The organism is Brevibacillus borstelensis (genome assembly GCF_036700025.1).
GTDB classification, from domain to species: Bacteria; Bacillota; Bacilli; order Brevibacillales; family Brevibacillaceae; genus Brevibacillus; species Brevibacillus borstelensis.
Genome location: NZ_CP144922.1, coordinates 2,727,740 through 2,843,082 on the forward strand (window position 1 = coordinate 2,727,740; position 115,343 = coordinate 2,843,082).

The 115,343-nt window shown below is 50.7% G+C and carries 112 protein-coding genes and 1 pseudogene (2 of these 113 running past the window's edge); 78 read left to right on the forward strand and 35 right to left on the reverse strand.

The features are described 5' to 3' along the window. The 7 genes from hfq to glnA form a co-directional block, all read left to right on the forward strand. A protein-coding gene (gene hfq, locus V5G20_RS12810) for an RNA chaperone Hfq (RefSeq protein ID WP_003385747.1) crosses the window boundary here: on the forward strand, positions 1–87 show its 3' portion. The gene continues 156 nt to the left of window position 1, outside the view; only the last 87 of its 243 coding nucleotides appear in the window; its start codon lies beyond the left edge, outside the window; it ends in the stop codon at positions 85–87. A 144-nt stretch (positions 88–231) separates the two neighbouring features. Continuing rightward, entirely contained in the window at positions 232–1,020 is a 789-nt protein-coding gene (locus tag V5G20_RS12815; RefSeq protein WP_003385746.1) for a DUF4184 family protein, read from the forward strand. Positions 1,021–1,245: 225 nt separating this feature from the next. Then, entirely contained in the window at positions 1,246–2,166 is a 921-nt protein-coding gene (locus V5G20_RS12820; RefSeq protein WP_051567368.1) for an AAA family ATPase, read from the forward strand. Positions 2,167–2,179: 13 nt separating this feature from the next. Next, complete coding sequence (gene hflX / locus V5G20_RS12825; protein ID WP_051567364.1) at positions 2,180–3,508, forward strand: GTPase HflX; 1,329 nt, start codon at positions 2,180–2,182, stop codon at positions 3,506–3,508. A 7-nt stretch (positions 3,509–3,515) separates the two neighbouring features. Continuing rightward, positions 3,516–4,796: an aminotransferase class I/II-fold pyridoxal phosphate-dependent enzyme gene (locus V5G20_RS12830; protein ID WP_003385741.1), complete on the forward strand. Its 1,281-nt coding sequence runs from the start codon at positions 3,516–3,518 to the stop codon at positions 4,794–4,796. A gap of 158 nt (positions 4,797–4,954) precedes the next feature. Next, entirely contained in the window at positions 4,955–5,365 is a 411-nt protein-coding gene (locus V5G20_RS12835; protein WP_003385740.1) for a MerR family transcriptional regulator, read from the forward strand. Between the two features lie 31 nt (positions 5,366–5,396). Continuing rightward, positions 5,397–6,731, forward strand: coding sequence for a type I glutamate--ammonia ligase (glnA, locus tag V5G20_RS12840; RefSeq protein WP_003385739.1), 1,335 nt, complete (start codon positions 5,397–5,399; stop codon positions 6,729–6,731). Positions 6,732–7,544: 813 nt separating this feature from the next. Here glnA and V5G20_RS12845 read toward each other — a convergent pair. Further along, the gene (locus V5G20_RS12845; RefSeq protein WP_227277613.1) at positions 7,545–8,138 is read right to left on the reverse strand and encodes a DUF4269 domain-containing protein; all 594 of its coding nucleotides are present in this window, start codon (positions 8,136–8,138) and stop codon (positions 7,545–7,547) included. Positions 8,139–8,345: 207 nt separating this feature from the next. On the opposite strand from V5G20_RS12845, the gene V5G20_RS12850 reads away from it, so the two are divergent. Beyond that, positions 8,346–8,831, forward strand: a complete 486-nt coding sequence (locus V5G20_RS12850) for a DUF456 domain-containing protein (protein WP_003385737.1) — start codon at positions 8,346–8,348, stop codon at positions 8,829–8,831. A 186-nt stretch (positions 8,832–9,017) separates the two neighbouring features. Here V5G20_RS12850 and lexA read toward each other — a convergent pair whose 3' ends face one another. Continuing rightward, on the reverse strand, positions 9,018–9,641 hold the full coding sequence (lexA, locus tag V5G20_RS12855; RefSeq protein WP_003385736.1) for a transcriptional repressor LexA: 624 nt from the start codon (positions 9,639–9,641) through the stop codon (positions 9,018–9,020). A gap of 156 nt (positions 9,642–9,797) precedes the next feature. Here lexA and yneA point away from each other — a divergent pair, with 156 nt between their 5' ends. From yneA to V5G20_RS12875, 4 genes and pseudogenes are all read left to right on the forward strand, one after another. After that, on the forward strand, positions 9,798–10,154 hold the full coding sequence (yneA, locus tag V5G20_RS12860) for a cell division suppressor protein YneA (protein ID WP_003385735.1): 357 nt from the start codon (positions 9,798–9,800) through the stop codon (positions 10,152–10,154). Positions 10,155–10,234: 80 nt separating this feature from the next. Beyond that, on the forward strand, positions 10,235–10,432 hold the full coding sequence (locus V5G20_RS12865) for a DUF896 domain-containing protein (RefSeq protein ID WP_003385734.1): 198 nt from the start codon (positions 10,235–10,237) through the stop codon (positions 10,430–10,432). A 92-nt stretch (positions 10,433–10,524) separates the two neighbouring features. Then, entirely contained in the window at positions 10,525–10,893 is a 369-nt protein-coding gene (gene crcB, locus V5G20_RS12870; protein ID WP_003385733.1) for a fluoride efflux transporter CrcB, read from the forward strand. Positions 10,894–11,096: 203 nt separating this feature from the next. Continuing rightward, a pseudogene (locus tag V5G20_RS12875) lies at positions 11,097–13,343 on the forward strand (HelD family protein). Between the two features lie 348 nt (positions 13,344–13,691). Here V5G20_RS12875 and V5G20_RS12880 read toward each other — a convergent pair. After that, positions 13,692–14,912 carry an IS256 family transposase gene (locus V5G20_RS12880; RefSeq protein WP_025845625.1) on the reverse strand — a complete coding sequence of 407 codons (1,221 nt, stop codon included), beginning with the start codon at positions 14,910–14,912 and terminating at the stop codon, positions 13,692–13,694. 67 nt (positions 14,913–14,979) lie between these two features. Beyond that, positions 14,980–16,344: an IS1182 family transposase gene (locus V5G20_RS12885; RefSeq protein ID WP_338463466.1), complete on the reverse strand. Its 1,365-nt coding sequence runs from the start codon at positions 16,342–16,344 to the stop codon at positions 14,980–14,982. A gap of 102 nt (positions 16,345–16,446) precedes the next feature. Between V5G20_RS12885 and istA (V5G20_RS12890) the strand changes: the two genes are divergently transcribed. Together istA (V5G20_RS12890) and istB (V5G20_RS12895) are read left to right on the forward strand one after the other, a co-directional pair. Further along, positions 16,447–17,955, forward strand: coding sequence for an IS21 family transposase (gene istA, locus V5G20_RS12890; protein ID WP_251256056.1), 1,509 nt, complete (start codon positions 16,447–16,449; stop codon positions 17,953–17,955). Continuing rightward, positions 17,952–18,695, forward strand: a complete 744-nt coding sequence (gene istB, locus V5G20_RS12895; RefSeq protein WP_025846873.1) for an IS21-like element helper ATPase IstB — start codon at positions 17,952–17,954, stop codon at positions 18,693–18,695. The genes istA (V5G20_RS12890) and istB (V5G20_RS12895) overlap by 4 nt, the downstream gene beginning before the upstream one ends. Before the next feature lie 363 nt (positions 18,696–19,058). Here istB (V5G20_RS12895) and V5G20_RS12900 read toward each other — a convergent pair whose 3' ends face one another. After that, positions 19,059–19,361 carry a HesB/IscA family protein gene (locus V5G20_RS12900; protein ID WP_003385730.1) on the reverse strand — a complete coding sequence of 101 codons (303 nt, stop codon included), beginning with the start codon at positions 19,359–19,361 and terminating at the stop codon, positions 19,059–19,061. A 110-nt stretch (positions 19,362–19,471) separates the two neighbouring features. Here V5G20_RS12900 and ltaE point away from each other — a divergent pair, with 110 nt between their 5' ends. Next, on the forward strand, positions 19,472–20,509 hold the full coding sequence (gene ltaE / locus V5G20_RS12905; RefSeq protein ID WP_003385729.1) for a low-specificity L-threonine aldolase: 1,038 nt from the start codon (positions 19,472–19,474) through the stop codon (positions 20,507–20,509). Positions 20,510–20,652: 143 nt separating this feature from the next. Here the strand turns inward: ltaE and V5G20_RS12910 are convergent, their stop codons facing one another. Genes V5G20_RS12910 through V5G20_RS12920 form a run of 3 tightly spaced genes read right to left on the reverse strand, consistent with a single transcriptional unit; the run spans position 20,653 to position 24,540 of the window. Further along, a complete protein-coding gene (locus V5G20_RS12910) occupies positions 20,653–21,888 on the reverse strand; it encodes a Ger(x)C family spore germination protein (RefSeq protein ID WP_172920793.1) in 1,236 nt (411 codons plus the stop codon). After that, the gene (locus V5G20_RS12915; protein WP_052259697.1) at positions 21,885–23,009 is read right to left on the reverse strand and encodes a GerAB/ArcD/ProY family transporter; all 1,125 of its coding nucleotides are present in this window, start codon (positions 23,007–23,009) and stop codon (positions 21,885–21,887) included. Before V5G20_RS12915 ends, V5G20_RS12910 begins: the two co-directional genes overlap by 4 nt. A gap of 16 nt (positions 23,010–23,025) precedes the next feature. Next, positions 23,026–24,540, reverse strand: a complete 1,515-nt coding sequence (locus tag V5G20_RS12920) for a spore germination protein (protein ID WP_003385726.1) — start codon at positions 24,538–24,540, stop codon at positions 23,026–23,028. A 249-nt stretch (positions 24,541–24,789) separates the two neighbouring features. Between V5G20_RS12920 and V5G20_RS12925 the strand changes: the two genes are divergently transcribed. Then, positions 24,790–24,981 carry a hypothetical protein gene (locus V5G20_RS12925; protein WP_003385725.1) on the forward strand — a complete coding sequence of 64 codons (192 nt, stop codon included), beginning with the start codon at positions 24,790–24,792 and terminating at the stop codon, positions 24,979–24,981. 18 nt (positions 24,982–24,999) lie between these two features. Here the strand turns inward: V5G20_RS12925 and V5G20_RS12930 are convergent, their stop codons facing one another. Next, entirely contained in the window at positions 25,000–25,734 is a 735-nt protein-coding gene (locus tag V5G20_RS12930; RefSeq protein WP_003385724.1) for an alpha/beta hydrolase, read from the reverse strand. Positions 25,735–25,980: 246 nt separating this feature from the next. On the opposite strand from V5G20_RS12930, the gene pdhA reads away from it, so the two are divergent. From pdhA to V5G20_RS12955, 5 genes are all read left to right on the forward strand, one after another. After that, positions 25,981–27,066, forward strand: coding sequence for a pyruvate dehydrogenase (acetyl-transferring) E1 component subunit alpha (pdhA, locus tag V5G20_RS12935; protein ID WP_003385723.1), 1,086 nt, complete (start codon positions 25,981–25,983; stop codon positions 27,064–27,066). Between the two features lie 3 nt (positions 27,067–27,069). Continuing rightward, positions 27,070–28,050 (forward strand): alpha-ketoacid dehydrogenase subunit beta, encoded by a 981-nt coding sequence (locus V5G20_RS12940; protein WP_003385721.1) that lies wholly within the window; start codon positions 27,070–27,072, stop codon positions 28,048–28,050. Between the two features lie 106 nt (positions 28,051–28,156). Further along, positions 28,157–29,533: a dihydrolipoamide acetyltransferase family protein gene (locus V5G20_RS12945; RefSeq protein WP_003385720.1), complete on the forward strand. Its 1,377-nt coding sequence runs from the start codon at positions 28,157–28,159 to the stop codon at positions 29,531–29,533. 6 nt (positions 29,534–29,539) lie between these two features. After that, entirely contained in the window at positions 29,540–30,949 is a 1,410-nt protein-coding gene (gene lpdA / locus V5G20_RS12950) for a dihydrolipoyl dehydrogenase (protein WP_003385718.1), read from the forward strand. Between the two features lie 121 nt (positions 30,950–31,070). Then, on the forward strand, positions 31,071–31,232 hold the full coding sequence (locus tag V5G20_RS12955) for an aspartyl-phosphate phosphatase Spo0E family protein (protein WP_024984100.1): 162 nt from the start codon (positions 31,071–31,073) through the stop codon (positions 31,230–31,232). Here the strand turns inward: V5G20_RS12955 and V5G20_RS12960 are convergent. Continuing rightward, a complete protein-coding gene (locus tag V5G20_RS12960; protein ID WP_039070974.1) occupies positions 31,229–31,969 on the reverse strand; it encodes a hypothetical protein in 741 nt (246 codons plus the stop codon). The two genes, V5G20_RS12955 and V5G20_RS12960, sit on opposite strands and share 4 nt — an antisense overlap. Positions 31,970–32,065: 96 nt before the next feature. Next, positions 32,066–32,215 carry a small acid-soluble spore protein P gene (locus V5G20_RS12965; protein WP_243014290.1) on the reverse strand — a complete coding sequence of 50 codons (150 nt, stop codon included), beginning with the start codon at positions 32,213–32,215 and terminating at the stop codon, positions 32,066–32,068. A gap of 229 nt (positions 32,216–32,444) precedes the next feature. Between V5G20_RS12965 and V5G20_RS12970 the strand changes: the two genes are divergently transcribed. Further along, entirely contained in the window at positions 32,445–33,320 is an 876-nt protein-coding gene (locus V5G20_RS12970; RefSeq protein WP_003385714.1) for a HEPN domain-containing protein, read from the forward strand. A 26-nt stretch (positions 33,321–33,346) separates the two neighbouring features. Then, complete coding sequence (locus V5G20_RS12975) at positions 33,347–34,918, forward strand: ABC-F family ATP-binding cassette domain-containing protein (RefSeq protein WP_003385713.1); 1,572 nt, start codon at positions 33,347–33,349, stop codon at positions 34,916–34,918. A 67-nt stretch (positions 34,919–34,985) separates the two neighbouring features. Here V5G20_RS12975 and V5G20_RS12980 read toward each other — a convergent pair whose 3' ends face one another. Next, positions 34,986–35,492, reverse strand: coding sequence for a DUF6886 family protein (locus tag V5G20_RS12980; protein WP_251238071.1), 507 nt, complete (start codon positions 35,490–35,492; stop codon positions 34,986–34,988). Positions 35,493–35,502: 10 nt separating this feature from the next. Next, complete coding sequence (locus V5G20_RS12985; RefSeq protein WP_031932876.1) at positions 35,503–36,570, reverse strand: phosphodiester glycosidase family protein; 1,068 nt, start codon at positions 36,568–36,570, stop codon at positions 35,503–35,505. 120 nt (positions 36,571–36,690) lie between these two features. Here V5G20_RS12985 and V5G20_RS12990 point away from each other — a divergent pair, with 120 nt between their 5' ends. From V5G20_RS12990 to V5G20_RS13000, 3 genes are all read left to right on the forward strand, one after another. Then, entirely contained in the window at positions 36,691–36,834 is a 144-nt protein-coding gene (locus tag V5G20_RS12990; RefSeq protein WP_003385710.1) for a hypothetical protein, read from the forward strand. Positions 36,835–37,037: 203 nt separating this feature from the next. After that, entirely contained in the window at positions 37,038–38,234 is a 1,197-nt protein-coding gene (locus V5G20_RS12995) for a DEAD/DEAH box helicase (protein WP_003385708.1), read from the forward strand. A 38-nt stretch (positions 38,235–38,272) separates the two neighbouring features. Then, entirely contained in the window at positions 38,273–38,428 is a 156-nt protein-coding gene (locus V5G20_RS13000) for a hypothetical protein (protein WP_327927641.1), read from the forward strand. Between the two features lie 24 nt (positions 38,429–38,452). Here the strand turns inward: V5G20_RS13000 and V5G20_RS13005 are convergent, their stop codons facing one another. After that, on the reverse strand, positions 38,453–39,301 hold the full coding sequence (locus V5G20_RS13005) for a serine/threonine protein kinase (RefSeq protein ID WP_003385704.1): 849 nt from the start codon (positions 39,299–39,301) through the stop codon (positions 38,453–38,455). Positions 39,302–39,452: 151 nt separating this feature from the next. On the opposite strand from V5G20_RS13005, the gene V5G20_RS13010 reads away from it, so the two are divergent. Both V5G20_RS13010 and V5G20_RS13015 read left to right on the forward strand, forming a co-directional pair. Next, a complete protein-coding gene (locus tag V5G20_RS13010) occupies positions 39,453–40,652 on the forward strand; it encodes a DUF3900 domain-containing protein (protein WP_003385702.1) in 1,200 nt (399 codons plus the stop codon). Positions 40,653–40,733: 81 nt separating this feature from the next. Continuing rightward, positions 40,734–41,576, forward strand: a complete 843-nt coding sequence (locus V5G20_RS13015) for a DUF1444 family protein (RefSeq protein ID WP_338463441.1) — start codon at positions 40,734–40,736, stop codon at positions 41,574–41,576. Between the two features lie 41 nt (positions 41,577–41,617). Here V5G20_RS13015 and V5G20_RS13020 read toward each other — a convergent pair whose 3' ends face one another. The 3 genes from V5G20_RS13020 to V5G20_RS13030 form a co-directional block, all read right to left on the reverse strand. Beyond that, the gene (locus V5G20_RS13020) at positions 41,618–42,559 is read right to left on the reverse strand and encodes a hypothetical protein (RefSeq protein WP_338463442.1); all 942 of its coding nucleotides are present in this window, start codon (positions 42,557–42,559) and stop codon (positions 41,618–41,620) included. A gap of 22 nt (positions 42,560–42,581) precedes the next feature. Continuing rightward, positions 42,582–43,631: a DUF2515 family protein gene (locus V5G20_RS13025; protein WP_122958331.1), complete on the reverse strand. Its 1,050-nt coding sequence runs from the start codon at positions 43,629–43,631 to the stop codon at positions 42,582–42,584. Between the two features lie 87 nt (positions 43,632–43,718). Next, positions 43,719–43,859 (reverse strand): hypothetical protein, encoded by a 141-nt coding sequence (locus tag V5G20_RS13030; RefSeq protein WP_170208365.1) that lies wholly within the window; start codon positions 43,857–43,859, stop codon positions 43,719–43,721. Between the two features lie 100 nt (positions 43,860–43,959). On the opposite strand from V5G20_RS13030, the gene V5G20_RS13035 reads away from it, so the two are divergent. Further along, a complete protein-coding gene (locus V5G20_RS13035; RefSeq protein WP_003385694.1) occupies positions 43,960–44,280 on the forward strand; it encodes an iron-sulfur cluster biosynthesis family protein in 321 nt (106 codons plus the stop codon). 2 nt (positions 44,281–44,282) lie between these two features. Here V5G20_RS13035 and V5G20_RS13040 read toward each other — a convergent pair whose 3' ends face one another. Next, on the reverse strand, positions 44,283–44,732 hold the full coding sequence (locus tag V5G20_RS13040) for a DUF441 domain-containing protein (protein ID WP_024984090.1): 450 nt from the start codon (positions 44,730–44,732) through the stop codon (positions 44,283–44,285). A gap of 122 nt (positions 44,733–44,854) precedes the next feature. Beyond that, positions 44,855–45,163, reverse strand: coding sequence for a YfhH family protein (locus tag V5G20_RS13045; RefSeq protein WP_024984089.1), 309 nt, complete (start codon positions 45,161–45,163; stop codon positions 44,855–44,857). 162 nt (positions 45,164–45,325) lie between these two features. On the opposite strand from V5G20_RS13045, the gene V5G20_RS13050 reads away from it, so the two are divergent. Continuing rightward, positions 45,326–46,090 (forward strand): SDR family NAD(P)-dependent oxidoreductase, encoded by a 765-nt coding sequence (locus V5G20_RS13050; protein ID WP_122958330.1) that lies wholly within the window; start codon positions 45,326–45,328, stop codon positions 46,088–46,090. A 319-nt stretch (positions 46,091–46,409) separates the two neighbouring features. On the opposite strand, the gene V5G20_RS13055 is transcribed toward V5G20_RS13050, so the two are convergent. The 5 genes from V5G20_RS13055 to V5G20_RS13075 form a co-directional block, all read right to left on the reverse strand. Continuing rightward, a complete protein-coding gene (locus tag V5G20_RS13055) occupies positions 46,410–47,051 on the reverse strand; it encodes a cell wall hydrolase (RefSeq protein ID WP_003385690.1) in 642 nt (213 codons plus the stop codon). A 113-nt stretch (positions 47,052–47,164) separates the two neighbouring features. Continuing rightward, positions 47,165–47,725, reverse strand: coding sequence for a hypothetical protein (locus V5G20_RS13060; RefSeq protein WP_003385689.1), 561 nt, complete (start codon positions 47,723–47,725; stop codon positions 47,165–47,167). Between the two features lie 6 nt (positions 47,726–47,731). Beyond that, positions 47,732–48,511 carry a hypothetical protein gene (locus V5G20_RS13065; protein WP_003385688.1) on the reverse strand — a complete coding sequence of 260 codons (780 nt, stop codon included), beginning with the start codon at positions 48,509–48,511 and terminating at the stop codon, positions 47,732–47,734. Between the two features lie 88 nt (positions 48,512–48,599). Further along, on the reverse strand, positions 48,600–49,298 hold the full coding sequence (locus V5G20_RS13070) for a peptidylprolyl isomerase (RefSeq protein WP_003385687.1): 699 nt from the start codon (positions 49,296–49,298) through the stop codon (positions 48,600–48,602). 152 nt (positions 49,299–49,450) lie between these two features. Beyond that, positions 49,451–49,810 (reverse strand): response regulator, encoded by a 360-nt coding sequence (locus V5G20_RS13075; protein WP_122958329.1) that lies wholly within the window; start codon positions 49,808–49,810, stop codon positions 49,451–49,453. 151 nt (positions 49,811–49,961) lie between these two features. Here V5G20_RS13075 and V5G20_RS13080 point away from each other — a divergent pair, with 151 nt between their 5' ends. The 9 genes from V5G20_RS13080 to V5G20_RS13120 all read left to right on the forward strand — a co-directional run bounded on the left by V5G20_RS13080 (position 49,962) and on the right by V5G20_RS13120 (position 59,105). Further along, complete coding sequence (locus V5G20_RS13080) at positions 49,962–51,110, forward strand: PLP-dependent aspartate aminotransferase family protein (RefSeq protein ID WP_338463443.1); 1,149 nt, start codon at positions 49,962–49,964, stop codon at positions 51,108–51,110. 172 nt (positions 51,111–51,282) lie between these two features. Further along, on the forward strand, positions 51,283–51,846 hold the full coding sequence (locus V5G20_RS13085) for an RNA polymerase sigma factor (RefSeq protein ID WP_003385684.1): 564 nt from the start codon (positions 51,283–51,285) through the stop codon (positions 51,844–51,846). Next, positions 51,843–52,919, forward strand: a complete 1,077-nt coding sequence (locus V5G20_RS13090) for a PD40 domain-containing protein (protein ID WP_003385683.1) — start codon at positions 51,843–51,845, stop codon at positions 52,917–52,919. Before V5G20_RS13085 ends, V5G20_RS13090 begins: the two co-directional genes overlap by 4 nt. Before the next feature lie 18 nt (positions 52,920–52,937). Further along, the gene (locus V5G20_RS13095; RefSeq protein WP_338463444.1) at positions 52,938–55,193 is read left to right on the forward strand and encodes a hypothetical protein; all 2,256 of its coding nucleotides are present in this window, start codon (positions 52,938–52,940) and stop codon (positions 55,191–55,193) included. Then, positions 55,186–56,115, forward strand: coding sequence for an ABC transporter ATP-binding protein (locus V5G20_RS13100; protein ID WP_338463445.1), 930 nt, complete (start codon positions 55,186–55,188; stop codon positions 56,113–56,115). Before V5G20_RS13095 ends, V5G20_RS13100 begins: the two co-directional genes overlap by 8 nt. Next, positions 56,112–56,960: an ABC transporter permease gene (locus tag V5G20_RS13105; protein ID WP_003385679.1), complete on the forward strand. Its 849-nt coding sequence runs from the start codon at positions 56,112–56,114 to the stop codon at positions 56,958–56,960. Before V5G20_RS13100 ends, V5G20_RS13105 begins: the two co-directional genes overlap by 4 nt. Positions 56,961–57,004: 44 nt before the next feature. Continuing rightward, positions 57,005–57,175, forward strand: a complete 171-nt coding sequence (locus V5G20_RS13110) for a hypothetical protein (RefSeq protein WP_003385677.1) — start codon at positions 57,005–57,007, stop codon at positions 57,173–57,175. Positions 57,176–57,294: 119 nt separating this feature from the next. Further along, positions 57,295–58,725, forward strand: a complete 1,431-nt coding sequence (locus tag V5G20_RS13115; protein WP_031932869.1) for an ATP-binding protein — start codon at positions 57,295–57,297, stop codon at positions 58,723–58,725. Between the two features lie 77 nt (positions 58,726–58,802). Beyond that, on the forward strand, positions 58,803–59,105 hold the full coding sequence (locus V5G20_RS13120) for a DUF1292 domain-containing protein (protein WP_003385675.1): 303 nt from the start codon (positions 58,803–58,805) through the stop codon (positions 59,103–59,105). Positions 59,106–59,158: 53 nt separating this feature from the next. Here the strand turns inward: V5G20_RS13120 and V5G20_RS13125 are convergent, their stop codons facing one another. Next, positions 59,159–59,536 carry a general stress protein gene (locus V5G20_RS13125; protein WP_003385674.1) on the reverse strand — a complete coding sequence of 126 codons (378 nt, stop codon included), beginning with the start codon at positions 59,534–59,536 and terminating at the stop codon, positions 59,159–59,161. Between the two features lie 221 nt (positions 59,537–59,757). On the opposite strand from V5G20_RS13125, the gene V5G20_RS13130 reads away from it, so the two are divergent. From V5G20_RS13130 to V5G20_RS13160, 7 genes are all read left to right on the forward strand, one after another. After that, positions 59,758–60,609, forward strand: coding sequence for a hypothetical protein (locus V5G20_RS13130; protein ID WP_003385673.1), 852 nt, complete (start codon positions 59,758–59,760; stop codon positions 60,607–60,609). A gap of 34 nt (positions 60,610–60,643) precedes the next feature. Then, positions 60,644–61,771 carry an Rv1355c family protein gene (locus V5G20_RS13135; protein WP_003385672.1) on the forward strand — a complete coding sequence of 376 codons (1,128 nt, stop codon included), beginning with the start codon at positions 60,644–60,646 and terminating at the stop codon, positions 61,769–61,771. A 367-nt stretch (positions 61,772–62,138) separates the two neighbouring features. Beyond that, entirely contained in the window at positions 62,139–64,097 is a 1,959-nt protein-coding gene (locus tag V5G20_RS13140) for a DNA gyrase/topoisomerase IV subunit B (protein WP_024984158.1), read from the forward strand. Between the two features lie 2 nt (positions 64,098–64,099). Next, positions 64,100–66,640, forward strand: coding sequence for a DNA topoisomerase IV subunit A (parC, locus tag V5G20_RS13145; RefSeq protein WP_327970482.1), 2,541 nt, complete (start codon positions 64,100–64,102; stop codon positions 66,638–66,640). 5 nt (positions 66,641–66,645) lie between these two features. Next, the gene (locus tag V5G20_RS13150; protein WP_024984160.1) at positions 66,646–66,972 is read left to right on the forward strand and encodes a hypothetical protein; all 327 of its coding nucleotides are present in this window, start codon (positions 66,646–66,648) and stop codon (positions 66,970–66,972) included. Positions 66,973–67,121: 149 nt separating this feature from the next. Beyond that, a complete protein-coding gene (locus tag V5G20_RS13155; protein ID WP_081607691.1) occupies positions 67,122–67,868 on the forward strand; it encodes a GntR family transcriptional regulator in 747 nt (248 codons plus the stop codon). Next, positions 67,846–68,793: a DMT family transporter gene (locus tag V5G20_RS13160; protein ID WP_024984162.1), complete on the forward strand. Its 948-nt coding sequence runs from the start codon at positions 67,846–67,848 to the stop codon at positions 68,791–68,793. Before V5G20_RS13155 ends, V5G20_RS13160 begins: the two co-directional genes overlap by 23 nt. Positions 68,794–68,930: 137 nt before the next feature. Here the strand turns inward: V5G20_RS13160 and V5G20_RS13165 are convergent, their stop codons facing one another. Next, on the reverse strand, positions 68,931–69,374 hold the full coding sequence (locus tag V5G20_RS13165; protein WP_227277621.1) for a hypothetical protein: 444 nt from the start codon (positions 69,372–69,374) through the stop codon (positions 68,931–68,933). A 233-nt stretch (positions 69,375–69,607) separates the two neighbouring features. On the opposite strand from V5G20_RS13165, the gene istA (V5G20_RS13170) reads away from it, so the two are divergent. Together istA (V5G20_RS13170) and istB (V5G20_RS13175) are read left to right on the forward strand one after the other, a co-directional pair. Next, positions 69,608–70,831: an IS21 family transposase gene (gene istA / locus V5G20_RS13170; RefSeq protein ID WP_008409807.1), complete on the forward strand. Its 1,224-nt coding sequence runs from the start codon at positions 69,608–69,610 to the stop codon at positions 70,829–70,831. After that, positions 70,828–71,595 (forward strand): IS21-like element helper ATPase IstB, encoded by a 768-nt coding sequence (istB, locus tag V5G20_RS13175; RefSeq protein ID WP_008409491.1) that lies wholly within the window; start codon positions 70,828–70,830, stop codon positions 71,593–71,595. Before istA (V5G20_RS13170) ends, istB (V5G20_RS13175) begins: the two co-directional genes overlap by 4 nt. Before the next feature lie 213 nt (positions 71,596–71,808). On the opposite strand, the gene V5G20_RS13180 is transcribed toward istB (V5G20_RS13175), so the two are convergent. Further along, positions 71,809–71,979 (reverse strand): hypothetical protein, encoded by a 171-nt coding sequence (locus V5G20_RS13180; RefSeq protein WP_161785217.1) that lies wholly within the window; start codon positions 71,977–71,979, stop codon positions 71,809–71,811. 280 nt (positions 71,980–72,259) lie between these two features. Next, positions 72,260–72,478, reverse strand: coding sequence for a hypothetical protein (locus V5G20_RS13185; RefSeq protein WP_003385662.1), 219 nt, complete (start codon positions 72,476–72,478; stop codon positions 72,260–72,262). Positions 72,479–73,968: 1,490 nt separating this feature from the next. Here V5G20_RS13185 and V5G20_RS13190 point away from each other — a divergent pair. After that, complete coding sequence (locus tag V5G20_RS13190) at positions 73,969–74,301, forward strand: transposase (RefSeq protein WP_025848869.1); 333 nt, start codon at positions 73,969–73,971, stop codon at positions 74,299–74,301. Then, positions 74,292–75,221 (forward strand): IS3 family transposase, encoded by a 930-nt coding sequence (locus V5G20_RS13195; protein ID WP_283858068.1) that lies wholly within the window; start codon positions 74,292–74,294, stop codon positions 75,219–75,221. Before V5G20_RS13190 ends, V5G20_RS13195 begins: the two co-directional genes overlap by 10 nt. Before the next feature lie 209 nt (positions 75,222–75,430). Here the strand turns inward: V5G20_RS13195 and V5G20_RS13200 are convergent, their stop codons facing one another. Beyond that, positions 75,431–75,691 (reverse strand): hypothetical protein, encoded by a 261-nt coding sequence (locus V5G20_RS13200; RefSeq protein ID WP_171506740.1) that lies wholly within the window; start codon positions 75,689–75,691, stop codon positions 75,431–75,433. A 197-nt stretch (positions 75,692–75,888) separates the two neighbouring features. Between V5G20_RS13200 and V5G20_RS13205 the strand changes: the two genes are divergently transcribed. The 8 genes from V5G20_RS13205 (at position 75,889) to V5G20_RS13240 (ending at position 86,981) form a co-directional block, all read left to right on the forward strand. Next, on the forward strand, positions 75,889–76,092 hold the full coding sequence (locus tag V5G20_RS13205) for a hypothetical protein (RefSeq protein ID WP_003385659.1): 204 nt from the start codon (positions 75,889–75,891) through the stop codon (positions 76,090–76,092). Between the two features lie 196 nt (positions 76,093–76,288). Continuing rightward, complete coding sequence (locus V5G20_RS13210; protein WP_024984167.1) at positions 76,289–78,688, forward strand: AAA family ATPase; 2,400 nt, start codon at positions 76,289–76,291, stop codon at positions 78,686–78,688. Between the two features lie 161 nt (positions 78,689–78,849). Beyond that, positions 78,850–80,610, forward strand: coding sequence for an ABC transporter substrate-binding protein (locus V5G20_RS13215; RefSeq protein WP_003385657.1), 1,761 nt, complete (start codon positions 78,850–78,852; stop codon positions 80,608–80,610). An 80-nt stretch (positions 80,611–80,690) separates the two neighbouring features. Continuing rightward, on the forward strand, positions 80,691–81,656 hold the full coding sequence (locus tag V5G20_RS13220) for an ABC transporter permease (RefSeq protein WP_003385656.1): 966 nt from the start codon (positions 80,691–80,693) through the stop codon (positions 81,654–81,656). Between the two features lie 11 nt (positions 81,657–81,667). Further along, positions 81,668–82,591 (forward strand): oligopeptide ABC transporter permease, encoded by a 924-nt coding sequence (gene opp4C / locus V5G20_RS13225; protein WP_003385654.1) that lies wholly within the window; start codon positions 81,668–81,670, stop codon positions 82,589–82,591. Between the two features lie 12 nt (positions 82,592–82,603). Continuing rightward, positions 82,604–83,587 (forward strand): ABC transporter ATP-binding protein, encoded by a 984-nt coding sequence (locus V5G20_RS13230; RefSeq protein ID WP_024984168.1) that lies wholly within the window; start codon positions 82,604–82,606, stop codon positions 83,585–83,587. Then, positions 83,584–84,549, forward strand: a complete 966-nt coding sequence (locus V5G20_RS13235; protein WP_003385652.1) for an ABC transporter ATP-binding protein — start codon at positions 83,584–83,586, stop codon at positions 84,547–84,549. The genes V5G20_RS13230 and V5G20_RS13235 overlap by 4 nt, the downstream gene beginning before the upstream one ends. 188 nt (positions 84,550–84,737) lie before the next feature. Next, entirely contained in the window at positions 84,738–86,981 is a 2,244-nt protein-coding gene (locus V5G20_RS13240; protein ID WP_338460863.1) for a S8 family serine peptidase, read from the forward strand. 42 nt (positions 86,982–87,023) lie between these two features. On the opposite strand, the gene V5G20_RS13245 is transcribed toward V5G20_RS13240, so the two are convergent. Beyond that, positions 87,024–88,703 (reverse strand): PucR family transcriptional regulator, encoded by a 1,680-nt coding sequence (locus V5G20_RS13245; RefSeq protein ID WP_024984170.1) that lies wholly within the window; start codon positions 88,701–88,703, stop codon positions 87,024–87,026. A gap of 131 nt (positions 88,704–88,834) precedes the next feature. Here V5G20_RS13245 and V5G20_RS13250 point away from each other — a divergent pair, with 131 nt between their 5' ends. Further along, on the forward strand, positions 88,835–90,343 hold the full coding sequence (locus V5G20_RS13250) for a CoA-acylating methylmalonate-semialdehyde dehydrogenase (RefSeq protein ID WP_024984171.1): 1,509 nt from the start codon (positions 88,835–88,837) through the stop codon (positions 90,341–90,343). An 18-nt stretch (positions 90,344–90,361) separates the two neighbouring features. After that, positions 90,362–91,726, forward strand: a complete 1,365-nt coding sequence (locus V5G20_RS13255) for an aspartate aminotransferase family protein (RefSeq protein ID WP_338460864.1) — start codon at positions 90,362–90,364, stop codon at positions 91,724–91,726. Between the two features lie 92 nt (positions 91,727–91,818). On the opposite strand, the gene V5G20_RS13260 is transcribed toward V5G20_RS13255, so the two are convergent. Further along, positions 91,819–92,046: a PLDc N-terminal domain-containing protein gene (locus V5G20_RS13260; protein WP_003385646.1), complete on the reverse strand. Its 228-nt coding sequence runs from the start codon at positions 92,044–92,046 to the stop codon at positions 91,819–91,821. 224 nt (positions 92,047–92,270) lie between these two features. Between V5G20_RS13260 and V5G20_RS13265 the strand changes: the two genes are divergently transcribed. Continuing rightward, positions 92,271–93,623, forward strand: a complete 1,353-nt coding sequence (locus V5G20_RS13265) for a hypothetical protein (RefSeq protein ID WP_122958322.1) — start codon at positions 92,271–92,273, stop codon at positions 93,621–93,623. Positions 93,624–93,625: 2 nt separating this feature from the next. Here V5G20_RS13265 and V5G20_RS13270 read toward each other — a convergent pair whose 3' ends face one another. Further along, positions 93,626–94,051 carry a hypothetical protein gene (locus tag V5G20_RS13270; protein ID WP_003385644.1) on the reverse strand — a complete coding sequence of 142 codons (426 nt, stop codon included), beginning with the start codon at positions 94,049–94,051 and terminating at the stop codon, positions 93,626–93,628. A gap of 9 nt (positions 94,052–94,060) precedes the next feature. Continuing rightward, positions 94,061–94,618, reverse strand: coding sequence for a hypothetical protein (locus V5G20_RS13275; RefSeq protein WP_003385643.1), 558 nt, complete (start codon positions 94,616–94,618; stop codon positions 94,061–94,063). A gap of 189 nt (positions 94,619–94,807) precedes the next feature. Between V5G20_RS13275 and V5G20_RS13280 the strand changes: the two genes are divergently transcribed. The 6 genes from V5G20_RS13280 (at position 94,808) to V5G20_RS13305 (ending at position 102,337) form a co-directional block, all read left to right on the forward strand. Then, positions 94,808–96,178: an NAD(P)-dependent oxidoreductase gene (locus V5G20_RS13280; protein ID WP_172920488.1), complete on the forward strand. Its 1,371-nt coding sequence runs from the start codon at positions 94,808–94,810 to the stop codon at positions 96,176–96,178. Between the two features lie 18 nt (positions 96,179–96,196). Then, a complete protein-coding gene (preA, locus tag V5G20_RS13285) occupies positions 96,197–97,483 on the forward strand; it encodes an NAD-dependent dihydropyrimidine dehydrogenase subunit PreA (protein ID WP_031932857.1) in 1,287 nt (428 codons plus the stop codon). Positions 97,484–97,576: 93 nt separating this feature from the next. Further along, positions 97,577–98,962: a dihydropyrimidinase gene (gene hydA / locus V5G20_RS13290; protein WP_122958321.1), complete on the forward strand. Its 1,386-nt coding sequence runs from the start codon at positions 97,577–97,579 to the stop codon at positions 98,960–98,962. Between the two features lie 34 nt (positions 98,963–98,996). Beyond that, entirely contained in the window at positions 98,997–99,887 is an 891-nt protein-coding gene (locus V5G20_RS13295; protein WP_122958320.1) for a nitrilase-related carbon-nitrogen hydrolase, read from the forward strand. A 117-nt stretch (positions 99,888–100,004) separates the two neighbouring features. Then, the gene (locus V5G20_RS13300) at positions 100,005–100,529 is read left to right on the forward strand and encodes a hypothetical protein (RefSeq protein WP_003385638.1); all 525 of its coding nucleotides are present in this window, start codon (positions 100,005–100,007) and stop codon (positions 100,527–100,529) included. Positions 100,530–100,624: 95 nt separating this feature from the next. After that, complete coding sequence (locus V5G20_RS13305) at positions 100,625–102,337, forward strand: methyl-accepting chemotaxis protein (protein ID WP_003385637.1); 1,713 nt, start codon at positions 100,625–100,627, stop codon at positions 102,335–102,337. Positions 102,338–102,447: 110 nt separating this feature from the next. On the opposite strand, the gene V5G20_RS13310 is transcribed toward V5G20_RS13305, so the two are convergent. Both V5G20_RS13310 and V5G20_RS13315 read right to left on the reverse strand, forming a co-directional pair. Beyond that, positions 102,448–103,935 (reverse strand): NCS1 family nucleobase:cation symporter-1, encoded by a 1,488-nt coding sequence (locus tag V5G20_RS13310; RefSeq protein WP_122958319.1) that lies wholly within the window; start codon positions 103,933–103,935, stop codon positions 102,448–102,450. Positions 103,936–104,103: 168 nt separating this feature from the next. Continuing rightward, complete coding sequence (locus tag V5G20_RS13315; protein WP_122958318.1) at positions 104,104–105,864, reverse strand: UbiD family decarboxylase; 1,761 nt, start codon at positions 105,862–105,864, stop codon at positions 104,104–104,106. A 245-nt stretch (positions 105,865–106,109) separates the two neighbouring features. On the opposite strand from V5G20_RS13315, the gene V5G20_RS13320 reads away from it, so the two are divergent. The 11 genes from V5G20_RS13320 to V5G20_RS13370 all read left to right on the forward strand — a co-directional run. Beyond that, a complete protein-coding gene (locus V5G20_RS13320) occupies positions 106,110–106,700 on the forward strand; it encodes a GNAT family N-acetyltransferase (protein WP_122958317.1) in 591 nt (196 codons plus the stop codon). Positions 106,701–106,784: 84 nt separating this feature from the next. Beyond that, positions 106,785–107,195: a DUF3054 domain-containing protein gene (locus V5G20_RS13325; protein WP_338460865.1), complete on the forward strand. Its 411-nt coding sequence runs from the start codon at positions 106,785–106,787 to the stop codon at positions 107,193–107,195. Positions 107,196–107,530: 335 nt separating this feature from the next. Beyond that, a complete protein-coding gene (locus tag V5G20_RS13330) occupies positions 107,531–107,890 on the forward strand; it encodes a hypothetical protein (RefSeq protein ID WP_122958316.1) in 360 nt (119 codons plus the stop codon). Beyond that, complete coding sequence (locus V5G20_RS13335; RefSeq protein ID WP_327927809.1) at positions 107,868–108,503, forward strand: thiamine phosphate synthase; 636 nt, start codon at positions 107,868–107,870, stop codon at positions 108,501–108,503. The genes V5G20_RS13330 and V5G20_RS13335 overlap by 23 nt, the downstream gene beginning before the upstream one ends. Further along, the gene (gene thiE, locus V5G20_RS13340) at positions 108,500–109,180 is read left to right on the forward strand and encodes a thiamine phosphate synthase (RefSeq protein WP_338460866.1); all 681 of its coding nucleotides are present in this window, start codon (positions 108,500–108,502) and stop codon (positions 109,178–109,180) included. Before V5G20_RS13335 ends, thiE begins: the two co-directional genes overlap by 4 nt. A gap of 57 nt (positions 109,181–109,237) precedes the next feature. Beyond that, entirely contained in the window at positions 109,238–110,149 is a 912-nt protein-coding gene (locus V5G20_RS13345) for a hypothetical protein (RefSeq protein ID WP_327955563.1), read from the forward strand. A gap of 77 nt (positions 110,150–110,226) precedes the next feature. Continuing rightward, a complete protein-coding gene (locus V5G20_RS13350) occupies positions 110,227–110,517 on the forward strand; it encodes an antibiotic biosynthesis monooxygenase family protein (RefSeq protein WP_003385627.1) in 291 nt (96 codons plus the stop codon). Positions 110,518–110,681: 164 nt separating this feature from the next. Then, complete coding sequence (locus V5G20_RS13355) at positions 110,682–112,439, forward strand: aromatic amino acid hydroxylase (protein WP_031932848.1); 1,758 nt, start codon at positions 110,682–110,684, stop codon at positions 112,437–112,439. 133 nt (positions 112,440–112,572) lie between these two features. Continuing rightward, positions 112,573–114,090 carry a two-component system sensor histidine kinase NtrB gene (locus tag V5G20_RS13360; protein WP_031932847.1) on the forward strand — a complete coding sequence of 506 codons (1,518 nt, stop codon included), beginning with the start codon at positions 112,573–112,575 and terminating at the stop codon, positions 114,088–114,090. Positions 114,091–114,340: 250 nt separating this feature from the next. Further along, positions 114,341–115,051, forward strand: a complete 711-nt coding sequence (locus tag V5G20_RS13365) for a cytochrome c biogenesis CcdA family protein (protein WP_003385623.1) — start codon at positions 114,341–114,343, stop codon at positions 115,049–115,051. Positions 115,052–115,065: 14 nt separating this feature from the next. Beyond that, positions 115,066–115,343: the 5' portion of a TlpA family protein disulfide reductase gene (locus V5G20_RS13370; protein WP_024984185.1), read on the forward strand. 265 nt of this gene lie beyond the right edge of the window; the window shows 278 of its 543 coding nt (coding positions 1–278); its start codon is at positions 115,066–115,068; the stop codon falls past the right edge of the window.

Below are 115,343 nucleotides of genomic sequence, written 5' to 3' on the forward strand. Positions count from 1 at the left end.
CAACTGGTCTATAAGCATGCCATTTCCACCTTCACTCCACAGCGTCCCGTGTCGCTCATGTCTCAGGACAACAATCAACAAGCATAAGCGTCACAACAACGAAGCCGGGATCTTAGCCATCCGGGCTTTTTTATCTGGTATGACAACGCAATCAATCCGCACGAAGAGAATATAGCTGACAAAATAGCAGGATAGTATACATAACTTTTCTTATGTAAACGGGAGAGGACAATGCCTTTTACTTTTGCCCATCCAGCAATCGTCTTGCCATTGCGGCGGGTTCGCTGGTTTTCTTTTACTGCGCTTGTTTTTGGAAGCATGGCCCCGGATTTCGAGTATTTTTTGCGTTTGCAAGCATACAGCTCGATGAGCCATACGCTGGCAGGACTGTTTCTGTTTGATTTGCCGATGACGTTTTTATTGGCCCTTCTTTTTCACGGCATTGTGAAAAGAGCGATGATCGAGCATTTGCCAGCACCCTTTGACCGCGGACTGCAGCACTGTGCCGAGTCGCCCAGGCGCCTTACCACGCTGCGTTCTTTTCTCGTCTTTTGCTGCTCTGCTGTCCTGGGGAGCGTAACCCATATTTTCTGGGATGCTTTTACCCATGACGGGGCATTCATGGTAAGTCGGTTGCAGCTCTTGCAGGAAAAAGTGGAGCTGGCTGGAATGGCCATCCCCGTGTACAAGTTTTTGCAGCACGGCAGTACAATGGGCGGGTTGCTCTGCATAGGGCTCGTGATAGCAAGGGAAGCAAGGCATGGGTTGCGTCGGGCCGAGCTGAAGCCGCAGGCGGCTTCCAAGGATAGCAGACAGCTTTCTTGCCGGGAAAAATGGTCTTTCTGGCTGGGGGTTGCCGGGTTTGGCCTGCTTGCTGCGGGCGCATACCTTTATGCGATTGACGGGTTGTTTCCCCACTTGCGGCCGCTTCGTGCTGTTGTTCCCTTTTTGTCGGGATGCATGGCAGGATTGGCTGCTGTTTCCTGTTACTTGCGATGGCGACGGGTCCCGGGAAGGTAATTGCCTTACACCGGGAGAAGGCTGGGGGTTGCAGCGGCGTGAAGACCGCAGTAAAGACCGCAGTAAAGACCGCATCTAAGGCAAAGAACAACTTCTGGAGCATCGAGCACAAGATCGGAGACAAAAAATGGGCAGGTTTTCCGGGCAGGTGAGTATACTAAGGTATGACCAAGAGGCAGGTGATGGCTTGTGAAACCGTCGGGCAATCAACCGCCGGCTGATACGATGGCAGAGAAGGCTCCCCACCGGATACAGGTGGTGTTTCGCCAGCCGGAACGGGTCAAATTACCGGAAACACTGTCCGAGAAGGTACGAACGACTGCACCCGGCAATGTGGCCGCTGCATTCGATGAACTGGAAAAACTGATCGGCTTGCAGGAAGCCAAAAAGCTGATGTACGAGATTCACGCGCTGCTTCGGATCAACAAGGAGCGGGAAAGACACGGCCTGAAGCTGGAAAAACAAGTGTATCACATGGTATTCAAAGGGAACCCTGGCACCGGAAAGACGACCGTCGCCCGTATATTCGGCAAAATCTTCCGGGAAATGGGGATATTGAGCAAAGGACATTTGATCGAAGTAGAACGCGCCGACCTGGTCGGGGAGTTTATCGGGCACACGGCGCAAAAGACGAGAGAGCTCGTCAAAAAAGCGATCGGCGGTATCCTTTTTATCGATGAAGCGTATTCGCTCGCGCGAGGCGGAGAAAAGGATTTCGGCAAAGAGGCCATTGATTGTCTCACGAAGGCACTGGAGGATTACAGCAACGATTTCATCTGTATACTGGCAGGCTACACAGACGAGATGGATGCCTTTTTGGAGCTGAACCCCGGTCTGCCCTCCCGGTACCCCATTCAGCTACAATTTGCCGATTATACCGTAGACGAACTGATTAAAATTGCCGAGACAATGGTCGAGGGAAAAGAATACAGGCTTTCTACAGGCGCCAGGGAAAAATTGAGGCTGCACTTGAACCGCATTCGCCTCGACCTTTTTGAAACCAATTTTAGCAACGCCCGGTATGTACGCAATGCCATCGAGCAGGCGATCCGCAAGCAGGCTGTCCGCCTGATGACGGTGGCAGAGCCGACCAAGGATGACGTCATGACGTTGTTGCCGGAGGATTTTGTCTGGTCCGCTTCCTAGCGGCAGGAGTAAAATGTGGTATGATAGGGGAAAGAAAGGACGTGATTCCTTGGAAGGTGGAATCAAGACGAAGGAAACAGCCATTTTAGTTGGCTGTTTTTTGGATAATCGCGATATGGAACGCTCCCGCTTGTCGATGGAGGAGCTGCATGAGCTCGCCAGGACTGCCGATGTAGAGGTGCTGGATGTCATCACGCAGAATCGCGAACGCATTGACAACGCCTGGTATTTGGGAAGCGGAAAAATACAGGAAATCGCTCATCGTGCGGAAGAGCTGGACGTGGATGTCATCATTTTCAATGACGAGCTTTCACCCAGCCAAACGCGCAACCTCGATACCGCGTTTGACTGCAAGGTGATTGACCGGACGCAGTTGATTCTCGATATTTTTGCCGGGAGAGCGCACTCGCGGGAAGGGAAAATCCAGGTGGAGCTGGCACAGTACAATTACCTGCTGCCGCGCCTTGCCGGTCAAGGCAAGCAGCTTTCCCGCCTTGGCGGCGGTATCGGTACGCGCGGCCCTGGGGAAACCAAGCTGGAAAGCGACCGCAGGCACATCAGGCGGCGAATCAGCGAGCTGAAGCAGCAGCTGTCAGAGCTGGTTCGCACCCGTCAATTGCATCGGGAGCGCCGCAAAAAGAACAATGTGTTTCAAATCGCATTGGTCGGCTATACAAATGCGGGCAAATCGACGCTGTTGAACCAACTGACTTCGGCGGAAACGCTCCAAGAAGACAAGCTGTTCGCGACATTGGACCCGACTACCCGCCAGCTTACCTTGCCGAGCGGGCTTGAGGTGCTCCTGACTGATACGGTCGGTTTCATCCAGGATTTGCCGACTTCCCTTGTTGCTGCTTTTCGTTCTACGCTGGAAGGTGTGAAAGAAGCGGATCTGATCCTGCATGTGGTCGACGCGCATCATCCTGACCTGGAGATTCATATGGAGGTCGTATATCGCATTCTGCGGGAGCTGAAAGCAGATGACATCCCGCAGCTCGTTGTCTACAACAAAGCGGATTTGATTATGGAGGGAACATACCTGCCGAAGGTGGAAGACTCGATTTTGATCTCGGCAATTCGGCAGGAGGACCGCGCCGAATTGCTTAAGCGGATTGAAGGCTACGTCTACTCCTCGTTTGATCGCTATACCTTGATCGTCCCGGCAGAGCGCGGCGACATCCTGTCGCTTTTGCACAGGGAAGGGGTAGAGATGGAACAGGAATTTGACGAAGCGGATTCCTCCTATCGGATTTCTGTCAGAGTGAACAGAGATCATCCCATCTACGGAAGGATTGCTCCTTTTCTCCTGGAAAAACCAGAGACTGAAGAAGAGAGTTGGTAAGTAGCACATGTTTTCCTTATTTGCCCACGGGGAGCGTCTGCGCCCCATCGTAGAAGAAGTAGAACAAATGATCACAGGGCGGCATCAAGAGATCGCTGCCCTGGTCGACTATAATCAGTTGAAAGTGCTGCGTTCCTTTCAAAAGCATGAAGTGAATGAATTTCATTTTGCGCCCTCGACCGGGTATGGATACGATGATTCCGGTCGGGCGGCGCTGGAGTCGATTTATGCGGATGTGTTCGGTGGAGAGGATGCGCTTGTACGCCCTCATATCATTTCTGGGACACATGCGATCGCTATTTCTCTTTTTGGTTTGCTGCGCCCCGGTGACGACCTTCTTTACATTACCGGAAAGCCATACGATACGCTGGAGGAAGTGGTGGGCGTCCGCGGAGAGGGGCAAGGCTCGCTAAGGGAGTACGGCATCGGGTACCAGTATGTGCCGCTTGCTCCTACCGGAGAGATCGACTTTCCCGCAGTAGCGGCAGCCATCACTCCGAAAACAAAGGTAATCGGTATCCAGAGATCTCGCGGCTACGCAGACCGTCCGTCCTTTACGATTGCCAAGCTGAAAGAGATGATTCAGTTTGTCAAAGAGATCAATCCCGAACTGATCGTCTTCGTGGACAATTGCTATGGGGAATTCACGGAGGAGCTGGAGCCGCTCCAGGTCGGAGCAGACATCATGGCAGGCTCGCTGATCAAGAACCCCGGAGGCGGCTTGGTCAAAACCGGCGGCTATATCGTCGGCAAGAAGGAATTGGTCAAGAGAGCTTCCTACCGCATGGCGGCCCCCGGGATTGGAGCCGAAGGAGGGGCATCGCTGTACTCCCTGCTGGAAATGTTCCAAGGCTTCTTCCTCGCGCCGCACGTGGTAGGCGAGGCGTTGAAGGGCGCGGTCTTTTCCTCGGCTTTGCTTGAGCGCCTGGGCTTTCGGACGAACCCGCTATGGAACGATCCTCGTACGGATTTGATCCAGTCTGTCGAGTTTGGGAGTGCCGAACGGCTGATTGCTTTCTGTCAGGGAATCCAGAAGGCAGCGCCTGTCGATTCCCATGTTACGCCTTACCCCAGTGAGATGCCGGGCTATGCCGATCCGGTCATTATGGCGGCCGGGACGTTTATTCAGGGAGCCAGTATCGAGTTTTCTGCAGACGGACCGATTCGTCCCCCTTACCTCGGGTTTGTGCAGGGCGGACTTACGTACTCCCATGTGAAGGTGGGCATCCTGACAGCGCTTGACGGCCTGCTGGAAAAGGGCTTGCTCGATATTCCCGGAAGAGACTAGCAAAGATCAATCGGAGTTGTTTATGAGGCGATAAGCACAAACAGCGGCTTGTCGCTTTTTTATTACTTTTTGTGTAATCTTTTCTGACATCCGTTGACAGAGTTGCTTTTGAATCATACAATAGCAAGCAAGGAATGATTTCAAAGGAGGGACAAGTCATGAGTGATGACCTTCGTCGAAACATGGCGCTGTTTCCCATTGGTATCGTCATGAAGCTGACTGATCTGACTGCGCGGCAGATCCGTTACTATGAGCAGAACGGACTGATACAGCCTGCACGTACAGAAGGAAAGCAGCGGCTTTTTTCTTTTAATGATGTCGACCGCTTGCTGGAAGTGAAGGCCTTGATTGAAAAAGGACTGAACATTGCCGGAATCAAACAGGTGCTTCAGCTGCAAGACCCTGTTCCGGAGCAGACGGAAATTACCGTCAGTTCGGAGGCCAAGCGGAAGGAACTTACCGAGCAAGAGCTTCATCAGCTCCTCAAACAACAAATATTTTTCAGCAACGCAAATCGCCCAAGCGAGCATGCGTTGATACGTGGAGAGCTTTCCCGCTTCTTCCACTGATACATGCATACGACTATAGGAGGAGAGAAACGTGAGCAAGTACACCAAAGAAGACATCTTTCGTTTGGCCAAAGAAGAGAATGTAAACTACATTCGCCTGCAGTTCACTGATCTGATGGGGATCATTAAAAACGTCGAGATTCCGATCTCCCAATTGCCCAAAGCTCTGGACAACAAGATGATGTTCGACGGTTCTTCGATCGAAGGCTTTGTCCGCATCGAGGAATCCGACATGTATCTGGTGCCGGATCTCGATACATGGGTCATTTTCCCGTGGGGGAATGAGCATGGAAATGTCGCTCGCCTGATCTGTGACATTTACAATCCAGATGGAACTCCGTTTGAAGGGGACCCTCGCTACATCTTGAAACGGGCGCTGAAAGAAGCCGAAGAGATGGGCTACACGAACTTCAACGTCGGACCGGAGCCGGAGTTCTTCCTGTTCAAGATGGATGACAAAGGCGAGCCGACCTTGGATTTGAACGACCAGGGCGGATACTTTGATTTCGCTCCGCTCGATCTGGGTGAAAACTGCCGCCGTGACATCGTTCTCACGCTGGAGAGAATGGGATTTGAGGTGGAAGCATCCCATCACGAAACTGCGCCTGGCCAACACGAAGTCGACTTCAAATACGCAGATGCCATCCAAGCTGCGGACCAGATTCTCACGTTTAAACTGGTGGTGAAAACGATCGCACGCAAGCACGGATTGCACGCAACGTTCATGCCCAAGCCGATGTATGGTGTCGCCGGCTCCGGCATGCACACCCACCAGTCTCTCTTCATCGGGGAGAAAAACGCATTTTTTGACGACAAGGATACCCTCGGCCTGAGCAAAACGGCGAAGCAATACTTGGCCGGTATTCTGAAGCACGCCCGCGGTTTTGCCGCCATCACCAATCCGCTGGTGAACTCCTACAAGCGCCTCGTACCGGGCTATGAAGCTCCTTGCTATGTAGCATGGTCGGCGAAAAACCGCTCTCCGCTTGTACGGATTCCGGCATCTCGCGGTATGAGCACCCGGATTGAGGTTCGCAACCCGGACCCTGCCGCCAACCCATATCTGGCTCTCGCCGTGATGCTGAAAGCAGGTCTTGACGGAATCAAGAACAAGCTTGAGCTGCCGCCGGCTGTCGATCGCAATATCTACATCATGAACGAGGCTGAGCGTGAAGCAGCGGGCATCGCCAGCTTGCCGGCTACCTTGAAGGACGCGATCGAATGCCTGAAGGCCGATCCGGTCATCTGCGAAGCGCTTGGCGAACACGCACTGATGCACTTCGTTGACGCGAAGGAAATCGAGTGGGATATGTTCCGCACCCGTGTAACGGAGTGGGAGCGCGAGCAGTATATGAATACGTATTAATATTTAGGGGAAAGAGTACTTGTATTTCTTTGGACCCTAAAAAGAAACAAAACTTGTTTAGTTTAATTTTAACTAGGTTTCAGCTTTATAAGTTAGATACGCCTTAAAGTAGATGGGAAACTTGCTTTCCTATTAACTTTAAGGCTTTTTTTATGAATTTATTTGACTAAAGTTGGATGGGATGCTGCTAATAAAGATTAACCCCCTTTACAATGCAAAATTTAGAACAAAATACCTAAAATATGTTTACAGATGTGTATATTAATGGTTAAATAAAAAATTATTAACATATTATTTGATGGTTGGGTTTAATGAAATGCGGACTTAATCCAGCGTATGCACACTAACTCGGGTTTTTACAAAAATGATCATTTCTTTTCTGAAGTCCGTTTAAGAAATGATTATTGATAATAACGAGGTGATATTATTAAAAAAATTGCGATTTCCATTGTGTTGTCGACAATGATGATGATTTGGGTTTTTATTTTTATGATCTCAGATCTAATTCAACAATTGGATTTTGGGCCAAACAAAATTGTAATTACTGATTATCGAGTTCCAGGATTCTTTGAACCCGTTTGGCTTCCCATTTATGTTGGATTCGTGTACATTTTATATCAGTCTCTTAAAAAAAAATCATGATTTGCCGTCTTCAACTGAAATCTAACCAATAAAAGGTAAAACGACAAATCTAGCAATCCAAAAAAGATGACTTCCGAAGTATCCAGAAGTCATCTTAATTTTATGCCCGCATAAGGACACACAAGTTGTCTGAGTTTACCATTATTCGTATTTCCGGTTTACGGCCGGCGTTTAGGTCGGTTTATTTGCCATCACTTGCTTAAGCTGTTCATTCGAATATCTTTCCAATTCAAGTAAAGCCTGATAAGGATCATCTCCGACAATCCCGTAATACAGAGCGAAAGCAGGCTCCGTTTTCAGCCCCCGTTCTTTCAAAGCCCGAATCTCTTTTGCTGCTTCTTGCCCAGACAGCTGGAGCAGCCGTGCTTCGATCATCATATGCCGGTAGGCGTTTTGCTCTGTGACAGGAATCGGTTGAGCAAAACACTCCAATTGAAAACCGCGATACCAAAAGGAAGCAGTCGCCGTAGGGATGTTGCGGATTTCTCGGCGGTCTTGTGTGAAACGGTCCAAATGCCCGTATTTTTCTTTCAACACATGGCCAAACCGATCCAGGTCGGCTGTCGTACAGATCAAATCAAGATCGCTGTCCTCAACATCAATATCGAGGGGGATCGTTCCGCACAGAACCGGTTGATACTCTTTGAGCCCATCAAAGATTCCCAAGCTGTCGAGGACTGCCCAGGCTTCCCGCTGCCGAGGGGTTCCTTTTTTCAGGTAGGAAGGGTCAAACCAATCTCGCTTCGTTTGAGAATGCATAGCCATTTTCTGTCCTTTCAGATTATCTTTCTTTTATTTGCAACTCTGCAGGGGAACAATGAGGGACGAGACCATCTATGTTCCGATTCGACGTTTGGCTTTACGACTCGCAGAAGAACCGAGTATATACAGGTTTCTGTCAAAATGTAGCGAGTCGATGGAAACGAAAACCGCACTTTATCGTATACCCTATACAGAAGGGAGTGTCAATGGATGGAGATCTTGTTGTGGATCGTGATAGCGGCCTTGTTTATCCTCAGTATTGCCGGAATCTTTTTGCCGGTCATTCCTGATACGATTTTATTGTGGGGCGGATTCTTGCTGTATCACTTTTTTATTGCTGATCCGGGTGCCGGACTTCCGGCCTCCTTCTGGTGGGGAATGGCGGTCTTAAGTGTTCTTCTCTACGGTGCGGATTTACTCACCAACATGTACTTTGTCAAGAAGTACGGGGGCTCCAAAGCGTCATCGTGGGCAGCTGCACTGGGGATTTTGCTCGGGGTGATTTTGTTCCCCCCATTTGGCATGCTGATCATGCCGTTCGTGCTGGTCGTTCTGGTGGAAATGCTGATCCAAAAGCAGCCGTTTGAACGGGCTGTTAAAGCGGGAGTGGGTTCGCTCATCGGTTTTTTGGGCAGTGTGGTCGTAAAAGTTGTTCTTCAGGTAGTGATGATCATCTGGTTCTTTGTCGCACTGTAAGTGGGATTCGTAGGAGAAGGACCGATCAAAGAATCGAAGGGAATGAAAAGAAGAGGCGTCCGCGAGGCAATCGCGAACGCCTTTTTTGCTGTCAGGGTGGAAAAGGAAAGCTTGTCGTAGTCGATTTGCGTTTTTCAAAGAGTCCGCCATAAGGCATGGCTCATCCAAGCAACGAAATCTCTTATTCTAGTGAATCAAGCGGTACACGCCAATCACTTTCCCCAGAATCGTTACAGAATCCAGAATAATCGGCTCCAATGTCGCGTTTTCAGGCTGCAGCCGGAAATGGTTCTTTTCCTTGAAGAAACGCTTCACGGTTGCCTCGTCCTCTTCAGTCATGGCGACGACGATATCACCGTTATTGGCCACATTCTGCTGGCGAACGATCACGTAGTCTCCATCCAGGATGCCAGCCTCGATCATACTGTCTCCGGACACGCGCAGCATGTACACCTTGTCCGATGTCACGATGCTGTCAGGGAGTGGGAAGTAATCCTCCACCTGCTCGACAGCAGTGATCGGCTGACCCGCAGTCACCTTTCCGATCACCGGTACGCGTACAACAGATACGTCAAAGTCGTCTTGAAAGCGCTCCTCTTCTTTCAGCAGCTCAATCGCGCGGGGCTTGGTAGGATCGCGGCGGATGAGCCCCTTTTTTTCCAACCTGGCCAGATGGCCGTGAACAGTTGAACTGGATGCCAGACCGACAGCCTCCCCGATTTCACGGACAGATGGGGGATAACCCTTGTCCCTTACTTCTTTGCGGATGAAATCGATGATGGCTTGCTGTCTATTGGATAGCTTGGACATAGACCACACCTCTATCTTCTCGAACATGTTTTCTATATTATACCATGGGATCCTGCGTTCGACAAACATAAGTTCGTTTTTTTCTTGACATGAACAAGTGTTCGCATTATGATGAGAACAAGAAGATAGAACGTACGTTTGCAGGGGGATGAAATAATGAGTACAATGACTGTATCTAATCGCTTCGCCAAAGAAGAAAGAAAAACTGCTCGTTTTGGCATTACGCGTGGACAGGCCATTCTGTTTTTTGCCGCTTTCACTCTCTTTTTTTACACTTTGACAGAACTAGTGTTCGCTTCTGGGGATCATACGGTACAACAAGCTCAAATGATCCAACCAGTAAAGGAAATCGTCGTCCAACCGGGAGACAGCTTGTGGGAGCTGGCGGTCACCTACAAGAGTGACCCGAAAATGGATGTTCGCGATATGGTATATGCGATTCAAAAATTGAACAAGCTGGAAAGTGCCATTATTTATCCAGGCCAATCGATTCAAATTCCTGTCGGGAATTGACAAGCTGCAGCTTTCCCTTGCTTCGTTGCCGAGATGTGATATAATAGAGCGGCATTCATTGAAAGCGAGGGGAAACGGCTTTGGTATCAGACGCGGAAATCAAACGGATCAACGAGTTGGCCAAAAAATCTCGTGAAGCCGGGTTGACTGAAGAGGAAAAACAGGAACAGAAAAAACTGCGGCAAAAATACATTGATGCTGTGAAAATGTCGCTTCGCTCCAATCTCGAATCGATCCGCTACGTGGAAGACCTCGAGGATAACAACCCCAAACACTAAAACGCACCATTTGACATAAAAAGAAGACATCCATGCTTTTTGCCAGGATGTCTTTTTGTTCCATACAAAAAAGGAGAGAAGGGGGGATTGCCATGATGGCATGGCTGGCTGTTGCCGTAGGAGGAGCCGTCGGTTCATTGCTACGCTATGGTCTCGGTCTCGCAATGAACCAACCCGGATTGCCGGCAGGGACATGGCTGGCCAATGTCTCCGGTTCTTTTCTCATCGGACTGCTCTATGCGTGGGGAAAGGAAAAAGGATTGATGTCTTTGGAGATGTACCTTCTGTTTACAACCGGGCTGATGGGGGGATTTACTACGTTCTCTACCTTTTCGCTTGAGGTGGTAAGCTTCATCGGAGATGGGCAGATCGGCAGAGGGCTGTTCTATGCAGGCGCCAGTGTTTTGGCCGGCCTTCTTGCTTGCGGTTCAGGGATCTGGATCGGCAGACAAGTGTGGTAAACAGGCAAGATATAGCGGGATAAGACGGGCAGGCGTCAACGAGAACAAAAGAGAGCCAATCCGGAAGCAACATCAAATCAAAGAAGAGGGCATTGGAAGGCTACGAGGAAACAAAGAAGAGCCCGTGCCCGGAAACCATGTGGAAATAAAACCGGACTTCTCCTTGCGATGCTGAACCTGACAATTTGGAAAGGAGGATATAAATGACTGTACAGCACCCGGACTACGAGCATGAACAGAAGAGACTCGATGAAACACGCTCTATTATCCAAAAGGAAGTGGACACTCTTCGGAAAGAGGTTAAAGAGATTACGGACGATTATGTGAAACAGGTCGTCAACTACAAAAAAGGAAAAGAGCTTCGCTACCTTGAGGACCAAGGACTGGAAAAGCCGTATTTTGGACGAGTGGACTTCCTGAAAGACGAGACATACGAGTTGGACAGCGTATACATAGGAAAGAGGGGCATCGTTCGGAGCGACACATTCGATTCAATTGTCGTTGACTGGCGTGCTCCCATTGCCAGTTTATATTACAGCGGCGAGAGCAAGGATGCGTACTTCCGCAGCGGCAGGGAGATTGTGCGAGGCGAAGTCCGCCTGAAGCGAAATTTTGCCATTGAGGACGGGAAGATTACAGGGATATACGATGGAGCGCTCAAAGAGACGATTCATCGCGAAGTTGGCCATCCGGATGAATTTTTGCAGGAAGGGTACATCGATGAGTTCCTGGCAGCCAACCTGAATCAGACGAACGACAGCAGATTGAAGGATATCGTAGCGACGATCCAGTCGGAGCAGAATGACATTATTTGAGCAGACAAGGATCGCCCGGTTGTCGTTCAAGGGGTGGCCGGAAGCGGCAAGACGACGATTGCGCTGCACCGGCTCTCCTATTTGATCTACAATTATCAGGACTCGATGATGTCAAAGAGGTTTATGGTTTTTGCACCAAACCGGTTGTTCCTTACGTACATTTCAGAGGTTCTTCCCGAATTGGGAGTGGATGACGTTCAGCAGGCGACATTCCTGGATTGGGCTTCCAAGCTGGTCAAGTCCATCCTTCCAAAAGGCTGGCGGATTCTGGACCCGCACAAGCCCCTTCAGTTGTTCTTTGAACAAGGACAGAGCGATGCCGAGCGTCGGACGGTGCTGCATCGTCTTCGGTTCAAGGGCTCGCTCGCTTTCCGGGATGTACTCCAGCAATATTTGCTGTTTGTAGCGGAAAACAGGGTAGCCTACAAAAAATTAAGCTTTGTCTACAACAGAACCAAACATGTTTTTACGATTCCGGGTGAGACCATCCGTCAGCTTTTTGCCGAACAATATGCCCATCTGCCATATCGTCGGCGAATGGAAGCCGTTCGAAAGCACGTTAAGCAGGACATCAATAAACAGTTGTTCGCCCATCTGCGAGAGAAGCGAATTGATCTGGATAAGCAAGCGTTGGCTAAATATGAGAAAATGATTGATCAGCTTCTGGACAAATACTTTTCCATTTTTCCTGAACTGGATGTCTTCTCGTCGTACCGCGAAATGTTGACCGACACAGCTTTATTGAAAGAGCTGACAAAAGGGGAAGTCAATGGCGAGGATATCGAGGATATTTGCCGGTCGTCTGCAGAGATATTCGAAGCGGAGCGGATCGAGCCAGAAGACGTTGCGCCGCTGATCTATCTGCGGCATCTGATCGAAGGATTGGAGCAGGCCGATCACTTTGACCACAGTGTCGTTGATGAAGCACAGGATCTCAGTGCGTTGGAAATTGCGGTGATCGGGCTTGTGACAAAGAGACATTCTTTGACGGTAGTGGGAGATATCGCGCAGGGCATCCATGCATACAGGGGATTGCAATCGTGGGAAGAACTGTTGGAGGGAGTTTTTCAGCAGCCGCGGGGGGTTTACTACACACTCGCGCAGAGCTACCGTTCCACAATCGAAATTATGAAATGTGCCAACGAGGTACTGCGAAAGATAAACCTGCCGGAGACGATTATGGCCAAACCGGTATTGCGGCATGGGGAAAAGCCTTTGTTGGCATCATGGGACGGGAAAGAACTGCCGGTTAAAAATCTGGTCCAGCTTGTAAATGATTATCGGCAAGAGGGCTTTCAATCCATCGCGATCGTAGCCAAAACAGCCGAGGCCAGCAAAAAAGCATACAAGTCATTGAAGGCCTCCATCGAAGGACTGAAGCTGCTGGGAAGCAAGGATACCCAATTCCCGGGCGGTGTCGTAGTAATGCCAGCTTATTTGACCAAGGGGCTGCAATTTGATGTGGTCATCTTGTTGAATATCGAGGAGTACTTGGACAATAAGTGGGATACAAAGCTCCTGTATGTAGCCATGACCAGACCCGTACATCGGCTTTTCATGATTCATCAGGAAGACAGGATGAGTCCGCTCTTTGCTGACGTGCCACCTGAGTTGTACGAGAAGAGATCTTTGTAAAGAAAAAAGTCTTGCAATAAAGAAGAAGGCTTTGTAACGAAAATAACGGCTTGCAACGAACAAGAGACTTTGGTAACGAAATAAGGTCCTGCAGCGAAAACGAGAACTCCGAAAGATGGGAAAGGCCCTGGAACAAAAAAGAGCTCTAGACCCAAATAGAGTTTTGCAACAATTGTATAGAGTCCATTACAAAAAAGAGACATCGACAAGATGTCTCTTCAGGTTGCAGACAAACTCCCTCGCTGAACGAACAGCAGAGGGAGTTTGTTTAATAATTTGATGAAAATACCGAAGGTGTTTTGATCGGGTCTGTCCAGTATTTTGTGTAAACCCTTTTGGAATAAAAAACTAGCGTAAGTATTGGCCGATCCGATCCGGGAAGAAAACGGAGAGCTGGAGGAGCATTTGCCCCCAGTTCTGCACTCGTCCAGTCCACTTCCTGGTGACGTCCATGGTAGCCAAATAGAGCATTTTGAGCAGGGCTTCATCGGTGGGGAAAATGCTCTTGCCCTTCGTCACCTTTCGGAGTTGCCGATGGTAACTCTCAATCATATTGGTCGTATAGATCAATTTACGAATCTCTGGTGGATACTTGAAAAAAGTAGCTAGCTCGTCCCAGTTGGTACGCCAAGAGCGAACGATGAGGGGATATTTGTTACCCCATGTTTCCTCAAAACGATCCAATTCCAGTAAGGCAGCCTCTTCTGTTGCCGCTTTGTAGATTGGCTTTAAATCCGCCGTCACTTTCTTAAGATCCTTGTAAGAAACATAACGGGTCGAGTTGCGGATTTGATGAATGATGCACTTTTGGATCTCCGTATTCGGATAGCAGGCAGAGATGGCCTGAGAGAAGCCCGTTAGGTTATCCACGCAGGTGATGAGAATGTCCTGAACCCCACGGTTCCGTAAGTCGTTCAGTACGCTCAGCCAGAACTTTGAGGATTCATTCTCTCCAATCCACATGCCTAATACGTCCTTGTTGCCGTCCAAATCAATGCCAATGACCATATAAGCCGCTTTGTTCACAATAGCACCGTCTTGCTTGACTTTGTAGTGAATGGCGTCCATAAATACAACCGCATAGATGCTTTGTAGCGGTCGGTTCTGCCATTCTTTGATGAGTGGCACGATCTTATTCGTCACATTGGAGATCATGGTAGGAGAAACGTCAATTCCATACAGATGGTTCAGATGGTCCTGAATATCCCGTGTGCTGACACCTTTGGCATACATGGCGATAATTTGGTCCTCAATGCCGGTAACGGTAGACTGATGCTTTTTCACGATAACGGGCTCAAATTCGCCATTACGGTCACGTGGCACCGCGATCTCCACCTCGCCGTATTCGCTTGTCACCGTCTTCTTTGTCTTCCCGTTACGGCTGTTTGTTGTTTTCTTTCGCTTCACATCGTGCTTTTCATAGCCGAGTTCCGTGTCAAGCTCCGCCTCTAGCATCGACTGCAGCGTTTCTGCAAACAGTTCCTTCAGTGCCGACTGCACATCGTCCATCGTCTTGAGGTTGTTTTCCTTCACAAACGCCTTCACTTGTTCCTTACTAAATCTCGCCATAGGTGTCATCCTCTCAAACCAACCTTTCTCTTATTGTAATAGGTTTTGAGAGTTTACACAGAATATTTTACAGTCCCTTTTGATCGTTCACCTTTTGGCGACCTGATTTCCATAGCCAGGTCGCCATTTTTTTCAAGTTCATGGCAGCGAAAACAAGCATCGCCTGCATCGTGACCTTCTCCAGTCCTCGTAAGGTCGTCCAACGCATGCCATGCTTTTCCTTCATATCAGCGAATACACGTTCAATCGTTTCTTTCCGTTTGCTATAGATTTGTTTGTTTTCCTCGGTATGCCGGAGGTGGTCTACCTCTTCGAGGTAATCAGCCCAGATGTGGCGACTCACTCTCTTTGTGTAGTCTTTACTTTCCGTGCATTGTTTCAAGAACGGACAACTTCGGCAAACTTGAGAATTTGATCGATAGATACGGTACCCATCCTTGTTTGTTGTCTCATATGTTAAGATTTGCTCGTTCGGGCAGATGTAGCAGTCGAAATATTCATCATACACATATTCGTGCTTTTTAAAAAAACCTTCTTTGGTGCGTGGTCTTGTGTAGGGCATAACGGGGCGAATCTGGTCATCAAGGAGTGTTTTACTGATGTAAGGCGTCTTGTATCCCGAGTCCACTGCCACAGCTTGAGGCTGTGCAAACGTCTTTCGCACTTGATTCAAAACATCCTCAAAAACCTGACTGTCATGCACATTGCCTGGCGTTACCTTGGCACCAAGCACAAATCCATTTCGATCACATGCTGTATGAAAACTATAAGCAAATACACGTTCCTTTTCCCCTTTTACAAACAATCCGCAATCCGGGTCAGTTGTGCTGACTTTCACCTCCTTCTTCGAAGTTTCTGTCTTTTTTTCAAGGGGCTTCTTTCCATGTGCAATACGATCCTGATTGATTTCTTCGTCCAGCAGCTCTTGATATTTCTTCGCTTGTTCTTCAACGATTTCTTTCACGTATTTATGCTTATTCGCACTGGCTTTTACATGCGTAGCATCAATGAAAAGCACATCAGGCTTCACGAATCCATGATGAACCGCCTCCTCCAATATTCGAAGGAAGATCGACTCGAAGAGTTGAGTATCCCGAAAACGGCGAACATAGTTCTTGCCTAGGGTCGTGAAATGGGGAATGGGCTGACTGAAATCATAGCCAATAAACCACCGATAGGCAACATTGGTTTCGATCTCTTTAATCGTTTGTCGCATGGAACGAATTCCAAAAATATATTGGATGAAAGCAATTTTAACTAAGACTACAGGGTCAACACTGGGTCTGCCATTGTCATGACAGTAAAGGCTTTCCACCAAGTCATAGATGAACGAAAAGTCGATTGCATTTTCAATTTTTCTTACGAGATGATCTTCTGGCACCAACTCATCTAGCGAGAATGCAGATATCTGTGTGAATGCTAATCTAATAATTGACCACCTAGTGGTACATCGCTCATAAAAAAGTTGACCACCTGAGCACCTCTTTCCTGTATCTTGTAGTTGTCTAGACAACAAGATATAGGAGGAAAGGAAATGCTTCAGATGGCTAATTATGAGTTTATCAGGAAACAACACTTTCTGCTAGGGAAGTCGATTCGTCAAATTTCTCGCGAAACTGGCTACTCGCGTCAAGTGATACGAAAAGCCTTGACATCAACGGAAATCCCTGTATACCAGCTTTCAAAACCGAAGCCGAAGCCAGTCATTGATTTTGTCAAGCCCATCATCTTGGAATGGCTGCGTCAAGATGAACAGGCTCCCCCGAAGCAGCGTCATACTGCCAAACGTATTTACCAGAGACTCGTTGACGAACATGGATTCACCGGCGGTGAATCTACTGTACGACGCTACGTCAGAGAGTTGCGGGTTTCTCCTCCTAAAGCATTTGTCCCTCTTGATTTCCCGCCAGGGCGATTTGCCCAATTTGACTGGGGTGAGGTTACGGTTCATTTACAAGGGAAACAAGTGAAGGTTCAAGTCTTTTGTATGCGTTGCACATACAGCAGAAAGATTTTCATCAAGACATTTGCTCATCAGAAGCAAGAGGCTCTTCTCCAAGGTCATGTAGATGCTTTTGAATTTTTCGGTGCTGTTCCCCAAGTCATCACATACGACAACCTGACAACAGCCGTTAAGAAGGTATTGGAAGGCAAAAATCGCGAGGAACAAGAGCGATTTATTCAGCTACGTGCCCACTACCTGTTTGAAAGCTATTTCTGTGATCCGGGAAAAGGGCATCAAAAAGGCCAAGTGGAAAACCTCGTACAGTTTGCCCAGAGGCAATTTTTTGCACCTGTTCCTAGTGTTTCTTCTCTGGAGGAGCTAAATCAAATCCTCCTCGAAAAATGTATCTCTTACGAGAATACAACCGTTCCCCGGTCTTCCCTAACGGTTGGAGAAGCATTTGTTCAAGAGTTGCCCATCATGCTTCCATTGCCTCCACGGCCATTGGATTGTTTCCGTGTTGTACCCGTGAAAAGCAATACGCTATCCATGATCCACATTGAAAAAAATGCCTATTCCGTCCCGGTTTCCTATGCATCGACCCAACTTATTTGCCGAGTATTTGCTGAAAAAATTGAGGTGTATCACGGAAAAAGCCTGATTGCGACGCATGAGCGGTGCTTGGAAAAAGGAAAGGAGATTTTGCAATACGATCATTATCTGGATTTACTTCTTATTCGCCCAGGAGCAGTTCTTTATGCTAGACCATTGCATCAGGCAGGATTACCCGCCATTTACCAAAAGTTCTTGGACAAGTGCCGTAACCGACCAGGAGGGATGAAGGAGTTCGTTCGACTCTTGCTTTTGCACCGTGAATTCGATACTTCTCTCGTCGAAGAAGCACTGGGGGAGGCCTGCCAAAAAGGGATGTTCCAGTATGATGCCGTAAGGCAATTATTGTTTCAGCGAACATTGCCGGAACACCGTTTGCCCCAACTCTCGTTGGCGGAGGATAGCTCTGTTCCACGTATTCAGGTAAAGGCCCCAGATCTTAGCCAGTACAATCGTTTGTTACAGAAAAGGAGTGTGGTTCATTGAGTACGAGTTTCCTGCTTGAAACCTACGCGAAACGCCTTCGCTTACCTGCGATTAAACGTGTCTATAAGGAAATCGCCCATGATGCTGCTGAACGGCAAATTCCCTACGAGGAGTTCCTCTTAGCCCTACTAGAGCAAGAAGTTCAGCAAAGGGATGCTAACCAAATCGCGAGTCGCATCAAGCACGCCAAATTCCCTTCTATGAAAACGCTCGATCAATTTGAATTCTCGGCGATTCCGTCCCTCAATAAGCCCAAATTGCTTCAACTGGCTCGTTGTGAGTACATCGAAAAGGCAGAGAACATCATGTTTATCGGAAACTCTGGCACTGGCAAAACTCATCTCTCCATTGCACTCGGGAAGGAAGCTTGCCATCATGGCTATTCCGTTCAGTTTTGGACTGCCGCTAAAATATGTAACGAGCTTATGGAAGCTCAGTCCCAAAAGCGAATCCTCCAGCTAGAGAGGCAATGGTTGAAAACAGATTTGATTATTTTGGATGAAGTCGGGTTTGTCCCTCTGAGTCGGACCGGGGCGGAGTTATTATTCCAATTTTGTGCGGCCCGCTATGAGAAAGGAAGCATGATCATTACCAGTAATCTGGAATTTACGGAATGGACACAGATTTTCAAAGATGAGCAAATGACGTCAGCCCTGGTTGATCGGCTTACCCATCGTGCCCATATCTTTGCAATGAATGGAGACAGCTATCGCTTTAAGCAGAGCATTCAAAGATCGTGATCATGAAAAAGTTACCCACCCGACGGGTGGATTGATTTTTGCCATGGTGGTCAATTTTTTGATGAGCACGGTGGTCAACATTTTGATTGACATTCACATATCTGATAACGCCCTTCGGCCTCTTGCTTATTAAGCATAATGCCACCTCTAAAAAATAACTTTTGAAAACGTAACATGTTCTATATTCAACAAAAAAGCCTGCAGACCCTGTTCCTTACGGAACTTTGTCTACAGGCTGAAGAGACATCGACAAGATGTCTCTTTTTTTGGTTCCTAGCAGCTTTTACAAAAACAGCTTTTTCCCAAAACAATTCATTCTCAAGAAAACCCCGCTGATGACTCGCAGCGGGGACAAGGGAGCCATTAATGATCGCCGTGATTTCCTTTGGAAGGATTTGTAAGCACGTATCCCTCTTGTGGTGTATACAGGTAGTCGATAACAAGGCCGTCTAGCAACGGCTCGTCTTTCTTGACGATTACGTCGATTTCCTTGTCGGTAGAAACGACGGTATCTTCGTCGGTCGGTTTATCCAATGCCAAGCCGTAATGGGCATGGTCACCGTGTGCATGTGTTATGTATGCGCGGAGCTTCAACTCTTTATCCTCTTCTTGGTCCAAAATGGCTTTCAATTGTTTTGCGGCGTTGCGAGTAATTTTTACCTTCATGGGTCAGTCTCCCTTGTTTTGGTATCGTACTCCTCCATATTAGCAAACTGCCAAATCCCGATGCAATGCAGAAAGTGTTAAAATGGCAAGAGAGAAGGGAGAGAAGAAAGATGCCGATTGATTTGCGCAGCGATACGGTTACCAAGCCGACAGATGCGATGCTCCGTGCCATGTATGAGGCAGAAGCAGGGGACGATGTGTATGGAGAAGACCCGACTGTAAACCGCCTGGAAAGAGTGGCGGCCGAGATATTGGGGAAAGAAGACGCGCTGTTTGTCACGAGCGGTACACAAGGGAATCAGGTGGCAGTCCTTACCCACTGTGTAAATGGCGACGAGGTTATTTTGGAGGCAGACTCCCACCTTTTTTACTATGAGGGAGGCGCAATGGCTGCTCTCGCGGGGGTGCAAACCAGGACGATCGCGGGAGATAGGGGGGCACTGCCTCCACAGGAGGTAGCCAAAGCAATTCGCGGGGTCAATATCCATTTTCCGAGGACCCGTTTGATTTGCATGGAAAATACACATAACCGCGCTGGAGGGGCGGTCGTCCGCCCTGAACAGATGAAAAGCGTATACGAAGTAGCAAATCGTAACAACGTACCTGTCCACCTGGATGGCGCCAGATTATTCAATGCTGCTGTCGCGTTGGGCTGCGAGGTGACCGGGCTTACCCGGTATACAGACAGTGTTCAGGTGTGCTTGTCGAAGGGATTGAGCGCACCGGTAGGGTCTGTGTTGGCAGGGAGCCGGGCGTTTATCCAGGAGGCGCGTTGGTGGAGGAAGAAGCTGGGCGGCGGCATGCGCCAAGTCGGTTACATGGCAGCACCAGGAATACTCGCCTTGACGGAAATGACGTCACGGCTTGCGGAAGACCATCAGCGAGCGCATGATTTGGCCGTAGGTTTGCAAAAGCTATCTCTGCATGTCGAACCGGTAGAAACGAACATAGTTTTGGTTCACACGGACAAAGCGGGTCTTTCTGCCGAACAATTTTTGGCCAAGCTGGCTGAAAAAGGGGTGCTTGCTGTCGACTTTGACGAAACGGTCGTTCGTTTTACAACACATCGTCACATCAGTGATCAGGATATTCAGAACACTTTGGCAGCAGTGGAAGCGATCTTGCATCCATCAAGGTCAACGGGATGACGCGTCCAAGCTTTTTTACCAAATGACTTTTCCGGGAGGAAGAACGGAGCAGCGGGCAGCAGGGTCACAAAGGGCTGCACCAGCATACCGAAAGAGAAACGTGCAGCAGACTTCCCTGGTGCACGTTCTCTTTGAAAAAGGGATCATTTTTTCTTGCCTTTCAAGGCAAACTCCTCTGTTTTTACCGTTACGTCGAGAGATACTGGTATTCGACTAAACACCTCGTCCCAATTTTCCTTTCGCTTCTTCCACTCCTTCGGATAATGGATGTGCAGTTGTTTTCCAAAGCCGGCTACATCTACGCGAAAGTCCTTTTGTGCTTTTTTCAAGGTATTGTTGACTATCTGTTCAATCCTTGTTTTTACTGCAGCATTTACTCTATCGAGGTAGTCTTTTTCAAAAGCGTTTTCGTTTAGAGCCCAGTCTTCTCCCAATCGCCCTTCCACTTTGATGTCTACTCTGAAAGACAATTGTCCATTTTTTACGATCGGAATGATCTTGCTGCGGATTTTTCCGATTTCATATGAAAAAGGATCTCTACTCCCTTTGATGACTGCTTCAATAATGCCGCCTTTATGGCCCTCTTCTGATTTTCCCGTACCCTGGACCAAATTGAGTCCGGCTGTTTCCTCTTCGCCGATCCACCCTAGCATTTTTCCGGTTTTTCCGCTTATGACGGCTGCGCCAGCCAGCTTCATTTCTTTTTGGTGCAGAACCACCCTTGGTACGCAAAAGCTGCTGTCGGCAGATAATTGTTCCGAGACTGTCCCAATGGATATAGGCTGGGCGATATGAATGGATTTAGAAAGGTTATCGATTAGGCTTAACAGCTCGAAGGAGGGCAAGTCTTCATTTTTGGTTTTTGCTTCAAGAATCTCTCTCCCGTTTCCCTCCGCTATGGTCAGATGAACGGTACGACGCATCTCGGTATCTCGCAAATTCATGTTTAGCAATTGGGCCAGATTAATTTTACGAGATACCTGATCACCCAAAATGATTATTTTCAAGTGCATGAAAAAGGGCGGACGACCTATGCGAGTAGCTGTTTCTCTCGCAACCTGGAAAGCCGTATCCCCTGAACTTGTAATGTTAATGTAAGGCTTTTGGTTGGAAGGGTTTCCCCTTGAGGTTCCCCCAATAATTTTGGGGTTTACGATCTGATAAGTAACGGAGATAGGCATTATCGTTTTATGCTTGTGAACGATTTGTTTTTCTTCCTCGGAGGTCCGCTTCTTCTGTATAGCCTGGTCAACGGACATCCCGATGGCGATCCCCAGGTCCTCGATCTCCCGACGATCCCAGCAACCGCTGGAAACGATGGCGCTGCACAGGAGGAGCGTAACTAAGATTGGCAGAGATCTGGCTTTCATCATGCTCATGGTCTCGACCCCTCATTAACCGGTTGATCGTGTTTCGGCCGGTTTCTGGCTATCGCGATCAGAAGCAAAAAAAGCGGGATGAGGGTCGAGACAAGGACAGAGAAAAAGCCAATGCTCTTGCCGAGTTCCAATGCCCCGTTGAGATCTTTTGGCAATAGCGCGATTCCGTATATCACGGGGAGAAGCAAACACATGACGAGCTTGATATTCCAGCCGATGAGAAGGTGAATTCCTAAAGAAGCTAAATACAAATTAATAAAAAACGTTGTAAACATATTTAGCAGCCAGATGGTGATAAAAAAGATTTCAAAGTGTTCAAAGAAAGCTCCTGGAAATTCGATCTGCTTTACGAATTCCATCGTGGGCCAAGTCAAGGTAATCACTTCGTTAAGCGTCAAGGAGCCGATTACCATGATGACGATGGTCATATAGATGAGTGTGACGAGTGCAAAGCCGAGCAGTATAGGGAGCGTTGATTTTTGGGCATTGCGCGTATAGGCCACAAGAAACAGGATCACGTCAAAACCTGAGAAGGCCTGGGCGGTAGGGAGGATGCCCGGGAGTAAGGCTGACGGTCCGTTTTCAAGGAACGGACGTATATTGTCAAACTCAAAGTTTTTCCAATTGAGAAAGAGAATCGTAAACACGATCAACAGGGTGATGGGGAGATAAAACTCATTGATCCGAATGATCGCATTCAAACCGCCTGACACCAAATAAAAGCCAACCAGTATAAAGGCCAGCATGGTTACCTCCAGAGGGGTTTCGTCCAATAGGAAGTGACGGACAACCTCCGCCTGCACCCGCGCTTCAAAGGCCCCAAATGTCGTAAAGTTGCAGATGTACAAAACACTGATCAGAGTCCCCAGTACTTTTCCTACGATGCGCACATTGTAAATATAAAAGGTCTCACCCGGAAAGCAGTTGCTTAGATGCAGGCAAATCATTGCCGCGACCGCAGTAATGATTCCCCCAAGGATAACGTCGATCCAGACATCCGGCGTTCCCACCTCTTCAGCGATGACGCGGGGGAGGGTAAGGATGGCTACCCCGATGATGGTAGAAACAGTTGTAATCGTCAGCTGGAATGGTGAAAAAGGAGAAATCCGAAGGGAACTCACGAAAGCCCACTCTCCTTTACTTTGATTGATCGGAACGGTTTCGGTCGAGCGGCTTGAACATCGCTGGCCGGAATTTTAACAGCGTCTGCAAGGGCAAGCGAAGGAACAGGTCCTTCCACGTGTATACACGATTGGGGACATATGGAGCAGCATAATTGATGCCAAAGCTTTTGAGTCTTACCACATGAGAGGTGATCAAGACAAATACGAGAATGATCCCGTATAGACCGAAAATAGAGGCGGCCAGCATCATCCCGAAACGAAGCAGACGTATCGCGATGGCAGCAGGGTATTGTGGAAACGCAAAGGACGAAATGGCCGTCAACGCAACGACAATCACCATGATCGGGCTGACGATACCCGCTTCGACAGCGGATTGTCCGATGACAAGGCCCCCTACTATTCCCACTGCTTGACCGACAGGCTTTGGCAAGCGCAAACCAGCCTCCCGCAAGAGCTCAATGGTTATTTCCATAAACATCGCTTCCACAATGGTGGGAAACGGAACTCCCTCTCGCGTACCCGCAATAGAGATGGCCAATTTCGTCGGGATGAGTCCTTGATGGTAGGAGACGAGCGCTACGTATAACGCAGGCAAGAAAAGCGCAAAGAATAGCGCCAATGTCCTGAGCATGCGGATGAGTGAAGCGGGAATCCAGCGGTCGTAGTAATCCTCCGGCGATTGCATCAGCATGGGGAACGTTACGGGGACGATCAGTGAAAAAGGCGTACCATCGATCAGAATCGCAACCCGGCCTTCCAAAAGCGCGCCCTCCACGCGATCCGGCCGTTCCGTATTTTGAACCTGCGGAAAGGGAGAATAGGGGTTGTCCTGAATGTAGTTCTCAACATACCCGGATTCAATCGGATCGTCGATGTCGATTTTTTGCAGTCTCCGTCTTACCTCATTCACCAGATCCGGATTCGTTACCCCGCGCAGATAGCAGATGATGACCTCTTTTCGTGCCCGCCTGCCCAAAAATAAAGATTCAAAGGTCAGATGGGGATCCTTCAACCGCCGGCGGAGAATCGCTGTATTTTCATTCACCTCTTCTACAAAACCGATCCGCGGACCACGTACGAGGGCTTCGCTGGCAGGCTCCTCTTGCTGCCGGGACTTGTCCTTAGCCGTTCCAAATATGACGGCGCCGGGATACTCGTCGAAGAGAACGCAAGTATTTCCGGCCAATATCTCCGAGACACATTGATCAGATTTGTATACCACTGAAATATCCCCGAATGTGCTCGCATGCTGTGCAAAATGTTTCAGGTTTTGCGGATAGTCTGGGGGACTGGCCTCCACCTCTGTGAGAAAGCGCCGGGAGATCACCCCGAATACTTGACTGTACAAAAATTGCTGGTCAACCATCCCTTTTGCATAGATGGCGACAGCCTTGCGTTCTGTCTCGCCCAAGGACATTTCTCTATAAACGATATCGGAGCTGTTTCCGAGCAGCGTCAAGATATGCTCCAGATTGTCGCTGAGAGAGGGGACAAGCTCCGGGGAGTGGGACTTTGCATACGGCTTCATCTGGGTGAATCCTTTCCAGGTGAATTCTTAGCTCCGAATGACAAGCTCGGATTTGCGAGTTTGGGTAGAGTTTGCCCCAAAATGTGCCATCTCACTCAAGCGAAAGAAGCTCCGCGGCATAGTAGGGGCCTCGCGAATCGACACCAGTCAGCCGGGCAACAAGGCGCTCACCTGATGAGAGCAGGGGAGTAAATCGACCTTTGCAAAGGAATACTACGAGTATCCAACAAAAGGGAAAGAGGGATTCAAATGATTTCCGCGAAACAGCGTCAGCAGGTCCAAAATCAGATGCAGCGGGACGAAAGCAAAGTTGTCAACATTGTCCTGAGCGATGAACGGCAAGTAGCGGGAGAAATCGAAAAAGCCACCCACCAGGGATTGTTCCTGACGGATGGCAGTTACTACAGCTACGCCGATATTCGGGAGATCAACGGACTATAGACGGTTGCAGGCGGACAACTACAGATCGGAGGCCGGAAAAAAGTGTCGCAAGCCATCCGGCAATTCTTTTTGCCACAGGCCCCAGACATGGTTTCCCGGCTTCTCCCGGTAGGAAAGCGAAGCGCCCTTTTTTTCAAAAATGTCTTTTGTTTTGCGGTTCCATTCCACAAAGTCAAAGGTTCCCATGTGTGTTTCGACAGTTGTTTCATCCAGTCCAACCACCATCCAGACATTCAGCCAAGAAAGGTCGTCTGCAGCGGACAGTTGGTCCAAAGTAGGCTGGAAATACGCCCCCGACAGGGAGAGCAGATTCGGAAAGAGAGCGGGTTCGTCCAAAGCGATGTGCAAGGAGACGGTTCCGCCAAGCGAATCGCCCGCCAGCACGCGCGCTTCCGGATTTTTCCGTACCGGATAACGCTCTTCGATGTAGGGGATCAATTCTTCTATAAAGAAACGCTTGTACCCCTCGTGCCGCGATCCGATAGGGGAATATTCGCTTGTCCGTTTGCTTCTCTCCACGGAGACGCCGACAACGAGAAAGGGCGGCACTCCTTCGTCGAGGATCAGTTGATTGGCAATCGTGGCAATCCGACCCATGGTAAAAAAATCATTCCCATCCTGGCAGTAGACGACGGGATAGGAGAGCAGCTCGTTGTATCCGGGGGGGAGATATACCTTTACGGAGCGGGGCGAATCCAAATAGACGCTGGGAATTTCTTCTTTGACAATCGTTCTTTTTACATAGTCTGACATGGGATTTCATCTCAACTCCTAAACGAAATTCCAAACTAATCCTTGAAAAAAACTGATACAGATTTTATAGTAAATGATAACAGGAAGGAAATAAACCCTGTAATATCAATACTATAACACATTGAACAGTTATTTTATCTGAGGTATAACAGGGTTGTGCGAAAGTGGTTGTAAGCACTTTCAACACGGCGACTTTCTGCGCAATTAACCTTTCCCGCTTTATAATCCAGTGACGAGGTGAATGTGATGAGCGTGACTACTGCTGTTGAACAAACGGGTAACAACACTCCGCTGCAAATTCTTGCTCCGGACGGTACCGTTGTTCGTCCTGATCTCATGCCCAAGCTTTCTGATGATGAATTGCGCGATCTGATGCGCAAAATGGTCTTTACCCGTGTGTGGGACCAACGTGCAATCAGCTTGAACCGCCAAGGCCGTCTTGGTTTCTATGCGCCGGTTGCCGGCCAGGAAGCCGCAATGATCGGTTCCGAGGCTGCCCTTTCCAAAGAAGACTTCATCCTGCCAAGCTACCGCGATATTCCGCAAATGGTATGGCACGGTTTTCCAATGCACAAAGCTTTCCTCTACTCCCGTGGTCACATTGAGGGCGGACGCATTCCAGAAGACGTCAACGTTCTGATGCCGCAAATCATCATCGCTGCTCAATGTACACAGGCTGCAGGTATTGCGATGGGCTACAAGCTCCGCGGTGAAAAACGCGTAGCGATCAACTACTTTGGTGACGGCGCAACGTCCCAGGGTGATTTCTACGAAGGGATGAACTTTGCCGGCGTTTACAAGCTGCCAGTCATTTTCTTCTCGCAAAACAACGGATACGCTATCTCCGTGCCGTTTGAAAAGCAAACAGCTGCTGAAAACGTTGCTGTAAAAGCAAAAGCTGCCGGTATCGCCAGCGCGCGCGTAGACGGTATGGACATTCTTGCCGTGTACCATGCTGTGAGCGAAGCGAAGCAACGCGGTATTGACGGCGAGGGAGCGACTCTGATCGAGGCGCTTACTTATCGCTATGGTCCGCACACAATGGCTGGTGACGACCCGACTCGCTACCGTACTGGCGAAGAGCAAAGCGAATGGGAACAAAAAGACCCGCTGATCCGCTTCCGCAAGTTCCTGGAAAACAAAGGGCTGTGGAGCGAAAAAGACGAGGAAGCGGTTATCGAAGAAGCAAAACAAGCGGTTGCTGACGCGATCAAGAAAGCGGACGAAGCGCCGAAAATGAAAGTTAGCGACCTCATCGACGTTATGTTCGAAACACTGCCGCCTGAACTGGAAGAGCAAAAGGCGGAATATCTGGCAAAGGAGTCGAAATAACCCATGGCACAAATGACAATGGTTCAAGCCATTACGGACGCAATGCGCGTTGAATTGAAACGCGACGAAACCGTTCTCGTCTTCGGTGAAGACGTGGGTAAAAACGGCGGGGTATTCCGTGCAACAGAAGGTTTGCAAGCCGAGTTCGGCGAGCAGCGCGTATTTGACACGCCGCTTGCCGAGTCCGGAATTGGCGGCCTGGCTGTGGGCCTCTCCGTCAACGGATTCCGTCCGGTTGCCGAAATCCAATTTTTCGGCTTCGTATTCGAGACATTTGACGCGATCGCCTCTCAGGCGGCACGTATGCGTTTCCGTTCCGGCGGACGCTACAACAGCCCGATCACCTTCCGCTCTCCTTTTGGCGGCGGGGTAAAAACGCCTGAGCTGCACGCTGACTCGCTGGAAGGCTTGATCATGCAAACGCCTGGGGTGAAAGTGGTCATCCCATCCAATCCGTACGATGCAAAAGGCTTGCTGATCTCTGCCATCCGCGACAACGATCCGGTTGTATTTTTGGAGCACATGAAACTGTACCGCTCTTTCCGTCAGGAAGTACCGGAAGGCGAGTACACCATTCCACTCGGCAAAGCAAACGTAGTGAAAGAGGGCAGCGATGTTACCATCATCACCTACGGCGCTATGGTTCATACCAGTCTGAAAGCGGCTGAAGAGCTGGAAAAAGCTCGCGGCGCGAAAGTGGAAGTGATCGACCTGCGCACAGTAAACCCGATCGACATCGACACGATTGTCGCGTCCGTGAAGAAAACCAACCGCGCCATCGTGGTGCAGGAAGCGCAAAAAACATCCGGCGTAGCTGCCGAAATCATCGCTCAAATCAACGAACGCGCCATTCTGCACCTGGAAGCGCCAGTGCTTCGCGTTACTGCACCGGATACGATCTTCCCGTTCGCACAAGCAGAAGACATCTGGCTGCCAGATGTGAAACGCGTCGTAGACGGTTTGACCCAAGTACTCGATTTTTAATCACATACCCGGCGGAAAGAGATTGCTTTCCGCCTTCTTTAGGCAACTCTTTTTCCATAATGGATAGTTATGCTTGTACAAACAACCTCATTGAGGAGGAGATAGCGTGAGTCGTTTTACTTTTAGACTCCCGGAGCTTGGCGAGGGCATCCATGAGGGCGAAATCGTCAAATGGCATGTCAAGCCGGGGGATACCGTTGAAGAAGACCAAGTTATCATGGAAGTGCAAAATGACAAGGCTGTAGTGGAAGTTCCATCTCCTGTAAAAGGAAAGGTACTGGAACTGAAAGTTACGGAAGGCACTGTCTGCGTAGTCGGCGATCCGCTGATCGAATTTGACGTGGAGGGCGAAATCCCGAATCTCCCTGACCATGGTCATGGAGACAGTCAAGCAGCAGCACCGGCTGTCGAAGAGAAAATGGAACCGGGCTGCGATATTGGCTCCCAGGTAAGCGCAAACGCAAACCAAGCAATGGATACTCCGCTCGCACAACCTGCAGCGACAGCAACCGCGGCACCAATCGATCGCAAACACGTACTGGCTACGCCGTCTGTACGCAAATACGCTCGTGAAAAAGGCGTTGCGCTGGCAAATGTGCCAGGCACAGGCAAACTCGGCCGCATTACGCGTGAAGATATCGACCGCTTCCTGACTGGCGGAGCAGCAGTTGCTCCTGCAGCAGCTGAAGCGGCAGCACCAGTGGCTTCTGATGCTCCGGAAGCAACTGGCGTACAGCAAGCAGCGGCAGCTCCGACTGTCCACTACGCGGCACAAGCTGGCGAAATCGAAGAACGGGTGCCTCTCAAAGGCATTCGCAGAGCGGTTGCCAAAGCAATGGTTAAATCTGCTTACACCGCTCCGCACGTCACCATCTTTGATGAAGTGGACGTGACAGAGCTGGTCGCTATGCGCAAAGACGCGAAGCCGCTGGCTGAACAGCGCGGCGTAAAGCTGACCTATTTGCCATTCATCGTCAAGGCTGTTGTCGCAGGACTGAAAAAGTTCCCGGAACTGAACGCTTCCATCGACGACGAAAAACAAGAAATTGTTTACAAAAAATACTATAACATCGGTATCGCTACCTCTACGGACCAAGGCTTGGTTGTGCCGGTAGTGAAGGCTGCCGAGCGCAAATCGATCTTTGAAATCGCTGGCGAAATCAGCGAGCTGGCTGCAAAGGCACGCGACCGCAAAGCGTCCGCTGACGAGCTGAAAGGCTCTACCTTCAGCATCACAAACATCGGTTCCGCAGGCGGCATGTTCTTTACTCCGATCATCAACTATCCGGAAGCTGCGATCCTCGGCGTAGGCCGCATCAGTGAAAAACCGGTTGTGAAAAACGGTGAAATCGTGGTTGGCCAAGTGCTGTCGCTCTCGCTCAGCATTGACCACAGACTCATCGACGGCGAACCTGCTCAGCGATTCGTCAACTACGTGAAGCAGCTCTTGGAAAACCCAACACTGCTCGTCATGGAGGGATAACAAGCGATGGTAGTAGGAGAATTTACAACAGAGGTAGACGTTCTCGTCATCGGTGCCGGTCCCGGCGGTTATGTGGCAGCCATTCGCGCTGCCCAGCTGGGCAAAACCGTGGCTGTCGTAGAGAAAGCCGAGCTCGGTGGCGTATGTCTGAACGTCGGCTGCATCCCGTCCAAGGCCATGATCCATGCAGCTCATACGTATGAGCATGCTCAACATACAGATGCCATGGGCATTACCATGGAAAACGTAAAGGTAGACTTTGCCAAAGTTCAGGAGTGGAAAAAAGGCATCGTCAACCAGTTGACTGGTGGCGTCGGCAAACTGTTTAAAGGCAACAAAATCCAGGTAATCCCCGGCGAAGCTCTGTTTGTGAGCGAGAACGAAGTCCGGGTATTCCATGGCTACGATGTAAACCGCTACCGTTTCAACCACTGCATCATCGCGACCGGCTCCCGTCCGATCGAGTTGCCGGCTTTCCCGTACGGCAAGCGTGTGCTGTCTTCGACGGAAGCACTTGCACTGACGGAAATTCCAAAGAGCATGGTCGTAATCGGCGGTGGCTACATAGGCGTGGAGCTGGGTACCGTGTTTGCCAAATTCGGCACGAAGGTAACCATCCTGGAAGGTTCTGATCAAATCCTTCCGGGCTTCGAAGCGGAAATGACCCGCCTCGTTGACCGCAAGCTGAAAAAGCTGGGCGTGGAGATTCATACAAAAGCGCTGGCACAAGGAATGGAAGAGAAGGAAGACGGCGTTGTCGTTACGGCTGAGGTAAAAGGCGAACAAAAGCAAGTCGAAGCTGAATATATCCTCGTGACAGTTGGCCGTCGTCCGAACACCGACGAGCTCGGCGTACGCGATATCGGCATGAAACTGACTGACCGCGGCTATATTGTCGTAGACAAGCAAGGTCAAACCAGCATCCCGAATGTCTACGCGATCGGGGACATCGTTGAAGGACCAGCCCTGGCCCACAAGGCTTCTTATGAAGGAAAAGTGGCTGCCGAAGCAATTGCTGGACACCCGGCAGAGGTCGACTACAAAGCAATCCCGGCTGTCGTATTCAGCGACCCTGAGATCGCAAGCGTAGGGATCAGCGAGCGTGAAGCGAAGGAAAAAGGCATCGAGTACGTATCTGGACGCTTCCCGTTTGCTGCCAATGGCCGCGCGCTTTCGGTCAATGCGGGTGAAGGCTTCGTCAAGCTGATCGCCGACAAGGAGACCAACCTGGTACTCGGGGCGCAAATCGTCGGACCAGAGGCTTCCAACATCATTGCGGAGATCGGTCTTGCGATTGAAATGGGTGCGACGCTCGAAGATATCGAGCTGACCATTCACGCGCATCCAACTTTGGGTGAAGTGACGATGGAAGCAGCGGAGCTGGCTTTGGGTCGCCCCATTCATGTGATGAAGTAAATTCGTTTATGGAAACCCTGCATCCTGAAATGATGCGGGGTTTTTTTCAGCATTTCCCCTTTCCACCGTTTATCAAATAATGTAAAATAGTGGGAGAACGAGTCGGGTGGGGGTAGACACCATGGAGATTACGCAAAAGATGATTGATGATGTTCGCCGGCAGTTGGAACAAGCAGCCAAGAACGCTGGCTACAATTTTCTCGACCCGGAAATCGTAAAAATTAGTCAAAAACTGGATAAATTAATCGTTGCGCACATGATCCAAGACGGAAAACGCCCTTAACGGGGCGTTTTCCATTTCTTCATCGGATAGATGAGGTATGTGGATAATCCTTCTTTTACGAGGCGAACCTGATCGTAAAAATAGCTTGGACACAAAATCAGCTGATCTGCCTGGACGTTTTCTGTCGTTCCATCGTCACAGATCAGTTTTTGCTCTTCTTCACGATATGTAAAAAGCGGAGCAACTTTTTGCAAAAAGGCCATACAGCCTTCTGGCGTGCGTATTGCCTCGTAAATGTTCTCGGCTTCATTCACAAACAACGGAGCGATTTTTTCCCATTTTTCCTCAAAAAACAGCAGCCAATACGTTGAAAGAAATAGGGAGAACCGACCTTTGACGAATTCGGCATCCTGTCTTGCATCCTGATAGATGGCAGGAGGAGCATCGCCGATTTCTCTGCCATCCTCGGGTGTTAAAAAACTTTTTGTAAAAGATGTTGTTGGCATCTGAACAAAGTAGCCGTAGAGGTCTTCTACGAACATGACCTCTTTCGTCTGGACAGGATCCAAAACATCCGGAATTGTCTCGCGAAAGATGGGAGCAAAGTACTCCCATTCTTTCAAGATCCCTTCTGAATCAAAGCCAGACAGAAGTTCCTCTGCCCAGTCGGAATGCTCCTTTGTCTGCGTTGTGTGGGCCAAGCTGTGAAGGCTGGCGGCTGCCTCAAATAGGGGAGAAACGCTGTAAGTAACGGTAGGATGAAGAGGGCTGCCGCCCGAAAGAGGGACTGAAATCATTATTGTAGACCTCCAACAAGGATACTGTTATCATCATAGTTCATCCTTGTGGGACAATTCAATCTTTGCACTGTAAAAAACAGGAAGGGGCTAGCCCTATCCTTCCCGTGTCTTGATTTGACGCGAATGGTTTTCTTGTTTTACTTTTTTGGAGCCTGGCATCGGCCTGCCCGTTTGTTCCATCGGCTCGTAGGTGTTATTGTAGGTTTGGTGCGGATTTTCATCCAGCATATGCTTTTTTTCCATCGTATCCACTCCTTCCTTTTTTAGAATGCCGCAATCAAATAGTGACGAACCATAGGAAATACTGGTATTCTAAAGGGAAGTCTGTGTACAAGCATGTTGGCAGTGAAAAGGCAATCTCGGAAATACTTGCATATTTGCGAAAAGCACCGTGTTGTCATCGAATATGTTATGGTATGATTAGATATTTCACTCGATTTTTGGGCTTTCACGCAGGAAAGGAGATGACTGTATGCCGACATTGATTGCCCCAATTTTTAATACCACTACAACGAAACCGCTGCACATCGAGCTTCCCAAATCATTTCATCTTGTTTCTGGTGCCGAAAAGCCGTATAATGTCGCTTCGCGGTATCTTCGCAACGTGATGGACGAAAGCCGCTATTTGTTCGATCGAAAAGTCGACTTGACGAGTATCTTTTTGCTGGCGGAATATCCTGCGGAAACGCACGAATTAAAGTATTCGGATGAACGGACTTGGATTGAAGAGATTGAAAACAAGCTGAATCTGGCATCCACCGGGGGAATCTGCTCGATCCCATACATCATTACAGCAAAATTTCCTGTGTACGGCATTACGTACCTCAAGCGGTCGCTTGATGGAGATAAATACTTGTTTGACGAAGAAGCACAGAAAATTTTCCTCGCGCTTATGGAGGAGGGAATCACGCTGCCGTCATTGGCGCTCAGACGTTATTCCCTGTCATTAGAAAAGAAGAGCCTGGAAGACCAATTGCTCGATCTCTGGATCTCGCTGGAATCCCTCTTTGCCCCTGACGGGAAAAAAGGGGAGATTACCTACAAGCTTCGTTTCCGCATGGCGTATTATTACGGAGACACGCCCGAGAAGCGGGAAAAGATCGCACAATTTGTCAAGAGCTCCTACAACCATCGCTCTGAGATCGTCCACAGCGGAAAAGAGCATGGGGATTCGCTGGCTGACGAAGTCAAGCTGCTCAGGCAAATGGCCCGTGCCGTTATTTTGAACACGGCGATGGAAAAGATTTCGTTAAACGAACTTCGCCGCCGTCTCGATGAGCAAGTTTTAACAGGGTCCAGCTACGAATTGCGTTATCAGCCGAAATTCTTTGAGAACGTCTCCTTTTGACGTAAGAATATTGCAGGAGGATCTTTATGAGTGTTTTGATCGTTGAAAATTTATCACATGGCTTTGCGGATCGCGTACTGTTCCGCGATGTCAATTTTCGGCTGCAGCCCAATGATCGGGTCGGATTGGTCGGTGCCAACGGTACGGGCAAGTCCACGATGATGGGGATTTTGACCAAGCAGTTGATTCCTGATCAAGGGAAAATCGAATGGATGCCGAAGGTTCAATACGGGTACTTGGACCAGCATACAAAATTGCAGGCGGGCAAAACGATCCGCGATGTTTTGAAGGATGCTTTCTTGCCTTTGCTGCAAGAAGAAGCCGAAATGCTGGCGATTGGCGAGAAAATGGCAGAAGCGACTCCTGAAGAGCTGGAAGAGCTGTTGGAGCGCATGGGAGAAATCCAGGACCGTCTGGAGAACAGCGGCTTTTATCTGATCGATGCCAAGGTGGAGGAGATCGCGAATGCGCTCGGTTTGACTGCCATCGGTCTGGACCGCGATGTGTCCGCACTGTCTGGGGGGCAGCGGACAAAGGTGCTTTTGGCCAAGCTTCTGCTTGAAAAGCCAAGCGTGCTTTTGCTCGACGAGCCGACCAACTACCTGGATGAAGAGCATATCACCTGGCTGAAAGGGTACCTCAAAGAGTATCCGTACGCCTTTATCCTGATTTCCCATGACACCTCGTTCATGAATGAAGTCGTCAATGTGATTTACCACCTGGAGTTCACCAAATTGAACCGGTATACCGGGAATTACGAGTCTTTTTTGGCTCAGTCCGAAATGAAGCGCTCCCAGCACTTTGACGCCTACGAAAAGCAAAGAGAAGAAATTTCCAAAATGGAAGATTTCATCGCCCGCAACAAAGCTCGTGCCTCTACATCCGGACGGGCGAAAAGCCGCCAAAAGCAGCTGGAAAAAATTGAGCGGATCGACAAACCGGAAACTGCGGCAAAACCAACCTTCATTTTCAAGGAAGCCCGTGCAAGCAGCCGCTTTGTCTTTACGGCAGAGGATTTGGCGATCGGCTATACCCATCCCCTCCTGCCCAAGCTTACGGTCAGCCTCGAACGCGGGGAAAAGGTAGCAGTCGTCGGTATGAACGGTGTGGGAAAATCGACGTTGTTAAAAACAATGCTGGGGATGATCCCGCCATTGGGCGGTAAGCTGGATCGCGGGGACTTTTTGTTCCCGGCTTACTTCGAGCAGGAGGTAAAGCCGAAGCCAGTCACTGCTCTGGATGATGTCTGGAATGAGTTTCCACACATGAACAACCACGAAGTACGGGGGGCACTTGCTCGCTGCGGTCTGAAAAACGAGCACATCAATCGTTCGCTGACAGCTTTATCTGGCGGTGAACAGGCGAAGGTGCGGCTGTGCAAGCTGCTGCAGAGAGAGGCCAACTGGCTGGTTTTCGACGAGCCGACGAACCATCTGGACGTTGTGGCCAAGGAAGAGTTGAAGCGAGCTTTAAAAGAGTTCAAAGGGACTGTATTGCTCGTCTGCCACGAGCCCGAATTTTACGAGGACTGGGTGACACAGGTCTGGAACGTGGAAGAGTGGAGTCTCGATCAGGCCAAAAAACCGATCAAATTGTAATAACAAACAGGCAGCCATTTTGACGGGCTGCCTGTTTTCTGTTTGCGGATATTTTTGAATCCGGTCATTACAGCCGGGCATTTCGCAGACGGATCATGGAAAACTGCATCGTGGAATCGAGCAGGGAATCGGGCAAGGGCTTCAAAGAAGGAGTGAGACGAAGCTCCACGTTTGCTTGAGTCAGGCAGTCCAGCAGATCGCCCATTGGCTCCACGGATAGAGGCGTAACTGTCTCGTGGCAAACATAATAGCCGGCCCCATGATCCCAGCAAACAAAGGGGTTGGGAGGGAACGTATACTTGTACAGCTTTGCTTCTTTGATTCTTTGATACCATGCTGACTCTGCAGCGATGATCATGGAAGCATCCGAGTATCCCATAAACCGGGCGGCATCCTCAGGCGTGGTCTTTGCCGAACGGCCAAACCCGATCCGGGGACAGTCCCGCGGGAAAAAGTACAGCGGGGATTTCTCCTGGTCGATCGCCCAGACTACCGGTGCCAGAGACGGATGGGATGGATGCGGTCGCGGATGAAAGCAGATGATCGACGGGTCTTCGCTAAAGTGATAGTACAAGCCAAACCTCCTATATAACTGCCCAGGCATTAGGCAGATAGCGGCCGCGGTAATACGGGCAGGACGTTTTCGTGATCGCTTCGTTATTATGCAGCATCATCGAGCTCGAGCCTCCGTCCATCGCCATCGCGGTAACCACTCCGCGCTCAGCCAGCAATTCGGCGATATCGTTCATGCTGGCGCCGATTGAATGTCCAGGCTGGCGTCCGTCAATGACGACAAATACGATCGTTCCGTCTTCCTTCTGACCAATGGCTGTCCTCGGCTGAATCCCCCAGCTTTTTGCCGGCTTGTCCGCGAACAGATTTTTTCCATTGACGATGAGCTGCGGACGGAAGCTCATGGCGTCTTTCACGCCCATGTCCACCAGCTGTTGGGCTGTGTAGTTCCCTGTGATCAGCTTCCCGTCAAAAGTGATCCCAAGCGCTGTTTCCCCGCCTTTTGCGTTGTAGTTCTGCAAAATCTTTCCATCCTTGATCAAAAGTCCAAACGCTTTGACGCCATTTCCGTAACCATCGGGATCGGAGAAGCCGCTCGCATTTACAATTCCCAGAGCGTTGTGCTTTTTGACAAATTCATCGAGCAGCTCGCCGCGATCCTTCCGATTGGAGACGAGCAGTTGAACGCGTTTCGGATCGCTGATATACATGATCTTTCCTTTAAAGTAATAATTGCTGCGCTTTTCGTCGATTTCCTCGATTTCAATCAATTCCTTTTTTACTTCCGGAATCGCTACAGCAGCTGGTCCATCCACCGGCTCATCCTTTGGCGTGTTCGTGGTTTCGTCTGCCGAGTTAATGACGACGGGATTGCGGATTTGCTGTTTGAGAGCCTCCAGCTTCTCCTCCGGCAAAAATGTATAAGGCGCCCAGTAATCGTGCTGAGTCGTCAGCAGCGTGCCTGCGGCCCATTCCCGAAGCTCCTCTCCCGTGTCGGTAGTGAACAGAAATGTAGCTCCGAGAAGCATAAAGGTAGCGGCGGTCATCGTGCCCATAAATAGAAGGCGTTTCAATAGCCGCCAGGGGCGGTTTCGTCGTTGGCGTCTTTTTCTCGTACGAGTGCGTGATAAAGTTTGCATGGTGACCCTTCCTATAAAATGTAATAAGTTCTCTGTAATAGATTGACGAACGGAGCGTAAAAAAGTTTCGTGAAACAGAAAAGCAACATCCGGACAAAATAACCGCAGGAGGTGATAGTGATGCGCGGCTATGATGAAGAGTTTCAAAACGAGGTGGAGGCGTATCGGGAAAATCCCCCGGGAACCCATAATCAACGGACGGAGAAGGATCGGCATGACAAGATGGAAAAGCGGGAGACCCGTCTTGACTCGAACAATCGGTGACCGATGAGCGAAATCCTCCAGGCGGATTTCGCTTTTTTCACAGCAAAGACGGTGTTGAAAAGATGAGGAGTTGCCCAGGACAATGATACTGCCCGGCAATGGCAAGGTTGGCTTGGGCGAGTGCAGAAACCGCGCTGTTTCGCACAGGCGCAAAATGTGGTAAGCTTACCCAAGCACGATAAAGCAATGCCAGGAGGGTTTTTGTGAGCACCACGTTTGCAGATTTTACATTAAGCGCACCGTTGATGGATGCTTTGCGAGAGCAAAAAATAGAGCGGCCGACGCCTGTACAGGAGGAAGCGATTCCTCTCATTCAGAGCGGCCGAAATGCATTGGTTGAATCACCTACCGGAACGGGAAAGACGCTTGCTTACCTGCTCCCGCTGATCGATCGTCTGGATACTGAGTCCAAAGACATACAACTGCTCGTTTTGGCACCTACGCACGAGCTCGTCATGCAAATTACGAAGGTCGCGGAAGGCTTGCTTGCCAAGAAAAACATGTCGGCAGCGGCAATCATCGGAGGAGTGGACGTAAAGCGCCAATTGGAGCGGTTGAAGAAACGCCCCTCACTCGTAGCTGCCACCCCCGGTCGACTGGTTGAACTTTTGGAAAGTCGCAAGGTAAAGGTGCATGAAGTCAAAGCAGTCGTCGTCGATGAGGCAGATCGCTTGCTGGATAGCGGCTTCCTTCGATCCGTGCAGGAAGTGATGCGCCGGGTGATGCGGGATACCCAGCGGCTCTTTTTCTCTGCGACACTCCCTGACGCGGTTATCGAACTAGCGTCCGAAATGGCAAACGATCCTGCTTTGATCAGGGCATCGGGGCCGGAGAATGCCATTGGCGTCGTTCACATGTATCTTGTCAGCGAACCGCGGAAAAAGGTGGACACCCTGCGGCGTCTTCTGCGGTTGGCAAATGTTCGGGCGGCTATCGTCTTTGTCAACCAGATCGACAAGGTAGAGGAGATCGTCGCCAAGCTGGAATACCATCACCTGCCGTGCCGTTTCCTGCACCGCGACACGAGTAAAGAAGAGAGGGCCAGGGCCTTGCAGCAGTTCCGCGAAGGCGTGTATCCGGTCTTGATCACGACAGACGTCGCGGCACGGGGCCTGGATATACCGGAAGTGGAGTGCGTCGTTCACTTTGATCCAGCCCCTGACTCCGATACATACGTGCACCGCAGCGGACGAACAGGGCGAATGGGCAGGGCTGGACTCGTCTTTTCCATCAGCACACCCCAGGAACTGTTTATTCTCCGGAAATTTTCAAAGCAAACCGGGCTTGCCATCATGGAAAAGGTCATGTCTCACGGGCAATTGCTCGACCCCGAACAGGCCAGGGAAGTCTCAAACGAAAGACGTCCGGTACATAAGAAGCGGCGTTTTGAAACAAAGTAGGAGTGGGTTCACCATTCTTTTGTCCACAGGAGGTTCCCATGCGCAAAGATCGGTTGTATGAGGAAGATTTGCTGGTCAATGGTCCCGCCGGCGGAGAAGAGCTCTCGAAGCATGAGCGTCAGACCTTGCGTCGTGAAGCGGGGGAACTCAAGCAAAAAATGGAGAATGCCAAGCAGGAGCCAATCCGCGAGTAATGCAAAAAGAGCAGATACCCCAAGCTATGACGAGGGTATGCTGCTCTTTTTCATCTTCTGGTTGCGGATAAAGGCTTTCAGCTCATGCAGCCATTCGTCCACATCGGCATAGCCTTGATCGATGTGCAGGAGTCGCCTGATCATCGAGGAGACCTCCGGCTGAAGTGTCAGCTCTTCTTCCCAGCTTCGCTCTGGCTGGTTCTCGGGCGGCGTATACCCGGTGTAAAGCAGAAACAGAAAGAAGTGCCCGAGGGCGTAAAGGTCGCTTGCAGGTTCAACACGGCGTTTCAACTGTTTTTCCTCCGGATAGCTGCTCATGTCATCTGCGATGTAGGTTGGCGAATCTCCGTAAAAGCGCGCCAGACCAAAGTCGATCAGGTAAGGGGTCCCCTTTTGCCAGATCACATTCGGTATTCGCACGTCTCTATGAATGATCCCTTGCTTGTGCAGATAGGAGACAAGTTCGCCGACCCGGAGCATGAATCGGGCCGCCTCGTACTCGCCGAGGACAGCTTGCTCGTCAAACAGCAGTTCTTCCAGCGTCGGTCCTTCTATATATGACATCGCCAAAAAGGAATCACCCCGAAAATGAAACCGTTCCATAAAACGAGGCATTTGCGGGTGGCAAAGAGCCTGGAGAATACGCTGCTCGTATGCTTGCATGGCTTCTCCTTTTGGGCTATGGCGCAGGCTAGGCTTTACCTGTTTGAGGACGATCAGCTCACTTGTCACTTCATCACAGGCAAGGTACGCGATCCCGTAGCTGCCCATTCCGAGTACGCGATCGACAGTGTACTTCCCGATGCGAGTCCCGATCGGATAGGGCTTGTCTCGAACGGTTTCATTCCACCAAGCGACCAGTCGTTTCCACATGAATAGATCCTCCTCCTGAAACCATCATACCATAAGCGGCAGCGGGTCCATTTGAAAAGGAAGCGCCTTTCATGCTCCGAAAAAGGCTGACCGTTTCTTCCGCCATTTGTTATAATCAGTTCTGTTACTTGTCAGACAGGAGCGGAAGCGTATGAATTTTGTAATCGATTGGCTTTCATTTTATCTCATCGAACAGCCGGAGGAAGAGAGCGGGAACAAGCAGGTACGGATGACCCGCCATTTGTCTGGAGATGAATATGAGAAGAGTGAACTGCGGGAGTTTCTGGATGGCGAGTTTGCCCGCATCGCCAAGCGAAAGGCAGAGATGAATCCGAAGAGTGAAGCAAGCCCGACCAAACTGGGCCGGTTTGTGATCGAAGAGGGCCATCCGCTGGAGGCGAACCCCAACTATGCCCTGCTGAATCGTTTGCTCCAGGCCGTCACCGTAGGAGAGAGCAAGCAGCCATCGCAGGAGCTGGTGCAATCGTATCTGCGTACATCGCAAGTGAGAGGCGGGGTCCTGATCGTGGTGCGGACCCGGTTGGAGACCTTGGACGAGCCGTTCGTCTTCATCCTCAAGTGCGATTTTGAACAGAAAACAGCGGTAATTACCGATGAACACAGTCTCATTTCCAATGTGCAAATGGCTATTAATGCCAAAAACATGAAGTCCTTGATGTATCCGAATATGATTGAAACCGGCATGAACGACCCGTATCACGTCAAAATACACCAGTTCTCCCATGCTCGCTATTTTGAGGAATTTTTGCGCTTTGTGGAGTACCCGCAGACGGTGACGCAACTGATTTCGGAGGAAGTGCTCACGCTGGCCCGGCAGCATATCGAGCTCGTCTACCCCGAGGCTTCTGAAGAGCGGCAGCGGGCGGAGGAAGAGATCGAGCTGATTGCTGCAAGCCCGAAGCGCGAACTGGCGGAAAAATGGGACCATGAGACGGTGATGGAAGCCGCCCAAATTCTTACCGACAGGCAGCCGGAAATTGAGCTGAAGTGCAAGCTGGACCACATGCAGGTAAAAGCGCTGCTTGCTGATTACGGGAACAATTTTCATATCGCCAAAGTGAACGGCCGATACGTCATTTTGCTGGATGGGGACTTTTTGCAGTTCGAAAGAGGGGTGTCTCCCGTCGAGTTTTTAAAGCCGAAGGATCTGCATGAAATTGTTCGAGAGTTGGAGAGTCGCCAGCCTGGCCCAGGCTACGCCCAGTCGTATGCGCCAACTGTTTCCGAGAAGCCGCCATGGAATGACGCGGATGCCGGACCCGGCAAACCCGCTCAAGGTATCCCAACAAATCGGCAAACACCTCCCGACGACACCCCGCCATGGGACTAAAGCTCGGCAACAGCAGGTGAAACGGAGGCTCGCTTGCGGCCAACAGGAGTATACTTTCAAAAAGAAACGGGTGGATAGGTCATGGAAAACACCAATCGACAATCTCTCATGCAAAAGACGGTGGAATTGTTGAACAGACAGCTTCCGGCAGGTCTTTCTTGTGTGGGAGGGGAAGGAGAAATCCGTATCGTGGAAACTGAATCAGGCAAGCAATTGATCGCTGGGCTGCCGTTAACGCCGCTTTTTGTCCGAGCTGAAAAGACTCCGCAGGAAGCTGCCGAACTGACGCAGGCGTTCGCCAGGCGTGTGCTCGCCATTGTTCAGGGACATTTGAAGCCGATGACCTTGAAAGGTGCGGAAAGCCATATATATCCCGTCCTGAGGCATTCCTCGTTTGTGAAGAAAAACCCGGAGCGCTGGGTCCATCGCACGCATACGGAACAAACGTCGATCCTGTACGCTTTGGACGATGCAAAAGGCTATCGCCTGATCGAACAGGAAATGCTCGTCAGTGCCGGTTGGACAGCGGAAGAGCTGCATCGGCATGCCATCAGCAATCTGCAACAACTGCCGATCCCGAAAAAGCAGCAAAAAGTAGGGCCAAACACAATCACCTTTATTGCGGCTGCGGACGGGTATGCGGCAAGCAGAATACTGCTGCCCTCGCTCATCGAAGAGATGGAAGCGTCTCGGACAGGAGATGTTCTGGGTGTCGCCATTCCCCACCCGGATGTACTGATCTTCGGTGATTTGCATGGCGACTCGGGGGCTGAACTGCTGTCCAGACTCACCTATGACTTTGCATCCAAGAGCTCGATGCCGATCTCGCCGCTTCCGTTCGTCTGGGAAGCTGGGGAGCTTATTCCGATCGTTGTCGTCACGCATGAAAAGAAGAAAGGGGCCGGACCCGGAGCCAAGAGCTAAGGCCGTTTGGAGCCTCGGCCTCCTCGTGGCTATTCTCTCGCCTAGAAGCGGACATCTCCCGTCTCCAGCGCAAGCTCCATGAAGCGGCCAGCTTCATGGATGAGCCAGTAGGGACGGCGAGGCCCTTCGATGTACAAGGCTTGGGCGGTATCGAGCATGCGGGTTACCCGCGCGTAATCGCCCATCCGCAACGCGCAGACACCCATCGCCATCCACGGGTAAGGATCGTCCGTCTGGAACCGTTCGAACTGTGGAAAGGAGCTTGTGATACGCTGATACAGCGAATGCGCGATCTCTGGCGGAGCAATGCCGTACATAATGGGAAACGCCTGTGAAGTGGCATCCGGGTACCATTTGCGCCAATTGGGGAAGCTGCGGTTGAAGACCGCAAACGATTTTCGCAGCGGACTGTACATCCGGAGGATTCCCTGCCGGCAGGCCTCTGCCCGGAGCTTTGCTTCTCTGCAGGCTGCATGGTTTTCGAGCAGGGAGAACAGAAATGTGGCATCCTCCAGCCCCTTTGCGACCTCGCAGTTATCCATCAAGTATTTTACCCGATAAGAGCTCTTCGCCCACGTCAAACCGTCCTTCTGTTGCAAACGGGCGATTCCCTCCAGGAGTTCCAAGCATTCCTGCTCACGATCTCTCAACCATTCCCTGTCGCCTTCGTACCGCATCAATTCTGCCACCAGACTGAACCATGTGGCGTGGTAGCTGTCCTCGCTGTCTGCCGTGCCCGTGTCTTCCAGGCGTTCGCCGCGAACGAGGAAGTCATTTACATAGCCGTGTTCATTCCTGTTCCGCAAATACCAATCTGCATGGCTCTGCACGTTTTTACATTCACCCAGTCTGATCAGGGGGATCAAGGCGAGATTCGTGAAGTAAGGGTTGACCTGTTTTCGATCAGGCCCCAGTAGAAAGGTGCCAGACGGCAATTGACAGTCCAGTATGTATTGCTTCTGTAAACGTACAGCCGCTTGCATCAAACACAGCCTCCCGCCTTTTCTATGGGCTAAAAGCAGTGACAAATCTGACGCCCCACTCAATCATATGCAGGGAACGGATGTATTTCTCCTCGTCAATGGTAGGCAGATCAGACCGCTCATCCAACTCCGCATGCCATTTGTCGTCGCGATACCAGTCTACCCCGTCTGCAGGCGGATGCTCCTGATCAGGCCAAGCGGCAGTCAGTGTCGGACTGTACAGCTTGTGAGTGCCGGGACGAAGCTCCGTGCCTTCCATTCGCGGGGTGTATGCGACATGCGCATCCACTGCATGCGGCCGCGGCGAAAAGAGATGGGGCCAGTAGTCGGCACGCGAACCGGAATGGGGAATCCGCTGCGCCCATTCGTATATTTTTGCCAGGCGGACAGGATTGTCAAAGAGCAGTTGGTACAAGGCTTTGCCCGTAGCGATGCGCTGCTCCAGGGAAGGAAAGCGTTGAACGGTCATGCCGCAAATGCGGAGTCTGCGATCGGTCGGGTGCTCCTTGTAAGGAAAGAGTACCTGATTCAAAGAGAGGACTGACTGGGCAAAGAAAGCCGGGCTAAAGAAAATGTGCTTCTGCGCAAAGGGCTTGTCCACTACTCTTTGCTCAATGTACTGCTGTTCATTGACGATCAGCGCACGGGTCAAAAGCTGGCTGTCGCGTTTGTGTAGAAAGTCTTGCCAAATCGGCTGCATAAAGCGTGAAACACCCAGATCCGGCAGGAAAAGAGTCAAGTCTTCATTCGCGTCTTTCATTTTTTCGTAAAGCAGCAGCTGGGCGTAGGCATCGTGGAAAATAAGCCAGTTGCAGCGTTCGAGAAACCAAAACGTCCGCTCCACCTCACTTGCGTCCATGAGACGGGGGAGCCACTCTCCTTTCAGATCGGTCATATTCCACCCGCCATTGCGAGAGACAAGATGGGCTAGCAATGCCCAATGCACCTCAGGATGCTTCTGAAAAAAATCAAGGTACGCCTTGGTGCGAGTGAGGTTGTTCCGATTGGCTTCATTCGTTGCGCGCCTGATCTCTGCCACCAGCCCGCGCTCTTCTGTAAGAATTGGTTTCATCCAGATCTGCCTTTCTGATATCAGTCTGTCGGTTGTGTTTCATCCACCGTTCCAGTAAAAAAGCAGGCCGCCGTGGTGACCCGCTTTTTATCCTATCATTTCCAGTACGAGAAGACGCACCAATAGATTTTCTTTGGCCTCTTCCCATGTTTTCCCAAACTTAATGATACGCTCTGATTGGTATTCCATTTCTGCGATAAACATGCCGTCTTGCTCGTAGATGTTCATAAACGATCGTCTCCTCCAAAAAGCCTTTCAACCATTGTATGCTATTATGGAAGAGATGATGCATCAACAACAAAGCCGAACCCGGGAGTGGTGAGCACAGATGAAGATAACAGCAACACAGACAGCAATCGCGATTCTGCGTCCTATGGCCGCAGAGAGGGGGCAAGCAGTACGGATCAATGGAGAATTGGTGGGAGGCTGCGGGATGACCGTCGAATATGGCTTGTTTTGGGATGACCCCGCCCCAAGTGACCAGATAACCGAAGAAGCAGGTGTAACCTTCCTGTTGGACGCAGAGACAGTGGATTACATCGGGAGTGATTCGCTCGTTGTCGATTATCGGGAGCAGCAGGGGTTCCGACTGGTAACCCCTGAGCAAATTGTCGCCTATGGGCTGCGTGTCAAAGGAAGATGGGAGTAAGATTACTTGGGGAAGAATTGCAAAATGAAGGCGAGCATACCCGCCGCGATAAGTGGACCGACCGGTACACCGCGAAAAAACGTCACGCCAATGATCGTACCTAGCAGAATGCCGGTCACGACCAATGGATTTGCTGTCATCAGGGTGACTCCTCTGCCTCCCAAATAGGCAACGAATATCCCGACAAAAACGGCGACAATCGACTGCCAGTGGGTGAAAATAGAGAGGATGGTCTGCGGGCTGATCTTTCCGCTTGCCAGTGGCGCCAAGACGCCGATGGTCAACACGATGATGCCGATCTGTAAGCCATACTGTTCCAGGAAGGGAAAGGCCTTCTCAACATGGAGCAGCCTGACCAGAAGCAATACAGCGACGGCGATGGAGACAGCGGAGTTATTTCCGAGAATGCCCATGGCAAGCAGGGCTAGCAGCATCAGATTAATAATGTCCATGTTTACAAATACTCTCTTTCTTTTTGCCCCTATTATACCCGAGTAAAGCGGAGTCGTGGCAATCTTTTCATGAGAAAAGCCGGTCTTGTATCTGCCAAGACCGGCTTTCATACATACACCAGCTATACCCACAACTCCAGCATTCCGACAGGGAAACCGACAGCCTCGGGTGAATCGGGAAATTTCCCCCAGGCAAACACGCCATTGAAATACTCAATCGTAAATGGTTGATCGTGCTCATGGACGCGATAGGTTCCGCCGATCCGAAATTCATCGGTCCCGATGTAATACGATTTGGCCATAAAAAACTTTTGGCGATAGATGGCCAATTGCGACGAGTCGCCGAGTTGCTTATTTTCTTCGATCAAGAGGCGCAGACGCTCCATCTCTTCCTGCAGCTCAGCCAAGGTCATTTGACTTAACAATCGCACGCCGACGACCTCCTTTCCATGCCTTCCATTGTAACAGGAAACAGGGGAATTGACTATGTACGGCGAATGCTAAACGAGGTCGGCAAAGCACTTATAGGATAGAAAGACCAGGTATAGAGGATAAAGTCAGCAAAATTCAGCACGAAGAGGAGGATGAGGAACTTGAACCGATTTGATGTAACAGGAAAAACGGCGGTCGTAACCGGAGCAGGCAGAGGCATTGGCAAAGCGTTGGCGCTGGGATTGGCCGAAGCAGGGGCGAAGGTGGCTTGCGTAGCTCGCACAGAGACGGATATCCGCGAAGTGGTACGGGAGATCCAACAGATGGGTGGTACAGCTTTTGCGATCCAGGCAGACCTGACAGAGGACGCGGCTCCGGAGATAGTAGCTGCTTCGGTGATGGAAAAATGGGGTCGCTGGGACATCTTGATCAACAACGCCGGCATGAACATCCGCAAACAAGCGCTAGACGTATCAACGGAGGACTGGGACAAGGTCGTTGATCTTAATCTGAAAAGCACATTTCGCATGTGCCAGGCCGCAGGCAGAATCATGTGTGAGCAGAGGTACGGACGCATTGTCAATATTGCCTCGGTAGCGGGGCTGGTCGCCTTGCGGACGGGAGTAGCCTACGGTGCGAGCAAATCCGGGGTAATTCATATGACAAGGGTTCTTGCCTTGGAATGGAGCAAGTACGGCGTCAACATAAATGCGATCGCTCCCTGGTATTTTCGGACTCCGCTTACAGAAAAGCTCCTGGATGATCCAGCATTTCTGCAGGAAGTGCTGAGCCGTACTCCGAGCGGACGGATCGGAAATGCAGAGGATTTGGTCGGGCCGGCGATTTTCCTTGCTTCCGATGCTGCTGCATACATATCCGGCCAGACAATTGCAGTTGATGGAGGGATGTCCGTTTACGGGTTCTAGACAGAACCCTCTTTTTTTGCAAAAAAAACAGCACTCCCAAGGGGAATGCCAAGTTTTGGGGGCGATTGAGAAAAATGTCGATTGGCCCAAAAGAAGCTGCTTTGCTCTCACCCAAAGCAACGATCTTCATCCGGCATTTTCACAGTAGGCATAACTAGATAATCAAGAGACCTAATCATGCGTACTGTGAGAAATCGTGAACTTTTCTCAATGCGTTGAAAAAGTGCTTACGTATAGAAATGTAACAGAAAAAGGTTAACTGTTGATAAAATAAAAATAAAGTAATATTAAATTTAATTCACAAATCTGATGTCCGGCCTTATCGGGCAAACACATGATTCTTGATACGGAGCGTTGGCGTTCTGGACCAGATCCAATCCGACGTTGCCGTTTTTGGATTGAAAAAGTAAAGAGCTCCCCCAGAAGGATCCCGTCCGTTGACCGCATCGCTCACAGCCTTTCTCGCCGTCTCATTCGTTTTTTGTGATAAACGGCCGTTTTGTACGGGCGAGAATGCATTGCGGGCAAAAATGACCTCTCGAACCGTGTTTGGGAATTGAGGAGACTCTACCCGATTCAACACGACCGCGGCGATGGCCACTTGTCCCTCATACGGTTCTCCCCGGCCTTCCGCGTAAACCAACCGGGCTAACAGTTCCATATCTCGTTTCGAGATTCTTGCTTTTCCGTTTCGAATAGCGATCCGCTGATCGTCTCGACTCGCTCGAACGGATGTGCGTTCTTCTTTTGCAATGCGAGGTTTTGAACCATTCCGTGAAGATTGCTTGTCCGCCACCTCGGCTTTCGCTGGCTGCATGTCACCCTTCAACGGCAGAGAGGGTCCCCACTTGATAATCTGGGGGGCAGTTGCGTTCGTCGGGGTGACAAACAAACAAAGCAACAATAAAACAAAGCTGTTTAGAAAGAAGAAAAAGCGCATTCGCGCTTCTCGTGTCATCACGATCAAAACCACTCCTTTTCGCTTTTTGCTCGTGTGTCGCGGAAGCGAATCAGGTCATGTGCCAGTTTACCTGTGGATTGGAAGTGGTTCAATAGGAGATTGGTTCCATAGAACTATTTACTAATTGCTGATTGGCGTGCTGCAAGCCGGACCAAGATGAGGGAATACAAACAGCAGAAGATAAAAATCAGCTGCGGGATAAAGAGAAGCGCAACTATTCCGTCGACCGAATGGGGGAGGAGCGGCGAGGTAAACGCCACTGCCAGAAACGCATATAACAGTATTTTTTGAGCCCCTTCGAGCTTCTGGGCAAAGTCGAGGGAGCCTTGCATTTTGGCGACGGAACAGATCGCCTGGTACATGGTGTAGATTATCAGGAAATGAAATATGGTTTGAATGCTTTCGAGAAAAGGTGTCAAGGGATAAGAAAGTATCGGTTTTCCCTCTTCGCTCCCGGGGAGAATGACTGTCAAGGCTACCCGATAAATGACGGACAGGACCGTCATAAACATGGCCGTACGGAAGCGGAGATGTAGCGAGACCAAGGCTCGGAATCCGAGAAAGAGCAGCACGTAACCGATGAAGTCAGGCAACAGATCAATCCCTTGCACACGGAAGGATATCAAGAGAAAAAGCAAGCCCCACCATATTTGCAAATACGCTTTTCGATACACGACGGGTTATCTTCCTTTCCGGATGGCTTGGAGTAGTTGATCGCGATCGCTTCTGGCGCGGAATGGCACTTCCTCTACGAATTCAGTGCCATCAGAAGTTCGGAAGTGCAGATGTATCGTTCCGGCGAAGCTCACACCGTCCTCAGATACTACGCGATAAGAAACCTTGAGCGGCTCCCCTTTCGAGAAAGAGAGTGTCTTGCCCTTTTCCCACAGGGAGTCATTGATCGAAACTTCCAAATCTTTTGCGGATACGGCGGCGGGCAGGAAGGTTACATTTGTAAGCAGTGCATCTTTTGCAAATCGGGAAGTGGCGCTGCCCTCATTTTCCGAGCCTCTGCTGTGATAACCGCTTAATACTGTTGAAGGCTCTCCTTCCCGCTCTTCATCCAGATAAAGCTCACCGATGTCGACCATCTGCGAGGAGCCATCCGAAAAAGTGACCTCCAGCTCTGTTATTTTCTTAGGAATGTCGGATTCGTTTGGAATGATAAATTGAACTCCGCGATAGCTCACATAATTGTCTAGATGATAATTGCCGTCACCGCCGGAGGCGCGGATCGCCGAAGGAAAACCGGGTACAACAATGCTTCGCACCTCTCGGGGGTCATTCGTATTTTTGACGAAGGATAGATTCCATACATATCCTTCATTGAAGAGGGGCAGGCGCTCGTAGTGGCGCAGTATATACAGTTCACTGAGGGTTTTGTGCTCGTACCAAGCGATACTCAGAACCCACATGACAAGCCAGATGGCACTGGCTGCAAAGATTGTCTTTTTCTTCATCCATGTACACCTCAAAAGAAATAGACGCTCGGGATTGGTAAAAGTTTCAAAAGAAAAGCCGCCGGTTTTAACCGACGGCTTCGATGCATTATTTTTCTTCGATCGTAATGGTTTTGATGGTAACGGGTTGCTCCGGTACGCTTTGCTCGTTGATGAGCGGGTTTGCTTTTACTTTGACGGCGGCGATTTTGTGGACTACATCCATGCCGCTTACGACCTTGCCAAAGATGGTGTAGTTAGGCGAGTTGTTCAGTCCCTCGACATCCTTCCCTGATCCGATGAAGAATTGGCTGCCGTTTGTGTTGGGGCCGACATTGGCCATCGCGACGATGCCTTCTTCATATTTGTGGCCGTTGTTGAGTTCATCCTCAAAGTTGTACCCAGGGCCGCCGGTTCCATCGCCTTTCGGGTCGCCGGTCTGGATCATGAAGTCTTTGATCACGCGGTGGAAGGTCAGGTTGTCGTAGAACTTGTCCTTCGCCAGGAAAACAAAGTTGTTGACTGTTTTGGGAGCGTCTTTGGCAAACAACTCCACCGTAAAATCTCCCAAAGAGGTCGATACTTTTGCAGTATACTTCTTGTTCGTGTCGATCGACATGGCTGGGTATTCCTTATATTTTCCCGGAGGCGCCGGCTGAGCCGGGGTCTTGTCCTTTTCTTTCGGCTGTTCTTGAGTCGGTTGATTATTTGTATTTTCCGGAGAGGTAGACTCGTTATTGGAACTACAGCCGATCAAGAGTCCGATTGAGAGCACAATCGTGAAGATAGCCAGTAAGGATTTCTTCATCTAGTCATCCATCCTTTCGTAATATCCTTGATTCACAACACACATTATCATACACTTCACCATCTCGTCAAAATGCGGCAGGGATATGGAAAAGTTGAGGAAACTTATGAAGAAAGAAAAAAATCCTCTCGTGCAAGAGAGGATAGAGCATGCTAGCCGATCACTTTTTTTATCGCTTCATGAACCCTGTCAGGATGAAATGGTTTTACGACAAAGTCTTTTGCCCCTGCCTGAATCGCAGCGACGACCATGTGCTGCTGACCCATCGCGGAGCACATGATCACTTTTGCTCCCGGATCAATCTGCTTGATTCCCTTTACAGCGTCAATGCCTTCCATTACCGGCATGGTAATATCCATCGTCACCAAATCCGGTCTCAATTGGTTATATTTTTCAATGGCTTCCTGACCATTCTCGGCTTGTCCGATGACCTCGTGCCCGCCCTTTTGCAAAATATCAGTCAGTTGCTTCCTCATAAACGCTGCGTCGTCAACCACTAAAATCTTAGCCATGTATTGTTCTCTCCTTGCTTCTTGGTGTACAGGGACTATATACCCATTCGCTCGCAGGACTAAACCTGCGCAACGTTGAAGGATCGTCACTTGATCGACAGAGGTAGGCACATGATATAATGTTAGGAAATGTGACATTGGAGGGGTTAGCGTGGCAGACCGCTTTGAAACCAAAACCGTACATATTGGACACGAACCGCTGAGACAGGTAAAAGGGAAAGCTACTCCCATCTACCAGACGTCTGTTTTCGCTTTCTCGAGTCTGGAGGATGTTGAGCGATATTATGCCGGAGAAGGGGGGTTCTTGTATACACGAAATGGAAACCCGAACCAGCATGAGCTGGCGGATACTGTGGCCCGCCTGGAGGAGGCAGAAGCGGGAGTCAGTGCTGCTTCTGGAATGGGAGCGATTATGGCTGGTCTGCTTTCTGTCCTGGGACCGGGGGACCATGTGCTTGCCTCTCATGAGATTTACGGAGGCACTTATCATCTGCTGTTTCACGAATTGGCCAAACTCGGAATATCTGCGGAGGGCATTGATCTGAATCGTCTTGATTCGCTCGACAAGCATATCCGTTCCAACACCAAGCTGTTTTTCATGGAAACGATCACGAATCCTTTGCTGACGGTTGTCGATATGCCCTATTGGATTCAGCAAGCAAAAAGCTACGGTCTGACGGTCATGGTCGACAATACGTTCGCGACCCCCTATCTGGTGCAGCCAACGCTCTTCGGAGCTGATCTGGTAGTGCACTCGGCAACCAAATACATTGGGGGTCACAGCGATGTAACGGCTGGTGTTCTGGTCGGGTCGAAAGAACTGATTGAGCGTGCCCGACAAGTGATAGTCAACTACGGGGCGTCTCTCAGTCCGTTTGAAGCCTGGCTGACCGCGCGGGGACTCAAAACATTGGCGCTTCGCATGGAAAAACAATGTGACAATGCCAGCAGGGTCGCTCAATTTCTCAAGGACCATCCGGCTGTAAAAGAGACGCTTTACCCGGACGCGGAACACACCGCCTTCTTCGTCCGTCCAAAGCAGGGGGCGATGGTTTCATTTACGCTTGCCGATGAGAGCCGGGTGTACAATTTTTATCGTTCCTTGCGTTGGATCAAGCTCGCTCCTTCGCTGGCTGGCGTGGAGACAAGTGTCTCTCATCCAGTAACGACCTCGCATCGGGCCTTGTCAGAGGAGCAGCGTTCCGCAAGCGGAATCACCATGGGGCTGGTCCGTTTGTCGGTAGGGATTGAGGCGGCAGAAGATATCATGGAAGAGCTTAATCGGGCATTGTTGACATGATTTTCCAACACCTTACCTTTTTTAACAATTTTTTTCGCCAAATCCTGTAACATTTTACCCATTTGAAACGTAGTACTTTGATGTAGTCCAAAAGGGGGGAAGCTCCTGCAATGTCGATTTTTTGTACCCAATTTTGTACCCAAGATTCGTCTTGCAGCGGGTGACGAACAGTATGGAGATGGCGATTAAACGATCGGAAGGGCCGTCCACCGAGTCATCAAATCAATATTTTGAAGCGCGCGATTTTAGCGAACTGTACGATGAGTACTTTGACCGGGTAAACCGCTATCTTCGCTGCCGAGTCCGGAATTCTTGGGACGCGGATGACTTGACCACGACGGTCTTTTTAAAAGCGCTAGAAAAATTTGAACAATACAGCAGAACCAGTCCCTTTGCATCCTGGATTTTTCGGATTGCCCACAACACGTATGTCGATTTTATGCGAAAAAACAGGGAAGTGCCGGTGGATCAGGAAATGTTTGTGGGAGCGGAAGCAGATGAGACGTGGCAGCCGGAGCGGTTGACACTGTTGAATGAAGATATTCGCATGCTTCGGGACCGTCTGGAATTATTGACGCAGGACCAGCGGGATGTGCTGACGCTGCGCTATTTTGCCGACTTGAAAATCAGCCAAGTGGCAGAAGTGTTGGGGAAAACGGAATCAAGCGTAAAAATGATCTCCTATCGGGCTTTGCATCAGCTCCAGAGGATGTACGAAAGGGGAGACAACCAATGAGAGACCAAGAGCGCTTCCCCAACGACGGTTATGACGAAGGTACCATTGCACAGCTTCTCTCCCACCTTCAGGAACTTAGACGGGCAGTACCGGTTAACTATATGCTCAAAGAAAAGTTGAAAAAGCAATTGCTTCAACGGATACAAGAGCTAGAGCAGGAACGGAAACGAGCGCAGACGAGCCAGAAAAGCGGCAAAGCCCGCCGTCTGCTGCTGGTGACAAGCGGCGGCCTTCTGTTGCTGCTGCTTGCTGTATGCTTCGGTATGTGGGGAGACAATACTCCGTCGGTGCGTCACTACTCGGTGATGACGCTCGCCACCGATGGGACGGAGCCGCTGGTTGACCTGAATGCGGATGGTACCGTTGTTGCCTACGTGGAAGACAAGAGGGTTGTCAAGACAAGAGAGCCGGATCATTCGCAGTCACAAGGGACCCTTGTCCTTTCCGATGGCGGCGGTGAGTATACGGCAGTAGCCTGGTCAAATCGCGGAAAACAACTGGCTGTTGTGGAACAGGCAGAAGAGTTTTCGCGGTTGTGGATTGTCAGCTTGGCAGATGAGAATCGTCCTTCGAGCAAACGGCTCCTGAAAGAAGAAAAAGGCGTTGTACTCGGAGCTCCAAGCTGGTCGCAATACGATGAAAGCATCGCCTATACGCGGCAGACGAGCGATGGAACCGAGGAGATTTGGGTCAGCAGCACCGTAGCCATGCAAGACTGGAAGCTGGTCGAGGGAACGCAGCCGGAGTGGTCGCCTGACGGAAGGTTATTGGCTTTTGTAAAACAGGACACCGTCCACGTTATGGAAGTACGGTCGGGGGCGGTCACAAAGCTGGAGGCAGGCGTATGGCCATCATGGAATAATGACGACAGCCTTACATTTACCACACCGGATGGAAAAATGAAGCAAGCCCAGATGAGTCAAGACCCGCCTGAGATACGGATTGTTCCCATTCGAAGATTAGGGGATGGCGCATTGGTCAAGGCTCAGTGGTCCAGCGACCGCAACCACCTGCTTTTGACTCAAAAGCAAAAGGGTGAGACGAAGACCATAATTTCAATTGCGTCACGATGACGAGCGGAGGATAGAGGCATGAAATGGAAATGGCTGCTCGCTTTGATAGTGCTTTGTCTGGGGGCAGCAGCTGCACCCGCAGCTGCAGAAGGGAACTACGAGATAACCGTTAATGTCCCTCTTGATGGCATTGTCAAATACGATTCCTGGATGAGGCTGGAGGTAGCGGTAACAAGCAGAGACAAGCCTTTTTCCGGGACGGTAGAATTGCGAAAAGATCCTTACAGGCAGCAAAGCCGCAAGGTCATACTGAAACAGCCCTTGACCTTGCAAGAGGGAGAGAAGAAACAGATTTTTTTCGATCTCCCGGCCGAAATGATGATGAACGACTGGAAGCTGCACCTGGTCGAGAATGGCAGGACGGTGAAAAGTGAAAAAGTACGATTGCCCTACCCCAGAGACGGTATCATCATAGGCGTGTTGCACTCCGGCGACAGCGCCTTTCACTTTTTGGCAATGAACCAACCTGGTCCCGGTGTCAGGGCGCCTTATATCGTCCACAATTTGTCACCCGAGCTGATGCCTGAGGTGCCGTGGCAATATAACAACCTGGATATTTTGGCGCTAGGTGGAAATGACGTTTCGGCCCTTGGAGACAAGCAAGTAGAGGCGATCAAACTCTGGGTCAAGCAAGGCGGGGTTCTCATTTTTTCGGCAGGACCGGATCAACCGAGGGTATCGGAGAGATTCTCGGACCTCCTTTCCTTGAAATCACACGAGCATGGAAAAATATCAGCAACGGAAGGTCTCCGTCCATACCTTTCGGAAATAATCATACCTTCTCTTGACATCCCTGTTTACGATGAGCGTCAGCCTTTATTCGTCTCTCGGAAAATGGGCGAAGGGTTATTTCTGTTTGTCAATTACGATGTTTCGCAAGAACCGTTGGCATCTTGGCAATACAACGCACAGCTCTGGCAAAACGTCTTTCAACAACACGGCATTCAGAACACCTTGTCAAATAATATGTACTTTGACCAGCTTGGGCGTCCGTCTTTGGAACTGAGCAGACAGATTCCGCAGGTAAGAACGCCTGACCCGGTCATGATGGCCGGATTATGGGTGCTGTATGTACTCATCGTCGCTCCCGTTTTGTATTGGCTCTTGAAACGCAAAGAGAAACGACAATGGGCCTGGGCCATCATTCCAGGGGCGGCTGTCTTGCTCAGTACAGGGATATTTTATCTGGGCAAGCCTATGGTCGTATCGGAAGACGTCAGCTATGCCGTGACAAAGGTCCGTTTGCTGGATAAAGAGGCGGCGGAGGCGATGACCGCTTCTTCTTTCCTGGTCGTAAGCGGCGGGAATTTTGACGTCGATACCAAACCGGGAACCGTGGCGGTACCGCTGTCTGTCGGACGAAATGATTACGAGCCGGAAGGGATGGTCGCGGAAGGGAAAAACAGTGGTGACAGCATTCTGACGTTTCAGAATGTCCCGTATCTGACCCCCCGGCAAACGGTAGGATTCAGCATGCTGCGCGATACAGGACAAATCGAGACCCATCTCCGGGTAACAGGAGACCGCATCACGGGCAGCATCAAAAACGATACCGTGTTTTCGCTTGAACAAACCTATCTGGAGGTTGGGTTTCAGCGCATCCCGATAGGAAGCCTGAAAAAGGGGGAGGGAAAGAATATCGATGTAAAGCTGGAGTCTCTGTACGTTCCTCGTCAAACATTTTCCGAGGGTGAAGAGACGCCGGAACAACGCGTTCGCCGCATGCAGGATGATGTCCTGGCATATGGCAGTGGCAACACGATCCGAATCAAGGGTATCAATCAGGAGCCGCTTTCTCCTTTCACGCTGAAGCTTCCCCATCGGGACCATCACTGGAATGTCATCGCGCAAAATGTTCAGCTCGAACCGGATGCAAATGGCTACATCACATATCCATTCGGGATGCTGCGTGTCGATATCCACGAAGTAAAAGGCGATTTCGATTCCAACAGTGATGGTCTCTGGGAGCTGTCCAAAGGCAGTGCAACCTTTGCCCTGCAATTGGGCGAGGCCCTGCAGACAGCGGTTCAATTGACCGTGCCTCTCGACCACAGCATGTTTCGTCCCTTCGAAAAAGAGGTCTTCCATCAAAAGAGCGGCAAATGGATGCCGCTGCCAAGGGATAAACGGCTGATGCTTGAGAAGGAGCTTCGTGAGTACCTTACCCCCGATGGATCGATTCTGATCCGCTTCTCAAATCCGGGAGAGCAACGCCTGGCATTGCCGATGCCGTATTTCCAGGTGGAGGGAAAGGAGCGCAAGCAAAATGATTGAGACCATTCACCTAAGCAAGAGCTATGGCAAGGTGCAAGCACTCATCGATCTCCAGCTACGGATCGAGCAAGGAAAGGTATTCGGGTTTATTGGCCCAAATGGGGCGGGGAAATCCACGACGATGATGATCCTTTCGACATTGCTGGAGCCAACCGAAGGCGAGGCGTTCGTCTGCGGTTACGATGTGCGGAAGGAACCGGCTGAGGTCCGCCAGTCACTCGGCTACATGCCCGACTTTTTTGGCGTGTATGACAATTTGACAGCTGTCGAGTACCTTGATTTTTACGCAGGTGCCTTCAAAATAGCTCCGCAAAAAAGAAGCTCGCTGATCGCAGACCTGCTGGAGCTGGTGAATTTGTCGGACAAAGCGGAAGCCTATGTTGACTCTCTGTCCCGCGGAATGCAGCAGCGGCTCAGTCTGGCTCGATGCCTGATCCATGACCCGCAGGTGCTGATTCTGGATGAGCCGGCATCCGGTCTGGACCCCCGGGCGCGAATCGAGCTCAGGGAAATTTTAAAGCAGCTACGCTGTATGGGGAAAACGATCCTGATCAGCTCGCACATTCTGCCAGAGCTGGCTGAGCTTTGTGATGACATCGGAATTATCGAAAAAGGCCGATTAATCGCTTGCGGCGGATTGGATGAAGTGAGCATTCGGGCGCGCGGAGTGACACTGATGATGGTGAAAACACTCAGAAATCACCATCGGGCAGCGCTTATCTTGGCCGAAAACATGTTTGTGGAAGATTTGGAGGAAAACATGGACGGTTTTCGGTTTCGTTTCATCGGAAGCGACCATCAGAAAGCGGAGCTGCTGCAAAAACTGATCGAGGCAGAGGTAGCCGTGTCGTACTTCGGTGAGTCGAGTGAGAATCTGGAGGCTGTCTTCCTCGCCATCACGGAAGGAGTGGCGGGAAGATGAAGTCGTCATCATTAAATCCGATCATCGTCAAAGAGCTGCGTGAACGTTTTCGCTCCAAAAAAACAGTTTGGACATTGGCACTGTTTTTGTTGATCATGGGAGGGATTCCGCTTGGCTTTTTGATCGTCAATCCGATCAAAGCCGGAAGCCTCGGGCAAAACAAAGACCTGTTCGTCATCTCGGCAGCCCTTCACTACGCCATGATCTGCTTCGTGGCGCCGGCCTTGACGGCGGGCGCGGTAAGCGGCGAGAGAGAGCGGCAGACACTGAACATCCTGCTGACCACTCAACTGTCGCCGAGGACGATTATTTGGAGCAAGCTGTTTACTTCGCTTGCCTTCACATCCTTGCTCGTGATTGCATCCATGCCTCTGTACAGTATCGTCATGCTGTACGGCAGCGTATCCCCGGAACAGCTCCTGACACTGGCTCTGTTCTTCGGTGTGAACATCATGTTCCTCGGATCGCTCGGGCTTTTTTGTTCCACCTGGATCAAGCGGACGGCAGTCAGCACGATCATCGCGTACGGCATTGCATTCTTTTTTGTCGTGGTAACTGGTCTGCTCTTCCTCTTTCTCGGAGAGATTCTGATTCAACTGACCCCTGATCGGTCGCTCCAGCAGGAAGTGTGGGGCAGGCCGGAGCTTCAATACCTTGCCGGGATCAATCCGGTGATCGTGCTGTTCGCCATACTGGGCGAGTCAGTACTGCCTACTATTCGCTTCGATTTCACCCCTTGGCTGTTTTTTTCGTGCTTCTATTTGGTACTGAGCATTTTGCTTGTCTTGTGGAGCGCATATCTCTTGAGGCCGATCCGGCGAAAATGGTGGAGTTGGAAGAAGTAGAACATTCATGTACAATAGGTTCATAGAAAAAGGGGGAATACGCGGTGAGTGATCAGGACATTCAGATTATCGATTTTGAAGAAATGCTCCGCTTCGTGGAACGCCGCCTGGCCGAGGCCGGGAAGTACGTGCAGCGGGATGCGATCATTATGATCCTTCAAGCAGAAGAAGCGTTTTTGATGGAAAAAGGAGTCATTCAAGAAGTGAAAGAATAGCGACAGGGCAGCCTGCTTTGAGTAGGCTGCCTTTCTTTTTCGGAAAAAAAAGAGGATACAGGAAAAAAATGGCGAATACATGACCCATCTGAACATTGTTATAAAGGAGTGCTTTCCGGTTGCAAGCGCAAGAGAGGGATGGAAAGCAGGCGATCGATCTGTATCGGGATGAACTGCGCCGGACCATACAAAATGTACATAATCTGATTTTCAAGTACAAACGCGGCGAAGATGGGTCTTTTATTTTTACGTTGTCAGAAGGTAAGCTGGCCAGGGATTTTGGGCTGACGACTGAATCAATCGGCCAAAAAAAGCTGCAAGAGATCTTGCTGACCTGTAACGAGGAAAAAATACTCCCTTTGTATGAACGTGCTTATGCAGGTCAAATTGTCGAATACGAAGCCTCGATCGGCGATCGGATATTTACAACGACATTGGCGCCGATTACGGATTCTGGCGACGTTGTGGAAGTAGTCGGTTCGCTTACAGAGATTACCGAACGAAAACAAATGGAACGAGAATTGAAAGAAACGGAAGAACTGTACCGCAGTCTTGTAGAAGACACGCTGGTTGGCGTATACATCGCCTATGTGAACGAACCCGGCTTTGTCTACGTAAATCCGCATATGGCGGATATGTTTGGGTATACTCAGGAAGAGCTGATGAAGCTGGGAATGGACGAAGTCATCCTCCCCGTGGAAACAGCCGATGAAACAACAAACAGCCACAAGGATACCAGTCACTCGATGCGCTATCCTTTTCGCGGATTGCGAAAGGATGGGAGCACAGTCGAGCTGGAAGTGCTGCAAAAAACGACGGTGTACAAAGGGCTTCCGGCAGTGATCGGCATTTTGCTTGATGTAACCGAAAGAAAACAGGCCGAGGAAATGCTGCGAAAGTCGGAGATGCTCTCCATTATCGGGCAACTCGCTGCCGGTGTCGCTCATGAGATTCGCAATCCGCTTACCTCGTTGAAAGGCTTCCTCCACCTATTGCAATCCCGCTATGAAGACAAACCGAAATACTACGACATCATGCTCTCTGAGCTAAACCGGATTGAGCATATCGTGAGCGAGTTTCTCGTCTTGGCCAAACCTCACAACGTTGTCTTTAATCTCCATGACATCCGTCCCATGCTTGAGCAGATCATCCTGCTCGCGGAAACGCACGCGATTATGCACGATGTACAAATTGTCACGAAATATGATGCAGACCTGCCCCCGGTTCGCTGCGAAGAAAATCAGTTGAAGCAAGTATTTCTCAATCTGTTGAAAAACGCGATCGAGGCGATGCCTGACGGTGGAGAGGTGCATGTAGAGGTGGAGCGCGAGGACAATGTTGTAGTGGTCCGTTTCCGCGATCACGGCTGTGGCATACCGGAGGATCGATTGCCAAAGCTTGGCGAGCCCTTTTTTACGACGAAGGAAAAAGGAACGGGGCTGGGTCTGATGGTCAGCTATAAAATTATCAACAGCCTGGGCGGAAAAATCACGGTCAAGAGCAAGGAACGGGAAGGAAGCACGTTTGAGGTGAGGCTGCCTGTTGTCTAAGCTTATTTGCTTCCTGAGGAAAAAACCGGTATGATGGGAAGGAAGTAGCCAATTTCATCAATAAGGACGTGAACACATTGACCGCTGAGGAAAAAGACCTGGAACTGGGTGACGTCATCACGCTTGACGACGAAAACGGAGAGCCTTTGGGCGATTTCGAAGTCATCGCAATGTTCGAATTGAACGGGAAAGAGTACGTAGCCCTTACAGAAGCTGTCGAAGACGAGGATAGCGACGAGGATTTGGAAGAGGAAGTTGACATTTTCGTATTTCAAATAGACGGTGGCGAAATGGTACCGCTGGAAGAAAACGAGGAAGATGCCGTTTACAATAAGCTGAACGAAGTGCTTGAAGGCATCGAATTGATCGAGAACGAATAAGAAAGAAATGTACAAAAAGACCGCTGCATATACGAGCAGCGGTCTTTTTGTTGCTAATCGTTCATTTTGATGATGTTGTCCTTCAGATCGCGAACGACCAGCAGGCAGGTGTAATCGGTCTCTTGCAATTCCCGGACTAGCGCGGAAGCCTCATCCTTTGTCAAACCCAGCTTTTCGAGACGTGTCCGCAATTCTTCCCCGCCATTGTCGAAAAAGTGAGCCTTGCTGTCAATATTTCCAACTGCGCTCTCAAAATGAGTACTGTACTTGTAGTAATTGTCACGCTGATTGGAGTGATTTTTGTCCGGATTCCATTTGAGTACCCAGATATCGTCCTTGTGATAGCCGGAAGCATTCAGAGCCTGTATATCGGAGGCCAGCTCCTGGTCATAACGGTGAAATTTCACGAAAGGTTTCGTTGCGCTGATCAAGGAAGTTCCCCCTTTTTGCCTGCGGTTTTCGCTCATTCGTAGCTTGCCCATAACGATGAAAAACATCGTTTGGAAAATCATAGATAGATTTGGAGGAAAACGGAAATTTCTGTAGAACCATGTAATCAGGTAATTATTCCCATGCGACAGACGCGAGCTACCCCATCACGCCTTCCGAACCCGTCGTCTGGCAGGGAAGATGACAGGAGGAAGTTGTCACAATGCCAACGCCACATTCATTCTCTGTAACCGCCAAGCATGTGCCTCTACGTACCAGTCCTTACTCCGTGTTTCCCCTAAAACGATTTCAGCATCCCGATTCGTTCGCTTCCGTCCAGCTGAATCAGCTCTACCACTCACTGTCAAAACCATTGATGGAGAGGCCGGACGATGTCCTGAACAGCCGCCTGTATTACTGGGCAAGTCCGACACAGGCAGATGCGTCGGCGTGGTCACAGGTGCAGGATATTATCAGCTTCAGTTACAACTACCGGTATCTGAGCGATCCTACGCAATATGTTCCGATCGGTTACGAAGTAGATGACAAGTCGCAAGTTTTTACTGTCCAACAGGATTTGGGAAATGACTCTGTTGTTTTGGCCACGGCCCGGGCAGTCGTGGGATCAGAGCTTGATTGCTACGACTTATTTGAAGGGGTAGAGAGGAGGGAGAAGGCGGTAGAATTTGTCCGCTTTTCCTTCCATCCCATCCTGGATATGTTTCCCAAGGATCCGAATGCGACTATGTTCAAAATCCTTCAACTGCACAAACGATATATTTTTCGCATGCTTCTCTCCACGATGGTGGACTTCGCCCAAAGGGCCGAATGGGGGACGATGTTTATTATTCTCCCGCCCCATGTAAAGAAGTATATGGCGGAATCTGGATTCGGTCTGATTCCGGTTCCATTCGCGTTGCCAAGTGAGGCCAAAGAGTATGACGAGATGCGAAATACATTTTCAAAGTACTGGAAGCCGGGTGCTCCCGTGGAAGAGCAGCCCGCTCTGTACACTGTTTCGCCGCAAGTGGAGCCCTTTAAAAAAGAGCTGAATGGATACACGATCATTTTGTAATCAGGACAAGTCGTCTGAAAGCGGGGGATTATGCATGCATTCATTCCATGATTGGCAACCGGGAACGAAGCAAGAGGAAACGGGATTCGTTTGGCGTCCGGAGTTTTTTCGCTTGTCACGAATCGAAGACCAGCATCGTGTAAGCGAGCTGATGGAGACGGAACGTCCTGAAGTCATTGATCGTCTGCGTCCCCAATTGCAGGAGATGATCAAGGCGAAACATGCAGGGATACGCTTTTCGCCCGAAGAGCTGTCTGCCGCGGTGGACGAGTACCTCGGCTCCACACCCATCTCTTTTCATGGGGTATGGGTGTATTATCCGTGGAGGAAAAAGCTGGTTCACTTGCTGGACGAAGAGGATTTCATTTTTGTGCGGACCAATCGGAACCGCAACAAAATAACGGCGGAGGAGCAAAAGCGGCTCTCTGAAAAAAGCATCGGCGTTATCGGGCTGTCTGTCGGTCAATCGATCGCCCTGACTTTGGCGATGGAAAGAAGCTGCGGTGAAATCCGGATCGCCGATTTTGATACATTGGAGCTTTCCAATTTAAACCGTATCCGGGCCGGTGTCTTCCAGCTCGGGCTGCCCAAGTGGGTGATTACGGCGAGGGAAATTGCGGAAATTGACCCATATCTGCGGGTAGTTTGCTATCCGGAAGGTATTACAGAAGAAAATATCGAACGCTTCTTATGGGATGGCGGCAAATTGGATATTCTCGTAGATGAGTGCGACAGCCTCAATATTAAAATTCTCGCCAGGGAGAAAGCGCGGCTGCATGGAATACCAGTCGTCATGGATACGAGCGACCGCGGATTATTGGACGTCGAACGCTTTGATCTGGAGCCGGACCGCCCCATCCTTCACGGATTGGCGGAAGGTTTGGATTACAGCCGGCTGCAGGGGTTGTCCGACCAGGAGAAGATTCCCGCCGTTTTGAAAATCGTCGGTTATGAAACGATGTCTGAACGGCTCAAGGCGTCTTTGCAGGAGGTGGGGAAGAGCATTATGACCTGGCCCCAGCTTGCCTCGTCTGTTTCTCTGGGAGCCGCAGTGGGCGCAGATGTTTGCCGCAGAATCTCGTTGGGGCAATTTACCGGTTCAGGCCGGTACTTCGTCGATATGGAGGAAATCGTTTCCGACAGGCAGGAGAATCTTGTGTAGGCTTTTGCAAAAAAACATGTCACCAGCCATCTCGCGCAGCGTGAGATGGCTTTCTGTTGCGCCAAATGGATCGCAAGCACCCGCGGAACCACTCTATTCGCGATGACTCGTCAGCAGTCACCGTTTTGAATGGTGAGAGTTTGCTGGCAGCATTGTCGGCAAAAGCGCGCCGCTCTGGGGATTCGATACATTTTTTTTGATCGGCATATACGCATTCGCAAGTCTTTTTCCGTCCGAAATGGCGGCTAAACATTGAATACAATGGTTTCCATACGGTACAATAGCGATTAAGTGTTCGCTTTTATAACGAGACTTCGCCAGCGACCTTGGCGGAACTGCAGTGAAAGAAGTAGAGGGGAGAAAGCGCTTGAAGGAAACAGATGCACTCCGATATACCGAAGAAGACATTCAGGTTCTAGAAGGATTGATAGCCGTCCGCAAGCGGCCGGGGATGTACATAGGTTCTACGGGCAGTCGCGGTCTTCACCATCTTTTGTGGGAGATCGTTGACAATGCTAAGGATGAGGCGTTAGCCGGATTTAACGATAAAATCATTGTAACTTTACATAAAGACGGAAGTGTCAGCGTGGAAGACCACGGCCGGGGAATTCCGACCGGCATGCACAAGACTGGACGTCCTGCGCCCGAGGTCATTTTCACGACCCTGCACGCCGGCGGAAAATTTGGCGGCGGAGGCTACAAAAAGAGCGGCGGGCTGCATGGCGTAGGCTCCAGTGTGGTTGTGGCGCTGTCGAAATGGCTGGAAGTAGAGATTCACCGCGAGGGCTCGGTGCACAAGCAAAAATTTGCCTATGTCGTGGACGAGGCAGGAAATGAACATGTGGGCAAGCCGGTAACGGATCTCGTTATTACCGGAAAAACAAGACGTACGGGTACGACGGTTCGCTTTTTGCCGGACGAGGCGGTCTTTGGAAACGCTCGCTTTGACTATGAATTGATTCGCGACAGGTTCCGCGAGACTGCCTTTTTGCTGAAGAAACTGCGGATGGTACTGATCGATGAGCGGGGTCCGGAGAAAAAGCAGGAGGAATTTTACTTCGAGGATGGCCTCAAGTCCTATGTCGAATATTTAAACGAAGGCAAGCATACCCTCCATCCGGTCGTTTACTTCGAAGGGGAAAAGGATAACGTCTACGTGGAGCTTGCATTTCAATACAACGACGGCTACACAGAGACCCTCGTCTCGTACGTAAACTCGATTCCGACCACGGATGGCGGTACGCATGTGACAGGCTTCCGCAACGGGACGACCCGGGTATTTAACGAGTTTGCCCGAAAAAAAGGCTACCTGAAGGAAAAGGACGCCAACCTGACAGGGAACGACCTGCGGGAAGGCTTCCTCGGGGTTCTGTCTTTGCAGATGGCTGACGTCCAGTTTGAATCCCAGACCAAAGACAAACTCGGGAACGAAGAAGCGCGGACAATCGTGGAGCAGATCGTCTCGGAAAAGCTGGGCTTTTTCCTGGAAGAAAACCCGGAAGTCGGAAAGCTGCTCGTAGACAAGGCCATTCGTTCGGCAGAAATCAGGGAAGAGCTGCGAAAACAGCGGGAGGCTTTGCGCGGAGACAAAAAGAGCAAAAATACAAAGAAACGCAAGTCCATTTCGGAGAAGTTTGCTCCACCGCAATATAAAGACCCGAAGCGCAATGAATTGTTCCTCGTGGAGGGGGATTCTGCCGGAGGCTCGGCCAAGCAAGCACGGAGCTCCGAATTTCAGGCGATCTTCGGATTGAGGGGAAAACCGCTCAATACAGAGAAAGCCAAGCTTTCCGATGTCCTATCCAACGAGGAATTCCGCACAGTGCTGGAAGTGCTGGAAACGGATATCGGCGAAGACTTTTCGATCGAGAATTGCGCGTTCAACAAAATCATCATCATGTCTGACGCAGACGTCGATGGATCGCATATTCAGACCTTGCTGCTCACTTTCTTTTTCCGCTATATGCAGCCTCTGATTGCAGCCGGGCATCTCTATATCGCCCAGCCGCCTTTGTATCAGGTGAAAAAAGAGGGGCGGGGAAAGGCGGAATCGATATATTGCTGGAGTGATTACGAACTGGAACAAGCCCTCAAAAAGCTTGGCCGCGGTGCTGAAGTGCAGCGCTACAAAGGTTTGGGCGAGATGAATCCGGATCAGCTGTGGGAAACGACGATGAATCCGGAAACGCGCAAACTGATCAGGGTTCAACTGGAAGACCTGGCCCACTGCGAAAAACTGGTGACGGTACTGATGGGCGACAAGGTACCGCCCCGCAGAGAGTGGATTGAAAGCCACGTCACCTTTGAAGTGGGGGAGGATGAATAAGCATGCTGTCCAATCAAATTATCGAACAAAGCTTTGCGGAAATCATGGGAAAACGCTTTGGCGATTATGCCAATCTGGTCATCCTGTCCCGCGCGATCCCCGATGCGCGCGATGGCTTGAAGCCGGTGCAGCGCCGTATTTTGTACGCGATGTACCAAGAGGGAAACACCCATGACAAGCCGTACCGGAAATCGGCGAAAACAGTCGGTTACGTGATGGGGACGTACCATCCGCACGGAGATGCCGCCATTTATGAAACGATGGTCCGCATGGCGCAATGGTGGAAAATGCGCCAGGTGCTGATTCAGGGGCATGGCAACTTCGGCAGCCTCGATGCCGACCCGCCTGCGGCGATGCGTTATACCGAGTCCCGTCTTTCGGCGCTCGCCAACGAAATGCTGCGGGACATCGAGAAAGATACCGTTACCTTCATCCCGAACTACGACAATTCGGCGGAGCAGCCGGCAGTGCTGCCGTCCCGTTTCCCCAATCTGCTTGTGAACGGAGCTTCGGGGATTGCCGTAGGGTTTGCCACGGATATTCCGACACATAATCTCGGCGAAGTGATTGATGCGGCCATTGCTCAAATGAAAAAGCCGGACATCAGTCTGGATGAGCTGATGACCTACGTAAAAGGGCCAGATTTCCCGACAGGGGGAATCGTCCAAGGGATCTCCGGCATTCGCAAGGCTTTTGAAACAGGGCGCGGACAGTTCATCATCCGCGGCAGAACCCATGTCGAGGAGCCAAAGGGAGCCAAGGTGAAGAAAATCGTCATCTCGGAAATTCCTTACGACGTGGTCAAGTCCAAGCTGGTTGCCCAGATCGATGAGCTCGTCATGGAGCGAAAAATCGAAGGGGCTCTTGCCGTCCGGGACGAGACCGGCCGCAAGGAGGCGGAGCAGAAAAAGGTGCGGATCGTCATCGACATCAAGAAGGATGTGGATGAGACACCGATCTTGAACTATCTTTACAAAAACACCGACTTGCAAATTTATTACAACTACAACATGAACGTCATTCACGAAGGCACGATTCGCCAGATGGGATTAAAAGAGCTGCTCGTCGCCTACATCGATCACCAGAAGGAAGTCGTGACCAGGCGTACCCAGTACGACCTCGATCGAAAAACCAAGCGCGAGCACGTGGTGGAAGGCCTGATTCGGGCGAAATCGATCTTGCGGCAGGTCGTGGATACGATCATGGACTCGGAAGATCGGGCCGATGCCAAGAAAAACATCATGGAGAAGTACGGCTTTACCGATCCGCAGGCCGATGCCATTCTAAGCATCCAGCTTGCTTCCTTGACCCGCCTGGACATCGTCAAGCTGGAAAAAGAGCTGGAGACGCTTGCCAAGGAGATTGCCGAGCTGAAATCGATCCTGGAGAGCGAGAAAAAGCTGATCCAGGTAATTACGTCCGAGCTGAACGAGATCAAAAAGAAGTACGCAGATCCACGTTTGACAGAAATACAGGGCGAGATCGAGGAAATCAAGGTGGATATCGCCATGCAGATCAATGCGGAGGATTGCATCGTCACCCTGACCAACGAAGGCTACATCAAGCGGACAAGTCCGCGTTCGTTCAAGTCGATGGGAGGGACGATCGATACGTGTGGAGTGAAGGAAGGAGACCGGGTCCGTTACTTCATCGAGACGAACACGTCCCATACAGCGCTGTTTTTCACGCAGGATGGCAAGTATTTTGCCACGTTGGTGCATGCCATTCCTGACGACAAATGGAAAGACATCGGCACGGCGCTCGTCAACATCATTCCGCTTGAAAAGCATCAGCGCGTAATCGGTTTTGCGATCGTGGAGAACTTCAAGCAGCCGTTGCAAATCGTTCACATGAGCCGCTCGGGTCTCGTGAAGAAAACGGCTTTGAGCGAGTACGAAACGAATCGTTCCGGCGCGCTGGTAGCGGCCAAGCTGAAATCCGAAGAGGATGAGTATGTCGCTGCGTTTGCGGCGGAGGAGAAGGGAGCATTCCTCGTCGTCACGAAAGACGGGATGGGCATCCGCTTCTTGAAGAGCGACGTAAGCCCGACTGGACGGGCTTCCAGCGGTGTCAAGGCGATCACCCTCGCAGCAGGCGATCATGTGGTCGGGGTATTGTCGATCGAAGAGAAAGATCCGCGGGTATTCAGCATTTTGACTGCAGAAGGGACCCTGAAGCGCACCTATTTGGAGAGCATCCCCTTGCAGGGAAGGGCCGGAAAAGGGGTGCAGCTCATCCGCAAACGGAAAACGCATCCCCATCTGGTGGTCGCCGTGACTGTCGAAGAGACCCTCTATGCCTTGACAGACAAACAGGAGTGGGTACAGGTACAGGCTGAACAGGTTGGCATCACGGAACAAGGCGGTATTGGCAGGGCCGCAGTCGAAGGAGAAGTCCGCAGCGTCGCATATGAAGCGGTTCTGACTGGCGAAGAGGAGGACGCTTCCTCAAAAGTCAATGAAGAGCTGCAGGCCGCTCCACGCGGTGAGGAGAAAAAACCGCTGATCCAGCAAAGCTTGTTTGACGACCCAGAAAAGGAATGATCGGAATGGGAGTGCCTTTTGAAGCGTTTGTATCGCAATTGACTCAGCAGCAAGTATCCCTGCTCGCTGATACGGTTCAGTATTTCGCAGATGCGCCCAAGCTCCTGTCCATTCCGGATGAGCAAGGGAATCGGGTAGCCGTGCCGATTTTGCCCGAGACGATGGGCAGCTTGCTGGCGGCTTTTTCAGACGGAACGGAAGCGAAGAAACTGACGTTTGGATTCCGCTGGGAGGATGATGGAGGAGATGGAACTGGCACGCTGGTCATCGCTTTGCCAAACGGTTCTGAGCTCCGTCAGCCGACCGTCCTTTCACAATTTTCACCTGTCTAAAAAAAGCGCAGCTTTCGCGTGAGAACCCCCGACACCGGGGGTTTTTGCATTCCAAGGAGATGTTTTCATGGCGGAAATGTCCTCATGTTCTTGACAATGAAATATATATGCGATATATTTCTGACAAATCAGAAAGAGGGTGTAAGCACATGCCAATCCCGAGAGGATATCAATCACCTGTACGGATGTCTGCAAAAGAAAAAGCATTTCACCAACTCCAGCGCTGGATCATTGATGGAACACTGGAGCCGGGTGAGCAATTATTCGATGCAGAGTTATCGGAAGCGCTGGGAATCAGCCGGACGCCGGTCCGAGAAGCGCTGCAATTGCTCCAGACCCAGGGATTCATCGAGACGTACCCTGGCAGAGAAACCAAAGTCACGACCATAACCAAAGAGGACGTGCCGAAAATATACCCGCCGCTTGCCGCTCTTCAGGCGCTGGCTGCCGAAGAAGCTGCGAGGAAAATAGCGACCGGAGATATCCGCAGGCTGGTCGATGTCAATAACGATTACCGGACTGCGATCGGAGAGGAGCAGCTGTTTCAAGCGATGGAGCATGACGAACAGTTTCATGATTTGATCTTGGAGATTGCGGACAACCCGTACATTACGCAATTTTCATCCATCCTGCAACTCCACGTGCGCCGCTTGAAATACGTATTTCTGCAACAACCCGTGGGGTCCAAAACAGAATCGGTGCTTGAGCATGAACGGATGATCCGCGCGTTTGAGAATCGGGACAGTGAAACGGCTGCAGCAATCATGAGACAAAACTGGCTGCGCCCGATGCAAGAGGTGTATGAGGTGTTGGTACGAGCGGAGCAGGATAGCAGCAGTCAAAAAAGGCGGATCAGCAAAGGGGATAACGGAAGTGAAAACCGAAACAGCCAATAAAGATTGGAGCATATACATTTGGATGTTTACCGTTCCGCTTTTCTGGGGAGGGGCTTTCGGGGCGGCCCAGCACGTCATCACGGAAGTTCCGCCGATAACCGCAGCCGCTTTTCGTTTTGGAACGGCCGGTCTGATTCTCTTTGTCTTTACACTTCTGCGCGGCGAGTGGCAGGTGGCGGAAATGAAAAAACATTGGCTGGGCCTTTTGTTAATGTCAGTCACAGGAGTGTTCGCCTACAATGCGTTGTTTTTTATCGGACTTTCCTATACATCGGCGATTAACGGGTCATTGATTATGGCGAACTCCCCTGTATTGATTACGCTGGGGGCTGTCTTGTTTTTAAAGGAATCGTGGAATAAGAAGCTTGGGATTGGCTTGCTGTTGTCGCTTTCCGGCGTTTTCCTCGTGATTGTCAAGGGCTCGTGGGAAGCGATGACTTCTTTGTCGTTTAATGCAGGTGATTTGTTGTTTCTGTCGGCGCTCCTATGCTGGGCGCTTTACGGCTTGATCGGCAAGGTCGTGATGAAAGGGGTATCGCCGTTATTGACAACTGCGTCGACAACGATGGCAGGCGCGTTTTTTCTCATCGTATGGTCCTTTACAGCGGGCGGCTGGGATCGTGTACCGCACATGTCCGGTCAAGCATGGGGAGAAATGGCTTATATGACGATTTTCGCGACGATTCTCGCCTTTTTTCTCTGGAATCAGGGTATTCACCGTCTCGGAGCCAGCAAAGCCAGCATCTACATGAACCTGGTGCCGATCAATGCTTGTTGGATCGCCGTTCTTTTTTACGGCTCGAGCATGACCTGGGTCCAGTGTATCGGGATCGTCCTGGTCATTGCAGGCGTGTGTACGGTGACACTTGGCAGCGGGAGAAAAGCGACTGATCGGCGAGCAGAACAGATAGTAGGGAGGGGGTGATCTAAGCGGGAAACGAGTTTCAGGGATGGTAAAAAATAAAACAGACTCATATAATAACGTATCACAGTAATTCAATGGAAATGCAAAAAATAAGAGTAGAGGCCTTCATCAGAAAGCCTCAATAACGAAAGGGGGAGTTATGGAGTAGTGACAGAAATGGTTCCAGACGTCTTCCCATATTGGTTGCTATTAAACCGAATGTAGTATTGGCCAATAGGCAATTCTTTCTTGCTTGTGAAACTAAAGGAGCCCTCTCCAGTAATCTCAGCAGTGCCAAAGAAAGTAGAGGTGCCATCAGGATTATCTCTTAATATTCGATAGTACATGATGGGGGTGTAGGATTTATTACTCTGCGTTACATTAACTGTAATATAACCAGGTGTATTAAGATAGAACCATTCGGAGTCGAGAAATCTGGTACCTTTGGTTAGGTTCGTAAAAGTTGCCACTTGTGTTGTTGTCGCAGTAGGGGAAACCGCATCCAAAGACTGTTGGGTACTAGTAGCCAGAGCATGTGAAGGAATGACAAAAGCTGTAGATAGTAATACGAATAAAGCAGCTTGAGCAAATTTTTTCAACACAATCACCTCCTGATTTTTGGTTATGTATAAATATTACCATTCAAACCACTTATTGTAAATCTATTAAAACGGGAATATTCACATTTTTCACAAAAATGGTATAACTATATCGCTGGCAGAATGTCACCGCCGGGATATAATTGACCCAGGTTCGCCGGAAAGAAAATGACCCACCCATAGCGAATATATCCCCTTCGTAATTAACGGCCAAGTTAATCTTCGGAGGGAGACACATGCTAAGGAGTGGGATAGTGATATCGTTACATACCATGAGGGCAGAAGGCAAGAGTATTCGTGAAATTGCCCGTCTAACGGGGCATTCTCGAAATACAGTTCGCCGATATCTCCGGGGTGAATTCTCCCCCGAAAAGGGAACCCGTAAATCTCGTGGTTCCAAGCTTGATCCGTATAAACCGTTCCTGCAGGAACGTCTTCAAGAAGGTATCTATAACTGCGAGGTTTTATTCGATCTTCTACGAGAAAAGGGGTATACCGGGGGACGTACCATCTTGAAAGACTATGTGAAGGACTTCCGTCCTCCCAAACAAGTTCCCGCTGTTCTTCGTTACGAGACGAAACCTGGTGAATATGCACAGGTCGACTGGGGACTGTGTGATTACGTAGATTTGGACGGTACAGTCCGAAAAGTGCCGGTATTTGTCATGGTATTGGGGTACTCTCGTTCCACCTATATAGAGTTCACTAAGCGTTGTGACATTCACAGCTTTCTTCGTTGCTTGATTCATGCTTTTGAATATTTTGGGGGCATCCCAAAGGTAATGCTGACCGACCAGATGAAAACCGTCGTACTGGGCATGGGAGATGATCGAAAACCTCGCTGGCATCCGCTTTTTGCCGACTTTGCTGCAGCGATTGGGCTTGTTCCAAAAGTATGCAAAGTTCGACGCCCCGAAACAAAGGGAAAAGTGGAACGAGGCGTTCAATACGTAAAAAACAACTTTCTTCCTGGCAAACGCTTCGTTGATTTACAGGATCTCAATCAACAAGCCCTACACTGGTGCGAGCGGATTAACCGCCGTATTCATGGAACAACCGGCGAACGTCCCATCGACCGACTCCGTGAGGAAAATCTGTCGCCTATCCCTTCAGCTGAACGATGGGAAAAATACTTGCATGAACCGAGACAGGTCAGCCGAGACGGATTTGTTAGCTACGATGGTGTACGATATGGGGTTCCATGGAGGTACAGTGGACGTGAGGGTACCGTGCGAGAAGTGAATGGGTGGGTGGAAATCTGGGCCGACGGCACATGTATTGCTCGACACCAAAAGGTCTATCGATCCCGTGCAACTGTTTTTTGTGAAAACCAGTATGCAGGTCTTACGACTGCTCAAGGATATGCCTATCCACGTCCGCAAGCCCGACAGATTTCATCGCAGCAAGTGGAAGTGCGTTCGCTGGATGTCTATGAGCAGCTGACGGGGGTGGGAGCATGATTGAACTGGAACAGGCACGGCTACGTCTTGAGGAACTTGGGCTTCAGCAAGCGGCTCTACTCTTGGATGCCCATTTGGAAGCGGCAAGTCATGGACAGCCCACCTATCTGTCCTTTCTCAACATGCTTCTAGATGCAGAGATAGCGGAACGTCAAAAACGGAATATGGAGGTACGCACCAAACTCGCACACTTGCCTTACCGAAAAACGCTGGAGGAGTTCGATTTTGCTTTCCAACCCAGCATTGACGAACGGTTGATTCGAGAGCTGGCCACGATGACTTTTGTAACCCGACACGAGAATGTCTTGTTCTTAGGGCCTCCCGGAGTAGGAAAAAGTCATCTGGCGGTGGCGTTGGCTGTAGAAGCCATCTCGCAAGGGATATCCGTTTACTTTGTCAGTCTCTCGCAACTCATCGAAGATCTGCGAAAAGCTTACACGGAAAACAGGCTGGATAAACGCCTACGCATCTATATTCGACCAAAGCTCCTGATTATTGACGAAATTGGTTACTTACCGTTTGACAGTTTGGCAGCTAACCTCTTTTTCCAGGTAGTAAGTGCAAGATACGAGAGAGGGAGTATTCTGTTGACCAGCAACAAGAGTTTCGGTGAATGGGGGGAACTGATGGGCGATCCGATACTTGCTACGGCTATCCTGGATCGGCTCTTACACCATTCCCACATCGTCAATATTAGGGGGAATAGTTACCGACTTCGTGAGAAGATGAGGACTGGAGCCTACGGCTCCCCCTCTACCACCTAACCAACAAAAAATCGCCGGGTGGGTCAATTCTAAACCGGCGATGGTGGGTCAAAATAAAGTCGGCGTTGACACAGAACAATGACCAGCTATTAATTCCAATTTCGGGGTTAAGGTGAGGAACGGCTGGCAGCTATGAGTAGAGCTGCCAGCTGCATCATGAGAAAGAGTGAAAGAGTGTTTAAAAAGCCTCCACCTTTAGGTGAAGGCAAGCTATTAATCGGCTGGGTTTTCGTTTTCCGCTGCACGCTCCCCAGGAGCCGAGAACATTTGATTTTGTTCTCGTTCAATTGCAGCAGATTCGTCTGGAGAAGTGCTTTGAATGGCTTCAGATGCTTGATTAATGGTCATAGCTGCAGGTGTTTCTCGTTCATCTCGTTTTACCATGAATTGGTCACCTCCTCAATACCATTAATGTGCACAGGTGTGTGGAGGAGTATCCAAACGGCGGCATCGATCGATCAAGAAAAGCTGGAAAACCTTTATGGGGCGGGCAAGCACAATTTTGAGTGGGATTTCTTTTATCGTCCATACTCTGCTGCGGCGGAAAATATGGGGAGAGAGGATCTAGTTTGTGAAAGGTCTCGGGTTTTTCTCGTACGCGATAGCCGGAATGGAGGGAGAAAAAAGTGGTGCCAGCGACCAACCTGGATCGGAGGGTAACAGCCTACTGTGGATAACGCTTCCCATGATCTCCAAACAGCTCCCGAACAGCGTTGTAATCTCTCATATGCATATCACTGAATACAATCGCCACTTCACCAGGTGCCAACTGCAATCGAACGGAAGGCTGTTCAATACGAAAAGGCAGTTCCATGGCAATCAAAGCTTCTTTCAAAAAGGCAACGTCACCCCAAGGGACCGGATAGTAAAATGATTTTTCCAACACAATCACTCCTCTAGTACAGAGTACACGAGTGAGCGAACAGAAAAAAGCCGGGAATAGAATCTCAATTACGTTCCATTGACTCTTTTCCATCATGGTGACTCTGTACATGAGGTTTAGCATGTTTGAAGCTATATAAAGGTCGTATCAAGAGTTGGGAAGCTATTAAAGATAAGAAATACGTAATAGATGGATCAGAGGTTGTTAAAGCATTGGTGACGATCCAGTACAAAAAAATAGAGCAAGAAAGGGTAAAGAACAAGTATTCAAGTTTCATGGTTGCCCCCTTTATGGATGTAGTCTTTAATCTTTTCAAACTGCTGATGTAGCAAAAAAGGATTCGTATAAGGATATTTCAGCGGACTTATTACAATGAAGTCATACATGTGCTATGAAGGACACGGTTTACGTACATTATTCGTTTGCCCCTAATGATGTCGTCACAGACATGCTTGTTCGAACAATCTCTATAGTTCCTTAGCAAGTCCCCAAATAAAAGATGCCAACAAGATTGCGAAAATAACAGTTATGGTTACAAAAACAAGTTTGGTCTTAATATAGGAGCTTATAAGCAGGCTACATAATGCTATCCCGATATTTTCACGGTTATATCGAGTAAGCCTGTATTTGTTGAGTCTGTATAGTAAGACGGCAAGCATAAAGCTAACCAACAAGGGTGGAAAAACATCCATAAAATCATCCTTTAACTCAAGATCATTTCGACCAAATTATACCATGTATAGACGATGCCCTTACTCTGAAGCATGCGCATTCTTTCGACAGTATCACTGTATCTGATTAACGGCAGAATACTTGAGGTAACAGGGGGCTGCACCGACGAATAGCCTCTATAAACACAACATTAGTTATTGTTTGTTTTTCCTAACACAAATGAAGCACAGATAGCAATTACAGCTGAAAGATACAAAATCGAAAAGACAATTGCTCGCATGAAAGAAAACTGAGGTGAATCATTAAAAATAGAAACAGTTAACCCCACAACGATAAATCCTGCTAGATAAACACCCAAGCCTATCAGTATACGTCTCAACATTTATATCGCCCCTGAAATGTTTTATCTATCCAAATATTAACATATGCCATTTGGTTAGTATACATATACATGATCGACTGAAGGAGCGAAATACGAGTTGTCACGTATGTGCTGAATGATGCTTGTTATCTGCGCCGAGCATAGTTATGCACTCCATGAACGATCGGGTATTCCGTAGCCTCTGTTGAGGACAGAAAGCTATCCCTTATCCAGCCAAGGCATGAAGGATCATTTCGATATACGGCCTGCGGGCAGTGCAATGACAGTGGGATATTAGGGAAGCGGGATTTAGTTCCATTGGCTGTACTTGGGTAGGGAATAAAATAAAAAAGGATAGCAAAAGGCTACCCAAATATCTTTTAAGCCCCAAAATTGGATTTGAGTCATACCCCCTTATCTTGTTAAGCTGATATCAGAAGAACAGGGGGATATTTTTATGCAACGGAGACGCTATTCAATCGAGTTCAAACAACAATTGATCCAGGAAGCCCACGAAGTAGGAAACGCTAGCCAAGTAGCCAGACGGCATGGGATAGACCCTAAAATGCTGTATCGATGGATACGTGACTCCAAACACGCAGATTGGCAGAATACGTCTTCCGAAGCTAAAGCTGTAACAAGCTATACACCAAGTCCAGGAGAGTTTCGGGAACTGGAAACGGAGAATGATAAACTGAAGAAATTACTGGGAGAAAAGGACTTGGAAATCGCGATCCTTCGTGATCTTGTAAAAAAGGTGAACCCAGCTTATCGGACAAAATGGAAATAGCCGACAAGTGGATACAGCTGGGGTACACAGCCAAACTAGTGCTACGTATTGTCGGCATCCTGGAAGCAACCTACTATTACCGAAAAAACAAAGCCTCCCAAAAACCTCGCGTTTATCACGGAGGAAGACCTATACCCGGTTATTCGTTGTCAAAAGACGGACAACCTGTCAGTGACGAACAAATCAAAGAATGGCTATCCGAGTTGATTGCCGATGAAGAATCTGCTTATGGATATCGAAAGCTTACCGTCTGCCTACGGCGAGACCACCAACTGGTCATCAACAAGAAAAAGGTTTACCGCTTGCTGAAAGAAGAAGAACTCCTGCAACCACAACGACAAAAGAAAAGGAAACATCCTCGAAAGTTGGCAAACAACCGAGAGATTACCGCTCCGAATCAATTGTGGGAGATAGACGTAAAATACGGATTTATCGTAGGAGAACAGCGTTTCTTTTTCCTGATGAGTCTCATTGATGTCTATGATCGAGCGATCGTGGACTACCATTTCGGACTGACCTGCGAAGGAAAACATGCTGCTCAGATTCTCCAACGTGCTTTGTGGAAACGGCAGCAATTCAATTGTGATGATCGCCCTGTTATCCGTACGGATAACGGTCCACAGTTTATTAGCCATGCCTTTGAAGAAGCCTGTCAGCATTTCCAAACGGTGCATGAGCGAATTCCTCCAAAGACACCCAATAAAAACGCTCACATTGAGTCATTTCACAGTGTTTTGGAGAAAGAATGTTTGCAGCGGAATGAATTTCAGAGCTATCAAGAAGCCTATGAAATCGTGACAAACTATCTGCTCTTTTATAATCAGCGACGGATTCATGGAAGCTTGTACGATTTATCACCTGTAGAATTTGGTAAAGCCTTTGCCTTGCAACTCATTACACCATTTGTTGTGAAAGTGTAGTATGGCAAAGGATTGCAGAACGATCCCTACTTCAACCTAGCTGACAAGCAGGAAGGAAAACGTCTGGGGTCAAGTGATCTCCTTGACGCTAGGCGTTTTCCTTCCTAGACTCCTAGGTGGTTGAAGGAGGGAAGAAGCATATGAAAATGCGAGAATAAGGGAGAAAGACTCAAATTTTAAGGGGTTAAACCGATATTCGTAAGTCGTTTTCACGCTTCTCCCATGCCAAATCCCAATAAAAGAAGAAAAATAATTGAACCCAATGCAAATACGTTTAATAAGATGAGTACCCACTTTAGCAAGCCTCCATCACTTATAGCTCCAAAAATGACGCCTAACAACGGAAGCAAAATCACTGAAACCAAGAAAAATTTGCCCATTGAAGGAGAAAGCATACCATTTGATAATAAACAAAACAAAATGGCGAAGGCTCCCAAACATACAATTGACCATATCGTAAAGTTCCTCACAGCACCCTCCTTACTCTATGTTGTTACCTTATTGTAGTCCTGTATAAAGCACCAAATTTCTTTGGTACCCTCCAAGACTGTGAGTGGCGTTGTTGACTAATCCTACCTTTGGAAATATTTTGCCTGTTGCAAATAAAGGTGGAAACGACATGATGGAAATCGAATCGTGACACACTATAGCAGGAGGTGTGCCGACAATGGAACAATGTATAGAAGTGAACGGAAGGGAATACCAGTTTGCCGCTACATATGACGGAGACGCCCAGTACAATGTTCAGGTGCTGAGCGGAGACAAGCTGATCACGATGTTTAAAATCGCTGCGGATTCCGAGGAGGATGTATTTAAAGCGGCAAAAGCCCATTTCCAGGCTGACGTGGAACTGGGTCATATCGATGTATAGCGTCAAGGTAAAAATGACTGGCAGCCGCTCTTCGTGAGTCAGGCTGTCTTTCTCTGTTTCCACGACCTGTATCAGTACAATTCAGCAGACAATATCAAGGAATAAAGCCTTCCAAAGGTTCCTGTTCTTTTCACTTTGCTCAAAATATGATACAACAGGAGGTGAAACTGATTGTACGGATGGGAGAGGACCTTCGATGCAGCAACAGAACGTACCGGACAGTCTGAAACAAATATGGATGTGGCGGGACCAACCTCTTGATACAAAAGAAGTGACAGAGGGTGAGCTTCTGTCCGCGCTGCAATTGGTCGAGGATTTGCGAAAAAACGGTCAATTTGCTCGTACCAGCGAAGCGGAAGCGGTCGTTCTGACATTGCTTGCCTCCAAGCGTATGAAAAAGCCGGGAGGCCATACGCTGGCGGCGGAGTGGCTGGACAGAGCGATCTCGCTGGATCCCTCCTTTGAATTGGCTCTGAAATGCCGTCTTCGGCTGTACGAGCTGCAACTGAAAGAACATCGGTTTCAGCAAGGCTATCCATCTGTGCGCGAGACTGATAACGCTGTCAGCCGACGCAAAAACTTGGAAATTCTCCAGGAAGCAGGCCGAGCAGAGCTGGTGGAGCTGGACGGGTGGCGCAAACTGGCGGCTGAAGCCGGGGAAGCTGCAAGACGGGTCGGGGAAAGCGAAACGGCTGAGAGATTGGCCGTACTAGGGGCTTTGTACGCAGAAAGAAAGCGGCTGCTAGAGGTAATGCTGGAGCGTGCAGAGGAGTACGCTGCTTCCCTGCGCGGGCTGTTTTATTCCGGTGAATCGCTTGCGTCTCTGCAGGAAGCGATACGGGCATTGGCTGCTCAGAACGAAAAGAGGGCGGCACTGTTTGATACAAATAACGAGGCTGATGCCGCTGACGAGCCGGTAGGGAAACTTTCTGCGCTGGAAGAGCTGGAAGCTTTGATCGGTTTGCAGGAAATCAAGGATCGGGTCCGCTCGCTGGCAAACTTTCTCCGCTATCGCCAAATGCGGGAGGAGAAAGGTTGGCATATGCGGGACCAAATTCCGCTCCACCTCGTTTTCATGGGCAATCCGGGAACGGGGAAAACGACTTTGGCCAGACTCATCGCCAGACTTTATCACGAGCTTGGCTTGCTGGAGCGCGAAGACGTCGTCGAGGTGGACCGCTCTCATTTGGTGGGGGCATACGTGGGACAGACAGAGCAGAAGGTGATGGATGCCGTAAAACGGGCGGAGGGCGGCGTCTTGTTTATTGATGAAGCTTACAGCCTGAAGCGGCCGGACAGCTCCGGCAGCGATTACGGGCAGGCAGCCATCGATACGCTGGTTGCAGCGATGACCGGCGGCGAGTACGCAGGCCGTTTTGTCGTCATGATGGCCGGCTATCCCGAGGAAATGCGGCAGTTTCTGTACGCTAATCCCGGACTCCGCAGCCGCTTTCCGGAAACAGGACATTTTCTTCTTCCCGATTACAGTACGGAAGAGCTTCTGCTCATTGCCGAGCAAGTCGCGAGCCGCAATGATTTTACGCTGACAACAGAAACTCGCACTGCTCTCCGGGAGCGTATCGAACAGGCTCAGGTAGACCATACCTTTGGCAATGCCCGTACGGTTCAAAACATTGTTCTGGACGCCATTTTTGCCAAAGGACGAGAGGTGGATGGCGAAAAAGAGCTGGATTGGCATGATTTTACCATTCTCAGCCAGGAGGATGTTCTGCCCAAGCGGGGCGAGCAGAAGTCTGATAGTGCCTGGGAAAAGCTGTCCAATTTGATCGGCTTGGAGCAAGTAAAGGCGGAGCTGTTGAAGATTTCATCGTTTGTGGACGTTCAGCGCAAGCGCAGTGCGATCGGGCTGCCTGCCTTGCCTATTGAACTCCACGCGGTATTCACGGGGAACCCGGGAACCGGAAAAACGACGGTTGCGGCCTTGTATGCCGAAAGGTTGAAAGAAATCGGCTACTTGAAACGCGGACATCTGGTTACAGTTGGCAGGGCTGATCTGGTTGCCGGATATGTAGGCCAGACGGCGGCATTGACCAGGAGGAAGGTCCGCGAAGCGTTGGGCGGTGTCCTGTTTATCGATGAGGCTTACGCTTTGGCCGAAGGAAGCGAAACGGATTTTGGCCATGAAGCGATCCATACGTTAGTGGAGGAAATGACCAGACACCAAGAAAATCTGGTGGTCATTCTCGCAGGCTATCCTCTGGAAATGCAGCGATTTATGGCAAGCAACCCGGGACTTTACTCGCGTTTCAAAAAGTACATTCCGTTCCCGGATTACACTACGGATGAATTGGTGCAAATGCTCCGGCTGGCGGTATATCAAAGGGGCTATCTGGTTCACGACAAAACGGTGGAAACGATCCGGACTTATTTGGAGCGGGCAGCCGCAAGCCATCAGCTGCACGGGAACGGCAGGCTCGTCCAAAATCTCGTTCAGGAAGCGATGCAAAATCAAGCGGTAAGATTAACGAGCAAGCAGGCAGCGGAATGGACACGCGATACGCTGAGCATGCTGGAATGGGAAGACTTTGCCCCGTTGTTTTTAGCGACAGGGGATGCAAACGAAAACATAGAGTGATTCATTGCGAGGGACTTTCGTCTCTCTTTTTTTTATATTTTTAGCCCCAAAGGACACATTTCTACAAGACATATTTTTATCAACAAGAATATCCTTTCTGATTTCCAGATTATAGCTTATAATGGAAATGTTATGAGAAAATTCAAAAAGGGGGAAATTAAGTGAAGAAAAGGTCTTTTTCTCTATTCTTGTGCTCCCTGCTTACCGGGGCACTGCTTCTGTCCGCTTGCACCCAGCCTGCAGCACAGCCGACGGAACAAAATCAGCAGCAACCGAACCAATCAGAGCAAAACCAGCAAGAGCAAACGAAAGCCGGTGAAAAGAAAGAGCTGGGCTATATCAAGGCGACAGATCCTTCGAAAGTGCCGGATTCTGCGAAGCAGCGCACAGATACGATGGTGCTCGGCATCACAGACCCTCAAGGCATTTTCAACTACTGGTTTTACAACACAGTCTATGACCGGTATGTGATTGAAGCAGTAACCGAACGATTGCTGTCGGTAGCAAAAGATGCCACTGTGATTCCGGGACTTGCGGAAAAATGGGAGATTTCCGACGACGGATTGACATATACGTTCCATATCGACAAACGAGCAAAATTCTCCGACGGCAAGCCCGTAACGGCAGAGGATGTCGCGTTCGCCTATCACGTCCTGTTGGACCCCAAATACGACGGCAGGTCGAACCTGTCAAAGGCCAAAATCAAAGGCGAAGACGCATACAAAAATGGAAACGCAACCAGCCTCGAGGGCGTAAAAGTAATTGATCCACAGACGATTCAAGTTCAGGTGGAAGAAGCAAACGCAACGACTTTGCTGTTGCTCGGCACTGAGATTTTTGTCCTGCCCAAGCACTATTACGGAAAAGATTTCGCCAAAGGAAATCTGGAGTATATCAAGAGCTTGCATCAGAAGCCTATGGGCAGCGGGCCATATATTCTGAAGGAGTTTATCCCTGGACAGGAAGTCCGTCTCGTAGCGAATGAAAACTACTGGAAGGGCGCTCCGAAAGTCAAAAATCTGATCTTCAAGTCAACGACGGCGGAAACGCAGATTCAAAGCCTGAAAACGGGTGCAACCGACTTTGACGCCTCGATTTCCGTAAATGCAGACAACGTTGAAGCATTGAAGGAACTGGGATTTGTCGATCTTGACATGCTCCTGAACAATGGATATGGCTATATTGCGATCAATCACAAGCTGCCGAAGTTCCAGGACAAACGCGTCAGACAAGCACTGATGTACGGATTGAACCGCGAAGAAGTGGTGTACGCGTATTCGCAAGGGTATGCAGAAGTCATTGACGTGCCGCAATCCAAGCTTTCGTGGGGTTATCCGGACGAGTCCAAGCTGACGAAGTACAGCTACGATCCGGAAAAAGCGAAACAGCTCCTCGATGAGGCAGGCTGGAAGCTGGAGAGCGACGGCTACCGTTACAAGGACGGCCAAAAGTTCACGATCCAGTTCTCCGCATCGACTCCAAATGAAGTGAATGATGCCCTGATTCCGATTGCGGTAGAGAACTACAAGGAACTGGGGATTGAATTTATCGCCGAACAACTGGAATTCAACGCTGTCATCGACAAACGCAACAAGGGAGAGCACGAAATGGCGTTCCTGGCCGTTGGACTTTCCACAGACCCTGATCCGTACGGCTTGTTCCACTCCAAAGGCGGATCGAATAAAGACGCCTACTCCAACCCCAAAGTGGATGAACTGCTTGAGGCTGGTCTGAAAGAATTTGACCAGGCCAAGCGCAAAGCGATTTACCAGGAAGCATACGAGATCATCAATGACGATATTCCGGTGCTCTTTATGTACCAACGCTACAATTTGAATACGATCAGCTCCAGACTTTCCGGCTTTGTGATTTCTCCTTATAAATACTTCTCAGAGTCACTAAACGAAGTTCAAATTAACTAAAAATTTTTGATAATTTCACCAATTCGCAATATGCTCGGCGCTATGCTGAGCATATTGCTTGCATAAGAGGGGAGGAAATCATGAAGCAGCTCCTTATCCGCAGACTTATCCAAAGCATCCCGACCCTGATCGGCGCCTCTATTCTCGTCTTTCTCGTCTTTACCTTGGCACCTGGCGACTTTGTCACCCAGATGTCGGCTGACGCCAATATGACCCAGGAGCGGCTCGATGAGATACGCGCCCTGCACGGGCTTGACCAACCTCTCTACAAGCAGTATCTCACCTGGATGGGCAATCTGCTCACGGGAAATTTTGGCGAATCTGTCCTGCATCGCCAGCCCGTGACGAGCGTGATAAACACATTTATGTGGAATTCCTTTCTGATTGCCATCATCGTTCTGGTGCTGCAATGGATCATTGCATCCATCGTCGGCATTATGGCCGCGCTGAGACAATATTCGATTTACGATTCTGCAGTCACGCTGATTGTTTTTATGGCGATGTCTTTTCCATCCTTCTTTTTGGGATTGCTTATGCTGAAGTTCTTCGCCGTCGATTATCAGATATTCCCGCTGGGCGGCATGCGGTCGACAGGGAGCACCCTTACCGGCTGGGCCGATTTTTGGGACGTGATGAAACATCTGGCATTGCCGGTCATTGTTTTGACCTTGCTGAATATCGGCTCGCTGACCAGATACTTTCGGACCAATATGCTGGAAGTCATCAGGCAGGATTACGTTCGTACAGCCCGAGCCAAGGGATTGAAGGAGCGCGTCGTCATTTTCAAACACGCGCTGCGAAATGCATTGCTGCCTTTGATTACCCTGTTTGCCCTCGAAATTCCCGGTTTATTTTCCGGGGCGATCATTACCGAACGCATCTTTAACTGGCCAGGCATCGGCCGGGTTGTGCTGGACGGAATCTTCCAAAGGGATTACCCGCTCTTGATGGGCTTTACGATGCTGCTGGTTGTACTGACGATCGTTGCCAATATCCTGGCTGATCTGATGTACGGCGTAGCAGACCCGCGGGTCCGGAACAGGTAGGGGGGATAGAGATGAGCCACAATATTGCTGACGTCCAAGTCGAACTCAAAGCCAAAAAGATCAAACCCGATTCCCCGTGGCGCAGTGCCTTCCGCCGTCTGTTCAAAAACAAGATGGCTTTGGCCGGGATGATTGTCCTTACGCTGATGTTTCTGTTTTCGTTTATCGGTCCCTATTTTTCTTCTCATCTGGACGCGAAGATTTCGGTCAGAAACGCCAATCTTCCGCCGAACGAAACTCATTGGCTCGGGACGGACAAGCTCGGCCGGGATGTGCTTTTGAGGACAATGGAAGCTGGAAGAGTATCCTTGCTGGTGGGGATCGTCGCCGCTTCGATCATCGTCTTGGTCGGCGGGACGCTGGGAGCCATTGCGGGCTATTACGGCCGTTTTGTCGATTCGGTGATCATGCGCCTGGCAGACATTCTTTATGCGATTCCCACGCTGCCCATCCTCGTGGCGCTTGGCGCTATTCTGTCTGATTTGAAGTTTCCGCCGGACAAGCGGATTTATCTGGTCATGTTCATCGTCGGAATGATCGCCTGGATGAGTCTTTCGCGTCTCGTCAGAAGCCAGGTACTCAGCTTGAAGGAGCAGGAATTCATGCTGGCCAACGAAGTGCTCGGGCTGAGGGACAGACGGAAAATTTTCAGGCATTTGCTGCCCAATACGGTACCCATCATCATCGTTGCGGCGACGCTGGGTGTAGCAAACTCGATCCTTCTCGAATCTACGCTTAGCTTTCTCGGTCTTGGCGTAGTACCGCCTACCCCGTCCTGGGGACAGATGATCTCGGCAGCAAACAATATGATTGACTTCCAGAACAGGCCCTGGCTCTGGGTTCCGCCTGGGGTGTGCATATTGCTTACCGTCGTTTCGATCAACTTCATCGGTGACGGATTGAGGGACGCCTTTGATCCCAAACAGAAAAGGTAGGAGAAGCTGCATATGTCGAGTACACTTGTTGAATTTCGCAATTTGAAAACGTATTTCTACACAGAAGCCGGTGTCGTACAAGCTGTGAATGACGTCAGCTTTTCCATCCGAGCTGGAGAGACGGTTTGCATCGTCGGTGAATCCGGGTGCGGAAAAAGCATCACCGCCATGTCATTGATGCGGTTGATCGCTTCCCCTCCAGGGAAGATCGTGGGCGGAGAAATCTTGTTTGAAGGCCGGGACCTCCTGAAGATCAAGGAAAGCGAAATGAGAATGATCCGCGGCAATGAGATCGCCATGATTTTTCAGGAGCCGATGACGTCGCTGAATCCGGTTCTGACAGTAGGGGACCAGATCATGGAACCGCTGATCGAGCATACGCTTCTATCCAAAAGCGAGGCCCGGAAAAAAGCGATCCAGCTCATCGAACAGGTGGGAATTCCCCGTGCCGACCAGATTATTGACAGCTATCCGCATGAACTGAGCGGGGGGATGAGGCAGCGCATCATGATCGCAATCTCTCTTAGCTGCGATCCGAAGCTGCTGATTGCCGACGAGCCGACGACAGCCTTGGACGTCACGATCCAGGCGCAAATTCTCGATTTGCTCCGGCAATTGAAAAAGGACCGGAACATGTCGCTCATGCTCATCACCCACGATCTTGGAGTTGTTGCGGAAATGGCCGATTACGTGGTTGTGATGTACGCGGGCAAGGTCATCGAGGAAGGGCCGGTAAAGGAGATTTTCAAGAATCCGCGTCATCCTTATACAAAAGGCTTGTTGCTCGCCAAACCGGTAATCGGACAAAGAAAAGAGCGCTTGTTCACGATCCCGGGCCAGGTCCCCAATCCGATCGGTCTGGGTGAAAATTGCCACTACAGCGACCGCTGCGAACATGCGATGGACATTTGCCGTGCAAGTCAGCCTGCCTTACAGAAGGATGGGGCTGACAGCAAAGTGGCTTGCTGGCTGTACGAAGGTGAGGGAGCGAAATGAGCGATGTCATCCTGGAAGTGAAAGACTTGAAAAAGTATTTCCCGATTCGCTCCGGAGTGTTTCAGCGGACGATCGGGCACGTAAAAGCGGTTGACCAGATCAGTTTTACCATGAAAAGAGGAGAAACCTTGGGGCTTGTCGGTGAGTCCGGTTGCGGAAAAAGCACAGCCGGCCGGACGATTATCAGGCTGTACGACAAGACCGAGGGCCATGTCCTGTATAATGGTCGGGATATCCATCAGCTGCCCCCTAAAGAGCTGCGCAAGTTGCGACCCAAAATGCAATATGTGTTCCAAGACCCGTTCAGCTCGTTAAATCCACGGGTGAAAGTCGGGGAGGCGATCGGCGAGGCTGTCGTCGATCACGGGCTGTGCTCGAAGGCAGAAATTCGCGAGAAGGTGTTGGAGGTGCTGAATATTTGCGGCTTGGCACCGTACCACTACGACCGCTACCCGCATGAATTTTCCGGCGGGCAAAGACAACGGATCGGGATTGCCAGAGCGCTCATCCTGCAGCCGGACTTTATTGTGCTGGACGAGCCGGTTTCTGCTCTCGACGTGTCGATTCAAGCGCAAATCATTAATTTGCTCTCTGATTTGCAGCAGCAGCAAAACCTGACCTACCTGTTTATTTCTCACGATTTAAGCGTGGTAGAGCACATCTGCTCATCGGTGGCCGTCATGTATCTGGGCTCGATAGTGGAGATGGCGCCTCGCGACGAGCTGTTCAAAAATCCTCTCCACCCCTATACCAAAGCGCTGCTGTCGGCTGTACCGATTCCAGACCCTACGATAACGAGAGAGCGAATCTTTCTAAAAGGAGATATTCCAAGCCCGGCTAATCCTCCACAAGGCTGCAAGTTTCATACCCGTTGTCCGGTTGCTGCGGATAGGTGCAGGACGGAAGTGCCGGTTTACCGCGAAGTCGGCCCGGAGCATCATGTGGCATGTCATTTGGTATAACCGAGCGAGACTCGCAGTCTTTTTGAGTCTTTCTCAACGCCCACGGTGAAAAGAAAGCAGGAAGCGCACGATCCAGCAGGGATTGCTGCGCTTTTTTGTCCGTCTGAAGCTTGGGACACTTTTACAATTATTACCCTTTTCGTATAATGTTGTTATTCAAAAATCAGACGGGAGAAGGGGGCATTTCATTGCGGGGAAAAAGGCATGCGGCACTGATTGGGGTACTTGTTCTGTCGCTCATGGTCGGCGGGCTGCCGACAGGAGCCAAGCAACAAGGTGAGCGCAGGGGAGATCTGGAGATTGAAGCGCGGGAAGGCTTTTCTCTGGATTCCCGATCCAAAGCGGGAGGAGAAACAGACCTGGTCGTCATTCAATTCGAGGGGCCCATCGAAGAAGAATGGAAAGAAGAAATAGAGGATATCGGTATAGAGCTGGGCGACTATTTGCCTGACTATTCCTTTATAGCCAAATTATCAGAACAGGGCGATGAGAAAAAATTGAAACGGCTCTCTTTTGTCAAAAGGGTCGTTCCTTTTTATCCGGTTAACAAGGTAGCGCCGACTCTTCGCAAGTCATTGGGAACAACCGATGAGGTAGAAGTAGCTGTGATCGGCTTTGATCAGCAAGTGGACATGAACCGCACCCTGTATCGGGCGGCGAGTGAAGAAAGCATCGGTGATGTGGACTCGCTGCAGAATGCGAGGCACATCTCGCTTGCACGCATGAGCGGAGAAGGATTGGAGGAGGTCATCCAGTCAGAAGATGTCATTGCCGTGATTCCTATGCCGGAGCGAAAACTGCATAATGATCGGGCTGCAAAAATCATCAAGGCAAACAAGCTGGAATCTGCCGGCTTTACCGGGAAAGGACAGATTATTGGCATCGCCGACAGTGGTTTGGATACAGGCGATCCAGACGATCTCCATCCCGATTTTACGGGGAGGATCAAAAGCTTGTATGCAATTGGCCGCAAAGGCGACGCGAGTGATCTGGATGGACACGGAACGCATGTAGCCGGATCGGCACTTGGCAGCGGAGAGGCTTCTGATGGACAGTATCAGGGAATGGCGCCGGAGGCGGAGCTGGTTTTCCATTCGATGCTGACGGAAAAGGGGTATTTGAAAGGAGAGGTCGAGGACATTCTCGGGGAAGCCTACGAGGACGGCGCACGTATTCACTCGGATTCATGGGGGACTGACGATAACGGCGATTACGGACTCGATTCCTTCTTGTTTGACCAGTTTCTCTGGGAACACAAGGATATGACTGCCCTGGTAGCTGCGGGCAATCAGGGAGAGTATGGCTACAAGACGATCGGCAGCCCGGCCACAGCCAAAAATGTCATCGCCGTAGGGGCTACCGAGAACGACCGACCGGATGTAGGCGGGGATGAGGCGGATGATCCGGATACTGTAGCGGGATTCAGCAGCCGCGGAACGACGAAGGATGGAAGGCTGAAGCCCGATATTGTCGCACCCGGGAGCTATATTCTTTCCGCTCGCTCATCGGTCGCTCCTGAAGAGGAGTTTGAAGAGCTCTTCGACCAATACTATGCATACAACAGCGGGACAAGCATGGCCGCACCAATTCTGGCCGGAGGAGCGGCCCAGCTTCGCCAGTTTTTGCTCGAAGAAAAAGAACTGGATGAACCGAGTGCCGCCCTGATCAAAGCGATGCTGATCAGCGGAGCCGATGATCTCGATGAGGACATGCGCCTTCAGGGATTCGGGCGGGCCAACCTCCTGCAGGCGATCGAGACAGATTTCGTAGATGAAACAGATGGTCTGGTGACAGGAGAAGAGGCGACGTTTGCCGTCGAGGTGTACGAACGCTCCAAGCCGCTTGCCATCACATTGGCTTGGACAGACTATCCGGCTTCTCTGGCAGCGAAAAGAACCTTGGTGAACAACCTTGATCTGACTGTAACCGCTCCCAGCGGAGAGAAGTTCAACGGAAACGACTTTTTCCGTTACCCGTATGACGATGAAGTGGACAATTTGAACAATGTGGAACAAGTATGGATTTCCCGACCGGAAAAAGGCTTGTACACGGTGAGCGTAAAAGGCTTCAATGTCCCAAAAGGTCCACAGCCATTTGCGCTCGCCACAACGGGCAAAATCAAGGAAAAAGGCGGCGGACAGCATATCGAGCAAGGGAAGCTGCATGATGACAAAAGGTCGGACAGGTATGCCGATTACTCATTTCGGGCCAAGAGCGAAGGCCGGTTGAGAGTATATGTTGACTGGAACAATCATGCGTCGTTAAGCTTGACGTTGTATGACTCCCAAGGCGATATACTGGCAATCAAGGAGATAAAAAAGAGGAAAAGCCTTGTTCTGCCGCTCCCGGAGAAGGGGCGATACAAAATACGACTGGAGCTTGAAGACGGCCCGAAGGTATCCTATAAACTCTCGATGAGCTATCCTGAATAAACCGGAATGATCATACGGATGGAAACGGCGCAGCCCATCACGCTAACGTGGCGGACGCGCCGTTTTGTCTTGAGCCTTGTTCGGGGGCGTGTGGTATTTCAACCCGTGCTTCCACTCGTGAGCCCGCAAGGCTATTTCCAGACAGAGCCGTTCATTGGGGTGCGTAAAGTCTACCGGGAGATGCTCCTGGATTTTTTCCAGCCGGTGGTACAAGGTCTGGCGGTGGATGAATAAATGATCAGCCGTTTCCTGCTTGGACAAGTTGTGATCCAGGTAGACACGCAATGTCTGGGCCAGTTGGGTCCCGTTCTCCGCATCGTATCGCAGGAGCGGCCCCAGGTAATCATCGATAAAATGCGTGAGCACGGGCTCCTGGGGGACATGAAACAGCAGACGGAACAAGCCCAGCTCGGCAAAATAGGGGCTGTGGGCGTCTTGCTGGAAGATCAGGGCCTGCTCGGATTCTGCCAGGTGCCGGCCCGCCTCTGAAAGCCTCTCGCCAGGCCGGCTTACACCAAACAGGACCTCGGTATCCGGTCCCATGGCCTGGCGGCACATCCGTTTCATCTCGGACATGGCCTTGTCCAGAGTTCGGCGAATATCCGTTTGATTGGTTGGTGCGATCAGGAGAAGGTAAAAGCGGTTTCCTTTGCAGCGGATGAAGGGACGAAAGCCGAGCCTCGTCAGCAAAGAACGGAATACGCCGGTAAGCTCATGCGGTGCGAGTGGCGAGGAAAGGTCCTCCGTGCTCCGATGGAGAGACAATAAGAGCGTATAGTAGGCCGGTGTTTTGTTCTTGCCGGACAAACCGAGGAGAGAGCGTATTTGTTCCTCCGGCAAAGGTCTGTTGGCGATCAGATCGTCGAACAGCCGATTCTCTGCTGCGAGCATCTGCTCTTTGGCAAACATTTTTCGCATCAGAATTTGGGCCATCGAGCTAACGGTGTAATCGAGCGTCAATAGCAGGTATTCGTCGGCTTCCCGATCATACAGAATCAAGCCGACATAAGCGAGCAGATGTCCCATGACGATAATGGGCTGGTAGACCAGCTTCTTTTTGTCCGAGAGCGCGATGATCCCGCTGCTCGAGACGGAATCGTCCCCTTGCGGCAGGGCCGTACGCATCAAACCGGACAGCTCCGATTGAACAACCTGCGGCAGGGGAGGGACGTAGAGAGGATTTCCATCCAAGGGGAAAAAAAACACCTGTGTGTGTACACTTGCCTGAAAATGCTGCAAGAGTTTCGGAATTCCCTGTGTCTGCAGACTGAGCTGCTGCAAGCTGCGGGAATACGTCTCCAGGTTGCGAAGCGCCTGCATTTGACGGTTGATCAAATGCTCGTGCAGATCCAGTGTAATGTCAACGAAGCGAACAGGCTTATGAAAGACAATCAGTGGAAAGTCATGATGGTCAGCGAGCTCAAGCATGTCCTGTGGCACTTGCGGGATGTAGTCGCCAAGCTCGATACATAACCCGACCGCCTTCCGTGAAATGAGCTCGGAGAGATAAGCCAGCCGCTTTTCTTTTGCCTCGCCAAATCCGAGTCCGGTCGAAAGGATCAGCTCATCGCCGTTCAGGTATTGAACAGTGTGAGCCGCTTCCAATACATGCACCCATCGCACCGAGCGGGACAAGCCCCGACTGCCTGCGACCACTTCCGCGTGCTGAAACAAAGGACGTTTGACGACATCTGCCACGGTCAGGCGCCATTCATTGGTCATTCTTCTCCTCCTATAGACAGTCTGTAACATGAATACTACCGAACTCCTGTCAGTTTGTCTAGTGATGGCGCGTTGAATGTTCAGATAAGATAGAATTATCAATCATGCATGTGCGCAAAGGAGTTGAAAGGATGAGTACAACAACAGTTGGTCCTACTTTGAAAAACTACATCGCCGGAGAATGGGTGGAGTCCCAAACGGAGCGCTATGAGGATATCCCCAACCCGGCAACAGGCGAAGTGCTGTCGCGCGTACCACTCTCGACGAAGGATGACGTGGACAAGGCTGTGCAAGCGGCCAAGGCTGCCTTTCCGGCCTGGAGTCAGACCCCTGCGGTAGATCGTGCCCGGATCATGTTCCGCTTCCAAAACCTGCTCTGGGAGCACCAGGATGAGCTGGCGCAAATGATTACGCTGGAGAACGGGAAAAACCTGCCTGAGGCACACGCGGAATTGCTCCGCGGCATTGAAATGGTGGAGTTTGCGGCAGGAATGCCGACGCTGCTCATGGGTGAGACGCTCCCGAATATCGCCAGGAACATCGACTGCCAGGTAATTCGGTTTCCGCTTGGCGTCGTTGGCGGAATTACGCCGTTCAATTTCCCCCTGATGGTGCCGATGTGGATGTACCCGATCGCGATTACGGCAGGCAATACATTTGTCTTGAAGCCGTCCGAGCGCACGCCGCTGTCCTGCATTCGGATCGCCGAGCTGTTAAAGGAAGCGGGATTGCCCGATGGCGTATTCAACGTCGTCAACGGCGCTCACGATGTGGTGAACGGGCTATTGGAGCACCCGGATGTGAAAGCGATCTCCTTCGTCGGTTCGCAGCCAGTCGCCGAGTACGTCTACAAGACAGCCGCAGCGCATGGAAAACGCGTCCAGGCGTTGGCCGGGGCCAAAAACCACCACCTCGTCATGCCGGACACGAATCTGCAGCGAGCAGCCAAAACCATCGTCAGCTCCGCCTTTGGCTGTGCAGGCGAGCGCTGTATGGCGGCGAGCGCGGTCGTGGCAGTAGAGGAGATCGCAGACGAGCTGATCCGCCATCTGATCGAAGAGTCCAACGCCTTGAAAATGGGGAATGGGCTAGAGCCGGGAGTTGACCTGGGACCGGTCATTCGCGCTTCGCATTTGGAAAAAGTGCACGGTTTCATCGAGCAGGGACTTTCCGCAGGCGCCGAGCTCGTTCGGGATGGACGGGAGGATGCGAAAGCAAACCCGGAGGGCTATTTCCTCGGGCCTACGATTTTTGACAAGGCGGATGCCGAGATGGTGATCGTCCGAGACGAGATTTTTGCGCCTGTGCTAAGCGTCATGCGGGTCAAGAATTTCGAGGAAGGACTTGAAACGATCAGCAAATCCCGCTTTGGAAACGGAGCCACCATTTACACAGAAAACGGCAAGTGGGGACGGGAGTTTGTACAGCGCGTGGAAGCCGGCATGGTCGGGGTCAACGTAGGCGTCCCTGCGCCAATGGGCTTCTTCGCCTTCACCGGATGGAAGAACTCGTTTTACGGAGACCTGCATGCCAACGGCAAAGACGGCGTCGACTTTTTCACGAAGAAAAAGACGATTACGTCGCGCTGGTTTGACGACGGCGATACCAGTATCGGTTCCCAAAAAGTATTCGTGAAATAACGAAAGGGAGGATCGAAAATGAGCCAGGAGCAACAAACTCATACGCTGGAAAAGGAATCCCTGCTGGAAAAAGACAGGGCGCACATGTGGCATCACATGTCGCCCTACAATCCCAATCCGATGATCGTCACGGAAGCGAGCGGCTCGTGGGTGACGGACATTGACGGAAACAAATACCTGGACGGCATGTCTGGCCTGTGGTGCGTCAATATCGGCTACGGCCGGCAAGAGCTTGCTGAGGCTGCCTATGAGCAATTGAAAACGATGGCCTACTTCCCGCTGACACAAAGCCATGTGCCAGCGATCAAGCTGTCGGAAAAGGTGAGCGAGTGGCTCGGTGAAGAGTATCGGGTCTTTTTCTCCAACAGCGGTTCGGAAGCGAATGAAGTAGCCTTCAAAATCGTCCGTCAATACCACCATCAGAACGGCGAGCCGGGCCGGTACAAGTTCATTTCCCGTCACCGGGCCTATCACGGCAATACGATGGGAGCTTTGGCTGCTACCGGACAATCGATCCGAAAACAAAAATACGAGCCGCTGGCGCCGGGCTTTCTCCACGTTTCCCCGCCGTATTGCTACCGCTGTCCATTCGGAAAGTCCTACGGGAGCTGCAGCCTCGAGTGTGCCCAGGTATTCGACGAGGTCATCAACTGGGAGGGAGCAAACAGCGTGGCGGCCGTCATTATGGAGCCGACGATCACAGGCGGCGGCGTCATCGTTCCTCCGCCGGAGTACATGCCGAAGGTGCGGGAAATCTGTGACAAGTACGGCGTCCTTTTGATCGTCGACGAAGTGATTTGTGGATTCGGCCGTTCCGGTCAAAAGTTTGGTCATCAAAACTTTGGCATCAAGCCTGACATTGTGACCATGGCCAAAGGGATCACAAGTGCGTACCTGCCGTTGTCGGCTACCGCGGTGCGGGCAGACATTGCCGACAAGTTTAACGAGCAAGGAGTCAACCTGCACTTCCGTCACGTCAATACGTTCGGCGGAAATCCGGCGGCTTGTGCGCTCGCGCTGAAAAACCTTGAGCTGATGGAAGAAGAGCAGATGATCGAGAGGGCTGGCCGTCTGGGAGAGGAGTTGCGGGAGAAGCTGTCGTTCTTAGAGGAGCATCCGCATGTAGGCGACATTCGGAGCTTCGGTTTTCTGATGGGCATCGAGATGGTGGAAAATCGGGAAACGAAGGAACCGGCAGCGCCTGACAAATTGACCAAAGTCATCGGAGCCTGTAAACAGCGCGGCCTGATCATCGGACGAAATGGCGATACGATACCGGGCTTCAATAACGTTCTCACCCTTTCGCCTCCTTTCTCGACTACAAGCGAAGACATTGACTTCATCGCTCGCGTACTGCGTGAAGCGTTTGCGGAATTAGCCTAAGCAATCAAATAACAAAAACGGCTTCCTATTCCTGACCTGCCCTAAGACGAGCAGAAAGGGAAAGGAGGCCGTTTGGTTTCATGGTTTCAGAATCAAGAATCTTTTCTCATGATGAAATAGACAATCAGACCCATGACCGGAAAAAGCAGTGTTCCAATGAGTACAAGCAAAGCGTATTCGTTGCTTTTGCCGCGTTTGCGAGCGTCCCGATAGGCCCAGATACTGGTGAGGATATTTAGCGCGTATAGAACCAGGAGGATCAGAAACGGGAAAAACATGATCAGTTGAATTGGTAAGTCGAAATGACTTTTGTATTCCACAAGTGTCCCTCCCAAAAGTGTATATCGAAAGGCATGACAAATCATGTCTATGTATGGCAAACAAGACTCTATCGGCAGTTGGTCGGCAGATCCAGGAAGATGTCCCAAGCAAAAGCGAAAGGTATTGACGCGGGTTGGGGATCATGATAAGGTACAACGTAATGAATACTAAGTAAATACATAGGAATTGTATGTTTTAATCATTTCGACAGGGGAGGAAAACCATGAACAAAGGACGTACGATCAAACAGGCAGCCGCGGGGGCAGTTTTACTAACCGCTTTAGCGGTGACCGCTGGCACGCAGGTGTATGCAGCGCCCGCATCCACTTCTTCTTTGGCGGTGCAAGCTACTGCGGTGCAAACATCAGTACCTCAGCCAACATCCGTCAAAGATGCCGCCGCCTACATCACAAAGCGGTACGGAATCACTTTGTCCGGGACTATTACCAAACAGCAGTTTGAAAAGGCTTTGGAAACGCTGCTAGCCTCTTCCAGTATAGCGGTTAACAGCGATGGGGCCAATCATTCTTTCTTCCCGAAAGGCTCGACGAGCAATAAGCTTTTGGCATGGGAGGCAATCAGCGCTTCCGTAAAGGCTGCTGACTTAAAGGAACTGGCGCATACGTATTCGGACGAAAAAATCTCCGCAGCCTGGGATGCAGCCGGCTTGACGTATAAAGCAGGCGAAGGGATTGCCAAGGAAGCGGCACAGGAGGTGGCGGTCGCCTTTGACACCGGGTTCCTTTCTGCAAAGGATTTGTCCGGAATAAAGCTGGAAGCAAATGTATCCGCCGAGCTCGCCTATCAGATCTTGAACAAGGTGGCAGAATTTCACGGAGAGCAGCAAAACTTTCTCGGCACCATCAGCGACGACGACATCTTCGGAAAGCTCGTCCAGGCGTGGAATGAATCCCAGTTGATCAGGAAAGAAGAATTGCAAAAGACCGTAGATGAAGGACTGAAACAAAACCTGATCACCGGTTACAATCTCAAGGACACGCAGTTTGATCCCCACTTTGATCCCGCACGGACGATCACCTACGGGCATAGCGATATCGTCCATGCGGTGCAATTGGTCGGCCTGCTCCGCAGCGAAGGCATTGCTGCGAAAGTACAGTTGGAGCCGAAAACGTCTGCTTTTGTTTATTTGAAAGAATGGGGCGAGCCGGTACAAACGGATGATTATCAAGTAGTCCCGATCGACAACGGCAATCACATTGCCTACGCCAAGGAATACGATCTGAGTCTGGAGTTTGCCACGGTCGAAGAAAAAGAGAAATTCCAACCGCTCGTACTGAAATACGCGAAGCGCAATCAAGAGGATATGACCGGTCTTCTCAAATCGTCCTGGTGGCAGCCTCTCTACTATTCCCTGACAAAGCTGGATGAGTATCCGGTGATCACAAACAATGTGCTGAAAAAAGGCCGCTATCTGGCCCAGACTTTTACCCTGAACGAAGATTCGGCCAAAGTCGTATCCGGATTGAAAAAAATCAACCCTTCTGCCAGCGTGGAAACGTATCAGTTTTGGGTCGATCAACCGTTTTACAACTATTTAAAAGGGGACTATAAATAAGCTCATCCCCGCTCTTTTTTAGTGGTTGCGGGCTGGTCATCCTGTTCGGCTTGGTATGCGCGAAGTCCGCGAACGAACATTTCCAGGATGACGTCGTGCTGGGTCTTGCTCGCCACCTTCAGGCGTATTTGCTCCAGCTCGTTCACCAGTTCCGAATCCAGATGCAAATTAATCGTTTTTCCCTTGCTTCGCGGGTGAATTTCAAGATGATTGCCATTCTTCTTGACCACCCCTTCGACAACCGCTTCTTTTCCGAGTATGTTGCGATCGGGTACGTACAAGCAAGGGGCTTCCAGGATGATATGGGTCAGCTCTTCACTGAAACGGATAGTGAGGGGCTGCCCCTTTTTTTTATGAAAGTCGCGAATTTGGCGAGAATATTCCTGGTTTTCTACAGTATTGCCGAGCGTGATAACAGCTGTTTCCATAACTCCTCCTTACGACCGGGCAAGAGAAGTGGAGGTCTGATTGGCTTTCTGCAAAGCACCCTCCGTGACCCCGTCTATTACTTCGCCGTTTTCCTCGATCTGTACCTGGTAGACAAACAGCTCATCTGCAGGATCAGCCTTGCTTAAGGCGACAGCCGTGATGACCGCACAAACCCATTTCCCGTTCCGCTCCAGACGAACGCGATCCAGGACGTCAAATTTGGGAACGAGCAAACCTTTTCCATGCAAAAAGCGCAGTACTTCTTTTCGCGGATACAGAAAGCGCTTGTTTCCCTGTTTGCCTGCCAGCAAAGGAAATACCTCGCGCTCATCGATGACCGTGCCAAGCAGCCCATCGTCTGCCCACCTTTTAATCGAGGCCATGCTTCCCGTCCTTCCGCTCCGGGAGGCGAGCAGGTCCAAAATCTCGCGCGATGATACATAGTTTTTTCTCTCCGAGCGTTGTGCTTCAAAAGCAATCCGTTCGGCTTCCAATCTCTCCAACCGGTCCATCGCTTCTGCAATTTGCTGCTTGAGTCTGGCAATCAGCTGATCGTAATCCTTCATGCCATCCCCCTCAATTCTTGTTTTGGTATCAGCCTATTCTGCATTGAAATCAATCATGCCTGGGAAGTCGGTTTCATTTCAGGAACCTCCTATTTAAAAAAGGTGATGAAGGAATCATAAAACGCTTTTTTTCCACATTGATAATAGCAAGGAAGCAATTTTCAGAACGCCTGAGGAGGTTGTTGCATAATGAGCGTTCGCCGCGAAGAAACAAAGACCGCATCTATGCTGCAGGCAAACTTTCAAGAAGTAGTTCCTGCCCTGAAGCCGAAAGAAGCGATAGACGAAGCAAACCGGTGCCTTTTCTGTTACGATGCCCCCTGTATCAAGGCCTGTCCCACCTCAATCGACATCCCGTCCTTTATTAAAAAAATTGCGACCGGCAATTTGCTCGGGTCGGCGAGGACGATTATGGAGGCAAACCCGGTCGGAGCTAGCTGTGCCAGGGTCTGTCCGACAGAGGAGCTGTGCGAAGGTGCCTGTGTGCTCAATCACGCCTCCAAGCCGATCATGATCGGGCTGCTTCAGCGTCATGCGACAGACTGGGCAATAAAAAATCAGAAAATTCTGTTTCATGCAGGAGAGCAAAATGGCAAGCGCGTCGCTATCGTCGGCGGCGGTCCAGCCGGTCTTTCGGCAGCGCGAGAGCTTGCCCGTCTCGGTTATGAAGTAACGGTTTTCGAAGCGCGAGAAAAGGCCGGCGGGCTAAACACCTATGGCATCGTTTCCTTCCGTTTGCCGCAGGAGGTTGCACTGTGGGAGGTTGAGCAAATCGAGCAGATGGGCGTGACCATCAAGACTGGAACCCGCGTCGGTGTAGACGTGACACCGGAGGAGCTTCTGCAGAGCTTTGAAGCTGTCTTGCTTGCGGCAGGCATGGGCGCTGTCCCGATGCTGAATATCGAGGGCGAAGACTTGATCGGCGTTCTCGATGCGATTTCCCTCGTGGAGGATACGAAAACGAAACCGCTTACGGATCTGATGCTCGGCAAGAAGGTGGTTGTGATCGGGGCGGGAAACACGGCGATAGACGGAGCCACTGCCTCCAAACGGCTGGGTGCCCAGCTCGTTCAGATTCTTTACAGGCGTACAGAGAAAGAGATGACCTGCTACGAGTTCGAGTATGAATTTGCGAAACAAGATGGCGTGGAATTCCGTTGGCTGGTAGCGCCGACCCGGATTATCGGCGAAAACGGACGGGTGACCGGTATTGAGCTTATGCGGATGGAGCTTGGGGAGCCGGATGCAAAAGGACGAAGGCGTCCGGAGCCGGTCCCGGGCAGCGAGTTTGTAATGGAAGTGGATTTCGTTGTAAAGGCAATCGGGCAAACGCGGCACGTGGACTTGATCGAAATGTTCGGGCTTCAGCACAAAAACGGAATCGTGGAGATCGAGGAAGGCACGTATCGAACCTCTCATCCGCATGTCTACGCCGCGGGCGATGTCATCTTTGGCGGAGGGAATACGGACGCGATGGTCGTGGATGCAGCCAATCACGGAAAGCGGGCGGCTCATGCGATCCACACGGCGCTGGAAGCAAAGTCTCAGCCAGTTTTATAAGAAGGAGGCGTAGAAACAATGGCAGATTTACGCATTAATTTGGCGGGAATCGAGTCGCCCAATCCGTTTTGGCTGGCTTCAGCACCGCCTACCAATTCCGGCTATCAGGTGCAGCGGGCGTTTGATGCGGGGTGGGGAGGAGCAGTCTGGAAGACACTGGGGGAACCGATCATAAACGTGACGTCCCGGTTTGCCGGACTTCACTTCGGAGGACAGCGGGTGCTCGGCTTCAACAACATCGAGCTGATCACGGACAGACCGCTCGAGGAAAACCTGAAGGAAATGCTGGAGACCAAAAAGCTGTTTCCGAAGCACACGTTGATCGCTTCGCTCATGGTCGAGCACAAGCGCGAAGCGTGGCATGAAATCGTGAAGAAAGTGGAGGCCATAGGGGTAGACGGACTGGAGCTGAACTTTGGCTGTCCGCACGGCATGGCGGAACGCGGCATGGGCTCGGCAGTAGGTCAGCACCCCGACCTGATCCGGCAGCAGGTAGAGTGGGTCAAGGAAGTCGCCCAGACGCCTGTCATCGTCAAGCTGACGCCAAACATAACAGATATCCGCTTCACAGCCCGTGCAGCGTCAGAGGGGGGAGCCGATGCCGTCAGCATGATCAATACGATCAACAGCCTGATCGGAGTCGATCTGGACTCGTGGCTGCCGATCCCGCATGTGGATGGAAAAGGAGCGCACGGCGGTTATTGCGGACCAGCGGTGAAGCCGATCGCGCTCAACATGGTAGCGGAATGCGCTCGCGATCCGCAGGTGGGGATTCCGATCTCCGGGATTGGCGGCATTTCCACATGGCAGGATGCAGTCGAATTTTTGCTCATGGGAGCGAGCGGCGTCCAGGTATGCACCGCAGCCATGCATCACGGATTTCGGATTGTCGAGGACATGATCGACGGCCTGAACAACTACCTGGATGAACGGGGAATCGCTTCGGTCATGGACATCGTCGGCAAAGCTGTGCACACCTATTCCGATTGGGGCCATCTCAATTTGAATTACAAGGTCGTTGCCCGCATCCACGAGGAAACGTGCATCAATTGCAACAAGTGCCATATTGCATGCGAGGACACCTCTCACCAGTGCATCGATATTGTGACTGACGAAATGACCGGGAAAGAAAGGCTGGTCGTTCGTGAAGAAGACTGTGTCGGCTGCAATCTCTGCTCCATCGTATGTCCGGTCGAAGGGACGATAGAGATGGTAGAAATCCCGTCTGATCAGCCGCCGCTCTCTTGGAACCAGCGGCAAGCGGCACTGGCAGCAGACCGAAGCTGCGAAGCGGCCCAGGAGTAATGTTTTCACCTCTGAACGCATAGCTTGTACTGGCAAGAGACATACCGCCAGAGCATTTGCCCTGACGGGGCCGGGAAAAGAGGAGGGTATAAGATGAAAAAATGGATTCGCGGAGGTACAGTAGTGACGGCAGCCGATACGTATCAGGCTGACGTATTGATCGAGGGCGAACGGGTAGTCGCGATCGGTCATCAGCTGTCAATTGACGGTGCGGAAGAAATCGACGCCACCGGATGCTATGTCATTCCAGGCGGGATCGATCCGCATACACACCTCGACATGCCGTTTGGAGGCACGGTGACGGCGGACGACTTCTTTACCGGCACCCGGGCAGCGGCATTTGGCGGAACGACCAGCATCGTCGATTTCTGTCTGACCAAAAAAGGAGAGTCGCTGAAATCGGCGATTGCGACCTGGCATGAAAAGGCACGCGGGAAAGCCGTCATTGATTACGGGTTTCACCTGATGATCGCGGAGGCAAACGATCAGGTGCTGGAGGAGCTGGAGAGTGTCATCTCGTCGGAAGGGATTACTTCGCTGAAAGTGTTTATGGCATATAAAAACGTCTTCCAGGCAGACGATGAGACTTTGTTCAAAACCTTGGTCAAGGCCAAGGAGCTGGGGGCGCTCGTACAGGTGCATGCGGAAAACGGCGATGTCCTCGATTATTTGACCAAGAAAGCACTGGCCGAGGGGAACACCGATCCGATCTATCACGCTTATACCAGGCCGCCCGAGGCGGAAGGAGAGGCGACGGGCAGAGCCATTGCTTTGACCGCGTTGGCGGGCTCGCAGCTTTACGTCGTCCATGTCTCTTGTGCATCGGCGGTACAGCGGATAGCGGAGGCGCGGGAGAAAGGCTGGAATGTCTACGGGGAGACATGTCCGCAATATTTGGCTTTGGATGTGAGTATCATGGATCAGCCCGACTTCGAGGGAGCCAAATACGTCTGGTCACCGCCGCTCCGGGAGAAATGGAATCAGGAAGTGCTGTGGAGCGCATTGAAGAACGGCATATTGCAGACCGTCGGCTCCGATCATTGTCCTTTCAACTTTCGGGGTCAAAAAGAACTGGGGAGAGGTGATTTCACCAAGATTCCCAACGGCGGTCCGTTGATAGAAGACCGCTTGACGATCCTCTATTCCGAGGGGGTACGCCAGGGACGCATCAGCCTGAACCAGTTCGTGGACATCTCTTCTACGAAGGCTGCGAAGCTGTTTGGGATGTTCCCGAGAAAAGGAACGATTGCGGTAGGCTCGGATGCCGATATCGTCATTTTTGACCCGCATGTAAAGCGTACGCTTTCCGTCGAAACGCACCATATGAACGTTGACTACAACCCATTTGAAGGAATGGAAGTGTACGGCGAGGTCGTCTCGGTTCTATCGAGGGGCTCGTTCGTGGTGCGCGACAAGCAATTCGTCGGGCAGGCAGGAAGCGGCCAGTATATCAAACGCACTACTTTTGAACAGCCATAACCCCAAACCCATTGAAGGGAGGCAGACTTCCACTATGGCAAACAAGGTAACAATCGGCCTGATCCAGGCGAAAAACGACGTTCACGGCGATGAGCCGGTCCACGTCCATAAAGAAAAGGCAATCGAAAAACACGTCCGGCTGGTTCGCGAGGCAGCGGGCAGAGGCGCTCAAATTATCTGTCTGCAAGAAATCTTTTACGGTCCGTACTTCTGCGCCGAACAAAACACCAAATGGTATGAAGCGGCCGAGGAGGTCCCGGATGGGCCGACCGTCCAGCAATTTCAGTCGCTGGCCAAAGAGCTGGGGACGGTGCTCATTCTGCCGGTCTATGAGCGGGTAGGTATTGGTACCTACTACAATACTGCTGCTGTGATCGATGCGGACGGCCGTTACCTCGGCAAATACCGCAAGCAGCACATCCCCCACGTGGGAGTCGGCGACAACGGCTGCGGTTTTTGGGAGAAATACTATTTCAAACCGGGAAATTTTGGCTATCCCGTCTTTGAGACGGCCTTTGCAAAAGTGGGCGTCTACATCTGCTATGATCGTCATTTTCCGGAAGGGGCCAGGCTGCTTGGGCTGAATGGAGCCGAAATCGTCTTCAATCCGTCGGCGACTGTGGCCGGCCTCTCCGAATATCTCTGGAAGCTCGAACAGCCGGCTCATGCTGTAGCCAATGGATACTATGTCGCTGCGATTAACAGAGTGGGAGTGGAAGCGCCGTGGAACATGGGGGAATTTTACGGTCAATCGTATCTGGTAGACCCCCGGGGACAATTCGTAGCAGTCGGCAGCAGAAATCAGGATGAGGTGATCATCGCGGAAATGGATAAAAATCTGATCCATCAGGTGCGGGATACGTGGCAATTCTACCGCGACCGGCGACCTGAGACCTACGATGATATGGTCAAATTGCTCCCTTAAATCGCATGGCAAAGGGAATGGCCCGGCAGCGAAAAGCAGGGTGGCGCGGTGTGGCGCCCCCTCTTTTCCCGTTTGGGATACGCCGCTGGAGTTGAATCGTGAAGAGGAGTTTTCTGCATGAAGAAGATCGTCTATCGGGGAGTTGAATACAGGGAAGCCGAGCGAGTCGTCAAGCTGCAAAGATATGAACGGCACGAACGCAGACAATTTGTCAACGGGGCTATCGCCAAAGCTGTGTTCGGTTCTGGCGTGTATCTTGTCAGCAATATGAAGGTAGCGGCTCAGTATGCCATTTGTCATGCGGAAACGACTTGGGACCAGGCGGCCATCCTCAGGCAGGAGTTGAGAACTGCGGGACTTTTTTCTCTGCATGAACAATACGGAGAGAATCAACTGCGTCTGGATGCCCTGCAATCCCGGCATTCAGAGGACGTCCTGAACCGGTTGTCAGCCGAAATGGACGACCAGGAATGGCTGGACTGGACCGGAGAACAAATCAGACTTTACTTGATCGAACAAGGCTACAACGGGATCTGTTATCGGATAAGCGACGAATTGACCTATTACATTTGTTATAGCCCCGACGAGCAAATTTCCAACATTTCATTGTTTTCAGTATTTGATGTAGGAGTTTCGTCGTAAAACTATCGACTTGTCCATCCTCCTTTGGTAGAATTAGACATTATTCGACCATTTTCAGCAATTATGATTATAAAATAAGGAGATGGCCTCAAGACATGAAACTTTTGCGCAACATGCAGACACGGACAAAGCTAATGAGTCTGGTTATTTTGATGAGTGTTTTCTTGGGAGGAGTAGGGGCTACTGGCTACTACAATTTAATGAAAGCGGAAACACGGATGTCCACGATGTACCAGGATCAGCTGTTGCCGATCAAGTGGGTGAACGAGCTCCGTACAGAGACAAGACAGATCGAGGCAATTATGTATAAAATGATGCTGGAAACGAGCCCTTCCAAACAAAGAGATTACAAACAGCAGTACCAGGACCTGGTGGCGGAGTCTGATGCGTTGCTGGCAAAGCTTCAGGAGTCTGCAACTTCAGAACAGGAGACAGAAATTCTGGAAACGCTGAAGACGCTGTTGGAAAAATACCGGGGCGATCAAAAAGTCGTGATCCATTTGGTAGAAGAAAAAAATCCGGACGAAGCCTTTGCTTTCTTCCGTGCGACGGAATCGACGCTGAACGGGATTAACCAAGAGCTAAAATCCTGGGCAGATTACAATTCCGCAAGAGCAGAAGAAACGAATAACGTAAATACCGCAGAGGCGAAAGCCGTAGAAATTACGATGCTCGGAATCGCGGTGCTTGCGATTGTCCTTGCGCTCAGCGTCGGATTTGCCATCGCCCGGATGATCGCCAACCCGCTTCGCGACGTCGCTTCCAAATTGGAAGAGCTCGCTAGCGGAAATTTGGCAGTGAAGTCAGTTGAGTATACAGGGAAAGACGAAGTCGGGACGCTGGGATTGGCCTTCAACCGACTTGTATCTGAGCTGCGTCTCCTGATCGATCAGGTAAAAGTGGCGAGTGAACAGGTAGCGGCTTCCTCCGAGGAGCTCCATGCGAGCGCAGAGCAGACAGCGAGAGCGTCAGAGCAGGCAGCTGCTGCCATCGAGGAGATCGCTTCCGGGTCAGAGGTACATACACTTCGCTCCCAGGAAGGTGTACGCGTCATGGAGGAGATGGCCCTGGCTGTACAACGTATCGCCGAAACCTCGGGCTCCGTCTCCGAATTCTCCGGACAAGCCGCCCAGGAAGCAGAGCAAGGCAATGAACGCATTCAGTCCGCAGTCGATCAGATGACCGCGATCAATGAAGCAGTAAGCCGCGCTGCCGAAATGGTGCAGCTGCTAGGTGTCCGCTCCGAGGCGATCGGAGAGATCGTTCAGGTCATTACGGGAATCGCTTCCCAAACCAACTTGCTCGCGCTGAACGCTGCCATCGAAGCGGCCCGTGCCGGCGAACAAGGCCGCGGCTTTGCCGTTGTGGCTGACGAGGTGCGAAAATTGGCTGAGCAATCGGAAGAGTCTGCCCGCGAGATTGAGAGATTGATCCAGGATATTCAAAATGAAACGGCACAGGTTGTGAATGCAATTAAACAAGGCACCCGGGAAGCGGAAACGGGCAGTGTGATCGTCCGTGAGGCAGGAGAAGCCTTCCAGCGCATCGTCTCTTCATCGCAAACGATCGCTGAACAGATTCAGGAGGTATCCGCGGCGACCGAACAAATGTCGGCAAGCATACAGCAAGTCGCCTCCTCGATGGATGAAATGAACCGGTTGGCGCAGGAGGCTTCCGACCATACGCGCGGTGTTGCCGCGACATCAGAGGAACAGCTGGCGTCCATGCAGGAAATCACCAACTCCAGTGAAAATCTGAGCAAGCTTTCCCATGAGCTGCAATTGTCCATTAGCCGGTTTAAAATGTAAAGATCAGCAAAAGAGAAGCTCCGCCAAATGAACGGCGGAGCTTTTATTACGTCACTTTTTACGCTAGCGCAGCAGTAGAATGCATTTCATCGGGAAGTATGCACATTTAATTAGGAAGCATGCGCCTCTGCCTTGGCGGTAATCTTCTCGTAATCCGCCTGGCTTATCAGGCTGGAGCTTCGTTTCATAAACCAGGTGTAGAAGATCAGGGAGACGAACAATCCGATCGTCCAGGCATTATCCCAGATGAACCCTAATCCGGGAATGAGCCTGCTGACAAAAGGAACAGCAATCCCGAGCAGCATGGCCCAGATGGCATTCCAGTTATAGCCGCCCCTGTACGAGTAAATTCCGTTTGTGCGATACAGCTCCGTCAAGTGAATTCGCTGTTTGCGGACCAGCCAGTAGTCTGCGATCGCGATGCCGTCTATCGGTCCCAGCAGAGCGGCATAAGTTCCGAGCCACAGGAAAATATAATTGCCGAAATTATCCAAAATATACCATGGCTGCATAACGAGTGCGACGACTCCGGTAATGATTGCGCCAGCCCCAAAGCTCATTTTGCGCGGGGAAAGGTTTTCGATGGCCCGTGCAGGAGCTACGACGTTCGCGGCAACATTGGTCGTCAGCGTGGCCAGGATGATGCCAATTGTTCCAAAGAAGATGGCAAGCGGAGAGAACTTCGCGAGGACGGCCGCAGGGTCCCAGATCGCTTCCCCAAAAATGACGACGGTAGCAGAGGCAACAGCGACCCCGATAAAGGAGAAGCCTCCCATGGTCGTCGGCAGCGCTACGGATTGACCGGCAATTTGAGCTCGCTGGCTCTTGGCGTATCGGCAAAAGTCGGGAATATTCAGCGCCATCGTTGCCCAGAAGGCAATGGCACCGGTAAGGGAAGGAAAGAAGACTTTAAAAAACTCGCCAGCGGTTGTAAATTTGGAGGGAGCCGAGAGCATCGGTCCCCAGCCGCCAGCTTTTGTCAACGCCCAAATCAGCAGGGCGAGGGACATGATGATCAACGTCGGAGCAGCCCAGAACTCCATCTTTTTAATCGCTTCAGGTCCTCTGTAGGCGATCCAGACGTTTAGCGCCCAGAACCCGAAAAAAGCAATCCAGGTATGGCCAGGCACATTGCCCCAACTGCTCATGGACATCAGCAGGGTATCGATAGCGGTCCCGCCAAACCAGCAGTTGATGCCAAACCAGCCCGCGCCGACAAGACCTCTCGCTACGGCAGGAATGTGTGCCCCTTTGGAGCCAAACCAGAGACGGGCGTAGACCGGATACGGAATCCCGAATTTTGTGCCCGCATGGGAATTAAGGAGAATAGGGATAAGGACGATACAGTTGCCCAGGATGATGGTGATGATCGCCTGCCACCAGTTCATGCCGAGGGCGATTAATCCGGCCGCGAGCGAGTAGGCGGGCAAGCAGATCGACATGCCGATCCACAAGCTGGCAAAGTTGTACGAAGTCCAGTTGTGCTCAGCCATCGTGGTTGGCCGCAGCCCATCGTTGAACAGAGGGCTGTCTTTGATCAGATTTTCGCCTTCCTTGGTCAGGGTGACGATGCCGTCCGAATCCACCTGGGTCTTCATGAATAACTCCCTCCTTTATAAAGAAAATAGGAACCGACCAACATAAGCGTTGCTCGGATACAAGATGCTACATTATATTGGACAGTCCGACAAGAAATGACAGAATTTTCTCACATAAAGAAACCAGAAAAGCACCCGGCAAGATTGCTCCGGGTGCTGTGGTGCTTGTTATTTCGGAAAGTATTCCTTCCATCTTTGATCGACCAGTTTGGCAATATCCGGGTGAGTCTCCACTTCGTCGGGGTAGAATGGCTTCATTCGCGCATCGACTACCAGCGGACCTTCATAGCGAATCTTGTTGCGGGAAATGGTCGCTTTTGCATACAGATCATGAGCCGGATCAAAGCGGGTGAAGACGGTCCATAAAAACTGGCTTTGGTCATTTGCAATCGAGGCATCATCGACGATGCAGATCATCGGCCACTCTTTGCAATGCTCGTTTACGTACGGCAGAATTTCTTCGCCAAACTGCGGATTCTCCTCAAAGGACGGACCGGAGATGACGAGACATCCGCCGCAGAACAGTTGGATCCGGGAAGTATTCGGGATGCCTTCCCCCTTGTATTCTTTGGGCAGCTCCCGAACAGGGTCTCCGATCCCCAGCATGATCCCTTTTGAACCATGGTTGAATTTCCGGCCGGTATAATCCAGTGTATCGCCGGACGTATCGTTGACGATCAGCAGATCGCGCTCCGGCTGGAAGCGGGCAAGAACGATTTCCATAAAATTCCTAAAATTAGCCAAATCGCAAGGGACATCCGTGACCATCAAAAACTTGGTCAGCGTCAATTGTCCTTCGCCCATGATCCGGAAGGCATGAGCCATCGCTTCCTTATAATAGCTTTCCCGGACGATCGCCCCTGCGAGAGCGTGAACCCCGGTCTCACAGTAAGCCCAGATCGCTTTGACGCCAGGCATGACGACAGGGAACAGCGGAGAGAGCAGGCGCTGCAGGTACTCGCCGATATAGTAGTCCTCCTGACGCGGCTTCCCGACGACTGTAGCCGGGTAGATGGCATCCTTGCGGCGGAACATTTGTTTTACTTGAAATACCGGGAAATCATGCGTCAGCGAGTAATAGCCGAAGTGGTCTCCAAACGGCCCCTCCGGTCTGCGGACATGCGGTGGAACTTCTCCCGCAAAAACAAACTCGGCATCTGCAACGATGCGGTGCGGATGGTTGGGCACCTCCACCATCTTCAATTTATCTCCCATTACTAATGAAGCAAAGACAAGCTCCGGCACCATCTCGGGCAGAGGAGAGATCGCGGACAAAATGAGGGCGGGCGGTCCGCCGATCGTCAGCGAAACAGGCAGCGAGCGATTTTGTTTTTCCGCTTCGTAGTAATGAAAACCGCCGCCCTTGTGGATCTGCCAGTGCATGCCTGTCGTATTTTTGTCGTATATCTGGATGCGGTACATCCCCAGATTGTGCTGCTTTGTCTCTGGATGCTCGGTGTAAACGAGCGGAAGCGTAACGAATGGACCTCCGTCCAGATGCCAGCTCGTCAATGCAGGCAACGCTGTCATATCGACTTCTGTTGTACTTACTTGGGTGACGGGAGCCTGTCCTTGGGATACCGTCTTCGTACCGGTACGCATCACTTCCAGCAGAGGCGACCGCAGCTCCCACAATCCGGAGAGCGAAGGCGGCATCAGCTTGTCCAACCCGTGAACCAGGTCTTTTACAATCGTTTCCGGTTTTGGACCGAATGCCATGTCCACACGCTCGGCTGTGCCGAACAGGTTGGTCACGACCGGGAATGTTTTTCCTTTTACATTGGTGAACAGGAGTGCAGGTCCTTCCTCCTGGATGACCCTCCGGTGTATCTCAGCCAGCTCCAGATTTGGGTCCACTGGCGCGTCAATCTCGATTAACTGCCCGTGCTGGCGCAGTTGTTCCATAAACGAACGCAGATTTGCGTGCATCTTTCCTAACCTCCACATCCCCTTAATTCCTCTTCTAACTGTACACGAACGCCCCGTTTGAATCTACCTTTTTCCCACTTGGGTTGTGACGAATTCTTTTCTGACCGTGTTCTGCTGTGCCGCCCTTTTATTCTCGCATTCTAGCATCGTCTTGACAAAAGTGAGCGTCGCCATTATCCTTGGAAAAATTTAAAAGGACTGTTCTGTTATACGCAAAAGGCAGAACAGCAAAGGAGCGAGTTTGTATGCTGCAAATCAGTCCAATCACCCTCGAAGGAAAGCAGGTTCGTCTGGAACCGCTGGACACCAGGCATTGCGAAGGTGTATTTCAGGCAGGGAATTACGAGGAGATATGGAGCTATATGTCAACAGTGATACGACAGCCCGAAGACGCCCAGCGTTTTATCGAAACGGCGCTGGAGAACCAGGCGAGCGGAACAGAGCTGCCTTTTGCGATCGTCAGGAAGGAAGACGGACAAGTAATCGGCAGCACCCGATTTTTGAAAATCTCGAAAAAAGACCGCGGGCTGGAGATCGGCTATACGTGGCTGACGCCCTCCGTCTGGAAGACGAAAGTAAATACGGAGTGCAAATGGCTGCTATTGCGTCACTGTTTCGAAGAGCTCGGTTGCATTCGCGTCCAGCTGAAAACGGATGCCCGCAATGTAAATTCCCAACGGGCCATCAAAAGAATCGGTGGCGTTTACGAGGGAACCCTGCGCAATCATATGATTGTCCGCGACGGGTATATTCGCGATTCGGTCTATTTCAGCATTTTGGACAGGGAATGGCCGCAGGTGGATCAAAAGCTCCAAATGTTGCTGTTTGGTGAATAACGGGCAAAACGGATTGTGGATGGACGAGAGAGATGTGTACAATGAGCGTGTCACCATCTAAATAGGAAGAGTTGAGGATTGTTCATGAAACGGATACACGCTCCGGCCGGTTACGTCCTGCTCGCAGGCGATCTGGCCGCCTTTTTGCTGTTTACGTATTACGGAAAGCTGGCGCACGGACTTCCGGCCACTGCATCAGGGATCATGGAAACGCTGGCTCCGTTCCTCTTGGCCTGGATATTGGTCGCGCTGTTTTTCCATCCGTATCGGCGCCACTCATTGGAGAAGGCGGGCACGCAATTGCTTAACGTCCTGCTCATGTGGACGATTGCGGCACCCATCGGTCTGGTCATTCGTACACTCTGGCTGGGAACACCGCTCACCTGGCTGTTCGCCGCCGTTGCGTATTTTATCATGCTCGCCTTTTTGCTGGGCTGGCGGATTCCGTTTGCCATCGTCTACGCCCTCATTCGCCGGCCGTCCCGGACCCTTTGATTAAGCAAGTCCTGCCTCCTGATAAAAGCGCCTTTGACAGGGGACGCTACCAGTTGATGCTTGTAAAGGGAGGTGGGCACATGGGCAAGAACAACAACAGCAAGGATCTGGGCAAACACCGTGGAAAAACGCTGGATGAGCACGATAAAAACACCAACCTGCGTCAGTCCAACCACAACGACCGCAACAAACCGTAAATGAAAACCGTGCGAGCCGAACGAGTGTAAACGGCTCGCATTTTATTTGCTGAAAAGCGACACCGTGAAATTCTGTCTGACGAAAAGAATGTGCTATAATAACCAGAGTTTCGCTTTGTTTTTATGGAGGGGAAAATCGTGACCGAACCGTTGCAGGATGTACAACCTTTTACGCTGTCCACACAGGCCTTCCTCATTTTGTGCCGGTTGATGGACGGATGCTACGATGATCTGCGCGAGCAGGAAAATACGAGAGACTTGATAGAATCCATCGCCGATATACTGCTGGCCGGGGTGCAAAAGCTGGAAGAGCAGGAACAAAAACCGCGGACCGTGACGTTTCCGCTCAGCTTGCCGCAATCGTTCTTTTTGCGCAGACTGGTTGCCGAGATGGTCGCTCGCATGCCTGAAGAGCAAAATGAAAAAACAGCCAAATGGCTGCAGGAGTGTCTGACGGTGCTGTCTGGAGGCGGACATGGGCAAGCTGTACAAACCTGAGCTGCACGTCATAACGAGCGGACGACAGGAGCTCGACGAGGTGCTGCGCATGGCCGAAGCCGCATACAGCGGAGGAATGGATCGGCTCCATATTCGGGAAAAGCACCGTACGGCTCGCGAAATCATGGAGTGGGCGGAGGCCTTGGCGGGAGTCATGCCGCGCGAAAGCATCCTGATCAATGACCGCGTCGACGTGGCAGCAGCCGTCCAATGCTGCGGGGCACATCTCGCTTACCACAGCTTGCCGGTCAAAGCGGCCAGAAGAGTACTGTCGCCCGGGCAAAAGGTCGGGTGCTCGGTGCACTCTATGACAGAAGCAATGGAAGCCGCCGAGCAAGGGGCGGACTACGTCTTGTACGGCCATATTTTTCCCAGTCGCTCCAAACCGGGTTTGGCTCCCAGAGGGACGGGGGAATTGAAAACCATCGTCGAAGCGCTCTCTATCCCGGTGATCGGGCTTGGCGGGATCAAGCCCGAGAATGCAGGCCAGGTGCTCGCGGCGGGCTGTGCTGGCATTGCGGCGCTTTCAGGAATAACAGATGCAGCAGACGTGAAGCGAGCTGCCCGCTCATACAGGGAAGCGCTTGACAGGTGGAAGGGGGAAACGGGATGAGAAACACAGAGCGATTGCGTGACAAAATGGGTGTCTATTTTGTCGTTGGAACCCAGGATTGCGGATATTCGGCCGCGCGTACGCTGGAAATCGTCGAGCAAGCCCTGAAAGGGGGCGCGGGTACTTTGCAGCTCCGCGATAAAGGAAGCAAATTGACCCGCGAAGAGAAGGCTCGGCTTGGAGCCGAAATGAAGCGGCTTGCCCATCAATATCAAGCCATTTTCTTCGTCAATGACGATGTTGACCTGGCGATTGACCTGCAAGCAGACGGCGTTCATGTGGGTCAGGAAGACATGCATCTAAAAGACGTACGTGCCCTGGTGGGAGAATCGATGTACATTGGCGTATCTGCGGGTACAGTGGAAGAAGCCAGGGAAGCGATGGCAGGTGGAGCAGACTGTATCGGCGTTGGTGCCATGTATGCCACAGCGTCCAAGGCGGATGCAGGAGAACCGATCGGTCCTGCAGGACTGGGGCAAATACGCGAGGCGGTGGGAGGGTCGCTGCCGATCGTAGGAATTGGCGGGATTACGCTGGAAAATGCTGCTGCTGTTCTGGCTGCCGGAGCGGATGGCGTGGCCGTGATCAGTGCGATCAGCAAGGCCGCATCTCCCGAGCAAGCGGCTCGTGAACTGAATGAAGTCGTCAATCGTACGAGGAACGGACAGCCACGCTGACACATAACGTACCATAGACAGACCGGGAACTTGAACCTGGCGAGGGAGGTGGAACAGATGAAACATCGAATTTACCGGATTGGCTATGAATGGGTAAGCAAACGAGAGTTATTGGAGCGCCTCCAGCTGACGGATTGTGCGCTTGTGGAACATAAGCGGCTTGCCCCTGCCGAAGATCACCCCGATACAGAGAGCGTGACGCCTGAAGAAGAACGGCATGCCGCCCTGGTTCGGTATCAAAAGCGTCCTGGCGAGTGGATCACGTTCAACGGATTGTATGAGATTCTGAATCGAGAGCCTATTCCCTGGATTGATTCACCGCTGGAGTACCATCTGTTCGGCACTGAGCTGATCCCCGGCAGTATTCGCAGGGAAAAGGCGCCCCAGGCTCGAATACCGGCAAGGACCAAGCTGCAGGTAGCGGCTATTCGTCAGGAGACGGTTTTTGTCACGGTTCCGGGCCATCCTTCGAGGCGCTATGAGATGTCGCTATCCCATGCCCGATTTGCGAAGGATACGCCCACGGAGCTGGAGCTGAAGCTGCAAGTGTTTGCATTTCCGCCCAGACAGGATATCCTCGTTGACTGGCTGCTGAAGGAAGGGCGAAAGTCGGGTATTATTACCAGACCCAATCAGGAGCGTGTTGAACGATCAGCCTTTCAGGTGTGGGATGAGCTGCGCCAGGAATACGGAATCAGCGTAAGCGCGGCTCTGCTGGCGATCAAGCAGGCGCTGGTCGTACTTGATCGAGCAGGTGTCGAAACAGATTTTCCCTATCCGATACACGAGCTGTCCGACCTCTCCTTATCCAATGACGACGAGCGGGATGCATTCTACTCTTATCACGCCGTGCGCTGTTCGATTGCTGCGGTCGCATCGCTTTTGACCACAGATCCCAAGGACCCGCTTCAGGATATTCTTTTGGTCGATATCATGCTGGAGCAACAAATAAACCGCAGGCGCCCGTAAGCTGCCTGCGGCTTTTTGGTTCCTGGAGCGCTTTTTTGTATAATAGGTTTGATCAGGTTGGAAAGGGGTGCAAGTACATGTATGTATCGATGAATCGTTTGACCGTACCGTCCGACTATCGGGCTCACCTGGAAAAAGCCTTCAGTGAGGGCGGCGAGCGGATGAAAAATGTCCCGGGATTCCTGGAGTTCCTGTTTCTGGCGCCTACCCAGGGCGATGAGTATACCGTGTTTACCAAATGGGAAAGCGAGCAGGATTTCCTGAATTGGACACAGAGCGAGGCGTTCAAACGCTCGCATGCAGGCAGCAATCCGAACAGCCCGGTCAAGTCCGAGCTGCGCACCTATCAGGTAAAGGCATCTTCGTAAATGTACAGGCATTCGTTTGCGCATAAAGCAGGCGGATGCCTTTTTTCATTCAGATAAGTTTTGCAATAAACATTCTTTGCACAATTTGTAACCTGATCATGATATGATAAGGTGAGTCGAGAAAACGCTTACATGGTTACTATCCTAATAAAGGGGAAGTGAGTATGAGTCGCGTAGAACCTGATTTTTCTCTCGTTCAAGTACCTATTCACCTGAAGGAATTTGTAGTGGAGCAAGATTACGAACAGTACACGCCAATTGACCACGCTGTATGGCGCTATGTCATGCGGCAAAATCATCATTATCTCGGGCAGACTGCACACAGCGCCTACCTGGAGGGGCTGCGGCTCTCTGGAATCAGCGTAGAGCGAATCCCCAACATCCGTGAGATGAATGAATGCCTGGCAAAGATTGGCTGGGGGGCTGTCACGATTGACGGTTTCATTCCGGCTGTCGCTTTCTTTGATTTTCAAGCACATCGCATCCTGCCGATCGCGTGCGATATTCGGCAATACGATCATATTGCGTATACGCCGGCACCGGACATCATTCATGAGGCGGCAGGTCATGCTCCGATTATTTTGGATGAGACGTACCGTTCCTATTTGAAAATATTCGGGGAAATCGGGTCCCGCGCGCTTTCCTCCAAGGAAGATTACGAGTTGTACGAAGCGATCCGCTACCTTTCCATCGTAAAAGAAGACCCGGAATCCACTGAGGAAGTCATCAGACAGGCCGAAGAGGAGCTGGAGCGCAAAGCAAAGGCGGTCCAGAATGTTTCCGAAGCAAATGAGCTGGCGCGTCTGTACTGGTGGACAGTCGAGTACGGCTTGATTGGCGATTGTGAAAATCCGCGCATATACGGTGCCGGTCTGCTTTCCTCTGTCGGTGAGAGCATCAGCTGCTTGCAGGATGATGTAAAGAAAATTCCGTTTTCGCTGCAGGCGTGCATCGAGACCGATTATGACATCACAAAACCGCAGCCGCAGCTTTTTGTATGCCGCGATTTCCAGGAGCTGATTGACGCGATTTTGGAATATTCCAAGCGCATGGCGCTGAATGTCGGCGGGACGGAAAGCTTGATCAAGGCGAGAAACATGCCGCAAACGACGACGGCCGTTTACAGCTCAGGGCTGCAGGTTAGCGGCATCTTGGCGGAGCTGGAATTTGACAGCCAAGGAGAGGCGGTCTACCTGAAAACAACAGGGCCGTCCGCGTTGGCTGTCGGAAATAAAGAGCTGCCAGGCCACGGCAAGCAATACCATGCCGAGGGATTTGGCTCCCCAATCGGCCGGTTGGCGGGGGAGAGCACACCTTTGGAGTGCTTTACGGATGAACAATTGCAGGAAAAAGGAATCGTGCCCGGAAAACGTTCTATCCTGTCATTTGAGTCCGGTCTCCAAGTGGCGGGAGTAGTCCGTTACATTCTCCGGGAGGGAGGACGGCTTGTGCTCATCGGCTTCGATGAGTGCACTGTGACGTATCAGGACAAAACGCTTTTCCAAGCAGAGTGGGGGACGTTCGACATGGCGGTAGGGGAGCGGATCGTTTCGGTTTTTGCCGGGGCTGCCGACAGGGAAGCCTTTGCTACAGGTACACACAAGCCATCCGTGATATCGGCCAGACAGTCCAGCTACTCACCTGAGCAAATCAGACTGCATCAACTGTATCAACAGGTCCGAAACATCCGGGAGAAGCAGCAAGCTTTTGATCGCGATACATTGCTCACGATCCTCGATGAGCTCGACGCCGACTATCCGGAAGACTGGCTGATTCGCTTGGAGCTCCTGGAAATCCTTTATCGTCAGGCCGGGACGGAGCATGAACAAAGCAGGCTGCATTCCGTCTTGGAGAAGTTGAAGGATGCAAATCCAGACCAAAAGCAACTCATCATGAACGGGCTTCAACTGCTCGGATTGTAAGAACCAAAAAAAGCGGCGTGAATTGTCCTGATTGGGTGGTCACGCCGCTTTACATTCCTTCATGTTTATGGAATAAATAGGGTATGAATGTTTTCTCAAATATAGAAACAAAAGACAAAGGAGCCGGTAGAGAGTGAAAAACCGGATAAGAAAGCACTTAACGAGACTGGCCCCTGAGTTGGCGGCCAAAACGTATGGGTTTCTGTCTGATCATAACCGAATCTCTGCATTAGTATTAGAAGACCGTTCGTATACGTTGTCTCGGTTGGAAACGTTCATTCTGAGCTTGATCGAATACATACATACAGGCGATCGCGTGAAGGTGGAAAAAGGAGCAAGAGAAATTGCGATCCATCGTTCCAAACAGGGAATTTCTCTGGCATGTGTATTGGAACGGATACGCATGTGCCGGGATACTTTGCTGGATCAAATGGAGCAAGATGCGCATTATTTCATATTTACAGAGGAAGAGCGACTGGAACTGTATCAGATTCGATTGGATCTCTATCAATTTGTAGACAGCTTGATTGATATGTTTATTCACATTTTTGAAACGGAAGAAAGTCAGCGTGAAAAGGAAATGCAGACCGGCACTGCGACGCGCGAGCGGTTTTCCGAAGTGGCGGAACAGGAATTGGTTCAGCTTGTTCTGCAGTCGACCGATATCGCGGTGCTGATTATCGATCGCAACCTAAGAATTGTTGAAGCCAACTACTCCTTTGCGGAATTGCAGCAAGTGGAACGTCAGCAGATTATCGGTACGCACATAGATGAGACGTTTCGTCCCAGAGAAAATGAAAGGTTTGTTCAATGGGTCATCGAACGCGGCCAATCCGGACATTACGTCGCGGAGATTAACGGTACACTGACAACCGTCAGTACAAGTCCGATTTATCACAGGGGTGAGTTGTGGGGAGCGATTTCAGTCCTTAGAAACATCACCGACGCCAAGCGCTACGAGGAGGAGCTGACCAAGCGGGAAGCACTCGCGGCGGTGGGGCAGCTCGCTGCCGGCATGGCCCATGAAATAAGAAATCCCCTGACATCAATCAAAGGGTTTATCCAGTTATTGCGCGAACAGACGGAGACACGGCAGAACACCTCGTATTTTTCGGTGATATTGACTGAAATTGAGCGAATTGACGGATTATTAAACGATGTCTTGGTTCTTGCACGCTACCGGGACGACAAAATTGCGGCTGAGCGATTTCTGATCATGGATGAGGTTCTCGGCGTCATCCGTTTGCTCGAGCCAGAGTCCAACAGACGGGGGATTCGACTGGAGCTGAATTGGTCCGGTGATGAATGGTACATTTACGGGTATAGGGCACGCATCAAGCAAGCGGTCCTCAACATCCTTAAGAACGCGATGGAGGCAATCGCGACCAAGGGGTCTATCGTGGAAGTCTCGGTGTACGCGTCGATTAACCAGGTCGTCTTGACCGTCGAAGATGACGGTCCCGGTCTGGAAGATAAGGTATTAAAAAATTTATTCGTTCCCTTTTACACGACCAAGCCTGACGGGACCGGACTTGGGCTGTCCACCACACAGCGAATCATCCTCGACCACGGAGGAGAAATTTTCGCGGAGAACTCCCTGCGTTTGGGAGGGGCACGCTTTGAAGTAAGGCTTCCAATTTCAAATGGGTAATAAAGACAAATGATTCATGTACAAATGAGGCATTTGTCTTTTTTTCCTTGCATTTGAAAGGGACAGCACTCATAAGGATTTACGCTTGTCAGTATTATATAGAAAACGAGCATGATTCAAACAGTTATTGTTTACGTAACATTTATTATGTAAAAGAAATGGTAACGTTTTAAGACAAAGTGCCCGTTTTGCTTTTGAGCGATGCCAAGTTTCGGTACAATAGAATTACCATTACCCCACGGAGGTATCTATGAGTGGAGATCTTTCCGTCTTTTTAGCATTTGGTGCGGGCTTTCTTTCTTTTGTTTCCCCATGTTGTCTGCCCCTGTATCCTTCGTTCATTTCCTATATTACCGGCGTTACGATGGATGAGGTGAAAAAGGGAAGAGCTGTTTTCCAACGGCAGGCGCTATTGCACACCCTGTTCTTTATCTTTGGATTTTCGATTGTTTTCGTCGCCTTGGGACTGTCTACTTCCTGGTTGGGCAGCCTTTTTGCCTCCCAAAAGGATTTGATTCGCCAATTAGGGGGCATATTACTTGTGATCATCGGTTTGGTGATGCTTCAAGTCTTTAAGATGGACTGGATGATGAAGACGTGGAAAGTGGACCTGAAATCCCGGCCGATCGGGTATACCGGCTCCGTCCTGGTTGGAATTACGTACGCTGCTGGCTGGACGCCGTGTGTGGGACCGATTCTCTCCGGTATTATCGTTCTCGGCATGAATGATCCGGGGAGCGCCCTGTCTTATACCCTGGCCTATACTGCGGGCTTTGCGATTCCATTCTTTGTCATGACGTTTTTCATCAGCAAGGTCAAGGGAATCATGAAGTACTCTGACCGGCTGATGAAAGTGGGCGGTGCTCTGATGATCTTGTTTGGCGTGTTGCTGTATACGGACAAGATGACAGACATCACGAAAGTCCTGATTAAGATGTACGGAGGCTTCACCGGATTCTAACCCGGGGTGACCACATGAAAAGACTCATACTGGCAATGGTTATCGCTGTGCTTGTAGGCGCAGCAATCTGGCAGCCTTCTCAACAGACGGGTGCAGTGACGGTGGAACAAAGGCCGGAAGCAGGATTCGAAGCGCCGCATTTTTCGCTGCGAGGGCTTGACGATCAGACGTACGAGGTCGCAGGGAAGCGGGAGAAACCGCTTGTCATCAATTTTTGGGCGTCCTGGTGCGGCCCGTGCAAACTGGAAGCGCCGGACTTGCAAAAAGTTGCGGAGAAATACGGGCAGCAGGT

Bases quoted from the DNA above. Each gene is read 5' to 3' on its own strand.
- istB (WP_008409491.1), top strand. From the start codon at position 70,828: ATGATTGAACTGGAACAGGCACGGCTACGTCTTGAGGAACTTGGGCTT.
- V5G20_RS13195 (WP_283858068.1), top strand. From the start codon at position 74,292: ATGGAAATAGCCGACAAGTGGATACAGCTGGGGTACACAGCCAAACTA.
- V5G20_RS13205 (WP_003385659.1), top strand. From the start codon at position 75,889: ATGGAACAATGTATAGAAGTGAACGGAAGGGAATACCAGTTTGCCGCT.
- ltaE (WP_003385729.1), top strand. From the start codon at position 19,472: ATGCCGATTGATTTGCGCAGCGATACGGTTACCAAGCCGACAGATGCG.
- V5G20_RS12975 (WP_003385713.1), top strand. From the start codon at position 33,347: ATGAGTGTTTTGATCGTTGAAAATTTATCACATGGCTTTGCGGATCGC.
- istA (WP_008409807.1), top strand. From the start codon at position 69,608: ATGCTAAGGAGTGGGATAGTGATATCGTTACATACCATGAGGGCAGAA.
- V5G20_RS13250 (WP_024984171.1), top strand. From the start codon at position 88,835: ATGAGTACAACAACAGTTGGTCCTACTTTGAAAAACTACATCGCCGGA.
- V5G20_RS13155 (WP_081607691.1), top strand. From the start codon at position 67,122: ATGCCAATCCCGAGAGGATATCAATCACCTGTACGGATGTCTGCAAAA.
- V5G20_RS13100 (WP_338463445.1), top strand. From the start codon at position 55,186: ATGATTGAGACCATTCACCTAAGCAAGAGCTATGGCAAGGTGCAAGCA.
- parC (WP_327970482.1), top strand. From the start codon at position 64,100: ATGCTGTCCAATCAAATTATCGAACAAAGCTTTGCGGAAATCATGGGA.
- V5G20_RS13230 (WP_024984168.1), top strand. From the start codon at position 82,604: ATGTCGAGTACACTTGTTGAATTTCGCAATTTGAAAACGTATTTCTAC.
- V5G20_RS12850 (WP_003385737.1), top strand. From the start codon at position 8,346: ATGGAGATCTTGTTGTGGATCGTGATAGCGGCCTTGTTTATCCTCAGT.
- V5G20_RS13025 (WP_122958331.1), bottom strand. From the start codon at position 43,631: ATGAAACCAATTCTTACAGAAGAGCGCGGGCTGGTGGCAGAGATCAGG.
- V5G20_RS13280 (WP_172920488.1), top strand. From the start codon at position 94,808: ATGAGCGTTCGCCGCGAAGAAACAAAGACCGCATCTATGCTGCAGGCA.
- V5G20_RS13090 (WP_003385683.1), top strand. From the start codon at position 51,843: ATGAGAGACCAAGAGCGCTTCCCCAACGACGGTTATGACGAAGGTACC.
- V5G20_RS13105 (WP_003385679.1), top strand. From the start codon at position 56,112: ATGAAGTCGTCATCATTAAATCCGATCATCGTCAAAGAGCTGCGTGAA.
- V5G20_RS12990 (WP_003385710.1), top strand. From the start codon at position 36,691: ATGCGCGGCTATGATGAAGAGTTTCAAAACGAGGTGGAGGCGTATCGG.
- V5G20_RS12880 (WP_025845625.1), bottom strand. From the start codon at position 14,912: ATGGCGAGATTTAGTAAGGAACAAGTGAAGGCGTTTGTGAAGGAAAAC.
- V5G20_RS12965 (WP_243014290.1), bottom strand. From the start codon at position 32,215: ATGGAAAAAAAGCATATGCTGGATGAAAATCCGCACCAAACCTACAAT.
- V5G20_RS13190 (WP_025848869.1), top strand. From the start codon at position 73,969: ATGCAACGGAGACGCTATTCAATCGAGTTCAAACAACAATTGATCCAG.
- crcB (WP_003385733.1), top strand. From the start codon at position 10,525: ATGATGGCATGGCTGGCTGTTGCCGTAGGAGGAGCCGTCGGTTCATTG.
- V5G20_RS12955 (WP_024984100.1), top strand. From the start codon at position 31,071: ATGGAGATTACGCAAAAGATGATTGATGATGTTCGCCGGCAGTTGGAA.
- hflX (WP_051567364.1), top strand. From the start codon at position 2,180: ATGTGGTATGATAGGGGAAAGAAAGGACGTGATTCCTTGGAAGGTGGA.
- V5G20_RS13070 (WP_003385687.1), bottom strand. From the start codon at position 49,298: ATGAAGAAATCCTTACTGGCTATCTTCACGATTGTGCTCTCAATCGGA.
- preA (WP_031932857.1), top strand. From the start codon at position 96,197: ATGGCAGATTTACGCATTAATTTGGCGGGAATCGAGTCGCCCAATCCG.
- V5G20_RS13365 (WP_003385623.1), top strand. From the start codon at position 114,341: ATGAGTGGAGATCTTTCCGTCTTTTTAGCATTTGGTGCGGGCTTTCTT.
- V5G20_RS12920 (WP_003385726.1), bottom strand. From the start codon at position 24,540: ATGAAGCCGTATGCAAAGTCCCACTCCCCGGAGCTTGTCCCCTCTCTC.
- V5G20_RS13065 (WP_003385688.1), bottom strand. From the start codon at position 48,511: ATGAAGAAAAAGACAATCTTTGCAGCCAGTGCCATCTGGCTTGTCATG.
- V5G20_RS13270 (WP_003385644.1), bottom strand. From the start codon at position 94,051: ATGGAAACAGCTGTTATCACGCTCGGCAATACTGTAGAAAACCAGGAA.
- V5G20_RS12925 (WP_003385725.1), top strand. From the start codon at position 24,790: ATGATTTCCGCGAAACAGCGTCAGCAGGTCCAAAATCAGATGCAGCGG.
- V5G20_RS13245 (WP_024984170.1), bottom strand. From the start codon at position 88,703: ATGACCAATGAATGGCGCCTGACCGTGGCAGATGTCGTCAAACGTCCT.
- V5G20_RS13355 (WP_031932848.1), top strand. From the start codon at position 110,682: ATGAGTCGCGTAGAACCTGATTTTTCTCTCGTTCAAGTACCTATTCAC.
- V5G20_RS13335 (WP_327927809.1), top strand. From the start codon at position 107,868: ATGGGCAAGCTGTACAAACCTGAGCTGCACGTCATAACGAGCGGACGA.
- V5G20_RS12845 (WP_227277613.1), bottom strand. From the start codon at position 8,138: ATGGCTATGCATTCTCAAACGAAGCGAGATTGGTTTGACCCTTCCTAC.
- V5G20_RS13085 (WP_003385684.1), top strand. From the start codon at position 51,283: ATGGAGATGGCGATTAAACGATCGGAAGGGCCGTCCACCGAGTCATCA.
- V5G20_RS13255 (WP_338460864.1), top strand. From the start codon at position 90,362: ATGAGCCAGGAGCAACAAACTCATACGCTGGAAAAGGAATCCCTGCTG.
- V5G20_RS13310 (WP_122958319.1), bottom strand. From the start codon at position 103,935: ATGAAGACCCAGGTGGATTCGGACGGCATCGTCACCCTGACCAAGGAA.
- V5G20_RS13350 (WP_003385627.1), top strand. From the start codon at position 110,227: ATGTATGTATCGATGAATCGTTTGACCGTACCGTCCGACTATCGGGCT.
- V5G20_RS13295 (WP_122958320.1), top strand. From the start codon at position 98,997: ATGGCAAACAAGGTAACAATCGGCCTGATCCAGGCGAAAAACGACGTT.
- lexA (WP_003385736.1), bottom strand. From the start codon at position 9,641: ATGTCCAAGCTATCCAATAGACAGCAAGCCATCATCGATTTCATCCGC.
- V5G20_RS12835 (WP_003385740.1), top strand. From the start codon at position 4,955: ATGAGTGATGACCTTCGTCGAAACATGGCGCTGTTTCCCATTGGTATC.
- V5G20_RS12930 (WP_003385724.1), bottom strand. From the start codon at position 25,734: ATGTCAGACTATGTAAAAAGAACGATTGTCAAAGAAGAAATTCCCAGC.
- yneA (WP_003385735.1), top strand. From the start codon at position 9,798: ATGAGTACAATGACTGTATCTAATCGCTTCGCCAAAGAAGAAAGAAAA.
- V5G20_RS13075 (WP_122958329.1), bottom strand. From the start codon at position 49,810: ATGGCTAAGATTTTAGTGGTTGACGACGCAGCGTTTATGAGGAAGCAA.
- V5G20_RS12910 (WP_172920793.1), bottom strand. From the start codon at position 21,888: ATGAGCATGATGAAAGCCAGATCTCTGCCAATCTTAGTTACGCTCCTC.
- V5G20_RS13005 (WP_003385704.1), bottom strand. From the start codon at position 39,301: ATGTGGAAACGACTGGTCGCTTGGTGGAATGAAACCGTTCGAGACAAG.
- pdhA (WP_003385723.1), top strand. From the start codon at position 25,981: ATGAGCGTGACTACTGCTGTTGAACAAACGGGTAACAACACTCCGCTG.
- V5G20_RS13180 (WP_161785217.1), bottom strand. From the start codon at position 71,979: ATGGTAAAACGAGATGAACGAGAAACACCTGCAGCTATGACCATTAAT.
- V5G20_RS13220 (WP_003385656.1), top strand. From the start codon at position 80,691: ATGAAGCAGCTCCTTATCCGCAGACTTATCCAAAGCATCCCGACCCTG.
- V5G20_RS13000 (WP_327927641.1), top strand. From the start codon at position 38,273: ATGCGCAAAGATCGGTTGTATGAGGAAGATTTGCTGGTCAATGGTCCC.
- V5G20_RS12940 (WP_003385721.1), top strand. From the start codon at position 27,070: ATGGCACAAATGACAATGGTTCAAGCCATTACGGACGCAATGCGCGTT.
- V5G20_RS12985 (WP_031932876.1), bottom strand. From the start codon at position 36,570: ATGCAAACTTTATCACGCACTCGTACGAGAAAAAGACGCCAACGACGA.
- V5G20_RS13265 (WP_122958322.1), top strand. From the start codon at position 92,271: ATGAACAAAGGACGTACGATCAAACAGGCAGCCGCGGGGGCAGTTTTA.
- V5G20_RS13275 (WP_003385643.1), bottom strand. From the start codon at position 94,618: ATGAAGGATTACGATCAGCTGATTGCCAGACTCAAGCAGCAAATTGCA.
- V5G20_RS13015 (WP_338463441.1), top strand. From the start codon at position 40,734: ATGGAAAACACCAATCGACAATCTCTCATGCAAAAGACGGTGGAATTG.
- V5G20_RS12900 (WP_003385730.1), bottom strand. From the start codon at position 19,361: ATGAAGGTAAAAATTACTCGCAACGCCGCAAAACAATTGAAAGCCATT.
- V5G20_RS13210 (WP_024984167.1), top strand. From the start codon at position 76,289: ATGCAGCAACAGAACGTACCGGACAGTCTGAAACAAATATGGATGTGG.
- V5G20_RS13325 (WP_338460865.1), top strand. From the start codon at position 106,785: ATGAAACGGATACACGCTCCGGCCGGTTACGTCCTGCTCGCAGGCGAT.
- V5G20_RS13035 (WP_003385694.1), top strand. From the start codon at position 43,960: ATGAAGATAACAGCAACACAGACAGCAATCGCGATTCTGCGTCCTATG.
- opp4C (WP_003385654.1), top strand. From the start codon at position 81,668: ATGAGCCACAATATTGCTGACGTCCAAGTCGAACTCAAAGCCAAAAAG.
- V5G20_RS12815 (WP_003385746.1), top strand. From the start codon at position 232: ATGCCTTTTACTTTTGCCCATCCAGCAATCGTCTTGCCATTGCGGCGG.
- V5G20_RS13315 (WP_122958318.1), bottom strand. From the start codon at position 105,864: ATGCACGCAAATCTGCGTTCGTTTATGGAACAACTGCGCCAGCACGGG.
- thiE (WP_338460866.1), top strand. From the start codon at position 108,500: ATGAGAAACACAGAGCGATTGCGTGACAAAATGGGTGTCTATTTTGTC.
- V5G20_RS13020 (WP_338463442.1), bottom strand. From the start codon at position 42,559: ATGCAAGCGGCTGTACGTTTACAGAAGCAATACATACTGGACTGTCAA.
- hydA (WP_122958321.1), top strand. From the start codon at position 97,577: ATGAAAAAATGGATTCGCGGAGGTACAGTAGTGACGGCAGCCGATACG.
- V5G20_RS12820 (WP_051567368.1), top strand. From the start codon at position 1,246: ATGGCAGAGAAGGCTCCCCACCGGATACAGGTGGTGTTTCGCCAGCCG.
- V5G20_RS13320 (WP_122958317.1), top strand. From the start codon at position 106,110: ATGCTGCAAATCAGTCCAATCACCCTCGAAGGAAAGCAGGTTCGTCTG.
- V5G20_RS13345 (WP_327955563.1), top strand. From the start codon at position 109,238: ATGAAACATCGAATTTACCGGATTGGCTATGAATGGGTAAGCAAACGA.
- V5G20_RS13235 (WP_003385652.1), top strand. From the start codon at position 83,584: ATGAGCGATGTCATCCTGGAAGTGAAAGACTTGAAAAAGTATTTCCCG.
- V5G20_RS13135 (WP_003385672.1), top strand. From the start codon at position 60,644: ATGCATTCATTCCATGATTGGCAACCGGGAACGAAGCAAGAGGAAACG.
- V5G20_RS13305 (WP_003385637.1), top strand. From the start codon at position 100,625: ATGAAACTTTTGCGCAACATGCAGACACGGACAAAGCTAATGAGTCTG.
- V5G20_RS13130 (WP_003385673.1), top strand. From the start codon at position 59,758: ATGCCAACGCCACATTCATTCTCTGTAACCGCCAAGCATGTGCCTCTA.
- lpdA (WP_003385718.1), top strand. From the start codon at position 29,540: ATGGTAGTAGGAGAATTTACAACAGAGGTAGACGTTCTCGTCATCGGT.
- V5G20_RS13300 (WP_003385638.1), top strand. From the start codon at position 100,005: ATGAAGAAGATCGTCTATCGGGGAGTTGAATACAGGGAAGCCGAGCGA.
- V5G20_RS12960 (WP_039070974.1), bottom strand. From the start codon at position 31,969: ATGATTTCAGTCCCTCTTTCGGGCGGCAGCCCTCTTCATCCTACCGTT.
- V5G20_RS13095 (WP_338463444.1), top strand. From the start codon at position 52,938: ATGAAATGGAAATGGCTGCTCGCTTTGATAGTGCTTTGTCTGGGGGCA.
- V5G20_RS12830 (WP_003385741.1), top strand. From the start codon at position 3,516: ATGTTTTCCTTATTTGCCCACGGGGAGCGTCTGCGCCCCATCGTAGAA.
- V5G20_RS13040 (WP_024984090.1), bottom strand. From the start codon at position 44,732: ATGGACATTATTAATCTGATGCTGCTAGCCCTGCTTGCCATGGGCATT.
- V5G20_RS13010 (WP_003385702.1), top strand. From the start codon at position 39,453: ATGAATTTTGTAATCGATTGGCTTTCATTTTATCTCATCGAACAGCCG.
- V5G20_RS12970 (WP_003385714.1), top strand. From the start codon at position 32,445: ATGCCGACATTGATTGCCCCAATTTTTAATACCACTACAACGAAACCG.
- istA (WP_251256056.1), top strand. From the start codon at position 16,447: ATGCTTCAGATGGCTAATTATGAGTTTATCAGGAAACAACACTTTCTG.
- V5G20_RS13150 (WP_024984160.1), top strand. From the start codon at position 66,646: ATGGGAGTGCCTTTTGAAGCGTTTGTATCGCAATTGACTCAGCAGCAA.
- V5G20_RS13030 (WP_170208365.1), bottom strand. From the start codon at position 43,859: ATGAACATCTACGAGCAAGACGGCATGTTTATCGCAGAAATGGAATAC.